Here is a 110,831-nt window from a genome sequence, read left to right on the forward strand (position 1 = left end):
TTCGTCGACGACTACGGCCGCAACCGGCTGACCGGCGGGTTCATCCTCATCGACGAGGCCACCCACAACACCGTCGCCGCCGGAATGATCACCGGTGCCCGGTAGGGCGGGGCGCGGCGCTAGGCGTCGAAGTCCACGGTGACCGGCTCACCGACGGCCTCGGACTGGCAGGTCAGCACGAAGCCCGCGTCCACCTCGGCCGGGTCCAGCGCGTAGTTGCGGCGCATCTTGACCCGCCCCTGGGTGACCTTGGCGCGGCAGGTGCCGCACACGCCGCCCTTGCAGGCGAACGGCAGGTCGGGGCGGACGCGCTGGGCGCCGTCCAGCACGGTCGCGCCCGCCGGGAGGTCCACGGCGGTGGTGCGGCCGTCCAGGACCACGGTGACGGGGGTGCTGGGGCCGGTCGGCCCGGCGGCGGGGCGCTCCCGCACCGGGGGCGGGGCGTCCTCGACGTAGAACAGCTCGCGGTGGACGCGGTCGCGCGGCACGTCCATCCCGGCCAGCACGTCCATCGCGTCGGTGACCATGCCGTGCGGGCCGCACAGCCACCAGTGGTCGACCTCGTCGACCGGGACCAGCAGCGGCAGCAGGGTGCGGAGCTTGGCCGCGTCGAGGCGGCCGGTGAGGATCTCGGGCTCGCGGACCTCGCGGGACAGGACGTGCACCAGGTGGAGGCGGTCGGGGTGGGCGTCCTTCAGGTCGGCCAGCTCGTCGGCGAACATGACCGTGTCGCTGGTGCGGTTGCCGTACAGCAGCGTGACGTGGGTGCCGGGGACGGCGAGGGCCGAGGCGGCGACCGACAGGACCGGGGTGATCCCGGACCCGGCGGCGATCATGACGTGGTGGGAGCCGGGCTCCAGGTCGTTGGTGAACGAGCCGCCCGGCGGCAGCACCTCGATCTCGTCGCCCGGCCGCACCTCGCGGACCAGCCAGGAGGAGAACAGCCCGCCAGGCACCTCGCGCACGCCGACGCGCGGCGCGCCGCCCGCCGGGGAGCAGATCGAGTAGGAGCGGCGCTCGTCGCGGCCGTCCACCAGGCGGCGCAGGGTGAGGGACTGACCGGGCCGGAAGGCGTACCGGTCGGCCAGGTCGCCGGGGATCTCGAAGGTGAGGGCGACGGCGTCGTCGCACAGGCGCTCGACGGCGGCCACGCGCAGCGCGTGCGGGGTGCGGTTCGGCACGGCCAACGTCAGATCTCCTTGAAGTGGTCGAAGGGTTCGCGGCAGGAGCGGCAGCGGCGCAGCGCCCTGCAGGCGGTCGCGCCGAACTCCGACACCTCCTCGGTGTCGGTGGAGCCGCAGCTCGGGCACGCCGCGCGGCGGGTCGGGCCGAGGGTGAGCGGGATCGGGCCGCACGGGCGGCGCGGCGCGGGGCCGGGCGGCGCGATGCCCGCGGCGGCGAGCTTGCGGCGGCCGGGCTCGGTGATGTGGTCGCTGCTCCACGGCGGGCTCAGCGTCACCCGCACCTCGACGTCGCGGTACCCGGCGCCGGTGAGGCGGTGCACGAGGTCGTCGCGCATCGTGTCCATCGCGGGGCAGCCGCTGTAGGTGGGCGTGATCGACACCACGACCCGGTCGCCGTCCTCGGTCACCTCGCGCAGCACGCCGAGCTCGGCGAGGGTGAGCTGCGGCAGCTCCGGGTCGGTGACGGTCTCGGCGATCTCGCGGGCGCGCGTCGCGGTGGTCACCATGTCGCCTCCGGGAGGGCGCGGGCCACGCTCTGCAGCTCCTCCAGCAGCGGGTGGAGGGCCCCGGTGTGCTCGCCGCGCGGGACGGCCTTCCCGGCGTCCGGGGGCGCCGGCAGCGTCGCCTGTCCGAGCACCTCGGCGATCACCTGGTCGAACTCGGCGCGCACGGTGGCGGGGTCCACGGCGAACGGGGCCGACTCGACGGGGTCGGCGGCGAACAGGTCCGCCGTGTACGGCCACACCTCGTCCAGCGCGCGCCGCATCCGCCGGTGGGACTCCTCGGTGCCGTCGCCGAGCCGGACCGCCCAGCGGGCGGCGTAGTCACGGTGGTAGGTCAGCTCCTTGACGGACTTGGCGGCGATGGCGGCCAGCACCGTGTCGGAGGACAGCCGCAGCCGGTCCATGACGGCCAGCCGCCAGGTGGAGAACGCCAGCAGCCGCACCACCAGGTGCGCGAAGTCCCCGCCCGGGATCTCGGCGAGCCGGACGTTGCGGAACTCGGCGGCGTCCCGGTGGAAGGCCAGCTCGTCCTCGTCGCGGCCGGTGCGGGCCAGCAGCAGCCGGGCCTGGCCGAGCAGGTCCAGCGCGATGTTGGCGATGGCGACCTCGTCCTCCAGCTCGGGGGCGCGGGTGATCCACTCCTGGAGCCGGTGGGACATGACCAGCGCGTCGTCGCCGAGCATCAGGCAGTACCCGGCCAGCGCGTCGTCGGCCGGGGTCATCTCGACCCCGGCCAGGGGGTCGCTGAAGCCGGTGCCGAACGCCCAGCGGGCGTCGCCGTCGCCGGTCAGGGCCGCGTAAACGTTGTCGAAGCTCATCGGAAGGGCCCGTCAGATGTGGGGGACGTCGTCGGGGATGGAGTAGAAGGTCGGGTGCCGGTACACCTTGTCGGCGCTGGGGTCGAAGAAGGCGTCCTTCTCGTCGGGGCTGGAGGCGGTGATGTCGGAGGACCTCACCACCCAGATGCTGACGCCCTCGTTGCGGCGGGTGTACAGGTCGCGGGCGTTGTGCAGCGCGGTCTCGGCGTCGGGGGCGTGCAGCGATCCGACGTGGACGTGGTTCAGGCCGCGCTTGCCGCGGACGAACACCTCGTACAGCGGCCAGCTCATCGGGCTGCCTCCTTCTCGGGGGCGTGCTTGCGGGCGTGGGCGAGGGCGGCCTCGCGGACCCAGGCGCCGTCCTCGTGGGCGCGGCGGCGGCGTTCGAGGCGCTCGGCGTTGCAGGGGCCGTCGCCGGAGATGACGCGCTTCAGCTCGTCCCAGTCGGGCTCGCCGAAGTCGTGGTGGCCGCGTTCGGGGTTCCAGCGCAGCTCGGGGTCGGGCAGGGTGACGCCGAGCCTCTCGGCCTGCGGGACGGTCATGTCGACGAACTTCTGCCGCAGCTCGTCGTTGGTGTGCCGCTTGATCTTCCACGCCATGGACTGGGCGGTGTTGGGCGAGTTCGCGTCGGGCGGGCCGAACATCATCAGCGACGGCCACCACCAGCGGTCCACCGCGTCCTGCACCATCTCCCGCTGGGCGTCGGTGCCGCGCATCATCGTCATCAGCAGCTCGTAGCCCTGCCGCTGGTGGAAGGACTCCTCCTTGCAGATGCGGATCATCGCGCGGGCGTAGGGGCCGAAGGAGCTGCGGCACAGCGGCACCTGGTTGCAGATGGCCGCGCCGTCCACCAGCCAGCCGATCACGCCGACGTCGGCGTAGCCCAGCGTCGGGTAGTTGAAGATCGAGGAGTACTTCTGGCGGCCGGTGATGAGGCGTTCGGTCAGGTCGGCGCGGTCCACGCCGAGGGTCTCGGCGGCGGCGTACAGGTACAGGCCGTGCCCGGCCTCGTCCTGCACCTTGGCCAGCAGGATCGCCTTGCGGCGCAGCGACGGCGCGCGGGTGATCCAGTAGCCCTCCGGCTGCATCCCGATGATCTCGGAGTGGGCGTGCTGCGCGATCTGCCGGACCATCGTCTTGCGGTAGCCCTCGGGCATCTCGTCGCGGGGCTCGACCCGCTGGTCGGCCGCGATGATCTCGTCGAAGGTGCTCATCGGTCCCTCCGGTCCTTCGCGACGAGGGTCAGCACGTCGTACTTGGCCACCGAGGCGCCGTCCTGGTTGACGACGTCGGCGTCCCAGCGCACCTCGCCGTAGTCGGCGTTCTCGCGCGGGGTGATCTGCTTGGCGGTCAGGGTGACGGTGAGGCCATCGCCGACCTTGACGGGGGTGAGGAAGCGCAGGTTCTCCAGGCCGTAGTTGGCGAGGACGGGGCCGGGCTCGGGCGCGACGAACAGGCCCGCGGCGAACGACACCACCAGGTAGCCGTGCGCGACGATCCCGCCGAACAGCGGGTTGGCGGCGGCGGCCTCCTCGTCGGTGTGGGCGTAGAAGGTGTCGCCGGTGAACTCGGCGAAGTGCGCGACGTCCTCGGCGGTGACGGCGCGGGGCCCGGCGGTGACCGAGTCGCCGACGCGCAGCTCGGCCAGGCTCTTGCGGAACGGGTGGACGCCCTCGGAGCGCCTGGCGCCCGCCGTCCACCGGCCGGTGACCGCGGTGAGGACGTCCGGTGACCCCTGCACGGCGGTGCGCTGCATGTGGTGCAGGATCGCGCGGACGCCGCCGAGCTCCTCGCCGCCGCCCGCGCGGCCGGGGCCGCCGTGGGTGAGGGCGGGCATGGGCGAGCCGTGGCCGGTGGACTCCTTGGCGCAGGACCGGTCGAGGACGAGCACGCGGCCGTGCCAGTGGGCCGCGCCGAGCACGATCTCGCGGGCGAACGCGGGGTCCTCGGTCACCACCGAGGCGACCAGGCTGCCCCGGCCGCGCCCGGCGTAGTCGATGACCTGCTCGGTGGTGTCGTACGGCAGCAGGGTGCTGACCGGCCCGAACGCCTCCACCTCGTGCGGCTCGGGGCGCTCGGGGTCGCCGAGCAGCAGCAGCGGGGACAGGAACGCGCCGTCCTGCGCCCGGTCCCCGGCGATCTCGACGCGGTCGGGGTCGCCGAACACGATCTCGCCGCCGAGGGCCTTGAGCTGGCGGCGGACCTCCTCGCGCTGCTGGAGGCCGACCAGCGCGCCCATCCGCACGCCCTCCACCGACGGGTCGCCGACGACGATCCCGCCGAGGCGTTCGCGGGCCGCCGCGACGACCTCGTCCAGGCGGTCGCGGGGCACGAACGCGCGGCGGATCGCGGTGCACTTCTGCCCGGCCTTGACGGTCATCTCGGTGACGAGCTGTTTGACGAACAGGTCGAGGTCGCCGTCCGGGCCGAGGACGGAGGCGTTGAGGGAGTCGGCCTCGGCGTTGAACCGCACGGCGCGTTCCACGATCGCCGGGTGGACGCGCAGCCGGCGCGCGGTCGTGGCCGAGCCGGTGAACGCCACGACGTCCTGCTCGGTGACGTGGTCGAGCAGGTCGCCGGGCTCGGCGCAGGCGAGCTGGAGCGTCCCCTCGGGCAGCAGCCCCGACTCCAGGATCAGCTCGACGAGGCGGGCGGTGAGGTAGGCGGTCTGCGGGGCGGGCTTGACCAGGGAGGGCATCCCGGCGACGAACGCCGGGGCGAACTTCTCCAGCGGCCCCCAGACGGGGAAGTTGAACGCGTTGATCTGCACGGCGACGCCCCGCAGCGGCGTGCAGACGTGCCGCCCCACGAACGTGCCGCCCCGGCTGAGCCCCTCGACGTCGCCGTCCACGTGGACGGTGTCGTTGGGCATCTCGCGGCGGCCCTTGCCGGAGTAGGCGAACAGCGTGCCGATGCCGCCGTCCACGTCGATCCGGGAGTCGGCGAGGGTGGCGCCGGTGCGGGCCGACAGCGCGTACAGCTCCTCGCGGTGCTCGTTCAGGTACGACCCGAGGGCCTTGAGCAGCGCGGCGCGCTGGTGGAACGTCAGCTCGCGCAGCGCCGCGCCGGACCGGCGGCCGTACTCCAGCGCGGCGGCGTAGTCGAGGCCCTCGGTGGAGAACCGGGCGACCTCCTCGCCGGTGACGGCGTCGTGCAGCGGCGCCCCCTCGTCGGTGGGCGTGCGCCAGGACCCCGAGACGTAACTGCGCAGCACCGCCATTGGCCCGTCCTCCCAGAATTACTGACCGTACGTTCGGTAAGTAATTCTAGACCGGGACGCCCGCCGGGAACAGCCCCGATCGCTTGATCCTTCCCTCCGCTCTTCCAGGAGCCCCTCCCCGACCTGCTTTCACTGCGAACAGTGGCGGAATTCTTGCTGTCCGGAGTCATCCGATCCCCGTCCCAGGCTCCGTGACACGGCCGTCCAGCCGCCCCCTCCCGGCCCCGGCTACACTCCGGCGTCCATGAACCAGGCACACGAGATGTTCGACGCCGACCTCGCCTCGCGGGCGCTCGGCATCGAGCTGCGCTCCGCCGAGGGCGGGCGGGCCGAGGCGGCCATGCGGGTCACCGAGGCCATGGTCAACGGCCACGGCATCGCGCACGGCGGCTACGTGTTCCTGCTGGCCGACACCGCGTTCGCGCTGGCCTGCAACAGCCACGGGCCGGTCACCGTCGCGGCCGGGGCCGACATCACGTTCGTGCGCCCGGCCCGGCTCGGTGACCTCCTCGTGGCGGTCGCCGAGGAGCGCACGCGCTACGGGCGCAGCGGGATCTACGACGTGACCGTGCGACGGGACGGCGAGGTGGTCGCGGAGTTCCGGGGACGCAGCCGGGAGTTCCCCACGCGACCGGAAGCCTGAGAGCCGTTCCGGAGCGGACCGCGCACGCGGGCGCGCTACCTGACCGGCGGGCCCGAAGCCGAAGGCGAGGGCTTGGAAACACGACGCGGTCCCTGGAACCCGGAGCCCGCTCCGGCCATCTCAGTGGGGTGATGACCGGTCAGCCTCCGCCGGAGCGGCCCGCCGCCCGCACCTTCAACGTCGACCTGCGCGGGATCGTGGACCTGCTCAGCCGCCACCTGTACAGCAGCCCCCGCGTCTACGTGCGCGAACTGCTCCAGAACGCCGTGGACGCCACCACCGCGCGCGGCGGGCCGCCCGGTCCGGTCCGCATCGAGGCGGGGGGCGGGCGGCTGCGGATCGAGGACGCGGGCGTCGGGCTCACCGAGCCCGAGGTGCACGAGTTCCTCGCCACCATCGGCAACTCCGCCAAGCGCGACGCGCTGGGGTTCGCGCGCCACGACTTCCTCGGCCAGTTCGGGATCGGGCTGCTGTCGTGCTTCCTGGTCGCCGACGAGATCGAGGTCGTGACGCGCAGCGCCGCGCGGGACGCGCCCGCCGTCGTGTGGCGCGGGCACGCCGACGGGCACTACACCGTCGCGCCGGGCGCCCGGGACGAGCCCGGCACCACCGTCACGCTGCGCGCCCGCCGGGACTTCGAGCACTGGCTGGAGCCGTCCACGGTGCGGGAGCTGGTGCGGCACTACGGCGCGCTGCTCCCCTACGACGTCCGGGTGAACGGCGAGCGGCTCACCGACGGGGTCCCGCCCTGGGAGGCCGGGCGGGAGGCGATGCTCGGGTACGGGACGCGCCTTCTGGGGGCGGTCCCGCTCGACGCGATCGACCTGTCGGTGCCCGAGGCGGGGCTGCGCGGCGTGGCGTACGTCCTCCCGCACGAGACCAACCCGAGCGAACCGGCGACCCACCGCGTCTACCTCAAGCGGATGCTGCTGGGCGACCGCGTCGACGGGATCCTGCCGGAGTGGGCGTTCTTCGTCCGCTGCGTCCTCGACACCGACGAGCTGCGGCCCACCGCCAGCCGGGAGCAGCTCTACCACGACGAGCTGCTGGTCGTCGCGCGGGAGGCGCTGGGCGAGCGGCTGCGGTCCTGGCTGGTGCGGATGGCCGCGACCGAGCCCGAGCGGCTGGGCGCGTTCCTCGGCGTGCACCACCGCGGGGTGATGGCGCTGGCCGTCCACGACGACGAGATGCTGCGCGTGGTGGACGAGTGGATCCCCTTCGACACCGGCGAGGGGGCGGTCACGCTCGCCGAGTTCCGGGCGCGGCACCGCGAGATCCGCTACACCGCGCGGGCCGAGGAGTTCCGGCAGCTGGCGGGGATCGCCGCCGCGCAGGGCGTCGCCCTGGTGAACGGCGGCTACACCTACCACGCCGAGATCCTGCACCGGCTGCCGCGCCTGGACCCGGGCCTGGACGTGCGGGCGCTCGACCCGGCCGAGCTCGCCACCCGGTTCGACCGGGTCGGCCCGGCCGTGGAGTTCGCCGCCCGCGACCTGCTCGCCATCGCCCGGCGGACCCTCGCCGACCGGGGCTGTACGCCGGTGCTGCGCGCGTTCTCCCCGACCGCCCTCCCGGCGCTGTACCTGGAGGGCGAGCGGCCGCGCCACGCCGACGACGCGGACACGGCGGAGGGCGTGTGGGCGGAGTTCACCGACGCCCCACCCGCGCCCGGGATCCCGCCTGAGGCCGAGCCCGGCCCGCTGCTGGTCCTCAACCACCGCAACCCGATGGTCGCCCGCCTGACCAGCACCGCCGACGCCCGCGTCGTGGAACTCGCGGTCGAGGCGCTGTACGGGTACGCGCTGCTGACGGGGAACCGCGCGCTGCGCCCCGGCGACGTCGCGGGAGTGAACCGCGCCTTCCTCGGCCTGGTCGAGCACGCCATCCGCACCGGGAGCTGAGGACATGACGATCGTTGACGGGGACGGCCTGCGGCGGCGGCTCGACGCGGCGTGGGACCTGGATCCGGAGAAGACCGGGGGCGGCCCGGAGCCGTTCATGGCCACGATGCGGGCGCTGCTGGCCGACGCCGAGGCGTTCGGCGAGCCGGAGACCCTGTTCCGGGTCCGGATCGGTTACGCCTACTCGCTGGGCTTCAAGGGCTGGGACAACAGCTCCCGGGAGGTGACCGGCGAATGGCTCGGAGTCCTGCGGCGGTGCCTGCTGATGTGGCACGCCGAGCCGCACCGCTACGACGAGGACTACGTCACGGCGATGTGGACGCAGCTCTACCGGCTCCTCGACGTGTTCGTCCGGACCTTTCCCGAGCCCGCCGACCGCATCCGGCGGCTGATCGACGAGCTGGAACGGTACTGCCCGCCCACCCGGCCCGGGACGCGTTACGCGCTCGACGAGGCGCGGCTCCGCCTCGCGGCCCGCCGGGGGGACGTCGCCGAGGTGGAGCGGTTGTGGACCGGGCTGCGGACGCGGGAGATCCCGCGCGAGCACATGTTCCCCGACGGTGTGGCCTCGATCGACGCCACCATGTGGATCCGGCTCGGCCGTCCCGACCGCGCCGTCGCGGCGCTGGCCCCCGTGCTGACCGGGCAGATCCCCGCGCGCGACGGCCACGACCACGAGGACTCCCTGCTGGTGCCGTACCTGCTGACCGGCCGGGTGGACGAGGCGGTGGCGGCGCACCAGCGCGCCTACACGCGTTCCGGGATGAAACTGGAGGAGGTCGCCGCGCACCTGGAGTTCTGCGCCCGCACCGGCAACGAGGAGCGCGGGCTGGACGTCCTGCACCGCAACTTCGCACGCATCGGCTACCACTGCGACTCCGTCGACGCCATGTGGACGGCGGCAGCGGCGGCGCTGCTGTGCCGCCGCGTGGTCGCCGCCGGGCTGGACCGGGAGTGGGTCTGGGAGTGCGGTTGCGCCGACCCCGCGTGCGAGACGCTGCCGATCTACACCTATGCCAAGCTGGGCCAGGACCTGCGTTGGCACGCCACCCGGTTCGCCGAGCACATGGACGAGCTGAACGGCACCCCGCACCTCGGCGAGCGGATCGACGCGCTGCTGCGCGCCGAACCGGTCGTCGACCGGCTGGAGCTGCCGCCCGCCGCCGCGCCCGCCCGGCACCGCGCCGAGCCGCCGCGCTCCCCGCACCTGGACGCCACCGACGACGCGGGCCTGCTGCGGGCCCTCGACCTGGCGCGCGCCGCGGACTCCGGCACCTCCCGGATCGTCCTGACCCAGCGGGTGCTGCAGAACGCGCTGGTGGGCGGCGCGACGCGGGCGCTGGTGGAGGCCCGGTTCGCGCTGCTGGACGACCTGCTGCCCGACGGCTGGGAGCTCTGGAGCACGGACCTGTTCTCCTGCCTGGTCGAGCTGTTCCGCCTGCACGAGGCCCGGCCGACGCTGCTCGGCGCGGACCGGGTCGCGGCGATGTGGCGGGCCGTCCCGGTCGCGCTGGAGCGGGCCCTCACCCTGCCCGGAACGCATCTGCGGCAGGTCCACGCGCTCCTGGACACGCTGGAGCGGCACGAGCGCCCCTGCGCCGGCGACCGGCGGCACGTCCGGTGGTTCCGGGCCTGGGCGTGGGCGCGCGCGGGCGAGCCGGAGGCCGCCCGCGCCGCCTGGGAACGCTTCCTGGCCCTGCCCCCGGCCGAGCGCCGCGCCGCGTCCGGGGACACCGCGCGCGCCGTCCAGTGGTGGCTGGACCTGGGCCGCGACCGGTGGGCGTTCGAGTCGGCGGAGGCGCTTGCGGCCGAGGCCGAACGGAGCCGCCTGCTGCCCGCCCTGCTGCGCGCCGGTCGCGTGGACGAGGCCCACGAGCTGCACGAACGCACCTACCGGACGGTGACGGGGGCGCCCGAGGTGGCGGCGCATCTGCAGTTCTGCGCGCGCACCGGGAGGCTGGAGCACGGGCGGGAGATCATCGGGCGGGTCCTCGACCTGTACCACGTGGCCGACGACGAGGAGTTCGCGTTCGACCGGCTGCGGGCGTACGCCGGGGCGGTCCTGCTGGGCGAACGCCTGGCGGCGGCGGGCCTGGACGAGCCCTGGACCTGGCCCGCCGACGACTGCTGCCCGGCCGAGGACGGCTGGAGCCACGCCCGGCTGGCCGCCGCGTGCCGCAGGCACCTGGCCCTCTACGCGCGCCGCTGGGAGGAGCTGGTCGGCACCGACTTCCACACCCGCGCGGTCACCGCGCTGGCCGACGGCCGCTGACCGGCCGGGCGGTCAGACGCGCAGGCCCTCGAAGGCGGTCGTGCGCACCAGCGCGGCCAGGTCGCCGACGTCCATCCCGCCGCCCGGCCGGTACCACTCGGTCAGCGAGTTGACCATGCCGAACAGCAGCCGCGCCCCGACCGCCGGGTCGATGTCGGGGCGCAGGTCGCCCTCCGCCACCGCGCGCTCCATCAGCTCGGCCACCAGGTGGTCGAACGCCCGGCGCCGCTCCACCGCCCGCCGCTCCACGTCGGTGTTGCCGCGCACCCGCAGCAGCAGGGTCACGAACGGCAGCCGCTCGGCCAGCACGTGGACGCTGCGCTCGGTGAGGAACTCCAGGCGCTCGATCGCCCGGCCGTCCCGGGCCCGCGCCTGCTCGGCCGCCTCGAACAGGCCGTCCAGCGCGCGGTCGGTCGCCATCCGCAGCAGCTCCTCCTTGCTGGCGACATGGTGGTAGATCGCCGACTTGGTGATCCCGAGGCTGCGGGCCAGCGCCTCCATGCCGGTGGCCTCGTAGCCGCGCTCGTTGAACAGCCGGACGGCCGCCGCCAGAACGGATTCGAGATCGTGGCCGGGCCGCCCCCGCTTGGCGGGCGGCCGGGCCGAGACGCTGGAAGACACGGGATCGAGTATCGCAGCCGGAACGTTCCGGTCAGCCCAGCAGCAGGTCGTCGGCGGACTCCTCGAAGATCACCAGGGTGCGGGTGCTGCGCACGCCGGGGATCGAGTGGAACTCGTGCAGGACCAGGGCGCGCAGCTCGGCGGCGTCCCGGACGCGGACCAGCGCGAGCACGTCGAAGTCGCCGCCCAGCAGCGCGAAGTGCCGCACGGCGGGCAGGCCGCGCAGCCGGTCGCACACGGTGCGCCAGGAGTTCTGCTCGATCTTGAGGGTGACGTACACCGAGGTGCCGAACCCGGCCTTGACCGGGTCGAGCCGGACGGTGAAGCCGCGCACCACGCCGTCCTCCAGGAGCCGGTCCAGGCGGCTGTAGGCGTTGGCGCGGGAGATGTGCAGGCGTTCGGCCAGGGCCCGGACCGACACGCGGGCGTCCCGGGACAGCTCCTCGACGATCCGCTGGTCGATCTCGTCCAGCGCCGGTGCCGAAGGTCTGCGTTCCGGGCGGCGCGGGCCGCCCGGAGTGGACGTTCGTTCATCGGAATCCATCGGATCGCTCCAAATGTCTTTTCTTTCCCGTCCGCTCTGGACGGTTGGCGCTGGTCAGAGCACTGTATCGGGCAAATGGCCACGAACGGGAGAAACGCCGTGACGACGAGGTCCGGTATCGATCTGCTGCCCACGTCCCGACCGCTCCAGCTCCTCGACAAGCGCGGCCGCCGCGCCCCGAAGACGCGCGGCGGCGGGCTGGCGATGCCCGACGACGAGACGCTGCTGGCCGCGTACCGCGCGCTGGTGGTGGGACGCCGGTTCGACCGGCAGGCCACCAACCTGGTCAAGCAGGGACGGCTCGCCGTCTACCCGTCCTCGCACGGGCAGGAGGCCAGCGAGGTGGGCGCGGTGCTGGCGCTGCGCCCCACCGACTGGCTGTTCCCCACCTACCGCGACAGCGTCGCGCTGGTCACGCGGGGCATCGACCCGGTGGAGGTGCTGACGCTGCTGCGCGGCGACTGGCACAGCGGCTACGACCCGGTCGCCCACCGCACCGCGCCGCAGTGCACGCCGCTGGCGACGCAGGCCCCGCACGCGGTCGGGTTCGCGCACGCGGCGCGCCTCAAGGGCGAGGACACGGTGGCGCTGGCGTTCCTGGGCGACGGCGCGACCAGCGAGGGCGACTTCCACGAGGCCCTGAACTTCGCGGCCGTCTTCCGGGCCCCGGTGGTGTTCTTCGTGCAGAACAACCAGTACGCGATCTCGGTGCCGCTGGCGCGGCAGACCGCCGCCCCGTCGCTGGCGCACAAGGCCGTCGGGTACGGGATGCCGGGCGTCGGCGTGGACGGCAACGACGTCGCCGCCGTGATCGCGGCCGTCGCGCAGGCCGCCGACCGCGCCCGGTCCGGCGGCGGCCCCATCCTGATCGAGGCGCACACCTACCGGATGGAGGCGCACACCAACGCCGACGACGCCACCCGGTACCGCACCGACGAGGAGGTCGCCGCCTGGCGCGACCGCGACCCCGTCGACCGGATCACCGCCCATCTGCGCGGCGCCGGGCTGCTGGACGACGCCCGCGCCGACGCCGTCGCCGCCGAGGCCGAACGCGTCGCCGCCGACCTGCGCGAACGCCTGCCCGAGCAGACCCCGCCGGACCCGGCGGAGCTGTTCGCGCACGTGTACTCCTCCCCCACCCCCCAGCTGCGCGAGCAGGCCGACCTGCTGCGCGCCGAACTCGCCGAGGAGGACTGATCCATGGCCCCCGTCTCGATGGCCCAGGCGATCAACGCGGCGCTCGCCGACGCGCTGGCCGACGACGACCGCGTGGTGGTGTTCGGCGAGGACGTCGGCGCGCTCGGCGGCGTGTTCCGCGTCACCGACGGGCTGACCGCCAAGTTCGGCGAGGACCGCTGCTTCGACACCCCGCTGGCCGAGTCCGGCATCGTGGGGATGGCGGTCGGCATGGCGATGAACGGCATGCGGCCGGTGGTGGAGATGCAGTTCGACGCGTTCGCCTACCCGGCGTTCGAGCAGATCGCCAGCCATGTCGCCAAGATGCGCAACCGCACCCGGGGCGCGCTGCCGCTGCCCATGGTGATCCGCGTCCCGTACGCGGGCGGGATCGGCGGCGTGGAGCACCACTGCGACTCCTCCGAGGGCTACTACGCCCACACACCGGGCCTGACGGTGGTCACGCCCGCGACCGTCGCCGACGCCTACGGCCTGCTGCGCGAGGCGATCGCCTCGCCCGACCCGGTCGTGTTCATGGAGCCGAAGAAGCTGTACTGGGCCAAGGAGGAGGTGACGCTGCCCGCGCGGACCGCGCCGTTCGGGCGGGCCGAGGTGCGCCGGACCGGCACGGACGCGACGCTGGTCGCCTACGGCCCGGCGGTGCCGGTGGCGATGGAGGCCGCCGCCGAGGCCGTCGCCGAGGGCTGGGACCTGGAGGTCGTGGACCTGCGGACCATCGTGCCGTTCGACGACGACACGGTCATGGCCAGCGTCGCCAGGACCGGGCGGGCGGTCGTGGTGGCCGAGGCGCAGGGGTTCGCCGGCGTCGCCTCCGAGATCGCCGCGCGGATCTCCGAACGCTGCTTCCACGTGCTGGAGGCCCCGGTGCGCCGGGTCACCGGGTTCGACGTGCCCTACCCGCCGCCCAAGCTCGAACACCACCACCTGCCCGGCGTCGAGCGGGTGCTGGACACGGTGGCGACCCTGCAGTGGGAGGACCGATGACCGCGCGCGAGTTCACGCTGCCCGACCTCGGCGAGGGCCTCACCGACGCCGAGATCGTGCGGTGGATGGTCAAGGTCGGCGACCCGGTGGAGATCGACCAGCCGGTCGTCGAGGTCGAGACCGCCAAGGCCGTGATGGAGGTCCCGGTGCCGTTCGCCGGGGTCGTCACCGGGCTGAACGCCGCCGAGGGCGACACCGTCGCGGTCGGCTCGGTCCTCCTCGTGGTCGGCGACCAGGCCGCTCCCGAGCCCGCCTCTGGGCCCGTCCCCGCGGCCGGGGCCGCCCCCGGGCCCGAGGCCGCCCGGTACATCGAGGAGGAGCGCGCGGGCTCCGGCAACGTCCTGGTCGGCTACGGCACCGCGCGCACCAGGGAGCGCCGCCGGCGGCGGCGCGGCCGCCCCGTGCCGGTCGCCCCGCCGACCGACCGGCCCCGCACGATGTCCCCGGTCGTGCGGAAGCTGGCCCGCGACAACGGCGTCGACCTCACCCGGCTCACCGGCACCGGGCCGGACGGCCTGATCACCCGCGCGGACGTGGAGAAGGCGATCCAGCGCCCCGCCCCGCCGCCCGTCCCGGAGCCCGCGCCCGCCCCGCGGACCACCGCGCGGCCCGCGCCGGAGATGCTGCCGGAGCTGGAGCGGATCCCGCTGCGCGGCGCCCGCAAGGCCGCCGCCGAGGCGTTCGCCCGCAGCCGCCGGGAGATCCCCGAGGCCACGACCTGGGTCGACGTGGACGCCACCGCGCTGCTGGAGCTCCGCCGGGAGATCAACGCGAGCGGGCGGCACGCGCCGGTGAGCCTGCTGGCGCTGTTCGCGCGGTTCGTGACGGCCGGGCTGGCGCGGCACCCCGAGCTCAACAGCCGCGTCGACACCGAGGCCGGCGAGATCGTCCGGTTCGACGGCGTCAACCTCGCCATCGCCGTCCAGGCCGGGCAGGGCCTGGTCGCCCCGGTGGTCCGCGAGGCGCACCGGCTGAGCGCGCGCGGTCTCCAGGCGGAGATCACCCGGCTCACCGACGCGGCCCGCGCCGGTTCCCTGACCGTCCCCGACCTGACCGCGGGCACCTTCACGCTCAACAACTACGGGGGCTTCGGCGTGGACGGCTCCGCCCCGATCATCAACCACCCGCAGGCGGCGATGCTGGGCGTCGGCCGCATCATCGACCGGCCGTGGGTGGTGGACGGGGAGCTGACCGTCCGGAAGGTGGGGCAGCTGTCGCTGGCGTTCGACCACCGCGTCTGCGACGGCGCGCCCGCCGCGGCGTTCCTGCGGTTCGTGGCCGACTGCGTCGAGAACCCCCACGACGCGTTCGCCGACCTGTGAGAGGACGTACCACCCGGTGAACCCGCGGGTGCCGCGCTCGCGCCGCACGTTCCGCATGCCGCCCGCGCGGCGCGACACCCGCATGGCCACCCTCCGTTATCACGAGAAGACGGATCGCATCGTCGCCGGGGAACGCCCCGGCTGATCCGCACGCACACGGGGACACCGCCCTTTGCCTTGACGCCGGGGGCAACGTTTAGCGTCTGTGTCATGCGCATCGGCGAGCTGGCGGAGCGGGCGGGGGTCAGCCCCCGCACCCTCCGGTACTACGAGGCGCGCGGGCTGCTGCCCGCGCGCCGCGCGGTCAACGGTTACCGCGTGTACGGCGAGGACGACCTGCGGCTGGTGGAGCAGATCCGCGCGCTGCAGGACTTCGGGTTCGAGCTGGAGGACACCCGGCCGTTCGTGGAGTGCCTGCGGGCGGGCCACCCGGCCGGGGACTCCTGCCCGGACTCCGTGCGGGTCTACCGCGCCAAGCTCGCCGAGCTCGACGCGCTGATGGAACGGCTCGGGCGGGTGCGCGCCGAGGTGGCCGCGCAGCTGCTGCGGGCCGAGGCCGAGCTGTCGCCGCCGGAGCCGCGGTGCGAGACGGGGAGATGACCATGACACGGACGACCGATGCGACCGGCGCGGTGCCGGAGATCACCGACGCCGACTTCGCGGCCGAGGTGCTGGGGGCCGACCGGCCGGTGCTGGTGGAGTTCACCGCCGAGTGGTGCCCGCCGTGCAGGCAGCTCGCGCCGGTGCTGGCCGAGCTCGCCGACGAGGAGCGCGACCGCCTCAAGGTCGTCGCGATCGACGTGGACGCCAACCCCGTCACCACCGCCGCCTACGGGGTGCTGGCGATGCCGACGCTGATGGTGTTCCGGGACGGCGAGCCGGTGGTGTCGGTGGTGGGCGCGCGGTCCAAGCGGCGGCTGCTCCGGGACGTGGAGCCCGCGCTGTCCTGACCGCCCGGCCCCCTCGGGATCAGAGCAGGACCACCTCGAGGGTGCGGGGGCCGTGGACGCCCTCGACCCGGTCCAGCTCGATGTCGCTGGTGGCCGACGGGCCGCTGATCCAGGTCAGCGGCCGGGCCGGGTCCAGCCGCTCCAGCGCCTCGGGGACGGTGCGCACGATCTGGTCACGGCGCACCACGCACAGGTGCCGGTCGGGCACCAGCGTGAGGGCGCGGCGGCCCTGGCCGGCCGAGCCGTCCAGCACGATCGTGCCGGTCTCGGCGATCGCGACGGCGCAGCCGGTGAGGACGCCGTCGAGGGCGTCCAGGTCGGCGGGGGACAGCGGCGGCTCGTCGCGGACCGGGGTGATCCCCGCCAGCCACTCCCCCGGCACGCCGGACGGGACCGCGACCCGGCCGCCGAACGCCGCGACCGCCTCGGCGACCGGGACGTCCCGGCGCACGACCGCGCGGTAGTCCACCAGCCGGTCGACCAGCAGTTCCACCAGGTCCGGGCCGGAGCGGGCGCGGTCGTAGCCGCGCGGGACCGGGACGTCCGCGGGGCGTTCGCCCGCCGGGACGTCGGCGAGGGCGGCGCGGACCCGGGCCAGGACGGCGTCGCGGGCGTTCACCGGTTCTCCTTCCACCACTGCCGGAACGACTCGGTCGGCGGCGCGGGGATGTCGCGGGTGTCGGTCCAGGCGGCCAGCGGGCCGGGCAGGCGGCGCGGGGTGAGGCGGCGGAACCGGCCCGCCGCGCGCTGCGCGGTGGCCAGCAGGGCGGGCGACTCCAGCACGCGGCGCGCGGCGGCCATCGCCAGCCGCTCCCCCCGGTGCCGCCCGGTGGCGGCGACCTTGGCGCGCAGGTCCAGCAGCACCTCGGGGATGTCGATCGCGACCGGGCAGACGTCGTAGCAGGCCCCGCACAGGGTGGAGGCGTAGGGCAGCGACTCGTCCAGCTCGGAGGAGAACCCGCGCAGCTGCGGGGTGAGGATCGCCCCGATCGGGCCGGGGTAGACCGAGCCGTAGGCGTGGCCTCCGGCGCGTTCGTAGACGGGGCAGACGTTGAGGCAGGCCGAGCAGCGGATGCAGCGCAGTGCCTGGCGGCCCACCTGGTCGGCCAGCACGTCGGTGCGGCCGTTGTCGAGCAGGACCAGGTGGAAGTCCTGGCCCTCGGTCGCGCCGGTCCACATCGAGGTGTAGGGGTTCATGCGCTCGCCGGTGGAGGAGCGCGGCAACAGCTGCATGAACACCTCCAGGTCCCGCCACGTCGGCACGATCTTCTCGATGCCCACCACGGAGATCAGGGTCTCGGGGAGGGTCAGGCACATGCGGCCGTTGCCCTCCGACTCCAGGACCACCAGCGTCCCGGTCTCGGCGACGGCGAAGTTGGCGCCCGAGACGCCGACCCTGGCGCGCAGGAAGCGCTCGCGCAGGTGGAGCCGGGCGGCCTCGGCCAGGGCGCGCGGGTCGTCGGTGAGGTCGGCGGGCGCGGGACGGCCCCAGTCGGCCATGGTCCGCAGGAAGATGTCGCGGATCTCGGCGCGGTTGCGGTGGATGGCGGGGACCAGGATGTGGGAGGGGCGGTCGTCGCCGAGCTGGACGATCAGTTCGGCCAGGTCGGTCTCGTAGGCGGTGATCCCGGCCTGGGCCAGCGCCTCGTTCAGGCCGATCTCCTGGGTCGCCATCGACTTGACCTTCACCACCTCCCTCTCACCGGTCGCCTCCACCAGCCCGGCGACGATCCGGTTGGCCTCGGCGGCGTCGGCGGCCCAGTGCACGGTGCCGCCCGCCCGCGTCACCGACTCCTCCAGTTGCTCCAGGTAGGAGTCCAGGTGCCGCAGGACGCGGGTCTTGACGGCGGCCCCGGCGGCGCGCAGCGCGTCCCAGTCGGGCTGCTCGCCGACCACGGCGGCGCGCTTGTCCCGGATGGTGCGGGTGGCCCTGTGCAGGTTGTGCCGGAGCTGGGCGTTGCCGACCTCCCGCGCCGAGGCGGCGGGGAAGGCGGGCATCCCGACGAACGTTCCGCTCATGCGGGTTCCTCCTCGGTGGCGGCGAGGATCTGCGCCAGGTGCATCGTGCGGACGCCCGCGCGTTGCCGCCGCAGCGTGCCGCCGATGTGCATCAGGCACGAGTTGTCGGCCGCGCACAGCACCTCGGCGCCGGTGTCCAGGACGTTGCGCATCTTGTCGGTGCCCATCGCGGCCGACACCGCCGGGTTCTTCAGCGCGAACGTGCCGCCGAACCCGCAGCACTCCTCGGCGCCGCCCAGCGGCAGCAGCGTCAGGCCCCGCACCGCCGACAGCAGCTCGTAGGGCCGGTCGCCCAGCCGCAGCGACCGCAGCGAGTGGCAGGTGGGGTGGTAGGTGACGGTGTGCGGGAAGTAGGCGCCGACGTCGGTGACGCCCAGGACGTCGACCAGGAACTCCGACAGCTCGTGCACCCCGGCGGGCGGTTGGACGCCGAGGGTGGGGTACCACTCGCGGATCATCGCCGCGCACGATCCGGACGGCACCACGATCGCCTCGTAGCCGTCGAAGGTGTCGGTGAAGCGTCGCGCCAGGGGCGCGGCGTCGGCGCGGTAGCCGGTGTTGAAGTGCATCTGCCCGCAGCAGGTCTGCGCGGCGGGGAACTCCACCTGGCAGCCGAGCCGTTCCAGCAGCCGCACGGTCGCCCGGCCGGTGCCGGGGAACAGCGTGTCGTTGACGCAGGTGATGAAGAGTGCGACGCGCATCCGGTGTCAGCTCTCCAGTCCGTAAACGCGGCGGGCCGTGCCCTCCGCGACCGCGGCCCGTTCGTCGTCGGTCAGCCCCGCCATGGCCTCCCCGGCCAGGTCCGCGACCTCCCGGTAGGAGGCCGCCAGCGTGCACACCGGCCAGTCCGAGCCGTACATGACCCGGTCCGGGCCGAACGTCTCCAGCACGTGCCGGGCGTAGATCATGATATCGGCGGGGTCGCCGCCGGGCGCCGCCTCGGTGACCAGGCCGGAGAGCTTGACCGTGACGTTGGGGAGCGCGGCCATCCGGCGGAGCCAGGACGCCCACGGCTCCCGGCCGCCGCCCGCGATGTCGGGCTTGCCGGCGTGGTCGAGGACGAGGGAGACCTCCGGCAGCGCGCGGGCGGCCGCGAGCGCCGCGCCGGCCTGCGGCGGGCGGACCAGCAGGTCGTAGACCAGGCCCGCCGCGCCGACGGCGCGCAGGCCGCGGCGCACGTCGGGGCGGCCCAGCCAGTCGGGGTCGGGCTCGTCCTGGACCAGGTGCCGGATGCCGACCAGCGGTCCGGCGGCCAGGCCGGCGAGGGTGTCGGCGACGTCGGGCGCGGTCAGGTCGCACCAGCCGACGACCCCGGCGACCGGGCCCGGCCCGCGCGCGACGTCGAGCAGCTCGCGGGTCTCGGCCACGTCGTGGAGCGCCTGGACGGCGATCGAGGCGGTGACGCCGCAGGCCCCGGAGACCCGGGCGTAGCGGTCGGCGTCGAAGCGGCCCCGCAGCGGGTCGGCCCAGGGGCCGTCCATCCACGGATAGGAGCGCCGGGAGGTGTCCCACAGGTGGTGGTGCGCGTCGAGCACGGGGTCCTCCTCAGGTCGGCAGGAGCGCGGCCGGGGCGAGCAGGCCCGCCTCGCGCAGGTCGGTCCACAGCCCGGCGGGCAGGTCGCGGGCGAACAGGGCGGCGTTGTCCTCGGCCTCGGCCACCGTACGGCAGCCGGTCAGGACGCTGGCGACCGCGCGGTGCCCGAACGGGAACCGCAGCGCGGCGGCGCGCAGCGGGACGCCGTGCGCGGCGCACACCTCCGCCAGCCGGGCGGCGCGGTCGCGCAGCGCGGGGGGCGCGGGGGCGTAGTCGTAGGTGGTGCCCCCGGCCAGCAGGCCGGAGTTGTAGACGCCGCCGACGACCACGGCGGTGCCGCGTTCGGCGCAGGCGGGCAGCAGGTCCGCCAGCGCCGACTGGTCGAGCAGCGTGTAGCGGCCCGCGCACAGCACCACGTCCAGGTCCAGCCGCCGCACGAACCGGGTGAGCATCGCGGTCCGGTTCATGCCCGCGCCGATCGCGCCGACCACGCCCTGGTCGCGCAGCTCCGCCAGCGCCGGGTAGGCCCCGGCGTAGACCTCGTCCTCGTGGTCGTCGGGATCGTGCAGGTAGACGATGTCGACGCGGTCGAGACCGAGGCGTTCCAGCGACCCGGCCAGGGACCGGCGGACGCCGTCGGCACTGAAGTCCCACACGCGTTTCAGCGGGGGCTCGGCGGCGAACCCGGCGTCGTCGGGCTCCTCCCCCGGCCGCCGGGGCCGCAGCAGCCGCCCGACCTTGGTGGAGATCGTGAACGAGTCGCGCGGCACCCCGGCGAGGGCCGCGCCGAGGATGCGTTCGGAGGTGCCCGCGCCGTAGTGCGGGGCGGTGTCCAGGTAGCGCATCCCGAGGTCGAGGGCGCGGCGCACGGCCCGCTCCCCCTGCCCGGCGGCGACCGGCGCGTACAGGCCGCCGATCGCCGCGCCGCCGAACGACAGGGCCGTCACCTCGGTACGGCCCACGGAACGGCCCACGGGGCGCCGCTCGTCCGGTCTCATTCCTGGGCCTGCCCGGAGGTGACGCGGGAGATGACCAGGGCGACCAGGATGATCGCGCCGTAGATCGCCTGTTTCCAGAACGAGGCGACCTGGGCGAGGGTGAGCAGGTTGTCGACCACGCCGAGCAGCAGCACGCCGGTGACCGCGCCGGTCATGGTGCCGCGCCCGCCGTTCATGGAGATCCCGCCGATGACGGCGGCGGCCATCACCGTGAAGATCATGTTCTGGCCCTGGTTGGCGTTGATCGCGCCGACGTAGCCGGTGAGGCACAGGCCCGCCGCGGCGGCGAGCACGCCCGCGATCGTGTAGACCGCCCAGGTGACGCGTTCGACGCGGATCCCGGCGGCGCGGGCCGCCTCGGGGTTGCCGCCGATCGCGTACAGCGCGCGGCCGAGCCGGTGGTAGCGCAGCGTGAACCCGGCGACGCCGAAGCACACCACGGCCAGCCACACCGACATCGGCAGCCTCAGGAACGTGGTGGTGGCGATCGCGAAGAACGCGTCGGGCATGTCGAACAGCGTCTTGCCCTCGGTCGCGCCGGTCAGCAGGCCGCGCAGCACGATCAGCATGGCCAGCGACACGATGAACGCGTTGAGCCGCAGCCGCACCGACAGCCAGCCGTTGAACGCGCCGATCGCCCCGCCCACCACGAAGATCGCCAGGATGCCGAGCCAGGCGGGCCAGCCGGTGCCGAACCCGGCCGCGGCCGCCGGGATCACCAGCAGCGCGCCGAGGCCGGGGGCGATGCCGACGACCGACTCCAGCGACAGGTCGATCCTCCCGGTGATGAGGATCAGCGACTCGGCCAGCACCACCAGCGCCAGCGCGGCGGACGCGCCGAGGATGCTGATGATGTTGCGTTCGGTCAGGAAGCTGTCGTTGACGACCGCGCCCAGCACCACCAGCGCCGCCAGCGCGGGCAGCAGCGCGAACTCGCGCATCCGGCCGAGCGCCGGGTGCGGCCGCGCGGGCGCGGCGGCGCGCGGCGTCGCCATGGTCTGCGTCATCGGGAGACCCCCTCGATCGAGGCGACCAGTTCCTGGTCGCTCCAGCCGGCCGGGTGCTCGGCGGCGACCCGGCCGTGGAAGAAGACCAGGACCCGGTCGCAGGGCCGCAGGTCGTCCAGTTCGTCGGAGACGACCAGCACCGAGGTGCCGTCGTCGCGGATGCGGTCGATCACCGCCAGCAGCGCCTGCCTGGACTTCACGTCCACCCCGGCGGTCGGGTTGATCAGGACCAGCACGCGCGGGCCGGTGGCCAGCGCGCGGGCCATGACGACCTTCTGCTGGTTGCCGCCGGACAGGCCGCTGACCGGCTGGTCGGGCCCGGCGGTCTTGATGTCCAGGTCGGCGATGGCGGCGGTCGCGGCGGCCCGCAGCCGTCCCGGGGCGACGACCCCGGCGGGGCCGAGCCGCCCGGCGACGGTCAGGGTGGCGTTCTCCCCCACCGACAGGCCGGGGACCAGTCCCTGGTGGTGGCGGTCGCGGGGGACGAACCCGATCCCGGCCGCCATCGCCCGGCGCACGTCGCCGAAGCGCAGCGGCGCGCCGTCCACGGTGGCGGTCCCGGTGGCGGGGCGGCGCAGCCCGACCAGCGTCTCGGCCAGCTCGACCTTGCCCGAGGCGCTGGACCCGGCCAGGCCGACGACCTCGCCGCGGCGCACCGTCAGGTCCACGCCGGCGAAGCCGTCGCCGGTCAGCCCCGCCACCGCGAGCCGGGTGCCGGTGTCGGCGGGACGGCGGCGTCCGGTGCCGTGCCCGAGTTCGGCGGCCTCCCCGGTCATCGCCTCCACCAGCGCGGCGCGCGGCAGGTCGGCGACCGGCTCGGTGGCGATCCAGCGCGCGTCGCGGAAGACGGTGACGGTCTGGCAGACCTCGTAGACCTCCTGGAGGTGGTGGGAGATGAACAGGAACGTCACCCCCGCCCCCTGGAGTTCCCGCATCCGGGTGAACAGCCGCTCGATCTCGGCGTTGTCGAGCTGGGCGGTGGGCTCGTCCAGGATGATGAACCGGGCCCCGAACGACAGCGCCCGCGCGATCTCCACGAACTGCCGGTCCTGGACGGTGAGCGTGCCCGCGTCGGCGGCCGGGTCGACGTGGACGCCCCAGGTCCCCAGCAGGTCGGCGGCCTCGCGGCGCATCCGCCGCCAGCCGATGACGCCGCGGCGGCCCGGCTGCCGGTTGAGGAACAGGTTCTCGGCGACGGTCAGCCCGGGGATGATCGTGGACTTCTGGTAGACGCAGGCGACGCGGGCGCGCCAGCCGTCCCGGTCGCCGGGCGCGGGGGCGGGCCCGCCGTCGAAGCGGACCTCGCCCGCGTCGGGCGCCAGGATGCCGGTGAGGATGTTGACGAGGGTGGACTTGCCCGCGCCGTTGCGGCCGACCAGGGCGTGGGACTCGCCGGGCAGCACGGCCAGCCGGGCGTCGGCGAGCGCGACGGTGGAGCCGAAGCGCTTGGTCACCCCGGCCGCCTCGGCCAGCGGCGGGGGTCCTGCGGCGGGAACGGTCATCACCGGCCCACCGTGTTGCCCCACAGCGACCTGTCGTCGACGTTCTCCCTGGTGACCAGCGGCGCGGGGAGCTGGTCCTCCAGGATCCCGCCGGGCAACCGGACGATCTCGCTGCCGTGGTCGGTCTTCCCGGGCTGGAACGTCTTCCCGGCCATCGCCTGCTTGATGTAGTACATGCCCCACCGGGCGTAGGCGTCGGCGGGCTGGGAGACGGTCGCGTCGATCTCGCCCTTGCGGATCGCCGCGAACTCCTGCGGGATGCCGTCGTTGGACACGATCGCGATGTGCCTGGGGTCGCCGGCCGGGAACAGCAGGTTCTTGCCGCGCAGCGCCTGGAGGGTGGGCGCGAGGTAGACGCCGCCGGCCTGCATGTAGACGCCCTTGAGGTCGGGGTTGGCGTTGAGGAGGCCGTCCAGGCCGGAGGCGGCCTTCTCGGCCTTCCACTCGGCGGGGATCTCCAGCACCTTGATGCCGGGGTACCTGGACTTCATGCAGTCGCGGAACGCCTGGGAGCGGTCGCGGCCGTTGACCGAGGCCAGGTCGCCCTGGATCTGCACGACCTTGCCCTTCCTGAGCTTGTCGCCCAGGAACGCGCACGCCTTCTCGCCGTAGGCGCGGTTGTCGGCGCGCACCACCATCGCGACCTTGCCCTTCTCGGGGGCGACGTCCACGGCGACGACCGGGACGCCCTTGCGCTCGGCCTGGTTGAGCCCGGCGACGATCGCGGCGCTGTCCAGCGGCGCGACGACGAGGCCGCGCACGTTCTGGTTGAGCAGGTTGTTGATGTCGGTGATCTGCTGGGTGGGGTCGGAGTTGGAGTTGACCGTCGGCAGGGCGTCCACGCCCTGCTCCTTGGCCATGGTGGGGACGTAGTTGTTGTAGGCCTGCCAGAACGGCGAGGTCAGCAGGGGCAGGCCGACGCCGACCCTGCCTCCCTGGCCGCCGCCCCCGGCGGCCGGTCCCGCGCCGGTGTCCTTGGTGCTGCCGCAGCCGGTGAGCAGTGCCGTCGACAGGGTGAGGGCCGCCGCGGCGGCGAGTGTGGTGCGCTTCATGGGGTTCTCCTGCGGGTGGGGTGGTTGACGGGCTCCCCCGAGCGGTGCGCCGCGGCGCGGGTCAGGTGCGGGGCCGCGTCCGCAGCCCGGCCATGCCGCCGTCCACGGCCAGCCAGGTGCCGGTGGTGGCCCCGGCGCGCGGGCCCGCCAGGTGCGCGATCGCCTCGGCGACCTCCTCGGGGCGCACCAGGCGTCCGGTGGGCTGGCGGGCGGCGAGCGCGGCGCGTTCGGCGCCTGGGTCGGGCGCGGCGTCCAGCAGGCGGCCGACCCACGGGGTGTCGACGGTGCCGGGGTTGACGCAGTTGACGCGGACGCCGTCGGCCAGGTGGTCGGCGGCCATCGCCAGCGTCAGCGACAGCACCGCGCCCTTGGAGGCGCCGTACAGGGCGCGCCGCGGCAGCCCGGCGGTCGCGGCGATCGAGCAGGTGTTGACGATCGCGGCGTGGGCGGAGCGGCGCAGGTGCGGCAGGGCGGCGCGGGTGACGCGGACGATGCCGAGGACGTTGACGTCCAGCACGCGGTGCCACTGGTCGTCGGGGTTGTCCTCGACGGTGCCCTGCGCGCCGATCCCGGCGTTGTTGACCAGGACGTCCAGGCCGCCCAGCCGGGCCGCGGCCTCGGCGACGGCGGCGCGGACGGCCGGGTCGTCGGTGACGTCGGCGGTGACGCCCAGCAGCGGCGCGGGGACCGCCGCGCCGTCCAGGTCGAGGCAGGCGACGGCGGCGCCGCGGGCGGCCAGCAGTTCGGCGGTGGCCAGGCCGATGCCGGAGGCTCCCCCGGTGACCAGCGCGCGCAGTCCCCGGAACTCGTCGCTCATGCGTTCCTCCAGACGCTTCCGGACGGGTAGGTGTGGTCGGCCAGCGACCCGGGCAGCATCCGCGCCGACATGCCGGGCGCGAGGGGCGCGCGGTAGTGGCCGTTCTCGATCCGGACCGGGTCGGCGAAGTGCTCGTGCAGGTGGTCGACGTACTCGATGACGCGGTCCTCGACGGTGCCGCTGACGGCCAGGTAGTCGAACATCGACAGGTGCTGGACGACCTCGCACAGGCCGACGCCGCCGGCGTGCGGGCAGACCGGGACGCCGAACCGGGCGGCCAGCAGCAGGATCGCGATGTTCTCGGTGACCCCGGCGACGCGGCAGGCGTCCAGTTGCAGCACGTCGACCGCCCCGGCCTGGAGGAACTGCTTGACCATGACCCGGTTGCAGACGTGCTCGCCGGTCGCGACCCGCACCGGCGCGACGCCGCGCCGGATGGCGGCGTGGCCGAGCACGTCGTCGGGGCTGGTGGGCTCCTCGATCCAGTACGGGTCGTAGGGGGCCAGGGCGCGGACCCACGCGATCGCCTCGGCGACGTCCCAGCGCTGGTTGGCGTCCACGGCGATCCGCACGTCCGGTCCGGCGACCTCGCGGGCCAGCGCCAGCCGGCGCACGTCCGCGGCGAGGTCCGCGCCGACCTTCAGCTTGATCTGGGTGAAGCCGCCGGCGACGGCCTCGGCGGTGAGGCGGGCGAGCTTGTCGTCGGAGTAGCCGAGCCAGCCGGGGGTGGTGGTGTAGGCGGGGTAGCCGGCGGCGAGCAGGCGGGCCTCGCGTTCGGCGCGGCCGGGGGCGGCGGCGCGCAGCAGGTCGGCGGCCTCGTCGCGGGTGAGGGCGTCCGACAGGTAGCGCCAGTCGGCCAGGTCGGCGATCTGGTCGGGGTCCAGGTCGGCCAGCAGCCTCCACACCGGCTTGCCCGCGGTCCGGCCCGCCAGGTCGAACGCCGCGTTGATGATCGCGGCGGCGGCCATGTGGACCGCGCCCTTCTCCGGGCCGAGCCAGCGCAGCTGGGAGTCGTGCAGCAGCCGCCGGGCGAACGTCCCGAGGTCGCCGGGGTCCAGGTCGGCGCCGACCAGCAGCGGCGCGTGCGCCTCGATCGCGGCGACGCAGACCTCGTTGCCGCGCCCGATGGTGAAGCAGAACCCGTGGCCCTCGGCGCCCTCGCCGGTCTCCAGCGTGACGTAGGCGGCCGAGTAGTCGGGGTCGGGGTTCATGGCGTCGGAGCCGTCCAGGTCCCGCGAGGTGGGGAACCGGACGTCGGTGACGCGCAGACCGGTGATCTTCACTCGGCGTCCTCGCAGACCTGGCGCTGGCGGCCCAGCCCGTCGATCTCCAGCTCGACGACGCTGCCCGCGCGCAGGTAGGGCGCGTCCGGGCGGCCGAGCGCGACCCCGGCGGGGGTGCCGGTGTTGATGACGTCGCCGGGCTCCAGCACCATGAACCGGCTGACGTACCAGATCACGTGCGCCACCGAGAAGATCATGTCCTTGGTGGTGCCGTTCTGGCGGAGCTCGCCGTCCACCCACAGCCGCAGGCCCAGGTCCTGGGGGTCGCCGACCTCGTCGGCGGTGACCAGCCAGGGGCCGAGCGGGTTGAACGTCTCGCACGACTTGCCCTTGTCCCAGGTGCCGCCGCGGTCGAGCTGGAACTCGCGTTCGGACACGTCGTTGCTGATGGCGTAGCCCGCGACCAGGTCGCGGGCCTGCTCGGGGGAGTCCAGGTAGCGGGCGGTGCCGCCGAGCACGACGGCCAGCTCCACCTCGTAGTCGGTGCGGGTGCTGCCGCGCGGGACGCGGACGGTGTCGTGCGGTCCGACCACCGTGTTGGGGGCCTTCATGAACAGGACCGGCTCGTCCGGTTCGGCGGCGCCGGTCTCGGCGGCGTGGTCGCGGTAGTTGAGGCCGACGCAGACGATCTTGCCGGGGCGGGCGACCGGGGCGCCGACGCGGGTCCCGTCGGGGACGGCGAGCTCGGGCAGCGTGCCCGCGGCGAGGGCGCGGGCGGCGCGGGCCGGACCGCCGGTGGCCAGGAACCGGCCGTCGATGTCGCCGGTCAGGCCGGACAGGTCGTGGTGGACGCCGTCGTCGCTCAGCAGGACGGGGCGCTCGCCTCCGGCCGGGCCGACGCGGAGCAGCTTCACGGTGCGGATCCCCCTTCGGGGTGGAGTGTGTCACCCGCCACACGAGTCATCAGACCATTAGCGGGCGAAAGGTCAAGAGTTGCGGATCAGTGCAGCTTCGGATGTAGATTGGTAGGACCATTTGATACTCGCGCTCGCCGAACGATGTCAATACCCCCCCGCTCCCCCGCCCCGGCCCCGGCCCCGGCCCCGCAGGAGGTCCGATGACCGAACCCCTCGTCCGCACCACGGTCACCCAGCGCGCCATCGACCAGCTCAAGCAGAAGATCGCCAGCGGTGAGCTGCGCCCCGGCCAGCGGCTGCCCACCGAACGCGACCTGGCCGCCGGGCTGGGGCTGTCGCGCAGCTCGATGCGCGAGGCGATCCGCGCGCTCACCACCCTCGGCGTGCTGGAGTCCCGGCACGGCGCGGGCGTCTACGTGACGAGCCTGGAGCCCGGCGACCTGCTGGAGACGTTCGGGTTCCTCACCGAGATGTCGCGCGGCTCGTCGCTGGTGGACCTGCTCCAGATCCGCCGCATCCTGGAGCCCGCCGCCGCGGCGACGGCCGCCGCCCGGCGCACCGACGCCGACCTGGCCGCGATCGAGGCGCACCTGACCGCCATGGAGCGGGCCGCGGAGGTCGAGGAGTTCGTCACCGCCGACCTGGCGTTCCACCGCGCCGTGGTGGCGGCGGCCGGGAACCCGGCGCTGTCGGCGGTGGTGGAGGGCCTGTCCACGCCCACCTTCCGGGCCCGCGTCTGGCGCGGGCGGCGCGACGCCGGGGCGATCCCCCGGATGCACGAGGAGCACCGCCGGATCTTCGGCGCGCTGGCCGCCCGCGACCCCGAGGCGGCGCGGGCCGCCGCGGGCGTGCACATCGGCGAGGTGGAGGGCTGGCTGCGCGCCAACCTCGACGTCGCCCCCTGACCCCTCACCCCCACCCCGACGCGAAGGAGCCGACGCCATGCGCATCGCGCTGCACACCCGTCTCAAGCCCGGTCGCGAGCAGGAGTACGAGGCCGCCCACCGGGAGGTCCCCGCGGAGCTGGTCGCGGCGATCCGCGCCGCCGGGGCCCGCGACTGGACGATCTGGCGCAGCGGCCCGGACCTGTTCCACGTCCTGGACTGCGACGACTACGCCGCCCTGCTCGCCGCCCTGGCCGACCTGCCGGTCAACGTCGCCTGGCAGGCCCGCATGGCCGGGATGCAGGAGGTGGCGCACGACTACTCCCCCACCGGGGCCGCCCGGGGACTGCCGGTGGTGTGGCGGCTGAACCCCTAAGCTCGGGCGCGTGGCGACACCTGTCCGGACCTCGGTGACCGAGGAGACCATCGAACGCATCAAGGCGATGATCGTCGGGGGCGAGTTCGTCCCCGGCGAGCGCCTGCCCACCGAACGGGAGCTGGCCGAGCGGCTGGGGGTGTCGCGCAGCTCGCTGCGCGAGGCGATCCGGGCGCTCACCCTGGTCGGGGTGCTGGAGGCCCGGCAGGGCGCGGGCACCTACGTGACCAGCCTGGCCCCGCACCTGCTGCTGGACGCGGTGTCGATGCTGGTGGAGCTGGCCCCCGGCGCGACCGTGCTGGAGCTGCTGGCGGTGCGGCGCGTGCTGGAGTCGGCCGCCGCCGCGCAGGCCGCGGCGCACATCGGCCCGGCCGAGCTGGAGGAGCTGGCCGGGTGCCTGGCGGCGATGCGGCACGACCCGCAGCGCGGCGACGGCGACCTCGACGAGGTCATCCGGGCGGACCTGCGCTTCCACGAGGTCATGGCGCGCGCGTCGGGCAACGCGGTGCTGGCGGCGTTCTGCGCCGCGCTCGGCAGCCGCACCCTGCGCGCCCGGGTGCACCGGGGGCGCGGGGAGGAGGGCGTGTTCGCGCGGAGCCTGGCCGAGCACCAGGCGATCTACGAGGCGCTGCGCGACCGCGACCCGGGGCGCGCGGCGGCCGTGACGGCCGCGCACATCGCGTCGGTGGAGGCGTTCGTCCGGAACGCCGCCGGGAACGCCGCCCCCGGTTCCTAGAGCCTCAGTCGAGGGAGTAGAGGTCGTAGACGACCGCGTCGGCCAGGCGGGCGGCGTAGGCCACGAACAGGCTCCGGTTCAGCCACGCGTAGGCGGGGGCGGACGCCTCCAGGTGGACGTGGACGCGGAAGTAGTACTCGCCGGGATCGACGGGCTCGCCCGCCGCGACGCGCTCCAGCGTCGCGGACGGGCCGTGGCGGACCCCCCGGGTGGCCAGGTAGATCAGCGCACCGTCGGGGGTGCGGGCGGTGTAGCGGGTGTCGATCACGGTGGTGCCGTCGTCCTGGACGAGCTGCCAGTCCGCGCCGCCGGGCAGGATCTCGGCGGTCAGGCGGTCGCCCTCGACGGCGCCGCCGGTGATCGGGACGATGCGGCGCAGCCCCGCCGGGGTCGGCCCGAGGGTGTGGACCGGGCCGACCTCGACGCGGACCCGCGCCTCCCGGGTGAGGCCGGGCGCGGGGAGACGCACGGCGGGGTCAGCCCGCGTAGTGCCGGTAGACCGCCTGGGCGACGCAGGCGGGCTTGTCCCCCCGGTCGGTCTCGACGGTGAAGTCGAGCGTCATCTCCACGCCGTTGCCCTTCACCTCGGCGACGTCGGCGACCACCCCGTGCAGGCGGATCCTCGCGCCGACCGGGACCGGCGCGGGGAAGCGCACCTTGTTCAGGCCGTAGTTGACGCTCATCGCCACCCCGCCGATCTCCAGCAGCTCGCCGAACAGCGGGATCAGCAGCGCCAGGGTCAGGTAGCCGTGCGCGATGGTGCCGCCGAACGGGCCGTCCGCCGCCCGCCCGGGGTCGGTGTGGATCCACTGGTGGTCGTCGGTGGCGTCGGCGAAGGTGTCCACCCGGTCCTGGGTGACCTCCTTCCAGCCGGTGCGGCCGAGGTCGGCGCCCTTCAGCGCGAGCAGCTCGGGCAGGCCGTTGGCCTTGGTGGTCATGGGGTCTCCTTCTCGGGGTCGCCGTAGCGGGCGCGCAGGGTCTTCTTGAGGATCTTGCCGGTGGGGTTGCGGGGCAGTTCGGACACGACGACGACCGACCGGGGCACCTTGTACCTGGCGAGGCGGTCCCGCAGGAAGCCGAGCAGCTCCTCCCCGTCCGGGCGGGCGCCGGGGGCCGGGACGACCAGGGCGCGGCCGACCTCGCCCCAGCGCTGGTCGGGCACGCCGATGACGGCGCACTCGGCCACGTCCGGGTGGTCCAGCAGGACGGTCTCCACCTCGGCGGGGTAGATGTTCTCCCCACCCGAGATGATCATGTCCTTGACGCGGTCGACGATGGTCACGTAGCCGTCGGCGTCGACGGTCGCGACGTCGCCGGAGCGGAACCAGCCGTCGGTCACGGCGCGGGCGGTCTCGTCGGGGCGGCCCCAGTAGCCGCGCATCACGTTCGGGCCCGCGACCAGGACCTCGCCCTTGTCGCCGGGGCCGGCGTCGCGGTCGGCGTCGTGGTCGGCGGCGTCGACGACGCGCACGTCGGTGAAGAAGTGCGGCACCCCGGCCGTTCCCGCCTTGCGGACGCTGTCCTCCCTGGTCAGGTACAGCACGCCGGGGGACGCCTCGGTCATGCCGTAGCCCTGGCTGAAGGACAGGCCCCGCTGCTGGTAGACGCGGATGGTGCCGGGCGGGACCGGCGCGCCGCCGCAGTTGAGCTGGCGCAGGCTGGACAGGTCCGCCGCCGGCCACGCCGGGCACGCGGCCATCGCGTCGTACATCACCGGGACGCCGAACATGTACGTCACCCGGTGCGCCTCGATCGCCGCCAGGACCCCGGCGGGGTCGAAGGCGGGCATCAGCACCACCGCGCCGCCCTTCAGCAGCGTCGGCAGGCAGAGCATGTTCAGCCCGGCGGTGTGGAACAGCGGCGCGACGACCAGCGCCACCTCGTCGGCGGCCAGGTCGATGTCGACCAGGACGTTGACGGCGTTCCAGGTGATGTTGCCGTGGGTGAGCATCGCGCCCTTGGCCCGGCCGGTGGTCCCCGACGTGTACATGATCATGCAGGGGTCGTCGAGGGACACCGCCTCGTCGATCGGGTCGGCGGCGGCGCCCGCCAGCAGGTCCTCGTAGCCGAGGGCGTCCGGGCCGGGGCCCGCCAGGGCGACGCGGTGGCGCACCGGGGCGGTCGTCGCGGCGGCGGCCTCGGCCTGCTCGGGCGCGTACACCAGCACGCCGGTGCCCGAGTCGGCCAGGCAGTGGGTCAGCTCCGGGGCCGCCAGGCGCGTGTTCAGCGGGACGAACACCGCGCCGAGCATGCCCGCGGCGAACAGCGTCTCCAGGAACGCCGGATGGTTGGGGCCGAGGTAGGCGACCCGGTCGCCGCGCCGGACGCCCAGGTCGCGCAGCGCGTGCGCGAACCGGGTGGCCCGCTCGTGCAGCCCGGCGTAGGTGAGGCGGGTGCCGCCGTGGACGACGGCGGTCTTGCCGGGGGTCTTGCGGGCGCGCCGGGCGGTCCAGGAGCCGATTCCCTCGTTGCGCATGGCGTCACCCCTCCTTGGCGAGGCCGAGCAGGCGCGCGGCGTTCCACTTGAGGATCTTCGGGCGGACCTCGGGCTTGATCTCCAGCTTCGCGAAGTCGGCCAGCCAGCGGTCGGGGGTGATGACCGGGTAGTCGGAGCCGAACAGCACCTTGTCCTGGATGAGGGAGTTGGCGTAGCGCACCAGCTGGGGCGGGAAGTACTTCGGCGACCAGCCCGACAGGTCGATGTGGACGTTCGGCTTGTGGTGGGCGACGGCGAGGGCCTCGTCCTGCCAGGGGAACGACGGGTGCGCCAGGATGATCCGCAGCTCGGGGAAGTCGGCGGCGACGCCGTCGACCAGCATCGGGTTGGAGTGGCCGAGCCGGATGCCGCCGCCACCGGGCACGCCCGCGCCGATGCCGGTCTGGCCGGTGTGGAACAGGGCGGGGACGCCGAGCTCCTCGATGGCCTCGTACAGCGGGTAGGCCATCGGGTCGTCGGGCGAGAAGCCCTGGAGGCTGGGGTGGAACTTGAAGCCCCGCACGCCGTGCTCCTCCACCAGGCGGCGCGCGGCCCGGACCGCGGCCCGGCCGCGCCAGGGGTCGAGGCTGGCGAACGGGATGAGGACGTCGGCGTGGCGGGCGCACGCCCCGGCGACCTCCTCGTTGGCGATCGGGGGGTGGCCGGTGGCGTGCTCGGCGTCCACGGTGAACACCACGGCGGCCATCCTGCGCTCGCGGTAGTAGGCCGCCATCTCGTCGATGGTGGGCTGCCGGTGGTCGTGGGCGCCGAAGTACTTGGCGGACGCCTCCATCAGGCGCGGCGGCAGCGAGGCGTGGCCGTCGGCGGAGATCTCGGCGTGGGTGTGGACGTCGATCGCGACCAGCTCGTCGACGTTGATGGCGGGGGTCGCGGCCGGGGTCATCGCGGGGTCCCGTTCGCCTCGGGGGCCTGCGGGGCGGGGATGCCGTAGGTCTGCGGCTCGCGGCCGACGCCCGTCGCCCAGGTCGCGGCGATCGCGTCGGCGTCCCAGCCTCCGTCGCGGTAGGCGACCGCGACCTCCTGCGGGTGCGACCACAGCGACAGCCTGTCGCCGCCGATGCCGATGGCCTGGCCGGTGACCCCGGCGGCGGCGTCGGAGGCGAGGAACACCGGCAGGGCCGCCACGTCCTCGGGCGTGCCGAACCCCTCGGCGGCGCGCAGCCAGGCCGGGAACGGCTCGCCGCGCTCCTCCCACGCCTGGATGTGGGGCGCGAACGCGGGGATCGTCTTGGTCATCGCGGTCGCCGCGACGGGGACGACCGCGTTGACGGTGATGTTCGCGCGGGCGCACTCCATCGCCCAGGTCCGGACCATGCCGACGATCGCGGCCTTGGCCGCCGAGTAGTTGGTCTGCCCGAAGTTGCCGCGCTGCCCGGCGGGCGAGCCGACCACGATGATCCGGCCGCCGTCGCCCTGCTCGCGCATCCGCGCCACGGCGGCGCGCACGCAGGTGAAGGTGCCGCGCAGGTGCACGTTCACCACGGCGTCGAAGTCGTCGTCCGACATCTTCCACAGCACCCGGTCGCGGAGGATCCCGGCGTTGGTGACCAGGACGTCCAGCCGGCCGAACTCCTCGACCGCGCGGGCCGCCAGCGCCTCGGCGACCTCGGTGGGGCCGACCGCGCCGGGTTCGGCGACGGCCCGCCCGCCGGCCGCGGCGATCTGTTCGGCGACCCGCTTGGCCGCCGCGTCGTCGGCGTCGTTCACCACGACCGCCGCGCCCGCCCCGGCCAGCGCCAGGGCGTAGGCGCGGCCGAGACCGTTGCCGGCTCCGGTGACGACGACCACCTTGTCCTGCAGATCCACGGGGATCCTTCCGTCGTTCGAGATGACTCGGGTGAGAGGAACGCTCAATGTCCGGACGCGACCACGCCTGCGTTCACGCGCGATGGGAGCGGATCGCTGGACTCGAAAGTAGGCAGTTCTGTGACCACCGTCAAGGTACTGCCCAATGTTCGGTTGGCTACGCTGGGGGCGTGATCCAGGACCCGCCCTCCCCCGACACCGACCTCGGAGCGCTGCGCCCGCAGGCGCTGCTGCTCACCTTCTTCGGCGGCTACATCCTCGGCCGCCGCGTCCACGTGGCCACGGCGAGCGTGCTCGACGTGCTGGGCCGGGTGGGCGTCTCCGAGGACGCCACGCGCTCCACGCTGAGCCGCATGGCGCGGGGCGGCCTGCTGCACCGGGTGCGCCGGGGGCGCAGCGTCTACCTCGGCCTCACCGCCCGGTCCCGGGAGGTCCTGCACGACGGGGAGTTCCGGGTCTGGCGGATGGGCGCGGTCAACACCCACTGGGACGGCACCTGGACGCTGCTCGGCTTCTCCCTGCCCGACTCCTGGCAGCGGCAGCGGCACGTGCTGCGGTCGCGGCTGCTGTGGGCGGGGTTCGGGGCGTTGCAGGGCGGGCTGTGGATCGCCCCGTCCCCGGTCGAGGTCGAGCCGCTGCTCGACGGGCTGGAGGCCGCCGCGCACGTGAAGGTGTTCCAGGCGCGCGCACTGCCGCCCACCGACGTGGACGAGCTGGTGCGCGACGCCTGGCACCTGGAGGCGGTGGCCGCGCGGTACGAACGGTTCCTCGACCGCTGGGACGGCTCGGCGCCGCCCGACGGACCCGCCGACAGCCTCGCGCGGCAGCTCCTGTTGCAGGCCGAGTGGCTCCAGGTGGTCCGGCGGGACCCGCGGCTCCCCCGCGAGCACCTGCCCGCCGACTGGCCCGCCGAACGCGCCCAGCGGGTGTTCCGCTCGGTGTACGCCGAGCTGGACCCGGCCGCCAGGGCCATCACGGCCGAGCTGCTCGACACCATCCCGGACGAGGAGTCCGAGCCCGTGGTCTAGCGGGCCCGGCGGAGCCGGTCGGGCCGCCACCGGCCGACGCGCAGGCGGGAGGGGCCCAGCTCGACCGCCCGGACGGCCGGCGCGCCGGGCGTGCTCGTCCACGGGTCGGCCCCGGCGGGCGCCTCGGGGACGTAGTCGGGGAAGTCGCTGCTCATCACGTCGAGCGCGAGGCGGTGCCCGGCGCGCAGCCGGTAGGCGACGCTCTGCAGGTCCACGATGACGTCCTCCCCCGCCGGCGGCACGTCCAGCCGGACCTGCCCCCGCGCGACGAGGAACGCGCCGCCGTCGGGGGCCACGTCCAGCAGGCGCGCGTGGACGTGCGCCCCGGCGTCGGCCCGCAGGCGCAGTCGCAGCGTCACGGCCCCGACCAGGTCGGTGTCCCCGGCGACGGCGGGCCCGGTGAACCGCAGGACGTCCGGGCGGTCCCCGACGGCGCGCAGGTCCGACCGGTCGAACAGGGCCGCGAACGGGTTGGCGCCCGGCGAGGGGACCAGGTCGGCGGGGTCGTGCACCCACTCCAGCGCCCCCCGCTCCGGGGGCTCGGCGGTCAGCGCCGGGTCGGGGCCGCCCGACAGGTGGTATTCCAGGTCGGACGACTCGCGGGGCGGCCACGCGTCGCTCTCGCGCCATCCGCCGTGGCAGACCTCGTAGCGGACGCGGGGCAGCGCCGCCAGGTCGCCGGAACGGTCCAGGACCGCGTCGAAGAACTCGATCGAGGGGTCGAGGTAGCGGGGCAGCATGCGTTCCAGCGCCGCCGGGTCGGTGGTGTGGTCGTCGTGCGGGGCGATGGGCGCGTCGGCCAGCCGGTAGTTCTCGTGGTCGATGGCCTCCAGCCGCAGCCGCAGGTGCGGGGCCCAGCCCGGGTCGTCCGCGAGGGCGCGCACGTCCTGCCAGGACCAGACCGCGCAGTTGTCGAACCATCCGATCGTGTAGAGGGCCGGGACCGGCGGGCTCTCCGGCAGGGCCTTCAGCGGCGGCGGGAGGAACGGCGTCCGCCCGTCGAACTCGCGGTCGAAGTTCTCCGAGCGCCCGCCCAGCCGCGCGAAGAACCCCTCGAACATCTCCCGCAGCGGGCGGCGCCCCCAGTCCAGCGGCCACTCGTAGTGGCCGGCGTCCACGTAGTGGGAGGCGAAGTAGACCTTGCGGGCCGTCTGCTCGACGTCCCGCGTGCCGTCGCCGTGCTCCAGGACCGTCGACAGCTGCGAACCGGTGAGGCGCGGCGCGATCGCCCGCAGCGCGGGGTGCCCGCTGATCGCCGCGGCGATGGTCGTGTAGCCGAAGTAGGAGTCGCCCCACATGACCACGTCGCCGTCGCACCAGGACCGCCCGGTGAGCCACTGGAGGGTGTCGTGGCCGTCGTCGACCTCGTGGACGGCGAACTCGGTCTCCCCCTCGGAGCGGAACTTGCCCCGCACGTCCTGCACCGCGACGTGGTAGCCGCGCGCCCGGAAGTAGCGGGCGATCCGCGGCATGAAGCAGTAGGCGCCGTCCTTGTCGTACGGGAGGCGGACCAGCACGACGGGGCCCGGCTCCGGCGGGTCGGCGAGGTACAGGTCGGTCGCCAGCCGGACCCCGTCCCGCATGGGGACCATGACCTGGACGGCGTCGTCGGGCACGGGGGCGGGTCCGGTGCGCGTGATGGTCAGCACGTGGTTTCTCCCTTGGGGGCGGGGACGGGAACGGGGGTGGCCTGTCCGTCGGCGAGGTCGAGGGCGCGGCGGTCCCGGGCCACCCGGTCCAGGTCCCAGTCCGGGGAGGGGATCGAGTCCAGGAGCAGGCGGGTGTAGGGATGCCGGGGTGCGCGCAGGACGTGTTCGGTCGCGCCGCGCTCGACGACGCGGCCGTGCCGCATCACCAGGACCTCGTCGGTGATGTGGCGGACGACGCCGAGGTCGTGGCTGACGAGGACGTAGGCGATGCCGGTCCCGGCGCGCAGCTCCTCCAGCAGGGTGAGGATCTGGGCCTGGATCGACACGTCGAGCGCGGCGACGGCCTCGTCCAGCACCAGCACGCGCGGGCGGACCGCGAGCGCGCGGGCGATGGCGGCGCGCTGCCGCTGGCCGCCCGACAGGTCGCGGGGCGGGGACTGTCCCGCGCGGCGGCTCAGGCCCACCTGGTCCAGCAGCTCCGCGACGCGGGCCCGGTGCCGTTTCCGGGGGCCGGGCGCGTGCAGGCGCAGGGGTTCGGCGATCGACTCGGCGATGGTCTGGCGCGGGTCGAAGGAGCCGTAGGGGTCCTGGAAGATCATCTGGAGGAGGCGGGCGCGGCGGAGCCGGTCCCGGCGGGAGCGGCCCGTCGCGGTCTCGCCCGCCAGGATCACGGTCCCGGAGGTCGGCTCCTCCAGCCCGGCGAGGACGCGGGCCGTGGTCGTCTTGCCCGACCCCGACTCGCCGACGATCCCCAGCGACGCGCCGGGCGTCAGCGTGAAGCTCACGTCGTCGACGGCGGTGAAGGTCCCGAACCTCTTCACCAGCGACGCGACCTCCAGCACGGGTTCGGGCACGGACCCGGTCACGGCGCCACCTCCTGCGGGCGCAGGCACGCGACGAGGGACGTCCCGTGCGGGCGGATGTCGGGGACCTTCCGGGCGCAGGCCTCGTCGGCCAGCGGGCAGCGGTCGCGGAACGAGCAGCCGGACGGGGCCTCCGCCAGCGACCGGGGGCGTCCCCGGATGGCCCTGATCTCGGCGCGCTCGCCGCGCGCCGACGGGCTCGCCTCCAGCAGCGCCCGGGTGTAGGGGTGGGCGGGCGCGCGGAACAGGCCGGCGCTCGGGGCCTCCTCGACGACGCGCCCGGCGTACATGACGTAGACGCGGTCGCAGACGGCGGCGGCGAGGTCCAGGTCGTGGGTGACGAACAGCATCCCGGTGCCGCGGTCCCGCTGGAGCCGTTTCAGCAGGGCGACGACCTCGGCCTGGGTGGTGACGTCGAGGGCGGTGGTGGGTTCGTCGGCCAGCAGCAGGTCCGGTTCCGCCGCCAGCGCGCCCGCGATCACGACGCGTTGCAGCATGCCGCCGGAGAACTCGTGCGGGTGCCGCCGCACCGCGCGCCCGGGGTCGCGGATGCCGACCTGGTCGAGCAGGTCCAGGGCGCGGGCGGCGGCCTCGCGCGCGGGCACGCCCGAGGCGCGCAGGCCCTCGGTGAGGTAGTCGCCGACGCGGCGCACCGGGTTGATCGACGCCCGGGGGTCCTGGAAGACCATCGCGGCCCGGGTGCGGCGCAGGTCGCGCAGCGCGCCGCGCCCGGCGGCCAGCACGTCCACGCCCGCGGCCGTGACGTGGCCGGTGACGCGCGCGCCGCGCGGGAACATGCCGAGCGCGGCCCGCGAGGTCAGCGACTTGCCCGAGCCGGACTCGCCGACCAGCCCGACGGTCTCGGCGCGGCCGACGCGGACGGTGACGTCGGCCAGCAGGGGGACGTCACCGACCGACAGGCGCAGTCCCGCGATGTCGAGGACGTTCATCTCGTCTCCCCCTGTCGCCGGGCGATGGAGCCGCTGAGGTGCTCGCCGAGCACGTTGACGCTGACGACGGTCAGCAGGACCGCGATCCCGGGGATCAGTCCGCTCCACGGCCGGCCCTGGAGGATGGCGCTCTGGGCCTGGCTGATCATCGAGCCCCAGTCGGCCTCCGGCGGGCGCACCCCGAGCCCCAGGTAGGACAGGGACGCCAGGTCGACCAGCGCGTAGCCGAACGACAGCGTGCCCTGGGCGAGGATGACCGGCGCGACGTTGGGCAGCAGGTGGCGCAGCGTCACCCACCACTCGCCGAAGCCCATGACGCGGTAGCCCTCCATGTAGGGCCGCGCGCCCTCCTGGAGCGCCATGCTGCGCACGACGCGGCCGAGGAACGGCGTGTAGGCGACGGCCAGGGCGCAGACGGGCGCGGCGAGGCCGGGCCCGAACACCGCCACCACCAGCATCGCCAGCAGCAGGCTGGGGAAGGCGAACACGATGTCCATGGCGCGGGTGAGCACCGCGTCGACCCACCCTCCGGCGCGGGCGGCCAGCAGCCCGACGGCCGTTCCGAGCACGCCCGACAGCAGCACCACCCCCAGCGGCGCGAGCAGGGAGAGCCGCGCGCCGTGCATCAGGCGCGACAGCACGTCCCGGCCGGTGGAGTCGGTGCCGAGCCAGTGCCCCTCGGTGCCGGGCGGGGCGAGGGAGTTCAGCAGGTCGGTGGCCTCGGGTGAGTGCGGGGCCAGCACGGGGGCCAGCACCGCCGTCAGCACCACCAGCGACAGGAACGCGGCCGCGAGCACCAGGCCGAGGGGACGGTGCGGTCGGCGGCGGCGGGCGCCGCGGGCGCGCAGCGCGGGGATCGTCAGCGTCATCGGCGCGGCCCCCGGCGGTGACGCGCGGGTCGATCAGCGGCAGCACCAGGTCCACCAGCGTGTTGACGGCGACGAACAGGACGACCCCGATCAGGGCGATGCCCTGCACGACCGGGAAGTCCCGCCGCGACACCGAGGTGACCAGCAGCGAGCCGACGCCGTCCAGGCCGAACGCGGTCTCCACGACGGCGGTGCCGACGAACAGGCTCGCCACCAGCACGCCGACGACCGTCAGCAGCGGGGCCAGCGCGTTGCGCACCACGTGCCGGCGGATCACCGCCGCCGTGCCGACGCCCCGGCTGCGGGCCGCCGCCACGTGCTCGCGCCCCAGCTGCTCGGCGAACGCCGCGTTCCCGACCCGCGCCAGGACGCCGAACGCGGCGATCGCCATGGCGACGGCGGGCAGCGTCAGGTGCCACAGCCGGTCGGCCGGGCCGGTGCCCGCGCCGGTGGCGGGGAACCAGCCGAGGCCGATCGAGAAGAGCGCCAGCAGCGCGATCGACGCCACGAACGTGGGGGTGGCGGTCGCGGCGGCGGCCAGGACGGACGCGATCCGGTCGGCCGCGCCGCCCCGGACCGCCGACACCAGCGCCACGGCCGTGCCGAGCGCGGCCGCCAGCGCCGCCGAGTACAGGATGAGCAGGCCGGACACGCCCAGCCGGCCGGTGATCAGCGACATGACGCTGGTCTGGTAGTTCAGCGAGGTGCCGAGGTCCAGCCGCAGCACGCCGCCGATCCACGACAGGTAGCCCTGGAGGAACCCCCGGTCGAGGCCGTGGCGGTGGCGCAGCGCCTCGATCTGCTCGGGGGTGAGGCGGCGGCCCGCCGACAGCGCCACCACGGGGTCGCCGGGGACGAGCCGCAGCGCGCCGTAGACGACGACCGTGGCGACCAGCACGGTGAGGGCCGCGCCCAGCGCGCGCCGCGCCGCCCAGGCGGAGAGGGTGCGCGCCTTCATCACTTGCCGCCGAGGGAGGCGGCCCACGGGGTGTACAGGTAGTTCTGGCGCGGCACGACGCCCGCCAGTTCCGGCCCGTAGTAGACGTTCACGTACTGCGTGGCGATCGGGATGGTGACCAGGTCCCGGGCCAGGATCGACTGCGCCCTCACCACGAGGCGGGCGCGGGCGGCGGGGTCCTCGGTGCCGATCGCGGTGGCGATGACGGTGTCGTACTCCTTGTCGCGGTATCCGGCGAAGTTGTAGAAGTTGCCGGTCGTGAAGAACTGGTAGTACGACAGCGGCTCGGGAGAGTCCAGGTAGCCGGTCGACAGGAGCAGGTCGATGCCCTCGCGGCCCTTCGGCGAACCGAACACGGCCGCGAACTGCTCGCCGGTCATCGGCTTCAGCTCGACGCGCATGCCGATCTTGGCGGCGGCGTCGGCGATCGCGGTGGCGGTGCGGGTCTCCTCCTCGATCGCCGTGGTGTACGCCAGAACGATCTTCTCCCTGGCCTTCGCCGACCGGCCGACGAGCTCCTTGGCCCTGGCCAGGTCCTGGGCCGGCTCGGGCAGCCTGTCGTACTCGCTCTGGTAGACGTCCCTGGCGTAGCCCCACGCCGCCGGAGGGACGAGCGCGCGCAGCGGCTGCGCGGTGCCCCGGTAGACCGAGCGGATGACGCCCTTGTAGTCGATGACCGCCTGGATCGCCTGCCGGGTGGCGGGGTCCGACAGGGCGCCCCCGGAGTCGACGACCGCCAGGAACGTGGGGGCGAGGCTGCGGCCGAACAGCAGGTTGCCCCGGCCGGCGAGCTGGGCGTGGGCGGCGCGCGGGACGTTGAACTGGCCGTCCACGTCCCCGCTGTTCAGCGCCGCCGACTGGGCGGCCGGATCGGCGATGAAGGTGAACCTCAGGCTCTTCACCCTCGGCCTGGCGGCGGTGTTCCACCAGGTGTCGTTGCGGGTCACGGTGATCTCGCGGCCCTGGGTCCAGCCCGCGACCCGGTAGGGGCCGGTGCACATGACGCCGCCCTTCGCCGTTCCGAAGTCCTTGCCCGCCTTCTCGGCGAACGCCTTCTGCACGACGGTGAAGGCGGGCAGGGCGAAGAAGTTCGGGACCAGCGCGTCCGGCTTCTTCAGCCGGGTCGTGACCCTGTCGTCGCCGGTGGGCTCGATGCCGCGCAGGTTGGCGGCCCAGCCGATCCACGGCGAGCCCAGCCCGGGATCGAGGATCCGCCGGACGCTGTAGACGACGTCCTCGGGAGTGACCGGTCTGCCGTCCCAGAACGTCGCGCCCTCGCGCAGGTGGATCACGTAGGTGAGCGGGTCGGGGTGGTCGACGGAGGTGGCCAGCGCGGGCCAGCGCTGGTAGTCGGGGCCGAAGGTGAACAGGCCCTCGCACAGGTTGGCGACGACCGTGCTGACGGACTCCAGGGCGGACTGGGCGGGGTCCAGGGTCGTGGGCTCGCCGCTGGCGAGGTTCCAGGTGACGGTGTCGACGTCCCTGGCCGGGGCCGGGACGGCGGTGGTGATCGTGGGGGCGTTCGGCTGCCCGGCGGCCGGGCCGCCGCCGCTACAGGCGGTCAGGACGGTGGATCCGAGCAGGGCCGCGGCGAGCGCGGCCGTACGGGGACGACGGGTCATGGAAGGTCCTTCGCGGTGCTGGGATGCGGGGACGGTGCCGGGGCGCGGGCCGGGCGGTGCGGGTGCCGGGCCCGGCCGCGGCCGGTCCCGCCGGTCCGCGGTCGGCGGCGGGAGTGGGGGCGGGTCACCTCGTCGCGTCCGCGCGGTGGAGGTGGGCGGGCCCCGGGGTCCGGGTCGTGCCGCTAGCGTCGCGGGTCACCGATTGATTGTCAATAGTGCAAAACAAAATGGCCGGGAGGTGAACATCGGCCGGTGGCGGCCGGTGTCCGCGGTCCCGCCGGGAGGGCGGCGCGGGGTCGGCGGCCCTGTTTTCCCGGCGGTCCCGCAGGGGCGGGTTGTGGCGGTGTCGGGTGCGGCGGCATCCTCGAAGCTCCTCCGGATCGCGCCGCTAGGCTGGAGGCGGCGTTGATTGTCTACTTCGCAGAACAATTGGGGTGAGGGAACGGGTGGGCAGACCGAGCCTGGTCGAGGAGCGGCGGGCGCAGATCCTCCGGGCGGCGGCCCGGTCGGTCGCCCGGTACGGGCTGGCCGGGAGCACGCAGGAGCGGATCGCCGGCATGGCCGGGATGAGCCGTTCGCACGTCCGGCACTACGTCGGCAACCGCGACGACCTCATCGACGCCCTGTGGGACCACGTCATCACGCCGTACTTCGCGACGATGCGGGAGGCCATGGCGGGCCGGGAGCCGCGGGAGCGGCTGCGCGCGCTGGTGGACTACCTGTTCGGGCCCCAGATGGAGCACAACGAGGACGATCTGGTCATCGAGGCGCTCATCACCGGGGCGATGCACGACGTGCGGCTGCGCGGCCGGATCTTCGACAGCTACAGCCGCCTGGAGCGGGAGGTCGCCACGGCGATCCGCGAGGCGGCCCCCGGATGCGACCCGGCGGAGAGCCTGCGGTCGGCCTACTCGCTGCTCTGCCTGGCGTTCGGCAACTCCACGCTGGCGGCGCTGCCGTTCCCCGCGTCGCGGCGGGCCGGGGTGAAGGAGCAGGCGATGCGGATGCTCACCTCCCTCGGGGAAGGTCCTTCGGCGGACGGGGCGTCAGGGTAGGGAGGCGGCGTGCACCGCCGGCCGGCGGGCGGCCCACGGGAGGTGCTCCTCCAGGTCCGCCGCGACCTGGAGCAGCAGGTCCTCGCGGCCCTCGGCGGCCACGAGCTGGACGCCGATCGGCAGGCCGGTCGCGCCCTGCCCGAGGGGGAGGCTGATCGCGGGCTGCCCGCCGAGGTTGAACGGCGCGGTGAACGGCCCGTACTCGAAGATCGACGCCAGCCACGAGCGGGCGGTGTGGCCGGGCCGGTCGTAGTCGAGCGTGCCGTGCGGCGCGGGCGGCCGGGCGAGGGTGGGCGTCACCAGCAGGTCCACGCCGGTGAAGTGGTCGCGCAGTCCGGCGGCCACCCGGTCGGCCGCCTGGAACCCGCGGGCGGCGCGGTAGGCGTTGAGGGTGCGGGCCTCCTCCAGGATCGCGAGCGTCACGTGTTCGAGGCGGTCGTGGCCGACCTTCTCGTCCTCGCCGAAGCCGCCCGCGAGGCCGAGGGTGGTGAGCGCGGCGTACGCCTCCAGGACCTCCTCGGGGTCGACGGCGGGCGGCGGCGCCCCGACGTCGTGGCCGAGCCCGTCCAGGATCCCGGCGACCCGGTCGACGACGGCCGCGACCTCCGGGTCCACGGGGGCGCCGTTCCAGGGCGCCGTGGTGACGGCGACGCGCAGCCGGGGCGCGTCCCGCGCCGGCAGCTCCCGGTAGGGGACGGGCCCGGCCGCGACGCGGTGCTTGTCGTGGCGGCCCGCGCCCTGCACCGCGTCCAGCGTGTGCGCGACGTCCCGCAGCGTCCGGGCCAGCACGAAGTCGATCGCCAGCCCGAACATCGCCTCCGACGGGCCGGGGCCCACGGGGGTGCGCCCGCGCGTCGGCTTGAGGCCGACGACCCCGCAGCACGCGGCCGGGATCCGGATCGACCCGGCGCCGTCGTTGCCGTGCGCGACCGGGACCGCGCCCGCCGCCACCAGCGCCGCCGCGCCTCCGCTGGAGCCGCCGACCCCGCGCGCGGGGTCCCAGGGGTTGTTGGTGGTGCCGTAGCGCACCGACTCGGTGGCGAAGCTGATCGCCATCTCCGGGACGGTCGTCACGCCGAGCGCGGCGAAGCCCGCCGCCCGGAACCGCTCGGTGATCTCGGCGTCGTGGTCGGCGACCGCGTCGGCGAAGTAGCGGGAGCCGACCGAGAACCGCACGCCCTTCGCGACCGGGTGGCTGTCCTTGAGCAGGAACGGCACGCCGGCGAACGGCCCGCGCGCGTCGTGGGCCAGCGGGGCGTCGAACAGCGGCTGGGACAGGGCGTTCAGGTGGGGGTCGACCCGTTCGACGGCCCGCCGGGCGAGCCCGGCGACCTCGTTCGGGGTGACCGCGCCCTCCTTCAGCAGGCCCGCCAGGGCCACGCCGTCGCGGGACGCGTACTCGTCAAGGTCCATTCATGACACCTCATTTCTTTCCGGGCGCGGCGGTCAGCATGCCGACCAGCCGCTCGACGAGGGGGAGCATCCGTTCGCCGTCCCACCGCTCGGGGTCCTCCAGGCTGGCGACGTAGAAGCCGCGCAGGACCAGCAGCAGGACGTCGGCGGTGAAGTCGGCGTCGGCGGCACCGGCGTCGCGGGCGGCCGACGCCATCTCCGCCCGGCCCTGCCGGGCGTCGTCCCGCAGGACCCCGAGCGCCGCCGAGCCCGGCCCGGAACGGCCGAGGATCTCCAGGAACAGGCGGCGCAGCACCAGGTCGTTGCCGGTGGTCGTGCACGCCCAGCGCACGACGGCCAGCAGGCGCTCGGGGTCGCCGGTCCCGCCGACGGCCTGGTCCATCTCCTCGCCCCAGGCCCGGATCGCGTGCTCGACGGCGTTGCGCAACAGGTCCTCACGGGTGGGCAGGTAGTTGGTGACGAGGGTGGTGGACCCGCCGATCCGCTTGGCGACCGCCCGGATGCTCACCCCGTCCATGCCCTGCGCCGCGACGATGTCCAGGGTGGCCTCGGCGATGGCCGCCAGGCGCTCGTTGACGTCGATTTCCACTGGCATGGCGGCAGGCTAACGGGAGCCGACCGGATATACAACACCGTTGTACATCAGCGTTACATGACGTACTCTCCCGGCATCGCGGCCCGCACGGCCCGCGCCCCTCCCCATGAGCGCCTAGGAGCAGGCATGGAACTGTGGCAACTCCCCGCGACCCGGCTCGCCGAGGGCATCCGTACCCGGGAGTTCTCCGCCGTCGAGGTCGCGGAATCCTGCCTGGGCAGGATCGCCGGGGTCAACCCCGTCCTGAACGCGCTGGTCGACGTCCGACCCGAGGAGGTCCTGGCCGACGCGCGCCGCGCCGACGCGGCGGTCGCCGGCGGCGCCGGGACCGGCCCGCTGCACGGCGTCCCGGTCTCCACCAAGATCAACACGCCGCAGCGGGGCCGGCTGATGAGCCACGGCCTGGCGGCGCTGGCCGGGGCGACGGCGAAGGAGGACGACGCCAGCGTGACCGCGCTGCGCCGCGCCGGCGCGGTCCTGGTCGGCCGCAGCAACTCCCCGGCGTTCTCGGTGCGCTGGTTCTCCACCAACGACGCCCACGGCCGGACCCTCAACCCGTGGAGCGCCGCCCACACCCCGGGCGGCTCCAGCGGCGGCGCGGCCAGCTCCGTCGCCGCCGGGATGACCCCGGTGGCGCAGGGCAACGACATCGGCGGCTCGATCCGCTACCCCGCCGGATGCTGCGGCGTGGTCGGCGTCCGGCCCACCGTCGGGCTGGTCTCCAACTGGATGTCCCCCGCCGACAGCGGCGTCGAGGGGCCGCTGACGTTCCAGGCGTGGTCGGTGCAGGGCCCGATCGCCGGGAACGTCGCCGACGCGCGCACGGCGCTGCGCGCCATGGCGGGCCCGGACCTGCGCGACCCGTTCGGCGTCCCCGCGCTGCCCGGCCCGGCGGCGGCGACGGGTCCGGTCCGCGTGTCCCTCGTCCGCGACGTGGGCCTCGCCAAGCCGCACCCCGCCGTCGGCGACGCGCTCGACACCGCGGCCCGGTGGCTGGCCGACGCCGGGTACGAGGTCGAGGAGATCGAGCTGCCGCCGCTGGCCGAGGCGTCCCGGCTGTGGTCGCTGCTGCTGTTCGAGGACATGCGCCCGATGCTGCCCGGCATGCGGGAGATGGGCGACGAGGGCCTGCGCGTCCACCTGGGCTACGCCTACGAGTACGCCGCGGAGCTGTGGGGCGAGCGGCCGTCCCTGGAGACCTACATCCAGGGCTGGGCCCGCCGCGCCACGCTGATCACGCGGCTCCAGGAGACGCTGGGCCGGGACCGGATCCTGCTGACCCCGGTCTCGGCCGAACCGCCCTTCGAGCAGGACGCCGACATCCTGGACCCGGCGCGCGGCCGGGGCCTGGTCGCCGCGCAGTGGCCGATGACCTGCCTGCCGGTCCTCGGCTTCCCGGGCGTCGCGGTGCCGGTGGGGGTGGCCGACGGGCTGCCGGTCGGCGTCCAGCTGGTCGGCGGGCGGTTCATGGAGGACCTGCTCCTGGACGCGGCCCAGGCGATCGAGGACCGGGCGCCCCGCCTCGTCCCGCCCGTGTCCCCCTGACCGGGGCTCAGCCGAGCCAGAGTTCGCGTTCGGGGCGCAGCGGGTCGGGCCGCACCCGCGGCTCGGCGTCCCAGACCATGGTCCGGCGGTCCTCCGCCGTGTAGCGCGGCCACCGGTCGCCGGGGTCCAGGTCGCGGACGAACGCCACCCACGCGGCGTGCATCGCGTCGGCCAGGCCCTGGGGCGGGGCCTCGCCCGCCACGGCGGTGACGCCCTCGGCGTCCAGCAGGTCGAACGCGAACGGCAGGTCCAGGCAGTGCCCGGCCCGCCCGCCGCCCACCGGCACGCTCGGCGGCGCGGTCCAGCCGAACTCGTAGAACCAGGTCGGCAGCGACCGCCGGGCGCGGGCCTCGGCGATGGCCAGCGCCGGGACGCGGAACAGCACGTCGGTGACCGACCCGCCGACGATCCGCCCCGGGGAGTCCCCGCGGTGCAGCGCGAGGTAGCCGTCGACCACCCCGGCCGGGACGCCCGTGTGCCGCAGCGCCGAGGGCAGCGCCTCGGCCGGGAGGTCGGCGGCGGCCAGCTCCAGGAACGACGTGAACTCGTCGCGGGTGAAGCCCAGCATCAGCGGCACGTCGGCGGCGGTGCCGTCCGCGAACGCCTCGGGCACCGGCGCCGGGACCAGCTCGCCGTCGGCGAACGGGGCCAGGCGCAGCGCGACCGACGGGGGCTCGCCGGGGCCGGGCCCGGTGAGCTTGTCCATGAGGTCCAGCAGCTCGTCGTCGCTCCGGTCGCGCAGCTCGGCGACGGTGGCGGGGACGCCGGTGCGCTCGGTGAAGCGCGCGGCGACGGCCAGGCCGTCGGCGCGGGTCTGCGGGGCCATGACGGCGCCGGACACCGAGAGCGCGGCGCGGAACAGGCCGTGCGCGGACGGGGTGGCCATCAGCGTCTGCACCGCGCCGCCCCCGGCGGACTGCCCGGCGATGGTGACCTTGGCCGGGTCGCCGCCGAAGCCCGCGACGTTGTCCCGGACCCACTCCAGGGCGGCGATCCAGTCGAGCACGCCGCGGTTGTCGGGGGCGCCCTCCACGTGCAGGAACCCCTCGACGCCCAGCCGGTAGCCGACGGAGACCAGCACGACGCCGTCGCGGTTGAACGCCCGGCCGTCGTACCAGGGGCTCGCCGAGCAGCCCGCCATGAAGCCGCCGCCGTGGATCCACACCAGCACCGGCAGCCCGGCGTCCGGGGACGGGTCGGGGGTGAAGACGTTGAGGTTCAGGGTCTCCGCGCCGGGGATCGTCGGCTCGGGGATGACGGTGACCTCGGCGAGGGCGCGGCGCTGGGCGGTGGGGCCGTAGGCGAGGGCCGCGCGGACGCCCTCCCACGGCTCGGCCGGGACGGGCGCGGCGAAGCGCAGGTCGCCGACGGGCGCCTCGGCGTAGGGGATCCCGAGGAAGCGGACCGAGCCGCCCCGGCGTTCCCCGAGGACCCGGCCCCGCGTGGTGGCGACGGTCACCTGATCGGTCATGACGGCGGCTCCTTCACGGTTCGCGCTCCCTGGAACGCCCCTACCCCGAGTCGCCAGATAATAGCCTGAACTAGGTTGATACGTATAAACAGGAGTTCGTCCGGTGACGCGTTCCCCGGGCGCCGGGCTCCGGACGTGGAGAGATGTCGCACCGGACGGGCCCGTTTTCCGTTCCCCTCCCCCTGACGTGGGTATGAGGCGCGCGAATCGGTGCAGATCCTCGGAGTGGGAGGTCCCGCGTGTCATACCTGACGGAGTTCGCGCCCGGAGCCGGGCGGCTGCGACCCCGGGCGTTCTTCGCCTCCGACGCCCCCGCGCTGGGGCTCGACGGGGTGTGGCGGTTCCGGCTGGCGGGGTCGGCCGCCGAGGTGACACCGGGGTTCGAGACCGACGACTTCGACGACCGGGGGTGGGGCGAGCTGCCCGTTCCGGCGCACTGGCAGATGCACGGCCACGGCGCGCCCGCCTACACCAACGTCCGCTACCCGTTCCCGCTGGATCCGCCGCACGTGCCGGACGAGAACCCGACGGGCGAGTACCGCCGGGAGTTCACGCTCCCGAACGGCTGGCCCGAGGGCCCGGCGGTGCTGCGGTTCGAGGGCGTGGACTCCTGCTTCGCCGTCTGGCTGAACGGCCGGCCGCTGGGCTGGTCCACCGGCAGCAGGCTCCCGGCGGAGTTCGAGGTCGGCGGGGTGCTGCGGCCGGGCCGCAACGTGCTGGCCGTGCGCGTCCACCAGTGGTCGCCCGGCAGCTACCTGGAGGACCAGGACATGTGGTGGCTGTCGGGGATCTTCCGTTCGGTGACGCTGCTCGCCCGCCCCGCGGACGGGATCGCCGACTTCTTCGTCCACGCCGGCTACGACCACCGCACCGGCGCGGGCACGCTGCGGGTGGAGACCGGGGACGGGGTGCGGCTCACCGTTCCCGAACTCGGGCTGGCCGACGTCCCCGCCGACGAGGAGCACGTCCTGCCGCGCGTCGAGCCGTGGTCCGCCGAGACGCCCCGGCTGTACGAGGGAGTGCTGTCCGCCGAGGGCGAGCGGGTCCCGGTGCGGATCGGGTTCCGGACGGTGGCCGTGGAGGACGGCGTGCTGAAGGTGAACGGCCGCCGCGTCCTGTTCCGGGGCGTCAACCGGCACGAGTGGCACCCCGACCACGGCCGCGCCGTCCCGCCCGAGACCATGCGGCGGGACCTGCTGCTGATGAAGCGGCACAACGTCAACGCCGTCCGCACCAGCCACTACCCGCCGCACCCGGCGTTCCTGGACCTGTGCGACGAGCTCGGCCTGTGGGTGGTCGACGAGTGCGACCTGGAGACCCACGGGTTCCAGCGCGTCGGCTGGCGGGGCAACCCCTCCGACGACCCGCGCTGGCGGGACGCCTTCCTGGACCGGATGCGCCGCATGGTGGAACGCGACAAGAACCACCCGTCGGTCGTGATGTGGTCGCTCGGCAACGAGGCGGGCACCGGCGGCAACCTCGCCGCCATGGCCGCGTGGACCCGCGAGCGCGACCCCGGCCGTCCCGTCCACTACGAGGGCGACCGCGCCTGCTCCTACGTCGACGTCCACTCGCGGATGTACGCCTCGCACGAGGAGGTGGACCTGATCGGCCGCCGCGCCGACGAGGACGGCGGCGCCGACAGCACCGACGGCGGCGGCGCGCGCCGCCGGACGCTGCCGTTCGTGCTGTGCGAGTACGCGCACGCGATGGGCGCCGGGCCGGGCGGGCTCACCGAGTACCAGCGGCTGTTCGAGGCCCACGAGCGCTGCCAGGGCGGCTTCGTGTGGGAGTGGATCGACCACGGGATCCGGCGGACCGGACCCGACGGCACCGAGTGGTTCGCCTACGGCGGCGACTTCGGCGAGCCGCTGCACGACGGCAACTTCGTGGCCGACGGCCTGCTGTTCCCCGACCGCGTCCCCTCCCCGGGCCTGGCCGAGTACAAGAAGGTCGTCGAGCCGGTGCGGATCGGGGTCGCGGACGGCCGCATAGAGATCGTCAACGGCCACGACTTCGCCGGCACCGGGCATCTGGAGTTCCGGTGGAGCGTCGAGGAGGAGGGCGTCGCGGTCGCCGGGGGACGGCTGGACGTCCCCGTCCTCGCCCCGGGCGAGCGGGCCGAGGTCGCGCCGCCCGAGGTCCCCGCCGGGAAGGCGGAGACGTGGCTGACCGTCCGCGCCGTCCTCGCGGCGGACCTGCCGTGGGCCGACGCGGGACACGAGGTCGCCTGGGGCCAGGGCCTCCTGTCCCCCGCTCCCCCGCCGCCCGCGCGCCGCCCCGGCCCCGTGACCGGGAAGGACGGCCTGCTGCGCGTCGGCCCGGCGGTCTTCGAGGAACGCACCGGGCGCCTCCTGCGCCTGGGCGGGCTGCCGGTCGACGCCCCGCGCCTGGACCTGTGGCGCGCCCCGACCGACAACGACCACGGCCTGCACGGGCGCGGCACCCCCGACGAGGCGCTCTGGCGGCGGCTCGGCCTGCACCGGCTCCGGCACCGGCTGGTCGACGTGGCCGTCGAGGACGACGCCCTGCTGGTGCGCACCCGCGTCGCGCCCGCCGCGACGGACCTGGCCGTCCTCGCCGACTTCCGCTGGTGGGGCGACGGCGACGGCCTCGTCCTGGAGGTCCGCGCCGAACCGGTCGGCGACTGGGACTGCCCCCTTCCCCGGCTGGGCGTCCGCACCGCCGTCCCCGCCGCCCTGTCCCACGTCGAGTGGTACGGGGGCGGTCCCGGGGAGGCGTACCCGGACATGTGCCGGGCGGCCCGGGTGGGGCGGTTCGCCGCGACGGTGGACGAGCTGCAGACGCCCTACGTCCGCCCGCAGGAGAACGGCAACCGCACCGGCGTCCGCTGGGCCCGGCTCACCGCGCCCGACGGCACCGGGCTGCGGATCGACGGCGCGCCCGCGTTCGAGCTGACGGCCCGCCGCTGGACGACCGAGGACCTCGACGCCGCCCGCCACACCCACGAGCTGCGCCCCCACGACCGCGTGTACCTGCACCTGGACGCCGCCCACCACGGGCTGGGCTCGGCGTCCTGCGGCCCCGGCGTGCTCCCGGAGCACCGGCTGACCGCCGGGCCCCGCTCCCTCACCCTGACCTTCACCCCCTACCGGAGCGCCCCGTGACCGGCAACGCCATCGACCGCCTCATGGGCTCGCCGCACTGGCGCGGCTCCCCGCCGCGCGTCGCGCCCGGCGGCCCCGCCGAGCTGGGCCGGGTCAACCGGATGCTCGACCGGGCCGCCGGGTGGGCCATGGGCACCGACGGGATGCGCCTGGTCCAGGTGATCGGGCGGGACCGGGCGCTGCTGCGCGCCTACCTGCGCTTCGCCGGCCGGCTCGTCGTGCGGGGGCGGCTGCCGCGCGCCGACGCCGAGCTGGTGACGTTGCGGACCGCGTGGAACTGCGCCGCCCGCTACGAGTTCCTCCACCACGCCTACCTGTCGCGGCTCGGCGGGCTGTCCGCGGCGACGCTGGAGCGCGTCGCCGCGGGCCCGTCGGCCCCGGGATGGAACGAACGCCAGGCCGCGCTGCTCACCGCCGCCGACGAGCTGCACGCCGACCGCACCGTCTCCGACCCCACCTGGGACCGGCTGACGGCGTTCCTCGACGACCGGCAGCTGGTCGGCCTCTGCCTGCTCGTCGGGCACTACGAGATGCTGGCGATGCTGTTCAACACCGCCGGGGTGGACCCCGAGCCGGGCGCGTGGCGGCGCGGCCCGCTGCGCTGGCTGCGACACGACGACGACAGCGACGCGCGCTTCCCGCGCCGCTCGGCGCACGTGAGCAGGCGCCTGATGGGCCCCGTCATGGCGGCGCGGGCGCCGCTGCCGCCGCCCCTCGCGGTGATCGTGCACCGGGGCCGGAGGACCGGCCGCGAGTACCGCACGCCGGTCACCGCCCTGGTCCACGGCGGCCGGCTCGTGGTCCCCCTCGGCCACGGCACGCGCGCCGACTGGGTCCGCAACCTGCTGCACGAGGGCCGGGGCGGCGTCGAGCGCGCGGGGCGCCGCCACCTGATCGCCGCGCCCCGCGTCACCGACATGGCCACCGACGGCCATCTGGTCCCCGGCCCCCTGCGGCCGCTGCTGCGCCCGTTCACGCTGCTGGTCGCCGACCTGGAACCCCGCTAGCCGGGCCCGTCACCGGTCCTGGGGACGGTCCCGGGCCTGGTCCGCCACGGTGGAGCCGGACTGGCGGGCCTGGTCGGCCACCTGGTGGCCCTGCTCGCGGGTGTGCTGCGCCGTGGTCTGCGCCGCCTCGGTCGCGGTCTGCTTGACCTGGTCGGCGGCCGTCGACGCCGACTCCCTGGCCTGGCCGGCCACGTTCTGGGCCGACTCCCGGACCGACTCCTTGACCGGTTCGGGGATCCCGTCGGTGCGCTCCCCGACCTCGCGGGCCGCCTGCCGTTCGGCGTCGCTGGTCGGCAGCAGCGACGCCACCAGCAGCCCCGCGCCGAAGGCGATCAGCCCGGCGGCCAGGGGGTTGCCCTCGGTCTGCCGCATCGCCTGCCGCGGGGCCTCGCGCACGGCCTCCGCCGACTGGGCGGCGACGTCCCGGGCGGTGCCGGCCGCCTGCTCCGCGGCGCCCCTGGTGGTCTCGACGGCGCTGCCCGCCGCGTCGGCGGCGGTGTCCCTGGCCGACGAGGCGGCCTGGCCGACCGCGTGCCCGGTCCGGGCGGGCGTGCCCATGATCTGCTCCTTCACTCCCCGCAGGCCGTGGCGGACCCGCGTGGTGCGGCGCCGGACGATCCGGCGGGGACTGGTGTGGTCGGCCAGCCGGTCGACGTCGCTGGCCAGCTCGGCGCGGGTGCGCTCGATCTCGCTTCTTATCTCGTCGGGTGACGTGCCCACTGCGCGTCCTCCTTCAGCGTCTCGATGGTCTGTTCGGGCTTGGGCGACACCTCGCGCATCCGGGACCGGCCCAGGACGTACAGCACCGCCGCGACCACCGCCCAGACGACGGTGACCAGCAGCGCCGCCCAGCCGGTGTCCATCACGTTGGCCAGGCCGTAGACGAGCGCGAGCGAGCCGAACAGCAGCACCATGTAGGCGGCGAACCCGGCCCCGCCCAGCATTCCGGCGGCCTTTCCGGTCTTGACCGCCTCGGTGCGCATCTCGACCTTGGCCAGTTCGAGCTCCTGGCGGAACAGCTTCTGCAGGTCCGCCGTCACCGCTCCCAGCAGCTGCCCGAGCGAGGGCTCCTCCTGCCGCGGCGCGCCGGTGGCCGGTGTCGGCTGGCCGGGCGGCGGCCCGGCGGGGTACGGATCGGTCATCTCACCTCACCTCGCCGTAGGGAGGCTCGCGCCCGGTGTCGGCCTCGGGCGTGGAGGGCGCGGGCCGCGTGGGGTAGCCGGACGGCGGGGGCGTCGCGCCCGGCTGCCCGGGACCGGGGCCGGGGGCCGGCGTCCCGAACGTGGAGGGCGGCGGCGCCGCGGTGGGCGGCGGAGCGGGCGGGGGCGTGGGCGGCACCGGCGGTGGTGGCACCGGCGGCGTGGGCGGCACCTGCTGGGGCGCCTGGGGAGCCCGCTGCGGCATCGGGGCGGCGGGCGGCTCCCAGCCCGCGGCGCCGGCCGCGGAGCGGCCCTCGGCGTCACCGGCGTCGCCGGTCCGGGGGCCCCCGGTCGCCTGGGCCCTGGCGGCCTTGGCCATCCGGCCCACGGCGAACCCGGCCAGGGCCGCCCCGGCCAGGAACAGTCCCGGGCGGCGGCGGGCGAAGTTCTGGAGCTCGTCGACCACCCCGCCGACCCCGTGGTCGTCCAGGTAGTCGGCGGCCTGGCGGCCGCCGTCGGCGATCTGGTGGACCACCTGGCGGGCCGGGGAGTCGGGCTTGGCGTCGGACGCCATGTCGGCCAGGTCGTCGGACCACTGCCGCAGGACCTGGGAGGCGCGCCGGGTCTGGGTGGACATCTCCTCGCCGACCCGGCCGCGCACGTCCTGGACCACCTGGCGGGCCTGGTCCCGGCCCTCGGCGGCCACCGTCCTGGCCTGGTCGACGGCGGTCTCGGTCACCTGCCGGGCCGCCTGACCGGCCTGTCCGGCGGTGGCCGCCGCCTCGCGCCGGGCGGTCTCACCGGTCGACGCGTCGGCCGGTGAGACGGCCGACTGCTCGGTGGGAACGCCGGACCGGGGCGGCGAATGCGGGTACTCGCTCACCGTGCCTCCTCCGAAGCTGATTGTCGTGGCCCGCTTCGCCTACCCCCTCCCAACAGACAAAACATTCTTTTCAGAAACACAAGGGACGCTCACCGTAATGAATTCGCCATCGGAATCCTTTTTCCATGATCGAGTCGATCACGGACCACGGATCAGCGCCGAGGAAGTAGATCTTTGTGGCCGAGGCGTCCCGCGCCGGCGTGGGAGGCGACGACGCGGGGCACGTCCTTCGCGCGGTGCACGGTCCGCCGCAGCGTCGGCGTCCAGCCCACCTCGTCGGACAGGTCGGGGTCGTGGGCCTCGTTGTGGGCGGCCCGCAGGTCCACCGGCGCGCCGTTGACGAGGTTGCCGGCGGTGCGGATGGCGGTGCCCTTCCAGTTCTTGACGATCTGGCCGGGAGCGATCCCGGCGGGCAGTGTGAACGCGTTGTGCTCGGCGACGATCGCCGACCGCACCCCCGCGCCCAGGCTGTAGGAGTAGCCGTCGGCCGTGGTCTGGACGTAGTGGTTGTTGTAGACGTCGACCTGCCCGTACCGCACGCGCGGCACCCGCTGGCCGAGGTTGACGAACGCGTTGTGGTGGAAGGTGACCCGCAGGTGGCCCGCGTCGGTGGTCCGGGAGTCGCTGTTGCCGACCAGCGAGGTCTTGTCGTGGTCGTGGAAGCGGTTCCAGGAGGCGGTCACGTAATCGCTGGCGTCGATGACGTCGAACAGCCCGTCGTGGACCTGGTAGGGCTCGCCGAAGTACCGGGGCTGGGCGGAGTCGGGGTTGCCGCGGTCGTTGAGGGTGGTGTGGTCGAGCCACACGTGCGTGGCGCGGGCCAGGGTGACCAGGTCGTACTCGGAGTTCCAGGCCCCGTTGGCGCCGTCGGTGGGGTCCCAGGCGGGGAAGCAGTCGCGGGCGTCGCTCAGCTCCAGGTCGCGGATGATGACGTTGTCGACGTTCTTCAGCATCAGGTTGGCCCCGGTGATCCTCGCCCTGCCGAGGCCGATGAGGGTGGTGTTGGAGCCGACGGGGATCCGCACGCGGGCCGCCTGGCGGGCCTGGGAGGCGGCGCGGGCCTCCTCCAGCGGCCCGGCCGGGTCCCGGCGTCCCCAGGTGGCCGGGTCGTAGGCCTTGAGGTAGGCGTCCAGGGTGTAGCCGCCGGTCGCGTAGTCGTCGCAGGTGAGGCGCCTGCCCTGGTCGTCGGTGTTGGCGTCGGACGAGCCCCGCACGTAGACGATCTTGGGGGTGTTCCCGGCGACCGCGCGGGCCAGCTCGTTCCGGTTCCGGACGACGAAGACGTTCTGCCGGGTGGCGGCCGCGCCGCCGGTGGTGCCGCCCTCGGCGGCGGCCCAGCCGTCCCCGGCGGGCAGGGTCTGGCGGCCCGGCGGAACGCGGTGGGGCGCGGCCGAGGCGGAGGGGGCGGAAAGGGTGAAGGGGGCGGTCAGCGTCCCGGCGGCGCAGACCGCCGACAGGGCGAGGGAGAGTCCGGTGCGCATGGCGCTCCTCGGGGTGGGGGCCGTCGCCGGATCACAGCAGGTCGGCGACGGGCACGGGCATGCCGGTGGTGAAGGACCGGTTCGCGGCCAGTCCGGTGAGCAGGGCGTTGACGCCGTCGCGGGGGGTGGCCAGGGTCTCCCGGCCGGGGGCGTCCGGATCGAACAGGGCGGCCAGCAGGCGCCGGTCGCCGCCGCCGTGGCCGCCGGACTCGACCGCGACCTCGACGTCGCGGGGCGGCTCCCACAGCGGCCGGACCCGGAGCCGGTGGGAGGCGGCGTCCAGGTGCGCGTGCGCGCCGCCGGGCTCGGCCCACCCGCTCTCGGTGACGTCGAGTTCGAGGCGCCCGCCGGTGCCGTTGAACGCGACGCGGTAGCCCTCCCACGGCGCGTAGGCGGTCAGGTGGTAGGTCATCGTCGCGCCGGTGTCGTAGGTGACGACCAGCGCCATGTCGTCCTCGATCGAGATGCCGCCGGCGAAGACGTTGCGGTCGCGGACGTAGCCGTCGTCGGGTTCGGCGTCCAGGTAGAGGGCGCGCAGCTCGGGGTCGGCGTCCAGGTGGAGGGCGAACGGGTCGCCGGCGGCCTCGGGGCTGCCGTGGGCGCGGGCGTAGTCGCGGCGCAGGCCGTGGCGGACGCCGTTGCGCTCGCCGTAGAACGCCAGCCGGCCCGCGCCGTAGACGGTGACCGGGGCGGCGTCGAGCCACCAGTTCACCAGGTCGAAGTGGTGGCCGGACTTGTGCACCGCCAGGCCGCCGCTGCTGGCGCGGTCGCGGTGCCAGCGGCGGAAGTAGTCGGCGCCGTGCCGCACGTCCAGCAGCCATTCGAAGTGCACCGACAGCACCCGGCCGATCGCGCCCGCCGCGAGCAGGTCGCGCACCGCCCGGTGCAGCGGGTTGAAGCGGTAGTTGAACGCGACCGCCAGGTCGCCGCCGGTGCGGTCGGCCGCGTCGAGCACGCGGCGCGCCTGCCCGGCCGTGGTCACCATGGGTTTCTCGGTGACGACCCGGCGGCCCGCCTCCAGCCCGGTGAGGATGTGGCGGGCGTGCTGCGCGTCCACGGTGCACACCACGAGGGTGTCGACGCGTTCGGCGTCGAGCATCCGCGCCACGTCGTCGGGGTGCCAGAACGTCGCCGGGGCCCTGCCGTGCTCGTCGGTGAGGATGCGGTTGTGCAGCCTCGCCCGGGTGGGGTTGACGTCGCTGAGGGCCACGACCCGGGTGTGGTCGCGTTCGGCGAGGGCCCGGGTGTACATCTGCGCGCGGGCTCCGGTGCCCACGATCGCCACCCGCTGGGGGTCGGACACGGGTTCTGCTCCTTGACGGGGGGAGGGGGCGGCGGGCCCGTTGCGGCACCGGGCCCGCCGCGGTCCGGAGGGTCAGTCGCCCCGGCGCTGCTTGTACTTGGCCTGGGCCTCGTTGAGCTTGGCGGCGAGCCGGTCCAGGAAGTCCTTGGCCGACATCTGGCCGAGCAGCACCTTCTGGTACAGCGGCTCGCTCTCGGCCTTGGTGATGGCGTTGAACTCCGGCAGGTGGTACGGCATCTGGACGATCTTGGTCTGGGGGTCGTTGAGGACCTTGACCGCCGTCTCCAGCGTCGTGTTGCCCTTCACCCACTCGGCGGTGGCCGACTCGGTGTTGGCCGGGATCTGGCCGACCTTGGAGTTCCACAGGTCGTTCATCTCCCTGCCGGAGACGAACTCGGCGAACTTCCAGGCGGCGTCCTTGTTCCTGCTCTTCTTGAACACGGACAGGCCGCCGACGGGGTTGGACAGCAGCACGTACGTGCCGTCGGGCGAGGGGGGCACCGGGGTCCCGGCGAACTTGCCCGCCAGCGCCTTCTGGTGGTCGATGTAGGAGCCCAGGTTGTGCTGCATCATGCCGATGCTGCCGCCGTCGAACTGGGCGTTCATCTTCAGGTAGTCGTTGTTGACGTCGGCGCTGGGGGTGTTCTTCTTGTACAGCGCGACGGTCTTCTCGACGGCGGCGACGTTGCGGGGGTCGTTCACCGTCGTCCGGCCCGAGGCGTCCCAGAAGGTGGGGATGCCGGACTGGGCGTAGGCGAACTCCAGCGCCTGCGCGATCGACCCGGCGCCGCCGCGGATGGTGAACCCGAACCGGTTGTTCCCGGCGTCGGTCAGCTTCTCGGCGGCGGTGTAGAAGTCGTTCCAGGTGGTCGGGGGCTTGAGGTCCTTCTCCTTGAACCAGTCGGACCGGTACCACACGATGCCGGTGTTGGTGGTCTGGGGCAGCTCGTACAGCTTGCCGTCGGGTCCGGCGGCCTTCACCAGCTCCAGCAGCTTCGGCGACAGCCTCCCGTTGAGGGGGCTGCCCGCCAGCCGGTCGTCCAGCGGGTCCAGGGCCTGCTGACCGGCCACGTTGGCCAGCAGCGAGGTGGACATCAGGCCCACGTCGGGGGTCCCGCCGGAGGCGATCGCGGTGTCGTACTTCTGCTGCGCCTGCGCGATCGGGAACGAGACGTACTTGACCTTGATGTCGGGGTTGCGGTTCTGGAACTCCCGGATGATCTGCTGCCAGACGGGGGTGCCGGAGGCGCTGGCGTTGCCGTCCCAGAAGGTGATCTCGCCCTTGCCGCCGGACGGGCCGCCGGAGCCGCCGCCGCACCCGGCCAGGGCGAGACAGGCGGCGACGGCGACCGCCGAGGCTGCCGTGAGCCGGGACCGCAGTCCGGGCAGGGGGCCGCGTCGAGACATCGTCGTTGTTCCCTTCCTGAATGACGCGGTCGGTGCCGCGTCGGCCTGTGGTTGCCCCCGATTTCGGTGTTCTCGGTCCCTCAGCCGCCGCCCGCGGGGCGGCGCGCGGAACGCGCGGTCACGGCAGGTGCTCCTCTCCCCTCACCCGGAACGCCCCGAAGTCGGCGCGGCCCGCGGGGCGCGCGTCCCCGGGCGCGGCGGCGAAGATCCCCAGGGACGCGCCGACCCAGCGTCCGGGGGTGGCGGTGAACGTCCCGCCCACCTGCCGCCATCCGTCGCCGGTGTCGGCCAGGAACGCCACCCGCGCGCCCTCGCTGACCCGCGCCCTCAGGCGGGCCTCCGTGCCCGGGGGCAGGGGGACCGGGGGCGCGGCGTCGCGTTCGCGGTCGTCCTCCCGGGACGCGACGCGGTGCACCAGGACCGGTCCCCCGCCGGTCTGCTCCAGGCCGATCCAGGCGTAGGAGTCGCCGAGCACCGTCAGGCCGGCGCGGGCCCCGGGGACGCCGCCGGCCAGCGTCACGCCGGTGGTCGCGGTGAACGCGGGGGCGGGCAGGCGCTGGGCGAGCACGTTGGGCAGGCGGCGCAGGTCGTCCACGGCGGCGTCCGGGCGGCAGGCCAGCCGCAGCCGCCCCGGCGCGGGCAGCTCCCACCACGCCGGGTCGGGCCGGGCCTGCCAGGACCACTGCGGGCCGGGCGCGGTCCCGGTGAAGTCGTCGCCCGCCGCGGGGGCGGCGGGCGGGCCGTCCGCGCCGGTCGCCGGTCTGCGGTGGGAGGGCACGGGGGTGCCGTCGGCCCCCAGGACGGGCCAGCCGTCGTCCGGCCGCCAGCGCATCGGCTGGAGGTGGACGACGCGGCCGTGGGCGCCGCGGTCCTGGAAGTGCAGGAACCAGTGCTCCCCGCCGGGGGTGTCCACCCACGCGCCCTGGTGCGGGCCGTTGACGTCGCTGTCGCCCTGGGCCAGCACGATCCGGTGCTCGTAGGGGCCGAACGGGTCGCGGGCGCGGAACGCCGACTGCCAGCCGTGCGCCACTCCCCCGGCGGGCGCGAAGATCCAGTACCACCCGTCGCGCCGGTACAGCTTGGGGCCCTCCAGGGTGCGGCAGCCGGGGATCGCGTCGCCGTCCACCACGACGGTCCCCCCGTCGAGCAGGCGGTCGCCGTCCGGGCTCATCCGGTGCAGGGTGAGCCGGTTGTTGAAGCCCGCGCGGCTCCTGGCCCAGGCGTGCACCAGGTAGGCGCGGCCGTCGTCGTCCCACAGCGGGCACGGGTCGATCAGGCCGCGTCCCGCCTTGAGCGGGCGCGGGCGGCTCCACGGCCCGGCGGGGTCGGCGGCGGTGACGACGTACAGGCCGTGGTCGGGGTCCGGATAGAAGATCCAGAACAGCCCGGCGTGGTGGCGCAGGGCGGGGGCCCACACGCCGCAGCCGGGCCGGGGCGCGGTGTAGGCGGCGGCCGGTTCGGGATCGGGCAGCGCGTGCCCGGCGATCGTCCAGTTGACGAGGTCGCGGGAGTGCAGGACCGGCAGGCCGGGCACCCGGTGGAAGCTGGAGGCGGTCAGGTAGTAGTCGTCGCCGACGCGGATCGCGTCGGGGTCGGACCAGTCGGCGTGCAGCACCGGGTTGCGGTAGGTGCCGTCGCCGAGGTCCGCGCGCCACGGGAGGGCGGCCGTCGGGCTCGCGGTTCCGCTCACAGCTCCTCCAGGAGGGGATCGACGTCGTCGGCGGCGAGGGCCCCGTCGGCGACGAGCGTGACGACGCGGCGTTCCGCCGTGGCGCCGTTGCCGAGCGTCAGCGGCTCCTGCCAGGCGAGCGCGGAGCCGACGCCGGGGTACTCGGCGGCGCGGACGAACCAGGGGTCGCGGCGGGTGGTGTCGTCGCCGCCGGCGAACGCCAGCGTCCACGGCCTGCCGTCGGCGGCGGTCCCGGTCATGGCGAGCCAGCGGGCGACCGCGCCGTGGGCCTTCTCCTCGCCCTCGGCGTCGGGGGTGAACACGCGCAGGTCGGCGGCGGTTCCGGGGGCGCGCCAGAAGAAGCCGCCGTACCCGGCGCCGGGGCGGCCGTTGGTGGCGCTGCTGCCGATGCGCAGCGGGCCGCCGGACACGTTGGTCAGCCGGAACGTCAGGTCCAGCGCCCAGTGGTCCCCGGCGGGGCGGGCGGTCACGTCGCGCTGTTCGCGCAGCACCACCGCGCCGTGCCGGTCGATCCAGGCCAGGGACTCGCCGAACGCGTCGGTGGCGCGGCGCGTCCAGCTCAGGTGCCGCTGGACGCCGTGGTCGTCGCGCCAGACCGGCCCCCGGCCGCGCACGTAGCTGCGGCCGCCCCAGAAGTTGCGGCCGCCGACGTCGGCGATCGCCACGCACGCGCCCAGGTGGTGGGGGTGGTCGGCGGGCATGAGCTCGGTGACCTCGACGCCGCCGAGGGTGCGCACCGGGTGCAGGTAGGGGCGCGGCGACAGCCCCTCCCCCAGGTACGCGCGCGTCACGTACCGGGCGACCCACCGCCCCGCGACGGTCAGCTCGACGGACTCGGTCATGGCGCCGCCCGGTCTGGACCGAGGAGCGTCAAGATCGGGAGCTTGCGAGCGATCTTGTAAGCGACGAGGGAAGACCTGGCGTCAAAGCGCCAGGACCGGCCGCGCGGAGGCGCGGCAATGGGCAGGGTCATGGCGCCGCCCGGTCTGGACCGAGGAGTGTCGATGAGTGCGTCATGGGTGGTCCTTCTTCGCCCAGGGGATGTCCAGTTCGGAGAACAGGGCGAGGTGTTCGGCGCTGGCGGCGACGTGCTCGGCGGCGCCGGGCAGGATCCGGCGGGTCACCCCGCCCGCGACGGTCACGTGCTGCTGCTCGGCGGTGATCGGGCGCGGGTCGGGGGCGGTGCGCACCGCCTCCAGCACCCGCATGAACGCGGCCGTGCGGTGCAGCGGCACCAGCGGCTCGGCCTCGCCGTCCAGGTGGTCGACCAGGTTCGACAGCAGGTCGGTGCGGGTGCAGGTGAACGTGTCGGTGGTCCCGTCCCGCTCCAGCTCGACCCGGTCGAGGGTGTAGGTGAGGGTGATGCGGCCCCGGTCGCCGTGGATCAGCAGGTAGGGCTCGTTGCGGTCCGGCGCGCACAGGGTGACCGCGACGGTGACGACCGTTCCGCGCGCGGTGCGCAGCCGCAGGCATCCGGTGTCGTCGGCCTCGATCGGGTGGGCGCGGTACAGCTCCACCTCGATCGCGTCGACGTCGCCCGCGCCCTCGCTGCCGTCGACGGCCAGCGCGGTGGCCAGGGCGTGCGCGAACGGGTTGGTGAGCGCCCCGTCGGCGACCGCGACGCCGCCGACGCTGCGCCGCCCGGCCCAGGGCGCGCGGGCGTAGTAGGAGGAGTCGCGGTGCCAGGCCCCGGCCGCGCCGATGCCGCGCACCCGGCCGATCGCGCCCTCGGCGACCAGCCTCCTGATCACCGGGATGGCGCCGGACCCCAGGCTCTGGAAGCCCACCTGGCAGACGCGGCCGGACCCGGTCACCCCGGCGAGCGTCCGCTCGAAGTCGGCGTAGGTCGCGGCGGGCGGCTTCTCCAGCAGCACGTGCGCGCCGTGGGCGACGGCGGTGAGGGTGAGGTCGGCGTGGGTGGGGATCGGCGTGGCCACGATGGCGACGCGCGCCCAGGTCCGGGACAGCAGGCGGGCCAGGTCGGCGGACTGCTCGGGAACGCCCAGCCCCTCCAGGTCGACCGCGTCGACGGGGGTCAGGTCGCAGATCCCGGCCAGCCGCACCCGGCCGGCGGCGGTCAGCGCGCGCAGGTTGTCCAGGTGCCAGCGGCCGTGGCCGTGCGCGCCGACCAGCACCACCCCGACCGGGCTCATCGGCGCGTCCCCGGGTCGTGCCGGGTGGCCGCGAGGACGGCCTCGTCGAAGCGCAGGCCGAGGCCGGGGTGGTCGCCCGGGTGCGCCAGGCCCTTCTCGATCCGCACCGGGGGCGGGCCGGCGAGCAGGCCGAGGGCGGCGAACGAGGCGTCCTCGACGTCCTCGACCATCGCCGGGAGCGGCAGGCAGCACGCGAGCTGCCCGGACAGGTCGGGCAGCAGGTGCGGGTGGACCGGGACGCCGAACGCGCGGGCCAGTTCGGCGATCCGCAGGAACGGGGTGATCCCGCCGACCCGCACCACGTTGGGTTGCAGCACGTCGCAGGCCCCGGCGGTGAGCAGGTCGCGGAACTGCCGGACGGTGTGGGTGTTCTCGCCCAGCGCGACCGGCACGCCCGCCGCCGCCCGCAGCCGCGCGTAGCCCTGCACGTCGTCGGCGGGCAGCGGCTCCTCCAGCCACGCGGGGTCGTAGGGGCGCAGCGCCTCGGCGGCCCGCAGGGCGCGGTACAGGTCCCAGCGCTGGTTGGCGTCCAGCATCAGCCGCACGCCGGGCCCGACCGCGTCCCGCACGGCCGCGACCCGCGCCACGTCCTCGGCCAGGTCGGGCAGCCCCACCTTGATCTTCACGGCGGTCAGGCCCGCGTCGGCCCAGCGCCGCGCCTGGGCGACCAGCTCCTCCAGGGTGTAGTGGCGGTTGACGCCGCTGCCGTAGACGGGGGCGGCGGCGCGGCGGCGGCCGAGCGCGGCGGTCAGGCCGTCGGCGGCGGCCAGGTCCCACAGCGCCAGGTCGACGGCGGCCAGCGCCGTCGTCGTCAGGCCGCCGTACCCGGCCTCGTGCAGCCGCCACGACAGCGCGTCGAAGGCGACGGCCGGGTGCGCGGGCAGGCCGGGCGCGGCCTCGCGCACGTCGGTCTCCAGCAGGGCGTGCGCCGCCGCGCCGCCGACGTTGGGCGCCCAGGAGAAACCGGTCCCGGTGCGGCCGTCGCCGGTGGTCAGCCGGGTGACGACCAGCTCGACGAAGGTCCGGCCGGGCTCCCAGGGCCGGATCATCGGGACCCGGTGCAGGGTGCTGGCGAGGTCGGCGATGACCGTCATCGGGCGGTCCCGGCGATCGACAGGCCGGTGTCGAGGAGGCGTTCCAGCTCGGCGAGGTGGTCGGCGGCCGGTTCCACCAGCGGCGCGCGGACCGGGCCGACGTCGAGGCCGCGCAGCCGGACGGCGGCCTTGACCAGCGACACCGCGTAGCCGGGGACCCTGCTGCGCAGCTCCACCAGCGGGGCGTAGAAATCGGCCAGCAGCCGCCCGGTCAGCTCGGTGTCGCCCTTGTCGAGGGCGGCGCGGAACGCGACGGCGACCTCGGGCGCGAAGCAGAACACCGCCGAGGAGTACAGGTCCACGCCGATGCCCCGGTAGGCGGGCTGGGTCAGCTCGGCGGTGGGCAGGCCGTTGAAGAACGTGAAGTCCGGGCCGATCGCGCGGCGCACCGCCAGCACCACGCGGGCCATCCGGTCGATGTCGCCGACGCCGTCCTTCAGGCCGGTCACGCCGGGGATCCGGGCGAGCGCGACGGCGGCGCCCGGGTCGAGCACCACCCCGCCGCGCTGGTAGAGGATCACCGGGATCCCGGCGGCCCCGGCGACGGCGGCGACGTAGGCGCGCAGCCCCTCGTCCGGGCCCTGCGCCAGGTAGGGCGGCATGAGCAGCAGCCCGTCGGCCCCGGCGTCGGCGGCCTGCCGCGCCTGCTCCAGGGCCGCGCCGAGCGGGCCGCCCGCCCCGGCGACCACCGGGACCGCCCCGGCGACGGCCGTCACGGCGGTGCGGACCGCCAGGTCGTGTTCGGCGGCCGACAGGCTGGGGAACTCCCCGGTGCCGCAGGCCACGAACACCCCGCCGGGCCCGTGCGCCAGGCCCGCGCGGACGTGCTCGGCCAGCGCCCCGGCATCGACGCCGCCGGCGCCGAACGGCGTCACCGGGAAGAACAGGACTCCGCTGAGCTGCATCAGATCTCCATCGCGAGTTCGGTGCGCCAGCTGCGCTTGGGCTGCCACCCGAGCAGCCGTTCGGCCTTGGCGCCGGAGAAGGCGGGGGCGGTGCCGGTCAGGGCCGCGGCGTGCGGCGCGGTCGCGGGCACGACGCGGGGCAGCAGGTCGGCCAGGGGCTCGCGGGCCAGCGCGTCGGCCGCGCCCGCGAAGAACACCTCGCCGTTGGGCAGCTCCGGCAGCGCGTCCAGCAGCACGCGCACCAGGTCGGCGGCGTCGCGGGCGTCCACGTAGTTGAACAGCGACACCCCGCCGAGCTCGGGCCGGTCCAGGCGTTCGGCGATGCCGTGGCCGCTCTGGGTCGGCGCGCCCCGCCACTCCTCGGGGGCCACCACGAAGCAGGGCCGCACCGCCGCCAGCCGGGTCCGGTCCCCCGCCGCGGCCGCGAACATCCGCATCGTCTGCTCGGCGGCCAGCTTGGACAGGCTGTAGGCGTTCCAGGGCTCGGCCGGGTGGTCCTCGTCGATCGGCAGGTAGGACGGGGACCAGCCGTGCGGCGCGCCGTAGCCGATGACGGTCGGGCTGCTGGCGACCACGACGCGTTCCACGCCGGTGTGGACGGCGGCCTCGCAGACGTTGAACGCGAGCTGGGTGTTGACCCGGTAGGTGAACGCGTCGGTGCGGCTGAACGGGGTCGCGATCGCCGCCAGGTGGACCACCGCGCGCGGCCGGAACCGGGTCAGCGCCCCGTACGCCTCGCCGAGGTCGGTCAGGTCGGCCGGCAGCGCCGTCGCGCACGCCTCGGGGGTGCCGGGCGCGGGGTCGATCCCGACCACCTCGTGCCCGGCGGCGGCCAGGTCGGCGACCACGCTGCGGCCGAACCGGCCCGCGCTGCCGGTGACCAGCACCCGGCTGCCCGGCTCCAGGGCGCTCATCCCTTCACCGCCCCGGCGCTGAGGCCCTTGACCAGGTACCGCTGGATGAGCGCGAAGACGACGATGACCGGGACGGCCGCGACCACGCCGCCCGCCGCCAGCGAGCCGAGGTCGCTGCCGGACTCGCCGATGGTGTAGCTGAGCCCGACCGGCACCGTGTACTTCTCCTGGTCGCTGAGGAACATCAGCGCGAACAGGAAGTGGTTCCAGCTGTGGATGAACGCGAACGACCCCACCGCGATCAGTCCGGGCCGCAGCAGCGGCAGCACCGTGACCAGGAACCCCCGGAACCGCGAGCAGCCGTCCACCCAGGCGGCCTCCTCCAGCTCCCGCGGCACGTTCCGGATGAACCCGCTGAGCAGGATCAGCGACAGCGGCAGCTGGAACACCGTCTCGGCGACGATGACGCTCCAGAGGCTGTTGACCAGGCCCACCGTCTTGAAGATCTCGAACAGCGGGACCAGCATCAGCGCGCCGGGGATGAACTGCGTGCACAGCATCGCCAGCAGGAACGCCTTCTTGCCGCGGAAGTCGTAGCGGGCCAGGCCGTAGCCGCCGGCGAGCGCCACCACGGTCGTGGCGACCATCGACACCAGCCCGACCTTGAGGCTGTTGGCGAAGTAGACGCCGAACCCGGACTCGTTCCAGACCCGGAGCAGGTGGTCCAGGGTCAGCGGCCAGGGCAGCAGGCCGGTGGTGCCGCTGGGCCGGAACGCGTACAGCAGCATCCAGTAGAACGGCACCAGCGTGAACGCCAGGTACAGCCCGAGCGGGACCCAGATCTCCCAGGGGCGGGCCCCGTCGCTCCCGCGCCGCCGGGGCGCGGCCCCGCGCGCCGGTTCCTTCGCGGCCGGGGCGTCCCGGCCGACGGTGGGCGTCCCGGTGTCGGCGGGGCCGCCGGTCGCCGTCGTGGTCGTCGACCGGGTCATGTCCGGTCACCTCCGAACTTGCTGAGGCGCAGGTAGAGGATCGAGCAGAAGAGCAGGATGAAGAACGCCGCCGCCGTCAGCGCCGAGCCGTAGCCGAACTCGTGCGCCACCGTCGCCTTGTGCGCCACGTACAGCGGCAGCGTGGTGGTCTGGTTGGCGGGTCCGCCGTTGGTGAGGGTGTAGAGGAGGTCGACGTTGTTGAACTCCCACACCGCGCGCAGCAGCGTGGACAGGATGATGGCGTCCTTCAGGTGCGGGAGCGTGATGTGCCAGAAGCGGCGCAGCCGGGACGCGCCGTCCACGGCGGACGCCTCGTACAGGTCCCTGGGGATGCTCTGCAGGTCGGCCAGCAGCAGGATCGCGAAGAACGGCACGCCGCGCCACAGCTCGGTCAGCACCGCCGCCGGGAACACCGCGCCCGGGTCGGCCAGCGGCGACGAGCCGTGCTGCCCCAGCCCGAGGTCGGCCAGGTACCTGGTGAACCCGGTGGTCGGGTTGTAGAGCAGCACCCAGATGCTGGTGGTGAGCACGCCGGACACCGCCCAGGGCGAGAACACCAGCGCCCGCGACAGGGCCCGGCCGACGAACGACTCGTTCACCAGCAGCGCCAGCCCCAGGCCGAGCAGCAGCTGGAAGCCGACGGTGGCCGCGACCCACTTGGCGCTGAACCCGAGGCTCTGCCAGAACAGGGCGTCGCCGAACATCTGGCGGAAGTTGTCCAGGCCGGCGAAGCCGTTGTCCCACGGCTTGGTGACGTTGTAGTGCTGGAGGCTGTAGTAGAAGACGCTGGCCATCGGGTACACCAGGAACCCGATCATCAGCAGCACCGCGGGCGCTATCAGCGCGTATGGCGTGCGGGGCCCGCGCGTGGACCGGCGGCGGCCGCGCCCGGCGACGCCCTCGGTCACGCTCAGGTCGGCGGTTGCCACGAGCGCCTCCTTCGTGCGAGTTCGGCGACCGGACCGGGAAAGCGCTTACTCAACGGCGCCTCGGGACCGGCCCGACCTTCGGGGACGGGGGAACGACAGGGAACGGGGGTGGAAGGGCACGTCCGGGCGGCGACGGGGGATGTGGGCCCCGTCACACCGCAACCGGTTGCAGGAAACATTGGCGTCATCCGGACGAAACGTCAAGGCCCAGTTTGCGACAATGAGTTCTGGTCTTTGCTTCGGTTGCAAACGGTTGCATAATGGCCACGCCCCGACGAGAGGACTCCCCTTGGCCGTAACGATCCGTGACGTGGCGCGGGCCTGCGGTGTGCACGTCTCCACGGTGTCGCGCACGTTCTCGGCGCCCCACCTGGTCAACCCGGAGACCCGCACCCGCGTGCTGGCGGAGGCCGAACGGCTCGGCTACCGGCCCAACCGGGCCGCCCGCGCGCTCACCACCGGCCGCACCCACAACATCGGGCTCATCGTCGCCGACATCGCCAACCCGTTCTTCCCGCCGCTCATCAAGGCCGCCCAGGCGCACGCCCGGCTGCGCGACTACCACGTGTTCGTCGCCGACACCGACGAGGACCCCCGGGTGGAGGAGGAGCTGATCCAGACCTTCTCCAAGCAGGTGGACGGGGTGCTGCTGTGCAGCCCCCGGCTGTCGAACCGGGCGATCGACCGGCTGCGCCGGGACGTGCCGTTCGTGGTGGTGAACCGGCCGGTCAGGGGGCTGCCCGCGGTGCTGATGGACGTCGCCGACGGGGCCCGGCAGGCGGTCGGGCACCTGACCTCGCTCGGGCACCGCGAGCTGGCGCTGCTGACGGGCCCGTCCGGCTCCTGGAACAGCGGGCTCATCCAGGAGGCGGCCGAGCGGGCCGCGGCCGAGGCGGGCGCGCGGCTGACCGCGCTCGGCCCCAACGCGCCCACCGAGCAGGGCGGGCTGCTGGCCGCGCCGGAGGTGCTGGCGGCCGGGGCCACCGGCGTGCTCGCCTACAACGACCTGATGGCGATCGGCCTGCTGGAGGGCCTGGAGGAGCGCGGCGTCGCGGTCCCCGGAGACGTCAGCGTGGTCGGCTTCGACGACATCATGCAGGGGCGCCTGGCCCGGCCGAAGCTGACCACGGTGGCGATGCCGACGGTCGCGGCGGGCCGCACCGCCGTCGACATGCTGCTGCAGCAGGTCGGCGCCGAGGAGGCGGGACCCTCCGTGACGAGCCTGCAGACGACACTGGTCGTCCGCGAGTCCACCGCCGCGCCCGCGCGGCTTCCCCGGTGAGGACCCCTGATGAGCGAGAAGTTCGGAACCCTGCCCGACGGCACCGCCGTGCACCGCCACACGCTGGAGAGCGGTTCGGGGCTGCGCGCCCGGATCCTCACCTACGGCTGCGTCGTCCAGACGCTGGAGGTCCCCGGCCGCGACGGCGGGCGCGCCAACGTCGTGCTCGGCTGCTCCACCCTGGAGGACTACCTGACCAGGAGCCGCTACTTCGGCGCGGTCGTCGGCCGCTACGGCAACCGCATCGCGGGCGGGCGGTTCCGGCTCGACGGCCGCGAGCACCGGCTGCCGGTCAACAACGGCCCCAACAGCCTGCACGGCGGCGAACGCGGCTTCGACAGGCGCGTCTGGGAGGTGACCGGCTCCGGCCCGGACCGCGTCACCCTCGCCCGCGTCAGCCCCGACGGCGAGGAGGGCTATCCGGGGACGCTGCGCGCCGAGGTGACCTACACCCTCACCGGCGACGCGCTGCGGATCGACTACCGGGCGACCGCCGACGCGCCGACCGTCGTGAACCTCACCAACCACTCCTACTTCAACCTGGCCGGGGAGGACTCCGGCGACGTGTACGGCCACGTGCTGACCGTCGCGGCCGACCGGTACCTGCCGGTGGACGGGCACCAGATCCCCACCGGGAAGATCGCGCCGGTGGAGGGGACCCCGTTCGACTTCCGCGCGCCGCGCGCCATCGGGGAGCGCCTCCGCGACCCGCATCCGCAGCTGCTCGTCGGCAGCGGCTACGACCACACCCTCGTGCTGCGCGACGCGCCCGCCGACGCGCTGCTCCCGGCGGCCCGCGTGGAGGAGCCGGGGTCGGGCCGGACGATGGAGGTGCTCACCACCGAGCCCGGCGTGCAGTTCTACTCGGGCAACTTCCTCACCGGCTCGGTGGTCGGGACCGGCGGGCGCGCCTACCGGCAGGGCGCGGGGTTCTGCCTGGAGACCCAGCACTTCCCCGACTCCCCCAACCAGCCCGCGTTCCCGTCGACGGTGCTGCGCCCCGGCGGGACGCGCGCCTCCACGACGGTGTTCCGCTTCTCCTGGTGACGCCGCCGGTGCCATGGCCGCCCTCCTCGTCCCGGCCCCTGGTCGCCGGGGAGGGCCCCCAAGGCCGCCGCGCGGCGGGGACTACCTTTGGAAAGCGCTTACCACGGTAGGGTGGCGGCACAGCGCCGTCCGACCGTCGCACCAGGGGGACCGAGTGATCACGCTTGAGGACGTGGCCCGCCGCGCGGGGGTCTCCCTCGCCACCGCCTCACGCGTGCTGAACGGCAGCAACCGCCGGGTCGGCGCCGCGCTGCGCCAGCGGGTCGAGCGGGCCGCCGCCGAGCTCGGGTACGAGCCCGACGTGACCGCGCAGACCCTGGCCCGCGGGTCCAGCAACGTGGTCGGGCTGGTGGTGCACGCGCTCACCGACCCCTACTTCGCCGCCCTGGCCGAGGGCGCGATGCGGGCCGCCGACCGGCACGGCTGCACCGTGATGATCGGCGCGACGCACCGCGACCCCGAGCGGGAGATCTCCCTGGTGTCCACGCTGCGCGCGCAGCGGGTCCGGGCGGTGGTGCTGGCCGGGTCCCGCACCGCCGACCCGGCCGTCACCGAACGCCTCGCCGCCGAGATCGAGCGGTACCGCACGGCCGGCGGGCGGGTCGCCTGCATCGGGCAGGACCGGCTCGGCGTGGACACCGTCGCGCCCGCCAACCGCGAGGGCGCCGCGGCGCTGGCCCGCGCGCTGGCCGAGCTGGGGCACCGGCGGTTCGCGGTGCTGGCCGGGCCGGAGCGCCTGCTGACCGCCGCCGACCGCACCGAGGGGTTCGCCGCGGCCCTGGCCGGCCTCGGCCTGCCCGCGCCGCGCGTGGTCCCCGGCGGGTTCGACCGCGACGGCGGGCACGCGGCGGCGGGCGCGCTGGCCGACTCCGGGCTGGACGACGTCACCTGCGTCTTCGCGGTCAACGACGTGATGGCGGTCGGGGCGCTGGCGGCGCTGCGGGAGCGGGGCGTGGACGTTCCGGGGACGCTGTCGGTCGCCGGGTTCGACGACATCGAGACGCTGCGCGACCAGGTGCCCGCCCTGACGACGGTCCGGCTGCCGCTCACCGCGATGGGCGAGCGGGCGCTGGACCTGGCGCTGGAGGAGCGGGAGCGGCCGAGCGTCGAGAGCGTCGCGGGCGAGGTCGTGCTGCGCGCCAGCACGCGGCGGGTCTGACCCCGCCCGCGCCCGGAGGGGCGGTCAGCCGAGGGCGGGCCGCACCAGGGAGTCGAAGCGCGCCCGGACGGTCGCCAGCACCTCGTCGGGGTCGGCGGCCCACACGTCGGCGTTGAAGATCTCGACCTCGACGTCGCCGGTGTAGCCCGCGTCCCGCACGGCCTCGGTCAGCGGCCCGAACCCGATGACGCCGTCGCCCATGATCCCCCTTCCCAGCAGCGCGTCGGCGGGCAGCGGGTGGATCTGGTCGCAGACCTGGTAACTGGCGATCCGGTCGCCCGCCCGCGCGATCTGCGCGGGCGCCTCGGGGTCCCACCAGACGTGGAAGGTGTCCACGACGACCCCGACGCGTTCGGCGGGGTAGGGCTCGGCCAGGTCGAGGGCCTGCTTGAGGGTGGACAGCACCGCGCGGTCGGCGCAGTACATCGGGTGCAGCGGCTCCAGCGCGAGCCGGACGCCCCGTTCGGCCGCGTAGGGGACCAGGGCGGCCAGGGCCTCGGCGACCCGGCGGCGCGCCCCGGCGAGGTCGCGGGAGGCGCGCGGGCCCGGCGGGCCGCCCGGCGTCACGCCGGGCAGCCCGCCGACGACCATGACCAGGCAGGCCGCGCCGAGCTCGGCGGCCTCGTCGATGGCCTCGCGGTTGTCGCGTGGCCAGGTGTCGCCGGTGAGGAACCCGCCCCGGCACAGGGAGGACACGCGCAGGCCCGCGTCGCGCACGAGCTTGGCGGTGGCGGCCAGGCCGTGCTCGGCGACCTTCTCCCGCCACAGCCCGATCGCGGGGACGCCGTGCCGGGCGCAGCCGTCCACGGCCTCGGCGACCGACCAGTGCCGGGTCGTCCACTGGTTGAGCGACAGCCTGGTCATCGGTCCACTCCGTAGGTCGCGAGGAGGGCGCGCATGCGGGCGACGGCGCGGCCCGGGTCGGCGAGCAGCCCCGCCGCGTCCGCCAGCCGGAAGACCTCGGCCAGGTGGACGACCGAACGGGCGCCGTGCGCGCCGTTGACCATGGCGAAGGCGTCCTGGTGGCCGTTCAGCCAGGCCAGGAACACGATGCCGGTCTTGTAGTGGTAGGTCGGCGCCTCGAAGATCTTCCGCGCCAGCGGCACGGTCGGCTCGAACGCCGCCCGGTAGGCGTCCGCGTCGCCCGCGTCGAGCGCGTGCAGCGCGGTCGCGGCGGCCGGGGCGATCGCGTCGAAGATCCCCAGCAGCGCGTCGCTGCCACCGGCGATCAGGTCCGGGTAGTGGAAGTCGTCCCCGGTGTAGAGGCGGACGCCGTCCGGCAGGCGCTCGCGCAGCCACACCTCGCGGTCGGCGTCCAGCAGCGACACCTTCACGCCGTCGACGTGCGCGGCGTGCTCGCCGACCAGCGCCAGGAAGTGCCCGCACGCCTCGTCCAGGTCGGCCGAGCCCCAGTAGCCCGCCAGGTTCGGGTCGAACATCTCCCCCAGCCAGTGCAGGATCACCGGCCGGTCGACCTGGCGCAGCAGCGTGCCGTAGACCTCCCGGTAGTCCTCCGGGCCGCGGGCGACGCGGGCGAGCTGGCGGCTGGCCATGAGGATGACCCCGGCCCCCGCCGCGCGGACCGTCTCGATCTGCTCCTCGTAGGCGGCGACGACCGCCTTGAGGGAGCCGGCGTCCGGGACGTGGTCGGTGCCCGCGCCGCAGGCGACCAGCTCGGCCGGGTCGCCGACGGCGGCGGCCTCGGCGGCGGAGCGCCGGATCAGCTCGGCGGTCGCGGCCCAGTCCAGGCCCATGTTGCGCTGGGCGGTGTCCATGGCGTCGGCCACCCGCAGCCCGTGGGACCACAGGTGGTGGCGGAACCGCAGGGTGGCGTCCCAGTCCACCGTGGCGGGGCGGCCGGGGCCGTTGTCGGCGCGGGGGTCGGCCACCACGTGGGCGGCGGCGTACGCGACGCGGTTCGCGGGCGGCGCGGCGGGGCGCGGCCAGTCCACCGGGTCGCCGACGGCGTGCTCGGTCAGGCCGCCCCCGGCGGTGGGCAGCCAGAGCGTGCGCCCGGGTCCGCCCGGCACGGTCCGCGCGCGGAGCCGGCGGTGCTCGCGGCCGATCATCACGCCTCCCCGCCGAAGTCGATCGGGGTCAGCTCGACGCGGCGGCCCTCGGTGGACGACAGCAGGCCCGCCTGGGCGAGCTGCACGCCGCGCGCCCCGGCGGCGAAGTCGTAGGGGAACGGCTCGCCGGCCGCCACGTGCCGCACGAACATCTCCCACTGCGTCCTGAACCCGTTGTCGAACTCGGCGTTGTCGGGCACCTCCTGCCACTGCTCCCGGAACGGCTCGGTCGCCGGCAGGTCCGGGTTCCACACCGGCTTGGGCGTGGTGGAGCGGTGCTGGACGCGGCACCGCCGCAGGCCCGCCACCGCGCTGCCCTCGGTGCCGTCCACCTGGAACTCCACCAGCTCGTCCCGGAACACCCGCGTGGTCCAGGAGGAGTTGATCTGCGCCACGACCCCGCCCGCCAGCTCGAAGATGCCGTAGGCGGCGTCGTCGGCGGTCGCGTCGTAGCGGCCGCCCGCCTCGTCCCAGCGGCCCGGGACGTGCGTGACCGCCCGCGCGGTGACGGCCTCGACCCGGCCGAACAGGTTCTCCAGCACGTAGTGCCAGTGCGGGAACATGTCCAGCACGATCCCGCCGCCGTCCTCGGCCCGGTAGTTCCAGCTCGGCCGCTGGGCGGCCTGCCAGTCCCCCTCGAACACCCAGTAGCCGAACTCCCCGCGCACCGACAGCACCCGTCCGAAGAACCCGCCGTCGACCAGCCGCTTGAGCTTCAGCAGCCCCGGCAGGAACAGCTTGTCCTGCACCACGCCGTTCTTCACCCCGGCGGCCCGCGCGGTCTTGGCCAGCGTGATGGCGTCCTCGAGGGTCTCGGCGGTGGGCTTCTCGGCGTACACGTGCTTGCCCGCCTCGATGGCGCGCGTCACGGCCCCGACGCGGGCGGAGGTCACCTGGGCGTCGAAGTAGACCTGGTTGGCGGGGTCGGCCAGCGCCGCGTCCAGGTCGGTGGTCCAGTCGGGGATGTCGTGGCGTCCGGCCAGGTCGCGCAGCTTGGCCTCGCTGCGGCCGACGAGCACCGGCCTCAGCAGGACCCGCTCGCCGGTGGGCAGGGCGACGCCGCCGGCGGAGTTGATCGCCAGGACGGAGCGGACGAGGTGCTGGCGGTAGCCCATGCGGCCGGTCACGCCGTTCATCACCACGCCGAGGGTGCGGGTTGTCATCGGGTCCCTCCCGGGATCATCGTCCGAACAGGCAGCGGGAAAGCGCTTTCCGCACGGTGAGACTAAGCGACGGGGCGCACGCCCCACAAGTGGCCGGGCGCGTGCGCCGCCGTCGGCGCGGGCGCGGTTACAGGGGCCGGGGCCTGCGGTTCAGCCCGCCGCAGTCGATCTCGCTGACGACGGCGGGCCCGCCGCCCACGGTCGCCCGCGCCTCCAGCCGGACGTGGCGGGCCGCCACGGGCCGGCGGAGGCGGACCAGCTTGTAGGCGTGGTCGGCGGCCCACCGGCCTTCGGCGACGGGCCGGAACCGCCTGCCGTCGACGCTGGTCAGCACCCGGTAGCCGGTGATGTTGCCGGTGGTGACGAACTCCTCGAACGAGCCGGGCGTCCGGGTGTCCTGGCGCGGGAGGTAGCCCACGGCGTCGATGCCGGTGAACACCCGGCCGAGGTCGAGGGTGGCCGCCTGGGGCAGGGGCGTGCCGGACGTCCAGAGGGTCTGGTCGGCCTGGCCGTTCCAGCCGTAGTCGCTGTGCCCGTCCACGGCGGCCGGGGCGTCGGAGGCGACCGGGGTGAGCGGGTGGCGCAGCACGTCGGGCTGGGCGGGCAGCGGCGGCCGGGACCGGTCGGGCCGCCACGCGCGGCCGACCTCCCGCAGCCTGGTCACGACCTCGTCGTCCAGCAGGCCGCGCGGGTTGGGCGGGCAGTTGAGGATGAAGGTGCAGTAGCGCCGTTCCAGCGGTGTGAGGTGGCCGTCCACGATCTGCTCGGTGCTGAGCAGGGTCGCGGGCGTGGAGGGGTGCCAGAACCAGCCCGCCGGGGAGACGGTCTGCCCCTGCGAGGCCGCGAGGGTGTTGCCGGGCGGGCAGAACACGCCGCCCTTGGTCTCCTCGATGAACAGCAGGTCCGAGTGCCACGGCACGGTCAGCCCGTTGAGGTCGAGCACCAGGCAGTCGGGTTGCAGGGCGGCGATGTGCGCGCGGATCTCGCCGAACGGCACGCTCTGGTGCCCGAACGCCCAGTGCCAGGCCCAGCCGTCGAGGATCAGCAGGGGGACCGGCCCGTACCCGGTGAGCAGCTCGGTGAGCTGCGCCTTGACGAACTCGATCCGGTCGCGGGTGATCGGCGGCCGGTCGTCGAAGCCCTTGGGGCCCACGCCGTTGGTGCGGTCCCAGATCGAGAAGTACAGGCAGGGGGTGACGCCGCGGGCGCGGAAGGCGCGCATGTACTCGCGGACGATGTCGCGCTTCACCGGGCTTTCGGCCACGGTGTAGGGGGTGTGCCGGGACGGCCAGAGGCAGAACCCGTCGTGGTGCTTGGCGGTCAGGACGGCGAACCGCATCCCGGCGGCGCGGGCGGCGTCGGCCCACTGGCCGCAGTCCAGGTCGGCGGGGGCGAACGAGGCGGGGTCGCGGTCGGGCTCCACCCATTCGGCGTCGTGGAACGTCCCCATGTTGAAGTGCAGGAACATGCCGAAGCGCCAGTCGACGAAGCGCTTTTGCAGGGCGTGGCGGTTGCCGGGGGCGAGGGCGGGGGGCGGGGCGGCGGCGCGGGCGGACGGCGGGGGCAGCGCCGCCGCCCCGGCCGCCAGCGCGGAGGCCGCCAGGAATCCGCGTCGGTACATCGGGGCTCCTTCGCGTCGAGAGCGTGTCGAAGCGCTTCGATGCCGTGATCGTAGATCTCGTGTGAGCCACGACACAAGGGCCCCGCCGGGGCGGCGGCCGGTCAGTGCGCGACCGGCTGCCGTCCGGCGTCCGCCCCGGCCTCGCCGCCGGACCGGGGCGCGGACCGGTCCGGCGCCAGGGCCTGGTCGAGGTCGGCGATCAGGTCCGCGGGGTCCTCCAGCCCGATCGACAGGCGGACCAGGCCCTCGCCCGGCTTCGCCTCGGCGGTGACGGGGCGGTGGGTGAGGGCGCGCGGGTGCTGGATCAGCGAGTCCACGCCGCCGAGGGAGACCGCGTGGGTGAACAGGCGGACGGCGGAGGTGACGTTCCGGGCCGCCGCGTAGCCTCCGCGCAGCTCGACCGCGAGCATCGCGCCCGGGCCGCGCATCTGGCGGCCCAGCAGCCCGCGCGGGTCCCCGGCCAGTTCCGGGTAGTGGACCGCGGTGACCTGCGGGTGCGCGGCCAGCCACGCGGCGACGCGCCGCGCGTTGTCCTGCTGGGCGCGGACGCGGACCGGCAGCGTGGCCAGGCCCCGGTGCAGCAGGTAGCCGCCCAGCGGGTGCAGGAGCGCCCCGGTGACCGCGCGGACCCGCCGCAGCGCGGCCGCGTGCTCGGCGGAGCAGGCGACGACGCCCCCGATGACGTCGCCGTGCCCGCCGAGGTACTTGGTCGCGCTGTGCAGCGCGAACGCCGCGCCGTGGTCGAGCGGGTTCTGCAGGACCGGGGTGGCGAAGGTGTTGTCGACCAGCACCGGGACCGGCCCGGCGGCGGTGACGGCGGCGCGGATGTCGACCAGGTCGAGCGTCGGGTTCGCCGGGGTCTCCAGGACGACCAGGGCGGTGTCGGGCCGTACCGCGCCCGCGATCTCCCCGGGCCGGCAGAACGTCGTCTCGGTGCCGAGCAGCCCGGAGGTGAGCAGGTGGTCGGTGCCGCCGTACAGGGGCCGTACCGCCACGACGTGGCGGCGGCCGGTCTCGTGGACCCGCGCGAGCGTCACGGCGGTGAACGCGGCCATCCCGGACGAGAACGCCACCGCGGCCTCGGCGTGCTCCAGCGCGGCCAGGGCCTCCTCGAACCGCGCGACCGTCGGGTTCCACAGCCGCGCGTACACCGCGCCGCCCTCGGCCAGCGGCGTCCCGCCCGACGCCATGGCCTCGTAGGACAGCCCGCCCGCCTCGACGTCGGGCAGCGGGTTGGTCGACGACAGGTCGAGGGGCGGCGCGTGGACGCCGAGGTCCGCCAGGTCCTCGCGACCGGCGTGAACGGCCAGCGAGTCCGGCCGAAGAAACCGTGAAGCCATGCGCCCAGACTGGGCGGAACGCCAATCAACTGCAATGCTTGTCGCAGAAGTGATGGCTTACTCCCCGTATCTTCGTGGATTCACCAACCGGAGGGCCCCGTGGCAGCGCCGCCGCCGAAGAAACCGCAAGCCCCGCCGGGGGCCCTGGACGAGACCGACCTGAGGATCCTCGCCGCGCTCGTCGAGGACGGCCGCCTGACCAACGCCGCGCTCGCCGCCCGCGCCGGGGTCGCCGAGTCCACCTGCGCCTACCGGGTGCGGGCGCTGCGGCGGTCGGGGGTGATCCGGTCGGTCAACGCGCGGCTGGACCCGGCCCCCCTGGGCCGCCCCCTCCAGGCGATCATCAAGGTGCGGCTCGGCAGCCACAGCCGCGACCTGGTCCGCGCCCTCTACGACGACCTGGTGACGATCCCCGGCACGCTGTCGGTCCTGCACGTGGCGGGCGACGACGACTTCCTGCTGCACGTCGCCGTCCCCAACGCCGAGAGCCTGCGCGACCTCATCCTGGAGCACGTCACCGTGCACGCGGTGGTCCGCCAGACCCAGACCCAGCTGGTCTTCGAGACCCGCGACGGCCGGGGGGTGCTGCCGTGACGGGGACCGGGCCGGTGCTGGGGCGGGCGCTGCGGGTCCTCGGGGCGTTCGACGCGCGGCATCCGGCGCTGACGCTGAGCGAGCTGGCCCGGCGGGCGGACCTGCCGGTGTCGACCGTCCACCGGATGGCCCGCGACCTGCTGGACTGGGGCGCGCTGGAACGCGGCGACGACGGCCGCTACCGGGTCGGGCTGCGGCTGTGGGAGATCGGCTGCCTGGCGCCGCGCGGGCAGGGGCTGCGCGAGCGGGCGCTGCCGTTCCTGGAGGACCTGTCCCAGGTGACCCGCGAGAACGTGCAGCTCGCCGTGCGCGAGGGCGCCGAACTGGTCTTCATCGAGCGCATCGCCGGATCGGGTGCCGTGCCGGTGCTGACCAGGGTGGGCGGGCGGTTCGCGCTCACCGCCACCGGCGTCGGGCTGGCGCTGCTCGCGCACGCCCCGCCGGAGGTCCAGGAGCGGGTGCTCGCCGGGCCGCTGCCGCGCTTCACCGAGCTCACCGTCACCGACGCCGACGAGGTGCGGCGCATGCTGGCGCACGTCCGCACGCGCGGCTACGCGGTCAGCGACCGGCAGGTGACCATGGACGCCCTGTCGGTCGCGGCCCCCGTCCACGGGGAGGGCGGCGCGGTGGTCGCGGCGGTGTCGCTGGTGGTGCGGCACGGCACCACCACGGCCCAGGCCCTGGCGCCCCTGGTGTGCACCAGCGCCCGCGCCATCTCCCGGGCGGTGACCACCTCCTACGGGTGACCGCGTCCCGAGGGCGGGCCGTTCCCGTTTTCCGGCATCCGGAAAGGGCGCGGACCGGGCGGAGTGAGCTGGTTCACGATGGCCTGCACCGGCCGGTCGTCGCAGCACCCCCTTCCCGCCCCGAGGAGACGAGAATGACCGCGTTCGTGCGCAACCAGTGGTACGTCGCCGCCTACGCCCGCGAGGTCGGACGCGAGCCGCTCGGCCGCACCCTCCTGGACGAGCCGATCCTGCTGTACCGCACCGAGGACGGCCGCCCCGTCGCGCTGTCGGACCGCTGCGTGCACCGCCGCTACCCGCTGTCGCAGGCCCCGAGCCGGCTGGTCGGCGACCGGATCCAGTGCGGGTACCACGGCTTCACCTACGGCACCGACGGCGTGTGCACCTACGTCCCCGGGCAGCAGCGCATCCCCCGCACCGCGCGGCTCACCGCCTATCCCGTGGTCGAGCAGGACTCTTTCGTGTGGGTGTGGATCGGCGACGGGGAACCCGGCGGCCTGCTGCCGCCGCGCGCCCCGTGGCTGGACTCGCCGGAGTACACCGTCGTGTCGGGCATGGAGCCGATCGACTGCGACTACGGCCTGCTGGTGGACAACCTGCTGGACCTGTCGCACGAGACGTACCTGCACGGCGGCTACATCGGCACCCCCGAGGTCGCCGAGACGCCGATCACCACCACGGTGGACGAGGAGGCGGGCGTGGTGCACGTCAGCCGCCACATGGACGACGCCGAGTGCCCGCCGTTCTACGCCAACTCCACCGGCATCCAGGGCCGCATCACCCGCTGGCAGGACATCGAGTACCACGCGCCCTGCCTGTACCTGCTGCACTCGCGGGTCGCGCCGGTCGGCTCCCCGCCGCCGAACGCCGACGGCACCGACCCGCACGCCTTCCACGTCGAGGTCGTGTACGCCATCACGCCCTCGACCGGGAGGCACACCTACGACTTCTGGGCGGTGGCGCGGGACTTCGCGCTCGACGACCGGGAGGTCACCGAGTTCCTGCACAAGAACAACCACACCGTGGTGATGCAGGACGTGGACGCGTTGAACGTGCTGCAGAAGGCCCTGGACACCGAGAAGCCCGGCTACCAGGAGCTCAGCATCAACATCGACACCGGCGGCCTGGCCGCCCGCCGCCTCCTCGCCCGGATGGCCCGGTGAAGGCGGGCACGGTGAACACGGGCACGGTGAACACGGGCACCGCGCTGCACCGCGTCCACTGGATGCCGGGCACCGACCGGCTGCTGGCGGTGTGCCACTGCGGCGCCGAGCGCGCCTTCGAGGACCCGGTCCCGCTGTGGGACTGGCTCCTCGGCCACCCCGAGGACCACGACCGCCCGGCGGAGGGAGCCCCGTGACCACGTTGAGCCCGCCGGGCACCGAGGTCGACCTCGACCTGACCCTGGCCGGACGCGACCGCGTCGCCGACGGCGTCGTCCTGCTCACCCTGACCCGCCCGGACGGCGGCGACCTGCCCGCCTGGGAGCCCGGCGCGCACGTCGACCTGGTGCTGGGCCCCGGCCTGGTCCGCCAGTACTCGCTGTGCTCGGACCCGGCCGACCGTTCGCGCTGGCAGGTCGCGGTGCTGCGGGAGCCGGACGGGCGCGGCGGCTCGGCCCACGTCCACGACCGGCTGGCGGCGGGGTCGCCGCTCCGGGTCCGGGGGCCGCGCAACCACTTCGCGCTGGAGCCCGCCGCGCGCTACCTGTTCATCGCGGGCGGCATCGGGATCACCCCGCTGCTGCCGATGGCGGCCGAGGCCGAGCGGCGCGGCGCGGACTGGCGTCTGGTGTACGGCGGGCGCAGCCGCGCGACCATGGCGTTCCGCGAGCGGCTGGAGGCCGACCACGGCGGACGCGTCACCCTCCACCCGCAGGACGAGTCCGGCCTGCTCGACCTGGACGCGCTCCTCGGCACGCCCCGCGCCGGCACCCTCGTCTACTGCTGCGGCCCCGAGGGGCTGCTGGAGGCCGTCGAGGAACGCTGCGCCGCCTGGCCGCCCGGGGCGCTGCGGGTCGAGCGGTTCTCGCCCAGGGAGGTCGGCGAACCCGTGCTGGACGGGGCGTTCGAGGTGGAACTGGCCCGGTCGGGGACGACCGTGACCGTCCCACCGGGCAGGTCCGTCCTGGAGGCCGTGGAGGAGGCGGGCACGCCGGTGCTGTCGTCCTGCCGCGAGGGCACCTGCGGAACGTGCGAGACCCCCGTCCTGGAGGGGACGGTCGACCACCGCGACTCCCTGCTCACCCCGGAGGAACGGGCCGCCCACGACACCATGATGATCTGCGTGTCCCGCGCGGCCTGCCCGAGGCTCGTCCTCGACCTGTGACCGGCCGCCGGTCCCGGCCACGGCCGGTGGGTGGCCGGGACCGGCGGTCCCATGGACAGCGTCCCGTCACGCGGCGACCATCCGGACATGGAGCGCGCGCGTTTCACCGCCTTCGCCCTCGTGGCGGCCCTGCTGGTCACGGCGTCGGGCTGCCCGCCGGAGCGGTCCCGCCGCCCCGCCGACCCGTGCGGGCCCGGGGTCTCCAGGGGAGGCGACGGGGAGACCGTCGGGGTCACCGAGTGCGGCGAGGTCTTCCACCCCTCGCTCCGGGATCTCTCGGCGAAGATCAAGGGTGAGAACGCGTTCGCCCGGGCCGCGCCCTCCTCCCCCACGCGCGAGGCCTACGTCACCATCGCGCTGATGGTGCCGATGTCCTACCGCTGGGGGCACCAGGAGGCCGAACGCCGCCAGGCCCTCCAGGAGGTCCAGGGAGCGTAGGCGGCCCAGGCCCTGGCGAACCGGGAGGCGCGGGCGCACCCCGGCGCCGGCCGCCTGCGCGTGCGGCTCGTGCTGGCCAACCCGGGCAGCGGGCTGAAGGACTGGAGGCGCGTGATCCCGCACCTGGAGAGGCAGACCGCCACCGAGAACCTCCGCATGGTGTTCGGGTTCAACCTCAGCCACGCGGAGAACCTCGAAACCATCAGGGAGCTGAACCGGATCCGCATCCCGGTGGTCGGCGGCCCCATCACCGCCGAGCGCCTGGAGATGTCAGCGGAGCTCCCCCGCCTGGCCAAGGTGGTGCCGTCGAACATCGACCAGGCGCGGGCGCTGGTCGCGCACCTCAGATCCGACCCCAAGCGCTCCTTCCTGGTGGAGGACGTCTCCGACAAGGACCTGTACGCGGAGTCCCTGCGCCGCGCGTTCCGCCTGGTCACCAGGGGCACTCCCTACGCGCCCGAGCAGTTCCTCCCCGAGCACGCCACCTCGAACGACTACGCGCGGATGGTCAACAACCTCTGCGACTCCAAGGCCGACACGGTCTTCTTCACGGGCCGTCCGCCCGCGCTCGCGTCGTTCGTGTCCGCGCTCGGCGGCCGGGGCTGCGAGGAACGCCGGTTCCGGCTGGTCACCGCGTCGGGCGCCTCGACCCTGGCGCTCGACCCCCACATGGACTGGGCGGCCTTCGCACGCGGCAGGGGCCTGGAGGTCGTGTACGCGACGGTGACCCACCAGGACGCCTGGACCACGTCCGGGGCTCCGAAGACCGGCGGTTCCAAGGACGACTTCGAGCGACTGCGGAGGTTCCTGTCCGAGGAGAAGGGGAGCGGCCCGGTCGACCTCCGCACCGGCCGCGCCATCACGATGCACGACAGCGCCCTGCTGTCGATCGAGAGCGTCCAGAACCGCGTCGCGAAGCCCGGCGTGGTCCCGAGCCTGGACTCGGTCCCGGAGGCGTGGCGGCGGCTGCGCGGTCCCCAGCGCGTGCGCGGCGCGAGCGGCTGGATCTGCCTGACCGACCGGGCCACGCCCTACAACAAGGCGGTGGCGATCGTGCGGCTGGACGACCGGACCAGGAGCGTCCGGTTCATCCGGCTCGCCTGGCCGGAGGGACGCCCGCTGGACCGGGCGTGCCGGCAGCCCGCCCGGCCCTGACGCCTCGGCGCTCACCCGAAACGCGTGCAGGAGTCCACCAGCGCCTCGTCCCGGATGCGCTGCTGGTCGCCGTCCGCGATCCCCGACAGGAAGGCGCACCTGAGGTCGGTCCCGGCCAGCCGCGCCCCCGTGAGCCGCGCCCCGGTCAGCACCGCCCCGTGGAGGTCCGCCTTCGACAGGTCGGCGTCGCGGAGGTCGGCCCCCGCCAGACGCGCCTCGCGCAGCTGCCCCCGGGACAGGTCGGCGCGGTTCAGGTTCGCCCCCTCCAGGGTCGCCCCCGGGAGGTGGACGCCCGGCACCCGGAGCCCGTGCAGGTCCAGGCGGGTCCCCGGCGCCGGGGTCATGTCCGGCCGTCCCAGCACGCTCAGCGCCGCCTGCACGTCGGTGCCGGGCTCGGCGGGGGGCTTCGCGCCCGGCCGGGGGTCGTGCTCGCGGGCGAACGCGGCCAGCACCGCGACGATGGTGGGCCGGTCCCGGGGCGAGTCGCGGGCGATGCGGTCCAGCGCGTGCACGGCCCCGAACCGCACGTCGACCGTCGGGGAGCCGAGCTGCTCGACGGCCCTGCTGTACCGCTCGGTGATCTGCCCCTCCCGGGAGGTGCGGATCTCCTCGAAGGCGGCGGCGACGGTCCGCGTGGCCTCCCGGAGGCTGCCCGCCGTGACGATGAGGCCGAGGACCAGGATGACCAGGGTGACGACCGGGTATCCGGCGGCCCGCCGTTGCAGGTGGAGCTCCAGGCGGCGGTCGGCGGACAGCTCGTCCGGGCGCGCCGCGGACAGGTCGGTCAGCCGCTCGATGTGCCTGCGCCGTCGCCACCACTTCACGTGCGGTTCCCCGTCGTCCGGTGCGGTGAGGATAAGCGGACGCGCCCGCCGCGACAAGGACGCGCGGGCGTCCGGACGGGGACGTCCACGCCGTCCCCCCGAACAGGCCGTAGAGTGATCGGATGTCGGATACATCACAGCGTCGACTGCCTCGGGGACGGCACGCGCTGCCGCCCGACCAGGTGGAGCGCATCCAGCGGGACCGGTTGTGCGCCGCGATGGCCGCGGTGATGGCGGAGAAGGGGTACGCGCGTACGTCGGTGGAGGACGTGCTGCGCCGGGCCGGGGTGTCGCGGCAGACCTTCTACCGGATCTTCGACTCGAAGCTCGACTGCTTCATGGCCGCCTTCGACCGGGCCGGGGAACTGCTGCTGGAACGCCTGCTGGCGATGGTCGAGCCGGGCTCGCCCGGCGCGCCGGGCGAGCCGGTGGAGCCGGTGGAGCGGTTCGCGGTCGTCTACACCGCCTATCTCGACGCGCTGGCCGCCGAGTGGCCCTACACGCGGCTGTTCCTGGTCGAGGTGTTCGCGGCCGGGCCCGAGGCGATGGCGCGCCGGACCGGCGTGCAGGACACCATCACCGCGGGGCTGGCCGACATCCTGGGCGTGACGGGCGAGGCGGGCCGCCGGACCTGCCAGATGATCGTCGCGGCGACGAGCGCGCTGGTGACCGCGCGCGCCGTCGACAACGACCCGGAGGGCCTGCGCGCGCTCGGCCCGCCGATGATCGCCCACGTCCGGCGGCTGTGGGAGGCGGGCATGTTCACCGAGGCGGGATCGGCCGCCTGACCGGCCCTGGACGGGTTGGTCGGGGTTCGTTAGCTTTCGCCCCATGGACCTCACGACCGCGCGCAGAACCCTCGCCGCGGCGGGCGGGCTGGCGTTCGGCGCCGCTCTGCTGGCCGCCCCCGCCCACGCCGCGCCCTCCCCGGCCGCGCCCTCCCGCACCGCGCCCCGGTTCGGCTGGGAGCTGAAGCCGACCGGGGTGGAGGCGCGGTTCCGCGGGCTGGCCGCCGTCGACCGGAACGTCGCCTGGGCGGCGGGCAGCGGCGGGAACGTGCTGCGGACCGTCGACGGCGGCCGGACCTGGCGGAAGGTCGCGCCGCCCGATGCCGCCGGGCTGGAGTTCCGGGACGTGGAGGCGTTCGACGCCGACCGCGCCGTGGTGCTGGCCATCGGCGAGGGCGACGCCTCGCGCGTCTACCGGACGGTGGACGGCGGGAGGACCTGGACGCTGGGCTTCCGCAACGACGACCCCCGGGCGTTCTACGACTGCATGACGTTCTTCGACCGGCGCAACGGGCTGGCGATGAGCGACCCGGTGGACGGCAGGTTCCGCATCCTGGCCACCTCCGACGGGGGCGCGAGCTGGAGGGTGCTGCCCTCCGCGGGGATGCCGCCGGCGCTGGAGGGCGAGGCCGGGTTCGCGGCCAGCGGGCAGTGCCTGGTCGCCCACGGGTCGCGGAACGTGTGGATGGCGACCGGCGGCGGGAAGGCGTCGCGGGTGTTCCACTCGCGGGACCGGGGCCGCACCTGGACCGTCGCCGAGACGCCGCTGCCGAGCAGCGCCTCCTCGGGCGTGTTCGCGGTGGCGTTCCGCGACGCGCGGCACGGCATCGCGGTCGGCGGCGACTACCGGCCCGGCCAGCCCTCCCCCACCGCCGCCGCCGTCACCCGCGACGGCGGCCGGACGTGGCGGGCCGCGTCCCGGCCGCCCGCCGAGTACCGCTCCGGGCTGACCTGGCCCGCCTACTCCGGCCCGGCCGCGCTGGCGGTGGGGCCGACCGGCAGCGACTACACCCTCGACGGTGGCCGCACGTGGCGGCGGTTCGACACCGGTGGCTTCGACACCGTGGACTGCGCCCGCGACGGTGCCTGCTGGGCCTCCGGCGAGAAGGGCAGGATCGCCCGGCTCGGCCGGTGACCGCTTGGCAGGTTTCGCTGGTGTCGATCCGGGACCGCTCGGGGACGACCTTCTCGATCAAGCTCCCGAGGAGGTCCCCCGATGCGGTCCCCCAAGCGTTCCATCCTCGTCTGCGCCGGACTCGCCGCCCTCGCGGCCGGGCTGTCCGGCGCGCAGCTGGCCAGCGCCGAACCGCGCCGCGCCCCCGCCGCCCCCGCCGCGGCGCCGGCCCCCGGCGGCGGGTCGGTCGTGCGCGACGTCGTGCTGGCCGTCCACGGCGGAGCCGGGTCGCTGCCGCGCGGCAGCCTCACCCCCGAGCAGGAGAAGGCCTACCGCGACGCGCTCACCCGCGCCGCGCGGACCGGCCACGACCTGATCAGGCGGGGGCGGCCGGTGCTGGACGCGGTGGAGAAGGCCGTCAACGTCCTGGAGGACGACCCCAACTTCAACGCGGGCAAGGGCGCGGTCTTCAACACCGACGCCGAACACGAGCTGGACGCGTCCATCATGAACGGCAAGGACCTCAAGGCCGGGGCGGTCGCCGGGGTCCGCAACACCAGGAACCCCATCTCCCTGGCGCGCCTGGTCATGGAGAAGTCCCCGCACGTCATGATGGCGGGCAAGGGGGCCGACCAGTTCGCGCTGCGCAACGGCCTCCCCTACACCACCCAGGACTACTTCTGGACCCAGAAGCGCTGGGACCAGCTCATGGCCGCCAAGGGCCGCGCCCAGGCGAGGAACGGGGCGGGGAACGGGCACACCGAGGTCGGCGGCACGGTCGGCGCGATCGGCCTCGACCGCTCCCGCAACGTCGCCGCCGCCACCTCCACCGGCGGGTTGACCAACAAGCAGGTCGGCCGGGTCGGCGACTCCCCGATCATCGGCGCGGGCACCTACGCCAACAACCGCACCGTCGCGGTGTCGTGCACCGGGACCGGCGAGGTGTTCATCCGCGGCACCGCCGCCCACGACATCTCCGCGCTGATGGAGTACGGGAACCAGCCCGTCCAGGCCGCCGCCGCCCGGGTCGTCACCGAGAAGATCCCCGCGCTCGGCGCCACCGGGGCCGCCATCGCCCTGGACGCCCGGGGCAACCTGGCCGTCCCGCACAGCACCAAGGGCGTGATCAACGCCTACGTCACCCGCGACGGCAGGATCGTCACCCGGCTCTACGACGACGAGACCCCCGTCCGGTAAGCCCCTGCCCGGTAAGCCCCGGGCCTCCGCTAACGTCGAGGTCATGCGGCTTCATGTGGGATGCGCGATGTGGACGCTCAAGCCGTGGCAGGGCCGGTTCCTGCCGCATCCGCTGCCGCCGGAGGAGCGGCTGCGGGCCTACGCGTCCTGGTGCGACGCGGTGGAGGGCAACACGACCTTCTACGCGACGCCCTCGCGCGCGACGGTGGAGTCGTGGGCGGCGCAGACCGCCCCCGGCTTCCGCTTCCTGCCGAAGCTGCCCAAGACCATCACGCACGAGCGCAGGTTCCACGGGATCGACGAGCCGCTACGGCAGTTCCTGGCGGCGATCGAGCCCCTGGGGCCGCGCGCCGAGTTCCTGTGGGTGCAGCTGCCCGGCGCGTTCGGGCCGAACGACCTGGGCGCGCTGGCGGCGTTCCTGCGCCACCTGCCGCGCACCCACCGGTACGCCGTCGAGGTGCGGCACCGCGCGTTCTTCGAGGACGCGCGGGCCGCCCGGACGCTGGAGCAGGTCCTGAACGGCTTCGGCGCCGAGTGGGTGCCGTTCGACACCGTCACCCTGTTCCAGAGCCCGCCGACCAGCGACGCCGAACGCGAGGCCTGGACGAGGAAGCCGCGCGTGCCGCGCCGCTCGGCCGCGCTCACCGACCGGCCGTTCGTGCGGTACCTGGGCCGCGACGACGTGGACCGCACCGTCGAGGGCTGGGCGTTCTGGGTCGACACGGTCGTCGGATGGCTGCGCGAGGGGCGCTCCCCGACGGTGTTCGTCCACACGCCCGACAACGTCGAGTCCCTGCCCCTCGCCCGCCGCTTCCACGAGCAGGTGCGGGCGCGGGTGCCCGGGCTGGCGCCGCTGCCCGAGCCGGTCCCGGCGGAGCCGCCCACCCTCTTCTGACCGCGGCCGCTTCCACTCCGGGGCCTTTCCGGGGCCTTCGCACGGTATGCGAGAGTTGCGGGCATGGCAGAGCTGACCGAGGAGGAACGGGCGGTCGTCGCGACCGTGCGGGAGTTCGTCGACCGCGAGGTCCGACCGGTCGCGCGGGAGCTGGAGCACGCCGACGCCTACCCCGAGGAGCTCATCGAGCGGATGAAGACCCTCGGCGTGTTCGGGCTGGCGATCCCCGAGTCGCACGGCGGGACGGCGGTGTCGATGCCCTGCTACGTGCGGGTCACCGAGGAGCTGGCGCGCGGGTGGATGAGCCTGGCCGGGGCGATGGGCGGACACACGGTGGTCGCCAAGCTGATCCTGGCGTTCGGCACCGAGGAGCAGAAGCGGCGCTACCTGCCCGGGATGGCCACCGGGCGGATCCGCGCCACCATGGCGCTGACCGAGCCCGGCGGCGGCTCCGACCTCCAGGCGATCACCACGACCGCCCGCCGCGACGGCGAGGAGTACGTGGTCAACGGCACCAAGACCTGGATCACCAACTCGCGCCGCTCCCGGCTCATCGCGCTGCTGTGCAAGACCGACCCTGCGGCCGAGCCCGCCCACGCGGGCATCAGCATCCTGCTGGTCGAGCACGGCCCCGGCCTGACCGTCTCCCGCGACCTGCCCAAGCTCGGCTACAAGGGCGTCGAGAGCTGCGAGCTGGCCTTCCACGACCACCGCGCCCCGCTCTCGGCGCTGCTGGGCGAGGCGGAAGGGCGCGGGTTCGCGCAGATGATGAAGGGGCTGGAGACCGGGCGGCTCCAGGTCGCCGCCCGCGCCCTGGGCGTCGGGCGGGCCGCGTTCGAGGACGCCCTCGCCTACGCGCAGCAGCGCGAGAGCTTCGGCCGGCCGATCTGGCGGCACCAGTCGATCGGCAACTACCTCGCCGACATGGCCACCAAGCTCACCGCCGCCCGCCAGCTCGTGCTGCACGCCGCCGAGCGCTTCGACTCCGGCGACCGCTGCGACCTGGAGGCGGGCATGGCCAAGCTGTTCGCCTCCGAGACCGCCATGGAGATCGCGCTGAACGCCGTGCGCGTCCACGGCGGCTACGGCTACTCCACCGAGTTCGACGTCGAACGCTACTTCCGCGACGCCCCGCTGATGATCGTCGGCGAGGGCACCAACGAGATCCAGCGCGACGTCATCGTCCGGCAGCTGGTGCGCCGGGGCGGACTCCGGCCATGATCGATCCGAACGCGGCGGGACGGAGGCGCACGATGCGGAACATGGACCGGTGGCTCGGCGACGGCGGCATGCCCCTGCTGGGGGCGCTCGGCGCGGAGTTCGTGAGGTACGGGACCGACGACGACGGCACGGTCTGCGCCGAGGCGGTGTGGCGGCCCGCCGCGATCGCCTGCAACCCGGCCGGGATCGTGCAGGGCGGGGTGCACACCGTCCTGCTGGACGCCGCCATGAACTTCGCGATCAACGCGGGGCTCGGCGGCCGGGACCGGTCCCGCGCCATGCTGGAGATCAAGACCGAGACGATGCGGCCCGGCCGGGCCGGGGACGAGCTGCGGGTGCGCGGCGAGGTCGTGCGGATGGCGCGGCAGGTCGCCTACGCCGAGGCGCGCGTCGTCCGCACCGACGGCACGCTGCTCAGCCGCGCGACCGGGACGTTCCTGCTGCACCGGGAGGAGTGAGGGCGATGGCCGTGGGGCCCGTGGAGATCCTCGTCCGCGCCTACGACCACCCCGACGCGACGAAGCTGGTCGCCGAGGTGCAGCAGGAGTACGTCGCGCGGTACGGCGGCCCGGACGAGACCCCGACCGGGCCGGCCGAGTTCGCGCCGCCGCGCGGGCTGTTCCTGGTCGGCTACCTGGACGGCGCGCCGGTCGCGTGCGGCGGGTGGCGCGCCCACGACGGCGGCGAGCCGGGGTTCCGGGACGGCGACGCCGAGCTCAAGCGCATGTACGTGGTGCCGGAGGCGCGGGGCCGGGGCCTGGCGCGGCGGGTGCTGGCCGAGCTGGAGCGCACCGCGCGCGGGGCGGGGCGGCGGCGCCTGGTGCTGGAGACCGGCACCGGGCAGCCCGAGGCGATCGCCCTCTACGAGTCGGCGGGCTACGCGGAGGTCCCGCCGTTCGGCCTCTACGCCTGCGCCCCCGGGAGCCGCTACTTCGGACGGGAACTGCCCTCTTAGATCTTCGGACCGGGGATGGCATCGTGGAGGGGACCGCTCCCCGCCGAGACTGCGAGGTGTGCAGTGACCGATCCGCTCCGGCACGTCATCGACGCGCGCGCCCACGACCCCGGCGCCATCGCGGCCGCCGCCGCCCGGCGCGCCCGCGCGGTGTCCCCGCTCGGCGACCACGGCAGAGCACTGATCATCGCGGCCGACCATCCGGCGCGCGCCGCGCTGGGCGCGGGCGGCGACCCCCTCGCCATGGCGGACCGGGGCGAGCTGCTGCGGCGGCTGGGCACGGCGCTGGGGCGCCCCGGCGTCACCGGCGCGCTCGGCACCGCCGACGTCCTGGAGGACCTGCTGCTGCTCGGCGCGCTGGAGGGCAAGTCGGTCTTCGGGTCGATGAACCGGGGCGGGCTGGCGGGGGCGGTGTTCGAGGCCGACGACCGCTTCACCGGGTACGACGCGCGGGGCGTCGCGGGCATGCGGTTCGACGGGGGCAAGCTGCTGCTGCGGATCGCGCCGGACGACGAGAACACCGCGTTCACCCTCGCGGGCGCGGCGCAGGCGGTCAACGAGCTGGCCGAGCTGGGGCTGCTGGCGCTGGTCGAGCCGTTCTGGGCGTCCTGGCAGGACGGGCGGCTGCGCAACGACCTGTCGCCGGAGGCGGTGATCCGGTCGGTGACGGTCGCGTCGGGGCTGGGCCGCACCTCGGCCTACACGTGGCTGAAGCTGCCGGTGGTGCCGGACATGGAACGGGTGCTGGCCGCCACGACGCTGCCGGTGCTGCTGCTGGGCGGCGAGGTCACCGACGCCGACGCCGCGTTCGCCTCCTGGGAGAAGGCCCTGGCCCACCCCAACGTGCGCGGGCTGGTGGTGGGCCGTTCGCTGCTGTACCCGGCCGACGGCGACGTGGCGGCCGCCGTCGACCGCGCGGTGAGCCTGCTGTGACCGCCGCCGCACCCGGCGGGCTCATCGGCGGGCTCAGTGGTCCTTGCGTTTCAGGGCCTTGAGACTCTCCATCTCGTCCTCGTCGAAGCCCCGGGTGTCACGGGGCTCGACGTAGGGCTCCTGCTCCTCGGGCACTCCCCCGGCGATGGCGCGGCCGCGTTCCAGCTCGGCGTTCACCTCGGCGCCCAGCAGGATCGCCAGGTTGGTGATCCACAGCCAGACCAGGAAGATGATGATCCCGGCGAGGCTGCCGTAGGTCTTGTTGTAGGAGCTGAAGTTGGCGACGTAGAAGGCGAAGCCCGCCGAGGCCGCCGCCCACAGCAGCAGCGCCAGCACGCCGCCGGGGGTGACCCACTTGAAGCCCTGCTTGGCGTTGGGCGAGGCCCAGTACAGCAGCGAGATCAGGAAGCTGGCGACCAGCACCAGCACCGGCCACTTGGCGATGCTCCACGCCGTGACGGCGGCCGATCCCAGGCCGAGCAGGTCGCCGACCTGGCGCGCGATCGGCCCGGACACCACCACGGCGACCGCGGAGGCGGCCAGCAGCACCAGCGTGACGAGGGTGACGGCGACCCGGATCGGCGTCGTCTTCCAGATGGGCCGCCCCTCGGGGACGTCGTAGATGGCGTTGGAGGCGCGCATGAACGCCGCCACGTAGCCCGACGCCGCCCAGATCGCGCCGAGCAGACCGAGCACCGCGACCAGGCCCGCCCCGCCCTGGCCGCGTTGCAGCTCGGTGAGCGCGTTGGCGAGGACCTGCTTGACCGAGCCGGGCGCGATCTGCCCGACGTTGGTGATCAGGTCCTGGGACAGCCCCTTGCCGCCGAGCCCGACCAGCGAGATCACCACCAGCATCGCCGGGAAGATCGACAGAACGCTGTAGTAGGTGAGGGCGGCGGCCCAGTCGGGCAGGGCGTCGTCCTGGAACTCGCCGAAGGAGCGTTTCACCGCGGCCCACCACGACACCGGCGACAGGTCGGTCGGGGAGTCGGGGGTGGCCTTCTTCCGGAACAGGGGCATCGGGGTCTCCTGGTGCGGTCAGTCGTCGCCGGGCCAGCGCCCGGTGCTCTTCCGGACGGCCTGCGCGCCCGCGCGCTGCACGGCCGCCTTCACCAGGCCGAAGATCGCGCCCTGCACGGCGGCGGCGATCAGGACCTGCCGCCAGGTGTAGTTGGCGTCGTCGGCGTCGGGCGCGTCGTCCTGGCCCGCGGCGCGTTTCCAGACCTGCTTGAACAGCGTCCCGGCGAGCAGTCCGCCGAGCACGCTGAACAGGATCGACAGCGGCTTGTAGAGCAGTTTCACCGGTCGCTTCCTCTCCTGCGACGAGGTTTCGCGTGCCGGTGCCGTTCCCCGTGGGGCCGTCCTAAACGTGGCGGCCGGGGATGCCGGGCCGGTGATCAGGCCGGATGCCCGAGGCCGGGCTCGGGGGCGGCGGCCAGGGCCGTGCGGACGCTGCCGCGGAACGCCCGCTCGGCGCGTTCGGCGTCGGCGGCCAGCCGGTCGATCTCCGCGCGGGCCAGGTCGTCGCGGACGGTCGCGGCCAGCAGCTCCCGGTAGCGGGCGTTCTGCTCGGGGATCCCGCGCAGCACCCGCCACTCGTGGAAGGCGTCGTCGGCGGCCCGCACGCGGCGCGCGTAGTCCTCCAGGGCCTCGACGCGCGCGGTGACGGAGCGGACCGACAGGTCCAGGGCGCGCCGCTGCGGCTCCAGCAGGGCGCGGACCTCGGGGCCGAGCCGCGCGGGCTGCTGGCGGCGGCGTTCGCGCCGCAGCCGGGTGTGCTCGGCGAGCGCCTCGGCGATCGCCCACTCCTCGCGCGGCAGCGCCACGGCGTTGTCGACCGCGTCCAGCAGCCCGGCGCGGTGCGACTCCGAGCCCAGCACCGCGTCCACGGCGCGCTGGGCGCGGGCCAGCAGCCGCGCGGCGGGCCGGTCGAAGTCGCCGGGCAGCAGGTAGCGGCCGTGGTGCTCGCGGGCGGCCCGCGCGGCGGCCGGTTCGCGCAGGTAGCGGACCGCGCCGGCGGCCCATGCGGTGAAGCTCGCGGCGGCCAGCGCCCCGGCGGCCTCCTCCTGCCCGAGCAGCAGCAGCGCGATCTGCACGGCGGGCGTGACGGTCATCGCCGCCAGCGGCAGCCGCCCCCACCGCAGGAACCCGCCCATCAGGTCGTCGTCGTCGAGCGAGGCCAGGAAGAACAGCCGGAACCAGCCGCCGGGGAACACCCCGTAGAAGAACGCGAACAGCGGGATCCACACGACCCGCGCGGCGATCGTCCACGGGCCCGGACGCGGGGGCGGCGGCGCGGGGCGGCCGGCGGCGACCAGGCGTTCGGGCGAGGCGGCCAGCAGGGCGCGCTCGCCGCCGGGGATGGCGGGGTCGAAGACGGGCCGGGGCCGCCGGTCGTCGGTCATTGGCCCTCCCACCGCTGAGAAAAACCGTTAACCCTGGGACTCTTCGTGCCTATCACGGGAGATGGGCGCACTCCAGCTCACGGCGGGATTTCAGCCGGCGGTCCGGCGGGGTAGGGAGGATCTTGACGGGGAAGGGAATGCGGTGATGAACGCCGTGCTCGGCCTGCTGGCCGTCCTGCTGCTGACCGCCGCCACCGGTTACTTCGTGGCGCAGGAGTTCGCGTTCGTCACCGCCGACCGGATCGCGCTGGAGCAGCGCGCCCGCTCCGGCGACCGGGGCGCGGCCCGCGCGGTGCGGGTGATGGAGCGGCTGTCGTTCATGCTGTCGGGCGCGCAGCTCGGCATCACCGTGACCGCGCTGGTGGTCGGGTTCATCGCCAAGCCCGCGCTGGCCGACCTGATCGCGCCGCCGCTGCGGGCCCTCGGGACGCCGCGCGCGATGGTCGACGGCGCCGCGCTGACCGCCGGGTTCGTGCTGGCCACGGTGGTCCAGATGGTGCTGGGCGAGCTGTTCCCCAAGAACCTGGCGCTGGCGCGGGCCGAGCCGATGGCGCGGGCGCTGGCCTCCTCCACCCTCCTGTACCTGAAGCTGGCCTCGCCGCTGATCCGGCTGTTCGACGCCTCCGCCAACCGGCTGCTGCGGGCGGTCGGGATCGAGCCGGTGGAGGAGCTGCACCACGGCGCGACGCTGGAGGAGCTCGGCCACATCATCGGCGAGTCCGGCGAGGAGCTGGCCGAGGGCCACGCCGACCTGCTGGAGCGGGCGCTGTCGTTCTCCGAGCGGACCGCCGGGGAGGTGATGGTGCCGCGGGTGGACGTGGTGACGGTGTCGGCCGACGCGCCGCTGCGCGTCCTCAGCGAGATCATCACCGCGCACGGGCACACCCGCTACCCGGTGGTCGGCGACCGCATCGACGACGTGCTGGGCGTGGTCGGGCTGGACGACCTGGTCCGGCTCACCCCCGAGGAGATCGACGCCGCCCCGGTGCGGGCGGTCGCCCGCCCGCCGCTGCTGCTGCCGTCGTCGCTGCCGCTGCCCGACGTGGTCGACCGGCTCCAGGCCGCCGACGTGCCGCTGGGCTGCGTGGTGGACGAGTACGGAGGCTTCGCCGGGCTGGTCACCTGGGAGGACGTGGCCGAGGAGCTGGTCGGGGAGATCGCCGACGAGAACGACGCGGGCGAGGACCTGGCGATCCGGCGCGGCGAGTGGTGGACCACCGACGCGGGGCTGCGGACCGACGAGGTCGCCCACGAGACCGGCATCGCGCTGCCCGAGGGCGACTACGAGACCGTCGCCGGGCTGCTGCTGCAACGTCTCGGCCGCGTCGCCGAGCCCGGCGACGTGGTCACCGTCGACCTGCCGCCGACCCGCATGGGCGAGCCGCCGCGCCGGGCGGTGGTGGAGGTGCTGACGGTGCACCGGCACGTCCCGGAGCTGATCCGGCTGCGCGCCGTCGGCCTGGAGGAGGCCCCGTGAACCTGTCGGTGGGGGCGCCGCTGACCCTGTTGCTGCTGGCGGGCAACGGGTTCTTCGTCGCCGCCGAGTTCGCGCTGGTGGCGGCCAAGCGGCCGCGGCTGGAGAAGGCCGCCGCGCGGGGGTCGCGGGGCGCGGCGTCGGCGGTCGCGGGGATCCGCGAGCTGTCGCTGATGCTTGCGGGCGCGCAGCTCGGCATCACCATGTGCTCGCTGGGGCTGGGCCTGGTGTCGGAGCCGGTGTTCGCCGGGACGCTGACGCCGCTGTTCCACTCGCTGGGGCTGCCGGAGGCCGCCGCGCACGCGGTGGCGTTCGTGCTGGCGCTGGCGCTGGTGACGTTCCTGCACATGGTGATCGGGGAGATGGCGCCGAAGTCGTGGGCCATCGCCCATCCCGAGCGCTCGGCCACCGGGCTCGCGCCGCCGTTCCGCGCGTTCACCACGGTGGTGCGGCCCGCCCTCGCCGCGCTGAACGCCGTCACCAACCTGCTGCTGCGCGCGATCGGGGTGGAGCCCCGCGACGCGATCGACGTGTCGCGCACCCCCGAGCAGCTGCGCGCGCTGGCCGTCGAGTCCCGGCGGCTCGGCCTCATCGAGGAGAGCGACCTGACCCTGCTGACCGCCGCGCTAGACGCCCCCCGCGCGCCGCTGGCGGACCTGGTGATCCCGCCCGAGCGGGTCGTGTCGGTGCCCGCCACCGCCACGCCGCAGCAGGTCGTGGACACCGCCGCCCGCACCGGACGGTTGCGGATCATGCTGAGCGGCCCGGACGGCGAGGGCGGGGGGCGCGGCGGGCCGGCCCGCATGGTGCACGTCCGCGACGCCTACCTGGCGCGGGCGCGGGGCCGCCGCACCCCGGCGGGCGGGCTGGCGCACCCGGTGCCCGCCGTGCCGGTCGACACGCCGGTGGCCGAGGCGGTGGCGCAGCTGCGCGCCGCGCACAGCCATCTGGGTCTGGTGCTGGGTTCCGACGGGCGGCCCGTCGGGATCATCAGCCTGGACGACCTGCTGGCCACCCTGGTCGTCACCCGCTGACCCCCTCCGAGATGTCAACTGCGGTTGACATGCCGGGCGCGTCAATCTAGATTGACACCATGAACGACGGAGTGAGGCTCGCCCAGGAGGCGGGCAGCCGGGACCCCGCCGTCGGCCTGCGGGCCGTGCGCGCCCTGCGCGAGCTGGCCGAGCGCCTGGAGGCGCTCCAGGTCGCCAGCGCCCGCGAGCAGGGCTGGTCCTGGCAGGAGATCGCGGCCTGCCTCGGCGTGAGCCGGCAGGCCGTCCACAAGAAGCACGGCGGGGGACGCCGGATCCTCTCAAGGGAGAAGTGAGATGTTCGAACGTTTCTCCAGGCACGCCCGGCTCGCGGTCGTCACCGCGCAGGAGGTGGCCCGCGAGCTGGGCGACGGCGAGATCGGCACCGAGCACGTCCTGCTCGGCCTGCTGGAGGCGGACGGGTCGGCCGCCGCGACCCTGCGCGCCCACGGCCTCGACCCGGGCGGCCTGCGCGCCCGCCTCGACCACGCCCGCCGGCCGGAGGGCCCCCTGGACGCCGAGGCGCTGCGGCTGATCGGCATCGACCTGGAGGCGGTGCGCGCGGCGGCCGAGTGGAGCTTCGGCGAGGGCGCCCTCGACGCTCCGGCGGGCCGGTTCCGCAAGTCCCGCAAGGGCCACATCCCCTTTACCAAACAGGCCAAGAAATCTCTCGAACTGGCCCTGCGGCACGCCATCAGGCTCAAGCAGAACCACATCAGCAGCGGCCACGTCCTGCTGGGCGTGCTGCACGACCCCGAGTTCACCTCGGTGCGGGTGCTGCGCGCGGCGGGCGCGGACGTCGACGCGCTGCGCGCCGACGTCACCCGCCGGATCGCCGAGGCGGCCTGACCGGCACGCCCGGCGCGCATGTCCGGCCCATGACCGGGTAGGGGCGGCTGACCAGGGCAATCGCCCCGACCTCGGACAAGGAGCCGCGTCATGCGCGTCGTCGTCACCGGTGCCACCGGCAACGTGGGCACCAGCACCGTCCGGGCGCTGGCCGCCGACCCCGGGATCGACTCGGTCCTGGGACTGTCCCGGCGGCCCGCCGAGCTGAAGATCGACAAGACCGAGTGGGCCGAGGCCGACGTTGCCCGGCACGACCTGGCCGCGCACTTCCGGGGCGCCGACGCCGTCGTCCACCTGGCCTGGCTGTTCCAGCCCACCCACCGGCCGCGGGTGACCTGGGACAACAACGTCATCGGCAGCGCCCGCGTGTTCCGCGCCGTCGCCGAGGCCGGGGTCCCGGCGCTGGTGTACGCCTCGTCGGTGGGGGCCTACTCCCCCGTCCCGTCCCTGGCCGACAAGGAGCACCCCCGCGACGAGTCCTGGCCGACCCACGGCTGGCCCGAGGCCGCCTACGGCCGGGAGAAGGCGTACGTGGAACGCCTGCTGGACTCCTTCCAGGCCGACCACCCCGACGTGCGGGTGGTGCGGCTGCGGCCCGGGTTCGTCTTCAAGCGGGAGGCGGCGTCCGAGCAGCGGCGGCTGTTCGCCGGGCCGCTGCTGCCGGGGCGGCTGGTGCGGCCGGGGATGGTCCCGGTCGTGCCCGACATCCCGGGGCTGGCGTTCCAGGCCCTGCACACCGAGGACATGGCGCAGGCGTACCGGCTGGCGGTGACGCGGGACGTGCGGGGGCCGTTCAACATCGCCGCCGAGCCGGTCATCGACGCCGCCGTGCTCGCCGAGGTGCTGCGGGCGCGGCGGGTGCCGGTCCCGGCCGTCGGGGCGCGGGCGGCGGTCGCCGCCGCGTGGCGGCTGAACCTGGTGCCCGCCTCCCCGCACCTGGTCGACATGGTGCTGCGCCTGCCGATCATGGACGTCACGCGCGCCCGCGAGGAGCTGGGCTGGAACCCCGAGCACACCGGCGTCGACGCGCTGCGCGAGCTGCTGGAGGGGCTGCGCGAGGGCGCCGGCATGGACACCCCGCCGCTGGCGCGGGAGACCGGCGGGCCGATGCGGCTGCGGGAGATGCTCACCGGCGTGGGACGCCGTCCCTGAACCCCGCGAGCGCGGCCGCGCAGAAGCGGCGGCGCACCGGGTCGCCGGGGAACCGCCGGGCGCACTCGGCCCTGGCCCAGGCCGGAACGGCCGCGGGCCGCGCGGCGCGGCGCGGTTTCCGGACGGGCCGCCGTCCCGGCTCCGCCGCCTTCCCGGCCCTCTCCGGCGCGGCGTCCGGTGCCCGCCCCGATGCGTGTCCCGATGCGTGTCCCGGCGTCCGCGCCGGTGTCCGCGCGGGAGGCCGCGCGGGAGGCCGCGCGGCCGTGCCCGTCCGGGGGAGCAGGCTCGGGACGTCCGTGCGGGCGGGCGCCGGGCCGCCGGGCGCGACCGGAGTCCCCGCCGTGCCCTCCGTGGCCGCGCCCGCCACGCCCGCCGTGGGCCCGCCGCCCGCCGTCAGCGAACGCGGCGGCCGGTCCCCGGGAAGCGCCAGCACGGCGGCCACGGCGACCGCCGCCGTCCCGGCGGCGACCGCGGTCGCCGTCCAGGGCAGCCGGGAACGGGGCGGGCGCGGCAGGGCGCGCGTGTAGCCGGAGGGCGGCAGCGAAGGAGAGGAGCGCACGCCCCCATCATGGCGGCGGGCGTCCGCGCGGACACGGAAAGTCACCCAGGCGTTACCCGCACCGGGGCTTGACCTCAAGTGCGATCGAGATTCCAGACTCGAGGGACAGTCCCTTCGGAAAGACCCTTCGACGAGGAAGGCGATCCACGATGTCCGTGACGCTCGACCACATCATCGTTCCCGCCAGGGACAAGAGGGAGTCCGCCGAGTTCCTGGCCCGCATCCTGGGCGTGGAGGCGGGCGAGCAGTGGGGGCCGTTCGTCCCGGTGCGGACCGGCAACGGCGTCACCCTCGACTACATGGACTCCACCGACTTCCGCTGGCACCACTGCGCGTTCCTGGTGCCGGAGGAGGAGTTCGACGGGATCCTCGCCCGGATCAGGGCGTCGGGGGCGCGGTTCCACGCCCACCCCGACGGCAGCGGGGAAGGCGAGATCAACCGCAACGACGGCGGCCGGGGCGTCTACTTCGACGACCCCAACGGCCACCACATGGAGGTCCTGACCGTCCCCTACGGCGGCTGGCCCGAGGACTAGGGGCACCCCGGAGGGGCGTCCCGGCCGCGCGGGCGGACGGCGGCCGGGACGCCCGGGGTCAGCGCAGGAACGCGGCGGCGACGCCCGCGTCCACGGGGATGTGCAGGCCGGTGGTGTGCGACAGCTCCCCGGCGGTGAGGACGAACACGGCGGCTGCGACGTGCTCGGGCAGCACCTCGCGTTTGAGCAGGGTGCGCTGGGCGTAGAACTCGCCGAGCCGCTCCTCCTCCACGCCGTAGACGGCGGCGCGCTGGGCGCCCCAGCCCCCGGCGAAGATGCCCGAGCCGCGCACCACGCCGTCGGGGTTGACCCCGTTGACGCGGATGCCGTGGCCGCCGAGCTCGGCGGCCAGCAGCCGCACCTGGTGGGCCTGGTCGGCCTTGGTCGCGCCGTAGGCGACGTTGTTCGGCCCGGCGAACACGCCGTTCTTGGAGGCGATGTAGACGATGTCGCCGCCCATCTCCTGCTCGACCATGACGCGGGCGGTCTCGCGGGAGACCAGGAACGAGCCGCGCGCCATCACCTCGTGCTGGAGGTCCCAGTCGGCGGCGGTGGTCTCCAGCAGCGGCTTGGAGATCGACAGCCCGGCGTTGTTGACGACCAGGTCCACCCCGCCGAACGCCAGCACGGCCGCGCGCACGGCCGCGGTGACCTGGTCCTCGGCGGTGACGTCCGCGCCGACCGCGACGGCGGTGTCGGCGGTGCCGAGCTCGGCGGCGACCTTCTCGGCGGCGGCCAGGTCCCGGTCGGCGACCACCACGCACGCGCCCTCGGCGGCCAGGCGGCGGGCGGTGGCCGCGCCGATGCCCGAGCCGCCGCCGGTCACCAGCGCCACCCGCGCGGCCAGGGCCCTGGGCCTGGGGCGGCGGCGCAGCTTGGCCTCCTCCAGCTCCCAGTACTCGATGCGGAACTTCTCGGCCTCGTCGATGGGGGCGTAGGAGGAGACGGCCTCGGCGCCGCGCATGACGTTGACGGCGTTGACGTAGAACTCGCCCGCCACGCGCGCGGTCTGCTTGTCGCCGCCGAAGCTGAACATGCCGACGCCGGGCACCAGCACGATCGCCGGGTCCGCGCCGCGCATCGGCGGCGAGCCGGGGACGGCGTGGCGCTCGTAGTAGGCGCGGTAGTCCTCGCGGTAGGCGGCGTGCAGCTCGCGCAGCCGCGCCTTGACGTCCTCCAGGGGCGCGGTCGGCGGCAGGTCCAGCACCATGGGGCGGACCTTGGTGCGCAGGAAGTGGTCGGGGCAGGAGGTGCCGAGGGCGGCAAGGCGGGGGTGCTCGGCGCGGGCGACGAAGTCGAGCACGGCCTCGTCGTCGGTGTAGTGGCCGACCTGCGGGCGGTCGGTGGAGGCCAGGCCGCGCAGCAGCGGGAACAGCGCGGCGGCGCGGGCGTGCCGCTCGGGCTCCGGCAGCGGGCGGTGGCCCTCGACGACCGGGCCGAACGGGTCGGGGCGGCCGTGCTCGGCGAGGTACGCCTCGGCCGTGCGGATGATCTCCAGCGAGTGGGCCTGGCACTGCTCGCTGGTGTCGCCCCAGGCGGTGATGCCGTGGCCGCCCAGGATGACCCCGATCGCCCGCGGGTTCGCCCGCCTGATGGCGGCGATGTCCAGGCCGAGCTGGAACCCGGGCCGCCGCCAGGGCACCCACGCCACCCGGTCGCCGAAGATCCGCCGGGTCAGCTCCTCCCCGTCGGCGGCGGTGGCGATCGCGATGCCGGAGTCGGGGTGCAGGTGGTCCACGTGCGCGGCGTCGACCAGGCCGTGCATGGCGGTGTCGATGGACGGGGCCGCGCCGCCCCGGCCGTGCAGGCAGTAGTCGAACGCGGCGACCATCTCGTCCTCGCGCCCGACGCCGGGGTAGACGTCCACCAGCGCGCGCAGCCGGTCCAGCCGCAGCACCGCCAGCCCGTCCTCGGTGAGCGTGCCGAGGTCCCCGCCCGAGCCCTTCACCCACATCAGCTCGACGTCCCCGGCGGTCACCGGGTCGGTCACGGTGGCCTTGGCCGAGGCGTTGCCGCCCGCGTAGTTGGTGTTGCGCGGGTCGGACCCCAGGGCGCGGGCGCGCTCCAGCAGCCGCGCCACCTCGGGCGCCGTCGTCTGCTCCGCCATGTCCGTCAGGCCCCCCATCCGGCCTGGGCGCCGCCGACCCGCTCGGTCTCGATCTTCTCGGCGTACCCGGAGGCGGCGTAGGCGGCCATCGGGTCGGGGTCCAGGCCCATCTCGGCGCGCAGGTCGGCCAGCAGCGGGCGGACGTCGGTGTCGTAGGCGTCCATCAGCACGGCGTTGGCGCCGAGCACGTCGCCGGACTGCTGCGCGGCGCGCAGCGCGTCGGCGTCCACCAGCAGCGCCTTGACGGTGGCCTGCTGCACGTTCAGCACCGAGCGGATCTGGCCGGGGATCTTCGGCTCGACGTTGTGGCACTGGTCGAGCATGAACGCCACGCCCGCCGCCGGGTCCAGCCCGCCGCCCCGCACCACCTCGTGCATGATCCGGAAGAGCTGGAACGGGTCGGCCGCGCCCACCATCAGGTCGTCGTCGGCGTAGAAGCGGGAGTTGAAGTCGAACCCGCCGAGCCTTCCCTCCCGCAGCAGCAGCGCCACGATGAACTCGATGTTGGTGCCGGGCGCGTGGTGCCCGGTGTCCACGACCACCTGCGCCTTCGGGCCGAGCTTGAGGCAGTGCGCGTAGGCGGTGCCCCAGTCCGGCACGTCGGTGGTGTAGAAGGCGGGCTCGAACAGCTTGTACTCCAGCAGCATCCGCTGGTCCCCGCCCAGCCGCCCGTACACGGCGGCGAGGGCCTCGGCGAGCCGGTCCTGGCGGGCGCGCACGTCGTCCTGGCCGGGGTAGTTGGTGCCGTCGGCGAACCACAGCTTCAGGTCCCGCGAGCCGGTGGCGTCCATGATGTCGACGCACTCCAGCAGGTGGTCCAGGGCCTTGCGGCGCACGGCCGGGTCGGGGTTGGTGACGCTGCCCAGCATGTAGTCGTCGTCCTGGAAGACGTTGGCGTTGATCGCGCCGATCCGCAGGCCGTGCCCGGCCGCGTACGCCGCCAGCGCGCCGTAGTCGTCCACCCGGTCCCAGGGGATGTGCAGCGCCACGCTGGGGGCGATCCCGGTGTACCGGTGCACCTGCGCCGCGTCGGCGATCTTCTCCTGCGGGGTGCGGGGCACGCCGGGCCGGGCGAACACCTTGAAGCGGGTGCCGGAGTTGCCGTACGCCCACGAGGGCGTCTCGATGTGCTGGGTCAGCAGCGCGGCCTTGATCCGCGCGATGTCCGTGGCCATGCGTCCGTTCCTCGAAGTCGGGGCCGCTCGGTGTAAAACGTTTTAAAAGGCTGGTGTGCCGAGGACGCTAGATCAGCGCTCTCCCACCCGTCAAGGGCCCGTCACAGCACCCTCCGGCTATTGACACGTTTTAATGAGCTGGTCCACAGTGGACCGGCGATCCGCGGGAGCACGAGAGGGCGGCATGGGCACCAGCGACAGGACCGATCCGGCGCGGGGCGCGGTCGGGATCAGGGAGGTGGCCCGGCACGCGGGCGTGTCCCCCGGCACCGTGTCCAACGTGCTCAACCGGCCCGACCGGGTCGCCGCCGCCACCCGCGACCGCGTGCACGCGGCGATCCGCGAGCTGGGGTTCGTGCGCAACGGGTCGGCCTCCACGCTGCGCGCCGGGCAGGGCCGCACGGTCGGGCTGATGGTGCTGGACCTGGCCAACCCGTTCTTCACCGACGTCGCGCGGGGCGTGGAGGACGCCGTCTACGAGCGCGGCTACGGGCTCATCCTGTGCAGCTCCAGCGCGCTGGCCGAACGCGAGGCCCGCAACCTGCGGATGCTCGCCGAGCAGCGGGTCCGCGGGGTGCTGCTGACCCCGGTGGACGGCACCGCCGAGCAGCTGGAGGTGCTGCGCGAGCGCGGCATCGCCACCGTCATGCTCGACCACACCGCCACCCGCGCCCGCCAGTGCTCGGTCGCCGTGGACGACGTCGCCGGCGGCGACCTGGCGGTCGGCCACCTGCTCGACCGGGGCGCCCGCGAGATCGCCTACGTCACCGGGCCGCCGACGATCCGCCAGTGCGCCGACCGGGCCGCCGGGGCGCGGCGCGCGCTGCCCGCCGGCGGCGCGCTCCGCGAGGTGGTGGTGCCGACCATGACGGTGCGGGCCGGGCAGGAGGCCGCCGGGACGCTGCTCGCGGAGGGGCTGCCGGACGCGGTGTTCTGCGCCAACGACCTGCTCGCCCTGGGGATGCTGCGCGCCCTGACGCGGGCGGGCGTGGACGTCGGCCGCGACGTGCTGCTGATCGGCTACGACGACATCGAGTTCAGCGCCGAGGCGGCGGTGCCGCTGTCGTCGGTGCGCCAGCCCACCTACCGGCTCGGGCGGGTCGCCACCGAGCTGCTGCTGGACGAGTGCGACAACCCCCGCGGCCACGCCCACCAGCAGGTGCTGTTCCAGCCCGAGCTGGTGGTGCGCGACTCCACGGCCCCGGCGGGGCGGTGACCCGGATGCGGATCGCGCTGTTCGTCACCTGCGTCAACGACACGCTGTTCCCCGGCACCGGCCGGGCGACCGTGCGGCTGCTGGAACGGCTCGGCCACGAGGTGGACTTCCCCGCCGCGCAGACCTGCTGCGGGCAGATGCACTTCAACACCGGCTACCGCACCGACGCCGCGCCCCTGGCCCGGCGCTTCACCGACACCTTCGACGGCTACGAGGCGATCGTGGTGCCGTCCGGATCGTGCGCGGCGATGATCCGCGAGTGGTACCCCACCCTCGGCGTCCAACCGCCCGCCGGGGTGCACGAGCTGTCGGAGTTCCTGGTCGACGTCCTGGGCGTCACCGACGTCGGCGCCTACTTCCCGCACACCGTCACCTACCACCCCACCTGCCACTCGCTGCGGATGCTGGAGGTCGGGGACCGGCCGTTGCGGCTGCTGCGCGCCGTGCGCGGGATCGACCTGGTGGAGCTGCCGGGGGCGGAGGAGTGCTGCGGGTTCGGGGGGACGTTCGCGCTGAAGAACGCCGACGTGTCGGCCGCGATGGGCGCCGACAAGGTCGCGGCCGTGCGGCGGACCGGCGCCGAGGTGCTGTGCGCGGCCGACAACTCGTGCCTGATGCACATCGGCGGCGCGCTGTCGCGGCGGCGCGCCGGAGTGCGCGCGCTGCACCTGGCCGAGATCCTCGCCGCGACCGAGGGGGACGCCCGGTGACCGGCTCGATGCCCACCTACCTGGGGATGCCGTCGTTCCCGGAGGCCGCGCGGGAGGCGGTCGGCGACACGCGGCTGCGCCGCAACCTCGCGCACGCGACCGGCACGATCCGCGCGCGGCGCGCCGAGGCGGTGGCCGAGCTGCCCGACTGGGAGCGGCTGCGCGAGTCCGCCAGGCAGATCAAGGACCACACCCTCGCCCACCTCGGCCACTACCTGAGGCTGCTGGAGGAGAGGGTCACCGGTGCGGGCGGCACCGTGCACTGGGCGCGCGACGCCGCCGAGGCCAACCGGATCGTCGCCGGGCTGGTGGAGGCGACCGGTGAGAGGGAGGTGGTGAAGGTCAAGTCGATGGCGACCCAGGAGATCGGCCTGAACGAGGCGCTGGCCCAGGCCGGGATCACCGCCTACGAGACCGACCTGGCCGAACTGATCGTCCAGCTCGGCGACGACCGCCCCTCCCACATCCTGGTCCCCGCCATCCACCGCAACCGCGCCGAGATCCGCGACATCTTCCTGCGGACCATGCCGGACGCCCCGGCCGGGCTGTCGGACTCCCCCGCCGAACTCGCCGAGGCGGCGCGGCGGCACCTGCGCGCCAAGTTCCTGTCGGCCCGGGTCGCGGTGTCCGGCGCCAACTTCGCCGTCGCCGAGACCGGGACCCTGGTGGTCCTGGAGTCGGAGGGCAACGGCCGCATGTGCCTGACCCTCCCCCGGACGCTGATCACGGTCATGGGGATCGAGAAGCTGGTGCCGACCTTCGCCGACCTGGAGGTCTTCCTCCAGCTGCTGCCGCGCTCCTCCACCGCCGAGCGCATGAACCCCTACACCTCGATGTGGACCGGCGTGACCGAGGGACAGGACTTCCACCTGGTCCTGCTCGACAACGGCCGCACCGACGTCCTCGCCGACGAAGTGGGCCGCCAGGCACTGCGCTGCATCCGCTGCTCGGCCTGCCTCAACGTCTGCCCCGTCTACGAACGCGCCGGAGGCCACGCCTACGGCTCCCCCTATCCGGGGCCGATCGGGGCGATCCTGTCCCCGCAGTTGCGGGGCGTCGGCTCGGAGGTGGACGCGTCGCTGCCCTACGCCTCCACCCTGTGCGGGGCGTGCTTCGAGGCGTGCCCGGTCGCGATCGACATCCCCGAGGTGCTGGTCGAGCTGCGGGCCCGCGCCGTGGAGAGCGCCCGCCACCCGCTGACCGACGCGGCGATGGCGGCGGCGGGCTGGACGCTCCGCTCCCCCGCCCGGCTGGCCCTGGCGCAGCGCGCGGCGGGCCGGTTCCGCCGCCTCACCCCGCGCCGCCTGCCCGGCCCGCTGCGCGCCTGGACCGACACCCGCGACATCCCGCGTCCACCGCCGGAGTCGTTCCGCGCCTGGTGGAAACGCACCGACGGAGGGAGACGGCCGTGAGCAGCCGCGCCGTGAACAGCCGGGCCATGAACAGCCGGGACCGCGTCCTCGCCCGGATCGACGCCGTCGTCCCGCCGCGCCCCGCCGCCGAGATCGCCGCGGGCCGCGCCGCGATCGAACGGGACTACCTGCGGCGCCACTCCACCGGCGACGTCCTGGACCTGCTCGCCGACCGGATCGCCCACTACCGCGCCACGGTGCGGCGCGTCACCCCCGCCGAACTGCCCGGCGCGGTCGCCGCCCGTCTGGCGGGACGCGTGTACGCCGTTCCCGGGGGCCTGCCGCGCGCGTGGCTGGCCCGCGCCGACCCGGACCTGCTGGTCGAGGACCCGCCGGTCGCCGGCCTCGACGCGATCGACGGGGCGGTGACCGGCTGCGCCGTCGCGATCGCCGAGACCGGCACGGTCGTGCTCGACCACGGTCCCGGCCAGGGCCCGCGCGCGCTGACCCTGGTCCCCGACCGGCACCTGGTCGTGGTCGAGGCCGCCCGCGTCGTCGCCGACGTGCCCGAGGCGCTGGAGCGCCTGGACCCGGCCCGCCCCCTCACCTTCGTGTCCGGCCCCTCGGCGACCAGCGACATCGAGCTGTCGCGCGTCGAGGGCGTGCACGGCCCCCGCACCCTCGACGTCCTGGTCGTCGCGTGAGCCCCCGGTTCGCCGCCGTGGACCTCGGCGCCTCCAGCGGACGCGTCATCACCGCCCGCTTCGGGGACGGGCTGGACCTGACCGAGGTCCGCCGCTTCCCCAACCGTCCCGTCCGCGCGGGCGGCACCCTGTACTGGGACGTCCTCGGCCTGTACGGCAACGTCCTGGACGGCCTGCGCGACGCCGGTCCCGTCACGTCGGTCGGCATCGACTCGTGGGCCGTGGACTACGGGCTGCTCGACGCCGACGGGGCCCTGCTCGGCAACCCCGTGCACTACCGCGACGCCCGCACCGACGGGGTCATGGAACGCGTCCGCGCCGACCTCGGCGACGCCTACCTGTACGGGATCGGCGGGCTGCAGTTCCTGCCGTTCAACACCGTCTACCAGCTCGCGGCCGCGCGCGCCGGGCTGGCGCGGGCCGAACGGCTGCTGATGATCCCGGACCTGCTGGCGTACTGGCTGACCGGCGTCCAGGGCGCCGAGCCGACCAACGCCTCCACCACCGGGCTGTTCGACGTGCGCCGCCGCGACTGGTCCACCGAGCTGCTCGGCCGCCTGGACCTCCCGGCCCGCCTGTTCCCGCCGCTGCGCGAGCCCGGCACGACCCTCGGCACGCTGCGGCCCGACGTCGCCGCCGAGACCGGCCTGCCCGCCGCCACCCCGGTGGTCGCGGTGGCCTCCCACGACACCGCCTCGGCCGTCGTCGCCGTCCCCGCGACCGGCGACGACTTCGCCTACATCTCGTGCGGGACCTGGTCGCTGGTCGGGGTGGAGCTGCCCGGCCCGATCCTCGGCGACGCCGGGCGCGCCGCCAACTTCACCAACGAGGCGGGCGTCGACGGCACGATCCGCTACCTGCGCAACGTGATGGGCCTGTGGCTCCTCCAGGAGTGCCTGCGCGTCTGGGGCTCCCCCGACCTGCCCGCCCTGCTGGCGGCCGCCGCCGACGTCCCGGGCCTGCGGTCGGTGGTGAACCCCGACGCCCCTGAGTTCCTGCCGCCCGGCGACATGCCCGCCCGCGTCGCCGCGTTCTGCCACCGCACCGGCCAGCCCGTCCCCGACTCGCCCGCCGCCGTGGTCCGCTGCGTCCTGGACAGCCTCGCGCTCGGCCACCGCGCCGCGCTGCGCGCGGCGGTCGAGCTGTCCGGCAAGGACGTCGCGGTGATCCATCTGGTCGGCGGCGGCTCCCGCAACGACCTGCTGTGCCGCCTCACCGCCGACGCCTGCGGCCTGCCCGTCGTCGCCGGTCCGGTCGAGGCGACCGCGCTGGGCAACCTGCTGGTCCAGGCCCGCGCCCACGGGCTGGTCGGGGACCTGCCCGCGATGCGCGCCCTGGTCGCCGCGACCCAGCCCCTGCGCCGCCACGAGCCGGGCGGCGACGACGCCGCGTGGGCCGAGGCCGCCGCCCGCGCCGGGCTGGAGTGACCCCGGCGGCACCGGCCCGCGACCGGCCCGCGCCGTCCTACAGCCGGTCGACCGCCAGCACCCTGACCACGGCCTCGCCCGCCTCGTCGGACCCGGTGAGGTCGACCTCGGCGCTGATGCCCCAGTCGTGGTGGCCCTGCGGGTCGTCGAAGACCTGCCGGACCCGCCACAGCGCGTCGGCGGGGACCTCCTCGATCTGGAGCAGCTTGGGGCCGCGCGCGTTCGGGCCGGTCAGCAGCTCGTCGTGCTCCTCGAAGTAGGCGTCCATCGCCTCCGCCCAGGCGTCGGCCCCGAAGTCGGGATCCAGCTCGCCGAGCGCGTGGTAGCGCTCCAGGGCGGCCAGCTCGACGCGGCGGAACATCGCGTTGCGGACCAGGACGCGGAACGCGCGGGCGTTGGCGGTGACCCGGGTGACCTTCTCCTCGATCGCCTTCTCGACGGGCTCGTCGGCGGGGTGGGCGAGCTGCTCCCACTCGTCGAGCAGGCTGGAGTCGACCTGGCGGACCAGCTCGCCCAGCCACTCGATGAGGTCGATCAGGTCGTCGTTCTTGATCGACTCGGGGACGGTCTGCTGGAGCGCCTTGTAGCAGCCCGACAGGTACCGCAGCACCAGGCCCTCGGCGCGGGCCAGCTCGTAGTGGGCGGTGTACTCGGTGAACGTCATCGCCCGCTCGTATATGTCGCGCACGACGCTCTTGGGGCTGAGCTCGTGGTCGCCGACCCACGGGTGCCCGGTCCGGTACACCTCGTAGGCGGCGCGCAGCTCCTCCTCCATCGGCTTGGGGTAGTCGACGTCCTGGAGCAGCTCCATGCGCTCCTCGTACTCGATGCCCTCGGCCTTCATCTCCGCGACGGCCTCGCCGCGCGCCTTGTTGAGCTGGGCGGCCAGCACCTGGCGCGGGTCGTCCAGGATCGCCTCGATCACCGACAGCACGTCCAGCGCGTAGGTGGGCGAGGCGGGGTCGAGGATCTCGAACGCCGCCAGCGCGAACGTGCTGAGCGGCTGGTTGAGCGCGAAGTCCTCCTGGAGGTCCACGGTGATGCGGGCGTAGCGGCCCTGCTCGTCGGGGACCTCCAGGGTCTCCACCACGCCCCCGGCCAGCAGCGAACGGTAGATCGCGATGGCGCGGGAGATGTGCCGGCGCTGGGCCGACCGGTCCTCGTGGTTGTCGGTGAGCAGCCGCTTCATGGCCTGGAACGCGTTGCCCGGCCGGGCGATCACCGACAGCAGCATGGCGTGGCTGACCTGGAAGCGGGAGCGCAGGACCTCCGGCTCGGCCTCCTGGAGCTTGCGGAAGGTCTCCTCGTCCCAGCCGACGAAGCCCTCCGGGGGCTTCTTGCGCTGGACCTTGCGGCGCTTCTTGGGGTCGTCGCCGGCCTTGGCCAGGGCCCGCTCGTTCTCGACCACGTGGTCGGGGGCCTGCGCGACGACGAAGCCGACGGTGTCGAACCCGGCGCGGCCCGCCCGCCCGGCGATCTGGTGGAACTCGCGGGCCCGCAGCCGCCGCACCCGGTGCCCGTCGTACTTGCTGAGCGCGGTGAACACCACGGTGCGGATGGGCACGTTGACGCCGACGCCGAGGGTGTCGGTGCCGCAGATCACCTTCAGCAGGCCCGCCTGCGCGAGCTTCTCCACCAGCCGCCGGTACTTGGGCAGCATCCCGGCGTGGTGGACGCCGATGCCGTGCCGCACGAACCGCGACAGGTTGCGGCCGAACCGGGTGGTGAAGCGGAAACCGCCGATCAGCTCGGCGATCCTCGCCTTCTCCTCCTTGGTGCAGACGTTGATGCTCATCAGCGACTGCGCCCGCTCCACGGCGGCGGCCTGGGTGAAGTGGACCAGGTAGATCGGGGCCTTGCGCTCGGCGAGCAGCTCCTCGATGGTCTCGTGCAGCGGCGTGACCCGGTAGTCGTAGATCAGCGGGACGGGCCGTTCGGCGGAGGTGACCAGCGCGGTCGGCCGCCCGGTGCGCCGGGTCAGGTCCTGCTGGAAGAACGCCACGTCGCCGAGGGTCGCCGACATCAGCAGGAACTGCGCCTGCGGCAGCTCCAGGATCGGGATCTGCCAGGCCCAGCCGCGCTCGGGCTCGGAGTAGAAGTGGAACTCGTCCATGACGACCACGCCGACGTCGGCGTCGGCGCCGTCCCGCAGCGCCATGTTGGCCAGCACCTCGGCGGTGCAGCAGATGATCGGGGCGTCGGCGTTGACGCTGGCGTCGCCGGTCATCATGCCGACGTTCTCGCGGCCGAACATCTCCACCAGGTCGAAGAACTTCTCCGACACCAGCGCCTTGATCGGCGCGGTGTAGAAGCCGATCTGGTCGCTCGCCAGCGCCGCGAACAGGGCGCCGGCCGCCACCAGGCTCTTGCCCGAGCCGGTGGGAGTGGCCAGGATCACGTTGGAACCGGAGACGACCTCGATCAACGCCTCCTCCTGGGCGGGGTACAGCGTGATGCCGCGCCCCGACACCCACGACTCGAACGCCTCGAAGAGCGCGTCGGGGCTGACATCGTCACCGGCTGGAAGCTGATCGAGAAGACTCACCCCTCCATCCTGCCCTCACCGGCCCACTGGATGAGCCAAACCGCCGCTCACGAGGGCCGGGTCGCCGCCTTTCCGTCCCGCGCCCAGGCGGCCAGCAGCCGCAGCGCGGTCTGCGACGGCGAGCCCTCCTCGACGGTGTGGGCGACCAGGGCCTGGTCGGGGTCGTCGGGCAGCCGCAGCGTCTCGAAGCCGAGGTCCAGCTCGCCGACGGCGGGGTGCCGGTAGACGTAGCGGCCGTGCGTCTTGTCCCTGATCCGGTGCCGGGCCCACGCCGCGCGGAACTCGGGGCTGGCGGCCTCCAGCTCGGCCAGCAGCGCGGCGGTGGCGGGGTCGCCGGGGTGCCGGCCCGCGTCCAGCCGCAGGTAGGCGGCCACGTCCTCGACCTTGCCGGGCCAGTCGGCGTACAGGTGCCGCACGCCCTCGTCCAGGCAGACCAGGCGGGCCAGGTTGCGCTGGCGGGGCGGCAGCGCGCCGAAGTCGGTGATCAGGGCGGCGGCCAGCGGGTTCCAGGCGAGCACGTCGGTGTTGCGGCCGACGATGTAGGCCGGGACGTCGGCGGCCGAGTCCAGCAGCCGCCGCAGGCCCGGCCGGACCCGCTGGGGCTCGGGGGCCTCGCCGCCGTTCCAGGGGCGGGCCAGCCGGAACAGGTGCTCGCGCTCCACCGGGTCCAGGCGCAGCGCGCGGGCGACCGCGTCCAGCACCGTCTCGGAGAAGTGCAGCGTGCGGCCCTGTTCGAGCCGGACGTAGTGGTCCACGCTCACCCCGGCCAGCCGGGCCAGCTCCTCCCGGCGCAGGCCGGGGACGCGGCGGCGCCCGCCGTAGTCGGGCAGCCCCGTCTCCTCGGGCCGCAGCCGGGCCCGCCGCGACCGGAGGAATTCGCCGAGTTCCGCACGCCTGTCCAGAGCCATGCGGCCAGTATCCCGGCCCGCCCGCCCGCGAGCCTGGTCATGCCGTGCCCAGGCTCCGGCCGCCACTGGGTAACCCCCTCGCCGGTGGCCAGAGTGGTGATCGCCGGAACGGTTCCGGCACCCGAACCGCGAGGAGCGTTCGACGATGACCACCCTTCCCACCCGCCCGCTCGGCACCACCGGCATGGACATCACCACCGTGGGCTTCGGCTCCTGGGCGGTGTCCGGCTCCGGCTGGCGCTTCGCATGGGGCGCCACCGACGACACCGAGTCGGTCGCGGCGATCCGGCACGCGGTGGAGTCCGGCGTCAACTGGATCGACACCGCCGCCGTCTACGGGCTCGGCCACTCCGAGGAGCTGGTCGGCCGCGCGATCGCCGGCCTGCCCGAGGCCGACCGCCCGCTGGTCTTCACCAAGGCCGGGCTGGTCTGGGATCCCGAGGACCCCGAGGCGTCCCCGCGCCGGATCATGAAGCCCGCCAGCGTGCGCCGCGAGATCGAGGACTCGCTGCGCCGCCTGGGCCTGGAGACGATCGACCTGTACCAGGTGCACTGGCCCGACACCGGCGCGTCCCTGGAGTACACCGGCGACGGCACCGGCGAGGTCTCCCCCGACGCCACCCCGCTGGAGGAGTACTGGCAGGTCATGGCCGACCTGAAGGCCGAGGGCAAGGTCCGGGCGATCGGACTGTCCAACCACGCCCCCGACCTGCTGGACCGCGCCGAGAAGGTCGCGCACGTGGACGTGGTCCAGCCGCCGTTCTCGGCGATCAACCGCTCGGCCGCCGGGGAGGTCGCCTGGGCGCACGCGCACGGCACCGGCGTGATCGTCTACTCGCCGCTCCAGTCGGGCCTGCTGACCGGCGCGTTCACCGCCGAACGCGCCGCGAACCTGCCCGCCGACGACTGGCGCTCCGGGCACGCCGACTTCACCACCGGGCTGGCCGCCAACCTGGCGCTGGCCGACGCGCTGCGGCCGGTCGCCGAACGCCACGGCGCGACCGTGGCCGAGGTCGCCATCGCCTGGACGCTGGCCTGGCCCGGCGTCACCGGCGCGATCGTCGGCGCGCGCCGCCCCGCCCAGGTGGACGGCTGGACCAACGCCGGTTCGCTCGCGCTGACCCCGGCCGACCTGGACGAGATCGCGACCGCGATCACCACGACCGGCGCGGGCGCCGGCCCCGCCCGTCCCTGACCGCGCCCCTCCCCGAGGAGAACCCCGTGTCGCTGTACGTCGTCGCCGAGTGCCTGGCCTCCCCCGGCCACGAGGACCGGCTCCGCACCGCCCTGGAGGCGATGATCGAG

At 74.7% G+C, this 110,831-nt stretch carries 109 protein-coding genes and 1 pseudogene (1 of these 110 running past the window's edge); 49 read left to right on the top strand and 61 right to left on the bottom strand.

Annotated features, from left to right (window positions below):
• Window positions 1-105: elongation factor 1-alpha C-terminal domain-related protein (locus HNR61_RS50615; protein ID WP_376770309.1), on the top strand; the 105-nt coding region annotated here is incomplete at its 5' end.
• A 14-nt stretch (window positions 106-119) separates the two neighbouring features.
• Here HNR61_RS50615 and paaE read toward each other — a convergent pair.
• From paaE to paaZ, 6 genes are read right to left on the bottom strand one after another with little or no spacing between them, the layout of a single operon-like run.
• The gene (gene paaE, locus HNR61_RS43605) at window positions 120-1,187 is read right to left on the bottom strand and encodes a 1,2-phenylacetyl-CoA epoxidase subunit PaaE (protein ID WP_182849024.1); all 1,068 of its coding nucleotides are present in this window, start codon (window positions 1,185-1,187) and stop codon (window positions 120-122) included.
• A gap of 2 nt (window positions 1,188-1,189) precedes the next feature.
• A complete protein-coding gene (gene paaD / locus HNR61_RS43610; protein ID WP_182849025.1) occupies window positions 1,190-1,690 on the bottom strand; it encodes a 1,2-phenylacetyl-CoA epoxidase subunit PaaD in 501 nt (166 codons plus the stop codon).
• On the bottom strand, window positions 1,684-2,505 hold the full coding sequence (paaC, locus tag HNR61_RS43615) for a 1,2-phenylacetyl-CoA epoxidase subunit PaaC (RefSeq protein ID WP_182849026.1): 822 nt from the start codon (window positions 2,503-2,505) through the stop codon (window positions 1,684-1,686). The genes paaD and paaC overlap by 7 nt, the downstream gene beginning before the upstream one ends.
• Window positions 2,506-2,517: 12 nt before the next feature.
• A complete protein-coding gene (gene paaB, locus HNR61_RS43620; RefSeq protein WP_182849027.1) occupies window positions 2,518-2,796 on the bottom strand; it encodes a 1,2-phenylacetyl-CoA epoxidase subunit PaaB in 279 nt (92 codons plus the stop codon).
• Window positions 2,793-3,719: a 1,2-phenylacetyl-CoA epoxidase subunit PaaA gene (paaA, locus tag HNR61_RS43625; RefSeq protein ID WP_182849028.1), complete on the bottom strand. Its 927-nt coding sequence runs from the start codon at window positions 3,717-3,719 to the stop codon at window positions 2,793-2,795. Before paaA ends, paaB begins: the two co-directional genes overlap by 4 nt.
• Window positions 3,716-5,725, bottom strand: coding sequence for a phenylacetic acid degradation bifunctional protein PaaZ (gene paaZ, locus HNR61_RS43630; RefSeq protein ID WP_182849029.1), 2,010 nt, complete (start codon window positions 5,723-5,725; stop codon window positions 3,716-3,718). Before paaZ ends, paaA begins: the two co-directional genes overlap by 4 nt.
• Before the next feature lie 244 nt (window positions 5,726-5,969).
• Here paaZ and paaI point away from each other — a divergent pair, with 244 nt between their 5' ends.
• The 3 genes from paaI (at window position 5,970) to HNR61_RS43645 (ending at window position 10,541) form a co-directional block, all read left to right on the top strand.
• Window positions 5,970-6,368 carry a hydroxyphenylacetyl-CoA thioesterase PaaI gene (paaI, locus tag HNR61_RS43635; RefSeq protein ID WP_182849030.1) on the top strand — a complete coding sequence of 133 codons (399 nt, stop codon included), beginning with the start codon at window positions 5,970-5,972 and terminating at the stop codon, window positions 6,366-6,368.
• Between the two features lie 131 nt (window positions 6,369-6,499).
• Window positions 6,500-8,269, top strand: coding sequence for an HSP90 family protein (locus HNR61_RS43640; protein ID WP_182849031.1), 1,770 nt, complete (start codon window positions 6,500-6,502; stop codon window positions 8,267-8,269).
• 4 nt (window positions 8,270-8,273) lie between these two features.
• A complete protein-coding gene (locus HNR61_RS43645) occupies window positions 8,274-10,541 on the top strand; it encodes a hypothetical protein (protein WP_182849032.1) in 2,268 nt (755 codons plus the stop codon).
• A gap of 12 nt (window positions 10,542-10,553) precedes the next feature.
• On the opposite strand, the gene HNR61_RS43650 is transcribed toward HNR61_RS43645, so the two are convergent.
• Window positions 10,554-11,162 carry a TetR-type transcription factor C-terminal domain-containing protein gene (locus tag HNR61_RS43650; RefSeq protein WP_182849033.1) on the bottom strand — a complete coding sequence of 203 codons (609 nt, stop codon included), beginning with the start codon at window positions 11,160-11,162 and terminating at the stop codon, window positions 10,554-10,556.
• 31 nt (window positions 11,163-11,193) lie between these two features.
• Complete coding sequence (locus tag HNR61_RS43655; protein WP_083998763.1) at window positions 11,194-11,706, bottom strand: Lrp/AsnC family transcriptional regulator; 513 nt, start codon at window positions 11,704-11,706, stop codon at window positions 11,194-11,196.
• 99 nt (window positions 11,707-11,805) lie between these two features.
• On the opposite strand from HNR61_RS43655, the gene pdhA reads away from it, so the two are divergent.
• The 6 genes from pdhA (at window position 11,806) to HNR61_RS43680 (ending at window position 16,159) form a co-directional block, all read left to right on the top strand.
• Window positions 11,806-12,903 (top strand): pyruvate dehydrogenase (acetyl-transferring) E1 component subunit alpha, encoded by a 1,098-nt coding sequence (gene pdhA, locus HNR61_RS43660; RefSeq protein WP_312898379.1) that lies wholly within the window; start codon window positions 11,806-11,808, stop codon window positions 12,901-12,903.
• Window positions 12,904-12,906: 3 nt separating this feature from the next.
• Window positions 12,907-13,887, top strand: a complete 981-nt coding sequence (locus tag HNR61_RS43665; protein ID WP_067811704.1) for an alpha-ketoacid dehydrogenase subunit beta — start codon at window positions 12,907-12,909, stop codon at window positions 13,885-13,887.
• Window positions 13,884-15,209 (top strand): dihydrolipoamide acetyltransferase family protein, encoded by a 1,326-nt coding sequence (locus tag HNR61_RS43670; RefSeq protein WP_182849035.1) that lies wholly within the window; start codon window positions 13,884-13,886, stop codon window positions 15,207-15,209. Before HNR61_RS43665 ends, HNR61_RS43670 begins: the two co-directional genes overlap by 4 nt.
• A 16-nt stretch (window positions 15,210-15,225) precedes the next feature.
• Window positions 15,226-15,354, top strand: coding sequence for a hypothetical protein (locus HNR61_RS49705; protein ID WP_281400739.1), 129 nt, complete (start codon window positions 15,226-15,228; stop codon window positions 15,352-15,354).
• Between the two features lie 65 nt (window positions 15,355-15,419).
• Window positions 15,420-15,809 carry a MerR family transcriptional regulator gene (locus HNR61_RS43675; RefSeq protein WP_182849036.1) on the top strand — a complete coding sequence of 130 codons (390 nt, stop codon included), beginning with the start codon at window positions 15,420-15,422 and terminating at the stop codon, window positions 15,807-15,809.
• 2 nt (window positions 15,810-15,811) lie between these two features.
• A complete protein-coding gene (locus tag HNR61_RS43680) occupies window positions 15,812-16,159 on the top strand; it encodes a thioredoxin family protein (protein WP_220510515.1) in 348 nt (115 codons plus the stop codon).
• 19 nt (window positions 16,160-16,178) lie between these two features.
• Here the strand turns inward: HNR61_RS43680 and HNR61_RS43685 are convergent, their stop codons facing one another.
• The 11 genes from HNR61_RS43685 to HNR61_RS43735 all read right to left on the bottom strand — a co-directional run bounded on the left by HNR61_RS43685 (window position 16,179) and on the right by HNR61_RS43735 (window position 27,225).
• Entirely contained in the window at window positions 16,179-16,778 is a 600-nt protein-coding gene (locus tag HNR61_RS43685; protein WP_182849037.1) for a LutC/YkgG family protein, read from the bottom strand.
• Window positions 16,775-18,178 (bottom strand): lactate utilization protein B, encoded by a 1,404-nt coding sequence (locus HNR61_RS43690; protein WP_182849038.1) that lies wholly within the window; start codon window positions 18,176-18,178, stop codon window positions 16,775-16,777. The genes HNR61_RS43685 and HNR61_RS43690 overlap by 4 nt, the downstream gene beginning before the upstream one ends.
• Window positions 18,175-18,879, bottom strand: coding sequence for a (Fe-S)-binding protein (locus HNR61_RS43695; RefSeq protein ID WP_182849039.1), 705 nt, complete (start codon window positions 18,877-18,879; stop codon window positions 18,175-18,177). The genes HNR61_RS43690 and HNR61_RS43695 overlap by 4 nt, the downstream gene beginning before the upstream one ends.
• 6 nt (window positions 18,880-18,885) lie before the next feature.
• Entirely contained in the window at window positions 18,886-19,713 is an 828-nt protein-coding gene (locus HNR61_RS43700; RefSeq protein ID WP_182849040.1) for an amidohydrolase family protein, read from the bottom strand.
• A 10-nt stretch (window positions 19,714-19,723) separates the two neighbouring features.
• Window positions 19,724-20,686, bottom strand: coding sequence for an aldo/keto reductase (locus HNR61_RS43705; protein WP_312898380.1), 963 nt, complete (start codon window positions 20,684-20,686; stop codon window positions 19,724-19,726).
• Between the two features lie 20 nt (window positions 20,687-20,706).
• Window positions 20,707-21,717, bottom strand: coding sequence for an ABC transporter permease (locus tag HNR61_RS43710; protein WP_182849042.1), 1,011 nt, complete (start codon window positions 21,715-21,717; stop codon window positions 20,707-20,709).
• Window positions 21,714-23,219, bottom strand: a complete 1,506-nt coding sequence (locus HNR61_RS43715) for a sugar ABC transporter ATP-binding protein (protein ID WP_182849043.1) — start codon at window positions 23,217-23,219, stop codon at window positions 21,714-21,716. Before HNR61_RS43715 ends, HNR61_RS43710 begins: the two co-directional genes overlap by 4 nt.
• Window positions 23,219-24,271 carry a sugar ABC transporter substrate-binding protein gene (locus HNR61_RS43720; protein WP_182849044.1) on the bottom strand — a complete coding sequence of 351 codons (1,053 nt, stop codon included), beginning with the start codon at window positions 24,269-24,271 and terminating at the stop codon, window positions 23,219-23,221. Before HNR61_RS43720 ends, HNR61_RS43715 begins: the two co-directional genes overlap by 1 nt.
• Before the next feature lie 61 nt (window positions 24,272-24,332).
• On the bottom strand, window positions 24,333-25,088 hold the full coding sequence (locus HNR61_RS43725) for an SDR family NAD(P)-dependent oxidoreductase (protein ID WP_182849045.1): 756 nt from the start codon (window positions 25,086-25,088) through the stop codon (window positions 24,333-24,335).
• A complete protein-coding gene (locus HNR61_RS43730) occupies window positions 25,085-26,371 on the bottom strand; it encodes an enolase C-terminal domain-like protein (RefSeq protein ID WP_312898381.1) in 1,287 nt (428 codons plus the stop codon). Before HNR61_RS43730 ends, HNR61_RS43725 begins: the two co-directional genes overlap by 4 nt.
• Window positions 26,368-27,225, bottom strand: a complete 858-nt coding sequence (locus tag HNR61_RS43735; protein WP_182849046.1) for a fumarylacetoacetate hydrolase family protein — start codon at window positions 27,223-27,225, stop codon at window positions 26,368-26,370. The genes HNR61_RS43730 and HNR61_RS43735 overlap by 4 nt, the downstream gene beginning before the upstream one ends.
• A 203-nt stretch (window positions 27,226-27,428) precedes the next feature.
• On the opposite strand from HNR61_RS43735, the gene HNR61_RS43740 reads away from it, so the two are divergent.
• Genes HNR61_RS43740 through HNR61_RS50335 form a run of 3 tightly spaced genes read left to right on the top strand, consistent with a single transcriptional unit; the run spans window position 27,429 to window position 29,224 of the window.
• Complete coding sequence (locus tag HNR61_RS43740) at window positions 27,429-28,133, top strand: FadR/GntR family transcriptional regulator (RefSeq protein WP_182849047.1); 705 nt, start codon at window positions 27,429-27,431, stop codon at window positions 28,131-28,133.
• 37 nt (window positions 28,134-28,170) lie between these two features.
• A complete protein-coding gene (locus HNR61_RS43745; protein WP_182849048.1) occupies window positions 28,171-28,488 on the top strand; it encodes an L-rhamnose mutarotase in 318 nt (105 codons plus the stop codon).
• 10 nt (window positions 28,489-28,498) lie between these two features.
• On the top strand, window positions 28,499-29,224 hold the full coding sequence (locus tag HNR61_RS50335) for a FadR/GntR family transcriptional regulator (RefSeq protein ID WP_312898382.1): 726 nt from the start codon (window positions 28,499-28,501) through the stop codon (window positions 29,222-29,224).
• A 4-nt stretch (window positions 29,225-29,228) separates the two neighbouring features.
• Here the strand turns inward: HNR61_RS50335 and HNR61_RS43755 are convergent, their stop codons facing one another.
• The 5 genes from HNR61_RS43755 to HNR61_RS43775 are packed head-to-tail and all read right to left on the bottom strand — an operon-like array spanning window position 29,229 to window position 33,527.
• The gene (locus HNR61_RS43755; protein WP_182849049.1) at window positions 29,229-29,693 is read right to left on the bottom strand and encodes a DUF3237 domain-containing protein; all 465 of its coding nucleotides are present in this window, start codon (window positions 29,691-29,693) and stop codon (window positions 29,229-29,231) included.
• Window positions 29,694-29,700: 7 nt separating this feature from the next.
• Window positions 29,701-30,162 (bottom strand): MaoC family dehydratase, encoded by a 462-nt coding sequence (locus tag HNR61_RS43760; RefSeq protein WP_182849050.1) that lies wholly within the window; start codon window positions 30,160-30,162, stop codon window positions 29,701-29,703.
• Window positions 30,159-31,700 (bottom strand): acyl-CoA synthetase, encoded by a 1,542-nt coding sequence (locus HNR61_RS43765; protein WP_182849051.1) that lies wholly within the window; start codon window positions 31,698-31,700, stop codon window positions 30,159-30,161. Before HNR61_RS43765 ends, HNR61_RS43760 begins: the two co-directional genes overlap by 4 nt.
• Window positions 31,701-31,704: 4 nt before the next feature.
• Window positions 31,705-32,604: an amidohydrolase family protein gene (locus tag HNR61_RS43770; protein ID WP_182849052.1), complete on the bottom strand. Its 900-nt coding sequence runs from the start codon at window positions 32,602-32,604 to the stop codon at window positions 31,705-31,707.
• Complete coding sequence (locus HNR61_RS43775) at window positions 32,601-33,527, bottom strand: SDR family oxidoreductase (protein ID WP_182849053.1); 927 nt, start codon at window positions 33,525-33,527, stop codon at window positions 32,601-32,603. Before HNR61_RS43775 ends, HNR61_RS43770 begins: the two co-directional genes overlap by 4 nt.
• 170 nt (window positions 33,528-33,697) lie before the next feature.
• On the opposite strand from HNR61_RS43775, the gene HNR61_RS43780 reads away from it, so the two are divergent.
• Window positions 33,698-34,555 carry a PaaX family transcriptional regulator gene (locus HNR61_RS43780; RefSeq protein ID WP_312898383.1) on the top strand — a complete coding sequence of 286 codons (858 nt, stop codon included), beginning with the start codon at window positions 33,698-33,700 and terminating at the stop codon, window positions 34,553-34,555.
• Here HNR61_RS43780 and HNR61_RS43785 read toward each other — a convergent pair.
• The 6 genes and pseudogenes from HNR61_RS43785 to HNR61_RS43810 all read right to left on the bottom strand — a co-directional run bounded on the left by HNR61_RS43785 (window position 34,552) and on the right by HNR61_RS43810 (window position 41,466).
• Window positions 34,552-36,204, bottom strand: coding sequence for a CocE/NonD family hydrolase (locus HNR61_RS43785; RefSeq protein WP_182849055.1), 1,653 nt, complete (start codon window positions 36,202-36,204; stop codon window positions 34,552-34,554). The genes HNR61_RS43780 and HNR61_RS43785 overlap by 4 nt on opposite strands.
• Window positions 36,198-37,070 (bottom strand): ABC transporter ATP-binding protein, encoded by an 873-nt coding sequence (locus HNR61_RS43790; protein ID WP_312898384.1) that lies wholly within the window; start codon window positions 37,068-37,070, stop codon window positions 36,198-36,200. Before HNR61_RS43790 ends, HNR61_RS43785 begins: the two co-directional genes overlap by 7 nt.
• Window positions 37,067-38,017, bottom strand: a complete 951-nt coding sequence (locus tag HNR61_RS43795; protein WP_182849121.1) for an ABC transporter ATP-binding protein — start codon at window positions 38,015-38,017, stop codon at window positions 37,067-37,069. Before HNR61_RS43795 ends, HNR61_RS43790 begins: the two co-directional genes overlap by 4 nt.
• Window positions 38,014-38,886, bottom strand: coding sequence for an ABC transporter permease (locus HNR61_RS43800; protein WP_182849056.1), 873 nt, complete (start codon window positions 38,884-38,886; stop codon window positions 38,014-38,016). The genes HNR61_RS43795 and HNR61_RS43800 overlap by 4 nt, the downstream gene beginning before the upstream one ends.
• Before the next feature lie 76 nt (window positions 38,887-38,962).
• Window positions 38,963-39,844: pseudogene (locus tag HNR61_RS50620) on the bottom strand (ABC transporter permease); the annotation flags it as partial.
• Complete coding sequence (locus HNR61_RS43810; RefSeq protein ID WP_182849057.1) at window positions 39,844-41,466, bottom strand: ABC transporter substrate-binding protein; 1,623 nt, start codon at window positions 41,464-41,466, stop codon at window positions 39,844-39,846. The gene HNR61_RS43810 and the pseudogene HNR61_RS50620, both read right to left, overlap by 1 nt.
• Window positions 41,467-41,912: 446 nt before the next feature.
• Here HNR61_RS43810 and HNR61_RS43815 point away from each other — a divergent pair, with 446 nt between their 5' ends.
• Window positions 41,913-42,521 carry a TetR/AcrR family transcriptional regulator gene (locus HNR61_RS43815; RefSeq protein WP_182849058.1) on the top strand — a complete coding sequence of 203 codons (609 nt, stop codon included), beginning with the start codon at window positions 41,913-41,915 and terminating at the stop codon, window positions 42,519-42,521.
• Here HNR61_RS43815 and HNR61_RS43820 read toward each other — a convergent pair.
• A complete protein-coding gene (locus tag HNR61_RS43820; RefSeq protein WP_182849059.1) occupies window positions 42,513-43,934 on the bottom strand; it encodes an amidase in 1,422 nt (473 codons plus the stop codon). The two genes, HNR61_RS43815 and HNR61_RS43820, sit on opposite strands and share 9 nt — an antisense overlap.
• A gap of 10 nt (window positions 43,935-43,944) precedes the next feature.
• Window positions 43,945-44,529 carry a TetR/AcrR family transcriptional regulator gene (locus tag HNR61_RS43825; protein WP_182849060.1) on the bottom strand — a complete coding sequence of 195 codons (585 nt, stop codon included), beginning with the start codon at window positions 44,527-44,529 and terminating at the stop codon, window positions 43,945-43,947.
• A 126-nt stretch (window positions 44,530-44,655) separates the two neighbouring features.
• Between HNR61_RS43825 and HNR61_RS43830 the strand changes: the two genes are divergently transcribed.
• Window positions 44,656-46,074 (top strand): amidase, encoded by a 1,419-nt coding sequence (locus tag HNR61_RS43830; RefSeq protein ID WP_182849061.1) that lies wholly within the window; start codon window positions 44,656-44,658, stop codon window positions 46,072-46,074.
• A 7-nt stretch (window positions 46,075-46,081) separates the two neighbouring features.
• Here the strand turns inward: HNR61_RS43830 and HNR61_RS43835 are convergent, their stop codons facing one another.
• The gene (locus HNR61_RS43835) at window positions 46,082-47,545 is read right to left on the bottom strand and encodes a carboxylesterase/lipase family protein (protein ID WP_182849062.1); all 1,464 of its coding nucleotides are present in this window, start codon (window positions 47,543-47,545) and stop codon (window positions 46,082-46,084) included.
• 239 nt (window positions 47,546-47,784) lie between these two features.
• Here HNR61_RS43835 and HNR61_RS43840 point away from each other — a divergent pair, with 239 nt between their 5' ends.
• Together HNR61_RS43840 and HNR61_RS50340 are read left to right on the top strand one after the other, a co-directional pair.
• Window positions 47,785-50,673: a glycoside hydrolase family 2 TIM barrel-domain containing protein gene (locus HNR61_RS43840; RefSeq protein ID WP_182849063.1), complete on the top strand. Its 2,889-nt coding sequence runs from the start codon at window positions 47,785-47,787 to the stop codon at window positions 50,671-50,673.
• Window positions 50,670-51,680 carry a nitroreductase family deazaflavin-dependent oxidoreductase gene (locus tag HNR61_RS50340; RefSeq protein WP_182849064.1) on the top strand — a complete coding sequence of 337 codons (1,011 nt, stop codon included), beginning with the start codon at window positions 50,670-50,672 and terminating at the stop codon, window positions 51,678-51,680. Before HNR61_RS43840 ends, HNR61_RS50340 begins: the two co-directional genes overlap by 4 nt.
• 9 nt (window positions 51,681-51,689) lie before the next feature.
• Here HNR61_RS50340 and HNR61_RS49715 read toward each other — a convergent pair whose 3' ends face one another.
• The 14 genes from HNR61_RS49715 to HNR61_RS43915 all read right to left on the bottom strand — a co-directional run bounded on the left by HNR61_RS49715 (window position 51,690) and on the right by HNR61_RS43915 (window position 66,507).
• The gene (locus HNR61_RS49715; protein WP_182849065.1) at window positions 51,690-52,400 is read right to left on the bottom strand and encodes a DUF3618 domain-containing protein; all 711 of its coding nucleotides are present in this window, start codon (window positions 52,398-52,400) and stop codon (window positions 51,690-51,692) included.
• Entirely contained in the window at window positions 52,376-52,822 is a 447-nt protein-coding gene (locus HNR61_RS43855) for a phage holin family protein (protein WP_182849066.1), read from the bottom strand. Before HNR61_RS43855 ends, HNR61_RS49715 begins: the two co-directional genes overlap by 25 nt.
• 1 nt (window position 52,823) lies before the next feature.
• Window positions 52,824-53,702, bottom strand: a complete 879-nt coding sequence (locus HNR61_RS43860) for a hypothetical protein (RefSeq protein WP_182849067.1) — start codon at window positions 53,700-53,702, stop codon at window positions 52,824-52,826.
• 152 nt (window positions 53,703-53,854) lie between these two features.
• Entirely contained in the window at window positions 53,855-55,183 is a 1,329-nt protein-coding gene (locus HNR61_RS43865) for a pectate lyase family protein (protein WP_182849068.1), read from the bottom strand.
• 31 nt (window positions 55,184-55,214) lie between these two features.
• Window positions 55,215-56,486: a Gfo/Idh/MocA family oxidoreductase gene (locus HNR61_RS43870; RefSeq protein WP_312898385.1), complete on the bottom strand. Its 1,272-nt coding sequence runs from the start codon at window positions 56,484-56,486 to the stop codon at window positions 55,215-55,217.
• Between the two features lie 72 nt (window positions 56,487-56,558).
• Entirely contained in the window at window positions 56,559-57,893 is a 1,335-nt protein-coding gene (locus tag HNR61_RS43875) for an ABC transporter substrate-binding protein (protein ID WP_182849069.1), read from the bottom strand.
• A 118-nt stretch (window positions 57,894-58,011) separates the two neighbouring features.
• Complete coding sequence (locus HNR61_RS43880; protein WP_182849070.1) at window positions 58,012-59,583, bottom strand: glycoside hydrolase family 43 protein; 1,572 nt, start codon at window positions 59,581-59,583, stop codon at window positions 58,012-58,014.
• Complete coding sequence (locus HNR61_RS43885; RefSeq protein ID WP_182849071.1) at window positions 59,580-60,425, bottom strand: DUF6807 domain-containing protein; 846 nt, start codon at window positions 60,423-60,425, stop codon at window positions 59,580-59,582. The genes HNR61_RS43880 and HNR61_RS43885 overlap by 4 nt, the downstream gene beginning before the upstream one ends.
• 171 nt (window positions 60,426-60,596) lie before the next feature.
• Window positions 60,597-61,736, bottom strand: coding sequence for a Gfo/Idh/MocA family protein (locus HNR61_RS43890; protein WP_182849072.1), 1,140 nt, complete (start codon window positions 61,734-61,736; stop codon window positions 60,597-60,599).
• Window positions 61,733-62,830 (bottom strand): mandelate racemase/muconate lactonizing enzyme family protein, encoded by a 1,098-nt coding sequence (locus tag HNR61_RS43895; RefSeq protein WP_182849073.1) that lies wholly within the window; start codon window positions 62,828-62,830, stop codon window positions 61,733-61,735. The genes HNR61_RS43890 and HNR61_RS43895 overlap by 4 nt, the downstream gene beginning before the upstream one ends.
• Window positions 62,827-63,735, bottom strand: a complete 909-nt coding sequence (locus tag HNR61_RS43900) for a 5-dehydro-4-deoxyglucarate dehydratase (RefSeq protein WP_182849074.1) — start codon at window positions 63,733-63,735, stop codon at window positions 62,827-62,829. Before HNR61_RS43900 ends, HNR61_RS43895 begins: the two co-directional genes overlap by 4 nt.
• Window positions 63,735-64,649 carry an NAD-dependent epimerase/dehydratase family protein gene (locus tag HNR61_RS43905; RefSeq protein WP_182849075.1) on the bottom strand — a complete coding sequence of 305 codons (915 nt, stop codon included), beginning with the start codon at window positions 64,647-64,649 and terminating at the stop codon, window positions 63,735-63,737. The genes HNR61_RS43900 and HNR61_RS43905 overlap by 1 nt, the downstream gene beginning before the upstream one ends.
• On the bottom strand, window positions 64,646-65,578 hold the full coding sequence (locus tag HNR61_RS43910; protein WP_182849076.1) for a carbohydrate ABC transporter permease: 933 nt from the start codon (window positions 65,576-65,578) through the stop codon (window positions 64,646-64,648). The genes HNR61_RS43905 and HNR61_RS43910 overlap by 4 nt, the downstream gene beginning before the upstream one ends.
• A complete protein-coding gene (locus HNR61_RS43915; RefSeq protein WP_245681441.1) occupies window positions 65,575-66,507 on the bottom strand; it encodes a carbohydrate ABC transporter permease in 933 nt (310 codons plus the stop codon). The genes HNR61_RS43910 and HNR61_RS43915 overlap by 4 nt, the downstream gene beginning before the upstream one ends.
• Window positions 66,508-66,796: 289 nt before the next feature.
• Here HNR61_RS43915 and HNR61_RS43920 point away from each other — a divergent pair, with 289 nt between their 5' ends.
• The 3 genes from HNR61_RS43920 (at window position 66,797) to HNR61_RS43930 (ending at window position 69,995) form a co-directional block, all read left to right on the top strand.
• Entirely contained in the window at window positions 66,797-67,789 is a 993-nt protein-coding gene (locus HNR61_RS43920; RefSeq protein ID WP_182849077.1) for a LacI family DNA-binding transcriptional regulator, read from the top strand.
• Window positions 67,790-67,798: 9 nt separating this feature from the next.
• A complete protein-coding gene (locus HNR61_RS43925) occupies window positions 67,799-68,836 on the top strand; it encodes an aldose epimerase family protein (RefSeq protein ID WP_182849078.1) in 1,038 nt (345 codons plus the stop codon).
• 154 nt (window positions 68,837-68,990) lie between these two features.
• Window positions 68,991-69,995 (top strand): LacI family DNA-binding transcriptional regulator, encoded by a 1,005-nt coding sequence (locus tag HNR61_RS43930; protein WP_312898386.1) that lies wholly within the window; start codon window positions 68,991-68,993, stop codon window positions 69,993-69,995.
• A gap of 24 nt (window positions 69,996-70,019) precedes the next feature.
• On the opposite strand, the gene HNR61_RS43935 is transcribed toward HNR61_RS43930, so the two are convergent.
• The 5 genes from HNR61_RS43935 to HNR61_RS43955 form a co-directional block, all read right to left on the bottom strand.
• Window positions 70,020-70,859 (bottom strand): sugar phosphate isomerase/epimerase family protein, encoded by an 840-nt coding sequence (locus HNR61_RS43935; protein ID WP_182849080.1) that lies wholly within the window; start codon window positions 70,857-70,859, stop codon window positions 70,020-70,022.
• Window positions 70,856-72,064, bottom strand: a complete 1,209-nt coding sequence (locus HNR61_RS43940) for a dihydrodipicolinate synthase family protein (RefSeq protein ID WP_182849081.1) — start codon at window positions 72,062-72,064, stop codon at window positions 70,856-70,858. The genes HNR61_RS43935 and HNR61_RS43940 overlap by 4 nt, the downstream gene beginning before the upstream one ends.
• Window positions 72,064-73,227, bottom strand: coding sequence for a Gfo/Idh/MocA family protein (locus HNR61_RS43945; protein WP_182849082.1), 1,164 nt, complete (start codon window positions 73,225-73,227; stop codon window positions 72,064-72,066). Before HNR61_RS43945 ends, HNR61_RS43940 begins: the two co-directional genes overlap by 1 nt.
• A 127-nt stretch (window positions 73,228-73,354) precedes the next feature.
• Window positions 73,355-74,848: an alpha-L-fucosidase gene (locus tag HNR61_RS43950; protein WP_182849083.1), complete on the bottom strand. Its 1,494-nt coding sequence runs from the start codon at window positions 74,846-74,848 to the stop codon at window positions 73,355-73,357.
• A 101-nt stretch (window positions 74,849-74,949) separates the two neighbouring features.
• Window positions 74,950-76,188: a trans-sulfuration enzyme family protein gene (locus HNR61_RS43955; protein ID WP_182849084.1), complete on the bottom strand. Its 1,239-nt coding sequence runs from the start codon at window positions 76,186-76,188 to the stop codon at window positions 74,950-74,952.
• A 99-nt stretch (window positions 76,189-76,287) separates the two neighbouring features.
• Here HNR61_RS43955 and HNR61_RS43960 point away from each other — a divergent pair, with 99 nt between their 5' ends.
• The 7 genes from HNR61_RS43960 to HNR61_RS43990 all read left to right on the top strand — a co-directional run bounded on the left by HNR61_RS43960 (window position 76,288) and on the right by HNR61_RS43990 (window position 81,449).
• Window positions 76,288-76,782 (top strand): Lrp/AsnC family transcriptional regulator, encoded by a 495-nt coding sequence (locus HNR61_RS43960; protein ID WP_182849085.1) that lies wholly within the window; start codon window positions 76,288-76,290, stop codon window positions 76,780-76,782.
• Complete coding sequence (locus tag HNR61_RS43965) at window positions 76,779-77,528, top strand: IclR family transcriptional regulator (RefSeq protein ID WP_312898387.1); 750 nt, start codon at window positions 76,779-76,781, stop codon at window positions 77,526-77,528. Before HNR61_RS43960 ends, HNR61_RS43965 begins: the two co-directional genes overlap by 4 nt.
• A 134-nt stretch (window positions 77,529-77,662) precedes the next feature.
• The gene (locus HNR61_RS43970) at window positions 77,663-78,691 is read left to right on the top strand and encodes a Rieske 2Fe-2S domain-containing protein (protein WP_182849086.1); all 1,029 of its coding nucleotides are present in this window, start codon (window positions 77,663-77,665) and stop codon (window positions 78,689-78,691) included.
• Between the two features lie 11 nt (window positions 78,692-78,702).
• Complete coding sequence (locus HNR61_RS43975; protein ID WP_182849128.1) at window positions 78,703-78,888, top strand: hypothetical protein; 186 nt, start codon at window positions 78,703-78,705, stop codon at window positions 78,886-78,888.
• The gene (locus tag HNR61_RS43980) at window positions 78,885-79,856 is read left to right on the top strand and encodes a PDR/VanB family oxidoreductase (protein ID WP_312898388.1); all 972 of its coding nucleotides are present in this window, start codon (window positions 78,885-78,887) and stop codon (window positions 79,854-79,856) included. Before HNR61_RS43975 ends, HNR61_RS43980 begins: the two co-directional genes overlap by 4 nt.
• An 87-nt stretch (window positions 79,857-79,943) precedes the next feature.
• Complete coding sequence (locus HNR61_RS43985; protein WP_182849087.1) at window positions 79,944-80,294, top strand: hypothetical protein; 351 nt, start codon at window positions 79,944-79,946, stop codon at window positions 80,292-80,294.
• Between the two features lie 60 nt (window positions 80,295-80,354).
• Complete coding sequence (locus HNR61_RS43990) at window positions 80,355-81,449, top strand: ABC transporter substrate-binding protein (protein ID WP_182849088.1); 1,095 nt, start codon at window positions 80,355-80,357, stop codon at window positions 81,447-81,449.
• 11 nt (window positions 81,450-81,460) lie between these two features.
• Here HNR61_RS43990 and HNR61_RS43995 read toward each other — a convergent pair whose 3' ends face one another.
• A complete protein-coding gene (locus HNR61_RS43995) occupies window positions 81,461-82,273 on the bottom strand; it encodes a pentapeptide repeat-containing protein (protein WP_182849089.1) in 813 nt (270 codons plus the stop codon).
• A gap of 122 nt (window positions 82,274-82,395) precedes the next feature.
• Here HNR61_RS43995 and HNR61_RS44000 point away from each other — a divergent pair, with 122 nt between their 5' ends.
• The 8 genes from HNR61_RS44000 to HNR61_RS44035 all read left to right on the top strand — a co-directional run bounded on the left by HNR61_RS44000 (window position 82,396) and on the right by HNR61_RS44035 (window position 89,376).
• Window positions 82,396-83,061: a TetR/AcrR family transcriptional regulator gene (locus HNR61_RS44000; RefSeq protein WP_182849090.1), complete on the top strand. Its 666-nt coding sequence runs from the start codon at window positions 82,396-82,398 to the stop codon at window positions 83,059-83,061.
• A gap of 43 nt (window positions 83,062-83,104) precedes the next feature.
• Window positions 83,105-84,196 (top strand): WD40/YVTN/BNR-like repeat-containing protein, encoded by a 1,092-nt coding sequence (locus tag HNR61_RS44005; protein ID WP_182849091.1) that lies wholly within the window; start codon window positions 83,105-83,107, stop codon window positions 84,194-84,196.
• A gap of 81 nt (window positions 84,197-84,277) precedes the next feature.
• The gene (locus HNR61_RS44010) at window positions 84,278-85,372 is read left to right on the top strand and encodes an isoaspartyl peptidase/L-asparaginase family protein (RefSeq protein ID WP_182849092.1); all 1,095 of its coding nucleotides are present in this window, start codon (window positions 84,278-84,280) and stop codon (window positions 85,370-85,372) included.
• Window positions 85,373-85,415: 43 nt separating this feature from the next.
• A complete protein-coding gene (locus HNR61_RS44015; protein ID WP_182849093.1) occupies window positions 85,416-86,267 on the top strand; it encodes a DUF72 domain-containing protein in 852 nt (283 codons plus the stop codon).
• Between the two features lie 63 nt (window positions 86,268-86,330).
• Entirely contained in the window at window positions 86,331-87,488 is a 1,158-nt protein-coding gene (locus HNR61_RS44020) for an acyl-CoA dehydrogenase family protein (RefSeq protein WP_182849094.1), read from the top strand.
• A gap of 32 nt (window positions 87,489-87,520) precedes the next feature.
• A complete protein-coding gene (locus HNR61_RS44025) occupies window positions 87,521-87,946 on the top strand; it encodes a PaaI family thioesterase (RefSeq protein WP_182849095.1) in 426 nt (141 codons plus the stop codon).
• A gap of 5 nt (window positions 87,947-87,951) precedes the next feature.
• Window positions 87,952-88,443 (top strand): GNAT family N-acetyltransferase, encoded by a 492-nt coding sequence (locus HNR61_RS44030; protein ID WP_182849096.1) that lies wholly within the window; start codon window positions 87,952-87,954, stop codon window positions 88,441-88,443.
• Between the two features lie 15 nt (window positions 88,444-88,458).
• Window positions 88,459-89,376 carry a Cgl0159 family (beta/alpha)8-fold protein gene (locus HNR61_RS44035; RefSeq protein ID WP_182849097.1) on the top strand — a complete coding sequence of 306 codons (918 nt, stop codon included), beginning with the start codon at window positions 88,459-88,461 and terminating at the stop codon, window positions 89,374-89,376.
• 33 nt (window positions 89,377-89,409) lie between these two features.
• Here the strand turns inward: HNR61_RS44035 and HNR61_RS44040 are convergent, their stop codons facing one another.
• From HNR61_RS44040 to HNR61_RS48870, 3 genes are all read right to left on the bottom strand, one after another.
• Window positions 89,410-90,396: a YihY/virulence factor BrkB family protein gene (locus tag HNR61_RS44040; RefSeq protein ID WP_182849098.1), complete on the bottom strand. Its 987-nt coding sequence runs from the start codon at window positions 90,394-90,396 to the stop codon at window positions 89,410-89,412.
• An 18-nt stretch (window positions 90,397-90,414) separates the two neighbouring features.
• Window positions 90,415-90,678, bottom strand: coding sequence for a DUF4235 domain-containing protein (locus HNR61_RS48865; RefSeq protein ID WP_312898390.1), 264 nt, complete (start codon window positions 90,676-90,678; stop codon window positions 90,415-90,417).
• A gap of 95 nt (window positions 90,679-90,773) precedes the next feature.
• The gene (locus HNR61_RS48870) at window positions 90,774-91,781 is read right to left on the bottom strand and encodes a hypothetical protein (protein ID WP_246444997.1); all 1,008 of its coding nucleotides are present in this window, start codon (window positions 91,779-91,781) and stop codon (window positions 90,774-90,776) included.
• A 145-nt stretch (window positions 91,782-91,926) separates the two neighbouring features.
• On the opposite strand from HNR61_RS48870, the gene HNR61_RS44050 reads away from it, so the two are divergent.
• From HNR61_RS44050 to HNR61_RS44070, 5 genes are all read left to right on the top strand, one after another.
• Entirely contained in the window at window positions 91,927-93,258 is a 1,332-nt protein-coding gene (locus HNR61_RS44050) for a hemolysin family protein (protein WP_182849099.1), read from the top strand.
• Entirely contained in the window at window positions 93,255-94,289 is a 1,035-nt protein-coding gene (locus HNR61_RS44055) for a hemolysin family protein (RefSeq protein ID WP_182849100.1), read from the top strand. Before HNR61_RS44050 ends, HNR61_RS44055 begins: the two co-directional genes overlap by 4 nt.
• A 59-nt stretch (window positions 94,290-94,348) precedes the next feature.
• Complete coding sequence (locus tag HNR61_RS44060) at window positions 94,349-94,582, top strand: helix-turn-helix domain-containing protein (protein ID WP_067811584.1); 234 nt, start codon at window positions 94,349-94,351, stop codon at window positions 94,580-94,582.
• Between the two features lies 1 nt (window position 94,583).
• Window positions 94,584-95,135, top strand: a complete 552-nt coding sequence (locus HNR61_RS44065; RefSeq protein WP_182849101.1) for a Clp protease N-terminal domain-containing protein — start codon at window positions 94,584-94,586, stop codon at window positions 95,133-95,135.
• 90 nt (window positions 95,136-95,225) lie between these two features.
• A complete protein-coding gene (locus HNR61_RS44070; RefSeq protein WP_182849102.1) occupies window positions 95,226-96,287 on the top strand; it encodes an NAD-dependent epimerase/dehydratase family protein in 1,062 nt (353 codons plus the stop codon).
• Here the strand turns inward: HNR61_RS44070 and HNR61_RS44075 are convergent.
• The gene (locus HNR61_RS44075; protein WP_182849103.1) at window positions 96,262-96,846 is read right to left on the bottom strand and encodes a hypothetical protein; all 585 of its coding nucleotides are present in this window, start codon (window positions 96,844-96,846) and stop codon (window positions 96,262-96,264) included. The two genes, HNR61_RS44070 and HNR61_RS44075, sit on opposite strands and share 26 nt — an antisense overlap.
• A gap of 149 nt (window positions 96,847-96,995) precedes the next feature.
• Here HNR61_RS44075 and HNR61_RS44080 point away from each other — a divergent pair, with 149 nt between their 5' ends.
• Entirely contained in the window at window positions 96,996-97,382 is a 387-nt protein-coding gene (locus HNR61_RS44080; RefSeq protein ID WP_182849104.1) for a VOC family protein, read from the top strand.
• 58 nt (window positions 97,383-97,440) lie between these two features.
• On the opposite strand, the gene HNR61_RS44085 is transcribed toward HNR61_RS44080, so the two are convergent.
• Window positions 97,441-99,489, bottom strand: a complete 2,049-nt coding sequence (locus HNR61_RS44085) for a bifunctional aldolase/short-chain dehydrogenase (RefSeq protein ID WP_246444999.1) — start codon at window positions 99,487-99,489, stop codon at window positions 97,441-97,443.
• 5 nt (window positions 99,490-99,494) lie between these two features.
• Window positions 99,495-100,664, bottom strand: a complete 1,170-nt coding sequence (rhaI, locus tag HNR61_RS44090) for an L-rhamnose isomerase (protein ID WP_182849106.1) — start codon at window positions 100,662-100,664, stop codon at window positions 99,495-99,497.
• Between the two features lie 184 nt (window positions 100,665-100,848).
• On the opposite strand from rhaI, the gene HNR61_RS44095 reads away from it, so the two are divergent.
• From HNR61_RS44095 to HNR61_RS44115, 5 genes are read left to right on the top strand one after another with little or no spacing between them, the layout of a single operon-like run.
• Window positions 100,849-101,880 carry a LacI family DNA-binding transcriptional regulator gene (locus HNR61_RS44095; RefSeq protein WP_182849107.1) on the top strand — a complete coding sequence of 344 codons (1,032 nt, stop codon included), beginning with the start codon at window positions 100,849-100,851 and terminating at the stop codon, window positions 101,878-101,880.
• Window positions 101,881-101,885: 5 nt separating this feature from the next.
• Entirely contained in the window at window positions 101,886-102,590 is a 705-nt protein-coding gene (locus HNR61_RS44100; RefSeq protein ID WP_182849108.1) for a (Fe-S)-binding protein, read from the top strand.
• 26 nt (window positions 102,591-102,616) lie between these two features.
• Complete coding sequence (locus HNR61_RS44105; protein ID WP_220510532.1) at window positions 102,617-104,002, top strand: lactate utilization protein B; 1,386 nt, start codon at window positions 102,617-102,619, stop codon at window positions 104,000-104,002.
• Between the two features lie 26 nt (window positions 104,003-104,028).
• The gene (locus HNR61_RS44110) at window positions 104,029-104,646 is read left to right on the top strand and encodes a LutC/YkgG family protein (protein ID WP_182849127.1); all 618 of its coding nucleotides are present in this window, start codon (window positions 104,029-104,031) and stop codon (window positions 104,644-104,646) included.
• Window positions 104,643-106,073, top strand: coding sequence for a rhamnulokinase (locus HNR61_RS44115; protein ID WP_182849109.1), 1,431 nt, complete (start codon window positions 104,643-104,645; stop codon window positions 106,071-106,073). Before HNR61_RS44110 ends, HNR61_RS44115 begins: the two co-directional genes overlap by 4 nt.
• A 37-nt stretch (window positions 106,074-106,110) precedes the next feature.
• Here the strand turns inward: HNR61_RS44115 and HNR61_RS44120 are convergent, their stop codons facing one another.
• Together HNR61_RS44120 and HNR61_RS44125 are read right to left on the bottom strand one after the other, a co-directional pair.
• On the bottom strand, window positions 106,111-108,618 hold the full coding sequence (locus HNR61_RS44120) for a DEAD/DEAH box helicase (RefSeq protein WP_182849110.1): 2,508 nt from the start codon (window positions 108,616-108,618) through the stop codon (window positions 106,111-106,113).
• A 47-nt stretch (window positions 108,619-108,665) separates the two neighbouring features.
• Window positions 108,666-109,526, bottom strand: coding sequence for a helix-turn-helix transcriptional regulator (locus HNR61_RS44125; RefSeq protein WP_182849111.1), 861 nt, complete (start codon window positions 109,524-109,526; stop codon window positions 108,666-108,668).
• Window positions 109,527-109,671: 145 nt separating this feature from the next.
• Here HNR61_RS44125 and HNR61_RS44130 point away from each other — a divergent pair, with 145 nt between their 5' ends.
• Complete coding sequence (locus tag HNR61_RS44130) at window positions 109,672-110,721, top strand: aldo/keto reductase (RefSeq protein ID WP_182849112.1); 1,050 nt, start codon at window positions 109,672-109,674, stop codon at window positions 110,719-110,721.
• A 26-nt stretch (window positions 110,722-110,747) separates the two neighbouring features.
• On the top strand, window positions 110,748-110,831 hold the 5' end (the start) of the coding sequence (locus HNR61_RS44135) for a putative quinol monooxygenase (protein ID WP_067813286.1). 207 nt of this gene lie beyond the right edge of the window; only the first 84 of its 291 coding nucleotides appear in the window; its start codon is at window positions 110,748-110,750; the stop codon falls past the right edge of the window.

The organism is Actinomadura kijaniata (genome assembly GCF_014138665.1).
GTDB lineage: Bacteria > Actinomycetota > Actinomycetes > Streptosporangiales > Streptosporangiaceae > Spirillospora > Spirillospora kijaniata.

Excerpts from the sequence above, each read along its gene's own strand:
- paaD (WP_182849025.1), bottom strand. The coding sequence starts at position 1,690 with ATGGTGACCACCGCGACGCGCGCCCGCGAGATCGCCGAGACCGTCACC.
- paaC (WP_182849026.1), bottom strand. The coding sequence starts at position 2,505 with ATGAGCTTCGACAACGTTTACGCGGCCCTGACCGGCGACGGCGACGCC.
- paaB (WP_182849027.1), bottom strand. The coding sequence starts at position 2,796 with ATGAGCTGGCCGCTGTACGAGGTGTTCGTCCGCGGCAAGCGCGGCCTG.
- paaA (WP_182849028.1), bottom strand. The coding sequence starts at position 3,719 with ATGAGCACCTTCGACGAGATCATCGCGGCCGACCAGCGGGTCGAGCCC.
- paaZ (WP_182849029.1), bottom strand. The coding sequence starts at position 5,725 with ATGGCGGTGCTGCGCAGTTACGTCTCGGGGTCCTGGCGCACGCCCACC.
- paaI (WP_182849030.1), top strand. The coding sequence starts at position 5,970 with ATGAACCAGGCACACGAGATGTTCGACGCCGACCTCGCCTCGCGGGCG.
- HNR61_RS43640 (WP_182849031.1), top strand. The coding sequence starts at position 6,500 with ATGACCGGTCAGCCTCCGCCGGAGCGGCCCGCCGCCCGCACCTTCAAC.
- HNR61_RS43645 (WP_182849032.1), top strand. The coding sequence starts at position 8,274 with ATGACGATCGTTGACGGGGACGGCCTGCGGCGGCGGCTCGACGCGGCG.
- HNR61_RS43655 (WP_083998763.1), bottom strand. The coding sequence starts at position 11,706 with ATGGATTCCGATGAACGAACGTCCACTCCGGGCGGCCCGCGCCGCCCG.
- HNR61_RS43665 (WP_067811704.1), top strand. The coding sequence starts at position 12,907 with ATGGCCCCCGTCTCGATGGCCCAGGCGATCAACGCGGCGCTCGCCGAC.
- HNR61_RS43670 (WP_182849035.1), top strand. The coding sequence starts at position 13,884 with ATGACCGCGCGCGAGTTCACGCTGCCCGACCTCGGCGAGGGCCTCACC.
- HNR61_RS43675 (WP_182849036.1), top strand. The coding sequence starts at position 15,420 with ATGCGCATCGGCGAGCTGGCGGAGCGGGCGGGGGTCAGCCCCCGCACC.
- HNR61_RS43680 (WP_220510515.1), top strand. The coding sequence starts at position 15,812 with ATGACACGGACGACCGATGCGACCGGCGCGGTGCCGGAGATCACCGAC.
- HNR61_RS43690 (WP_182849038.1), bottom strand. The coding sequence starts at position 18,178 with ATGAGCGGAACGTTCGTCGGGATGCCCGCCTTCCCCGCCGCCTCGGCG.
- HNR61_RS43695 (WP_182849039.1), bottom strand. The coding sequence starts at position 18,879 with ATGCGCGTCGCACTCTTCATCACCTGCGTCAACGACACGCTGTTCCCC.
- HNR61_RS43710 (WP_182849042.1), bottom strand. The coding sequence starts at position 21,717 with ATGACGCAGACCATGGCGACGCCGCGCGCCGCCGCGCCCGCGCGGCCG.
- HNR61_RS43715 (WP_182849043.1), bottom strand. The coding sequence starts at position 23,219 with ATGACCGTTCCCGCCGCAGGACCCCCGCCGCTGGCCGAGGCGGCCGGG.
- HNR61_RS43720 (WP_182849044.1), bottom strand. The coding sequence starts at position 24,271 with ATGAAGCGCACCACACTCGCCGCCGCGGCGGCCCTCACCCTGTCGACG.
- HNR61_RS43725 (WP_182849045.1), bottom strand. The coding sequence starts at position 25,088 with ATGAGCGACGAGTTCCGGGGACTGCGCGCGCTGGTCACCGGGGGAGCC.
- HNR61_RS43740 (WP_182849047.1), top strand. The coding sequence starts at position 27,429 with ATGACCGAACCCCTCGTCCGCACCACGGTCACCCAGCGCGCCATCGAC.
- HNR61_RS43745 (WP_182849048.1), top strand. The coding sequence starts at position 28,171 with ATGCGCATCGCGCTGCACACCCGTCTCAAGCCCGGTCGCGAGCAGGAG.
- HNR61_RS43760 (WP_182849050.1), bottom strand. The coding sequence starts at position 30,162 with ATGACCACCAAGGCCAACGGCCTGCCCGAGCTGCTCGCGCTGAAGGGC.
- HNR61_RS43765 (WP_182849051.1), bottom strand. The coding sequence starts at position 31,700 with ATGCGCAACGAGGGAATCGGCTCCTGGACCGCCCGGCGCGCCCGCAAG.
- HNR61_RS43770 (WP_182849052.1), bottom strand. The coding sequence starts at position 32,604 with ATGACCCCGGCCGCGACCCCCGCCATCAACGTCGACGAGCTGGTCGCG.
- HNR61_RS43795 (WP_182849121.1), bottom strand. The coding sequence starts at position 38,017 with ATGAACGTCCTCGACATCGCGGGACTGCGCCTGTCGGTCGGTGACGTC.
- HNR61_RS43800 (WP_182849056.1), bottom strand. The coding sequence starts at position 38,886 with ATGACGCTGACGATCCCCGCGCTGCGCGCCCGCGGCGCCCGCCGCCGC.
- HNR61_RS43810 (WP_182849057.1), bottom strand. The coding sequence starts at position 41,466 with ATGACCCGTCGTCCCCGTACGGCCGCGCTCGCCGCGGCCCTGCTCGGA.
- HNR61_RS43820 (WP_182849059.1), bottom strand. The coding sequence starts at position 43,934 with ATGGACCTTGACGAGTACGCGTCCCGCGACGGCGTGGCCCTGGCGGGC.
- HNR61_RS43825 (WP_182849060.1), bottom strand. The coding sequence starts at position 44,529 with ATGCCAGTGGAAATCGACGTCAACGAGCGCCTGGCGGCCATCGCCGAG.
- HNR61_RS43830 (WP_182849061.1), top strand. The coding sequence starts at position 44,656 with ATGGAACTGTGGCAACTCCCCGCGACCCGGCTCGCCGAGGGCATCCGT.
- HNR61_RS43835 (WP_182849062.1), bottom strand. The coding sequence starts at position 47,545 with ATGACCGATCAGGTGACCGTCGCCACCACGCGGGGCCGGGTCCTCGGG.
- HNR61_RS43855 (WP_182849066.1), bottom strand. The coding sequence starts at position 52,822 with ATGACCGATCCGTACCCCGCCGGGCCGCCGCCCGGCCAGCCGACACCG.
- HNR61_RS43865 (WP_182849068.1), bottom strand. The coding sequence starts at position 55,183 with ATGCGCACCGGACTCTCCCTCGCCCTGTCGGCGGTCTGCGCCGCCGGG.
- HNR61_RS43875 (WP_182849069.1), bottom strand. The coding sequence starts at position 57,893 with ATGTCTCGACGCGGCCCCCTGCCCGGACTGCGGTCCCGGCTCACGGCA.
- HNR61_RS43885 (WP_182849071.1), bottom strand. The coding sequence starts at position 60,425 with ATGACCGAGTCCGTCGAGCTGACCGTCGCGGGGCGGTGGGTCGCCCGG.
- HNR61_RS43890 (WP_182849072.1), bottom strand. The coding sequence starts at position 61,736 with ATGAGCCCGGTCGGGGTGGTGCTGGTCGGCGCGCACGGCCACGGCCGC.
- HNR61_RS43895 (WP_182849073.1), bottom strand. The coding sequence starts at position 62,830 with ATGACGGTCATCGCCGACCTCGCCAGCACCCTGCACCGGGTCCCGATG.
- HNR61_RS43900 (WP_182849074.1), bottom strand. The coding sequence starts at position 63,735 with ATGCAGCTCAGCGGAGTCCTGTTCTTCCCGGTGACGCCGTTCGGCGCC.
- HNR61_RS43905 (WP_182849075.1), bottom strand. The coding sequence starts at position 64,649 with ATGAGCGCCCTGGAGCCGGGCAGCCGGGTGCTGGTCACCGGCAGCGCG.
- HNR61_RS43910 (WP_182849076.1), bottom strand. The coding sequence starts at position 65,578 with ATGACCCGGTCGACGACCACGACGGCGACCGGCGGCCCCGCCGACACC.
- HNR61_RS43925 (WP_182849078.1), top strand. The coding sequence starts at position 67,799 with ATGAGCGAGAAGTTCGGAACCCTGCCCGACGGCACCGCCGTGCACCGC.
- HNR61_RS43935 (WP_182849080.1), bottom strand. The coding sequence starts at position 70,859 with ATGACCAGGCTGTCGCTCAACCAGTGGACGACCCGGCACTGGTCGGTC.
- HNR61_RS43940 (WP_182849081.1), bottom strand. The coding sequence starts at position 72,064 with ATGATCGGCCGCGAGCACCGCCGGCTCCGCGCGCGGACCGTGCCGGGC.
- HNR61_RS43945 (WP_182849082.1), bottom strand. The coding sequence starts at position 73,227 with ATGACAACCCGCACCCTCGGCGTGGTGATGAACGGCGTGACCGGCCGC.
- HNR61_RS43950 (WP_182849083.1), bottom strand. The coding sequence starts at position 74,848 with ATGTACCGACGCGGATTCCTGGCGGCCTCCGCGCTGGCGGCCGGGGCG.
- HNR61_RS43955 (WP_182849084.1), bottom strand. The coding sequence starts at position 76,188 with ATGGCTTCACGGTTTCTTCGGCCGGACTCGCTGGCCGTTCACGCCGGT.
- HNR61_RS43970 (WP_182849086.1), top strand. The coding sequence starts at position 77,663 with ATGACCGCGTTCGTGCGCAACCAGTGGTACGTCGCCGCCTACGCCCGC.
- HNR61_RS43985 (WP_182849087.1), top strand. The coding sequence starts at position 79,944 with ATGGAGCGCGCGCGTTTCACCGCCTTCGCCCTCGTGGCGGCCCTGCTG.
- HNR61_RS44000 (WP_182849090.1), top strand. The coding sequence starts at position 82,396 with ATGTCGGATACATCACAGCGTCGACTGCCTCGGGGACGGCACGCGCTG.
- HNR61_RS44005 (WP_182849091.1), top strand. The coding sequence starts at position 83,105 with ATGGACCTCACGACCGCGCGCAGAACCCTCGCCGCGGCGGGCGGGCTG.
- HNR61_RS44010 (WP_182849092.1), top strand. The coding sequence starts at position 84,278 with ATGCGGTCCCCCAAGCGTTCCATCCTCGTCTGCGCCGGACTCGCCGCC.
- HNR61_RS44015 (WP_182849093.1), top strand. The coding sequence starts at position 85,416 with ATGCGGCTTCATGTGGGATGCGCGATGTGGACGCTCAAGCCGTGGCAG.
- HNR61_RS44020 (WP_182849094.1), top strand. The coding sequence starts at position 86,331 with ATGGCAGAGCTGACCGAGGAGGAACGGGCGGTCGTCGCGACCGTGCGG.
- HNR61_RS44025 (WP_182849095.1), top strand. The coding sequence starts at position 87,521 with ATGCGGAACATGGACCGGTGGCTCGGCGACGGCGGCATGCCCCTGCTG.
- HNR61_RS44030 (WP_182849096.1), top strand. The coding sequence starts at position 87,952 with ATGGCCGTGGGGCCCGTGGAGATCCTCGTCCGCGCCTACGACCACCCC.
- HNR61_RS44035 (WP_182849097.1), top strand. The coding sequence starts at position 88,459 with ATGGCATCGTGGAGGGGACCGCTCCCCGCCGAGACTGCGAGGTGTGCA.
- HNR61_RS44040 (WP_182849098.1), bottom strand. The coding sequence starts at position 90,396 with ATGCCCCTGTTCCGGAAGAAGGCCACCCCCGACTCCCCGACCGACCTG.
- HNR61_RS48870 (WP_246444997.1), bottom strand. The coding sequence starts at position 91,781 with ATGACCGACGACCGGCGGCCCCGGCCCGTCTTCGACCCCGCCATCCCC.
- HNR61_RS44050 (WP_182849099.1), top strand. The coding sequence starts at position 91,927 with ATGAACGCCGTGCTCGGCCTGCTGGCCGTCCTGCTGCTGACCGCCGCC.
- HNR61_RS44060 (WP_067811584.1), top strand. The coding sequence starts at position 94,349 with ATGAACGACGGAGTGAGGCTCGCCCAGGAGGCGGGCAGCCGGGACCCC.
- HNR61_RS44065 (WP_182849101.1), top strand. The coding sequence starts at position 94,584 with ATGTTCGAACGTTTCTCCAGGCACGCCCGGCTCGCGGTCGTCACCGCG.
- HNR61_RS44070 (WP_182849102.1), top strand. The coding sequence starts at position 95,226 with ATGCGCGTCGTCGTCACCGGTGCCACCGGCAACGTGGGCACCAGCACC.
- HNR61_RS44080 (WP_182849104.1), top strand. The coding sequence starts at position 96,996 with ATGTCCGTGACGCTCGACCACATCATCGTTCCCGCCAGGGACAAGAGG.
- HNR61_RS44085 (WP_246444999.1), bottom strand. The coding sequence starts at position 99,489 with ATGGCGGAGCAGACGACGGCGCCCGAGGTGGCGCGGCTGCTGGAGCGC.
- rhaI (WP_182849106.1), bottom strand. The coding sequence starts at position 100,664 with ATGGCCACGGACATCGCGCGGATCAAGGCCGCGCTGCTGACCCAGCAC.
- HNR61_RS44095 (WP_182849107.1), top strand. The coding sequence starts at position 100,849 with ATGGGCACCAGCGACAGGACCGATCCGGCGCGGGGCGCGGTCGGGATC.
- HNR61_RS44100 (WP_182849108.1), top strand. The coding sequence starts at position 101,886 with ATGCGGATCGCGCTGTTCGTCACCTGCGTCAACGACACGCTGTTCCCC.
- HNR61_RS44105 (WP_220510532.1), top strand. The coding sequence starts at position 102,617 with ATGCCGTCGTTCCCGGAGGCCGCGCGGGAGGCGGTCGGCGACACGCGG.
- HNR61_RS44110 (WP_182849127.1), top strand. The coding sequence starts at position 104,029 with ATGAACAGCCGGGACCGCGTCCTCGCCCGGATCGACGCCGTCGTCCCG.
- HNR61_RS44125 (WP_182849111.1), bottom strand. The coding sequence starts at position 109,526 with ATGGCTCTGGACAGGCGTGCGGAACTCGGCGAATTCCTCCGGTCGCGG.
- HNR61_RS44130 (WP_182849112.1), top strand. The coding sequence starts at position 109,672 with ATGACCACCCTTCCCACCCGCCCGCTCGGCACCACCGGCATGGACATC.